General features: G+C 62.8%; 100 protein-coding genes and 2 pseudogenes. 63 read left to right on the top strand and 39 right to left on the bottom strand.

Going from position 1 to position 115343, the window contains the following annotated elements; translation table 11 throughout:
• Positions 1–193: 193 nt before the first annotated feature.
• The 27 genes from BFN10_RS26270 to BFN10_RS26140 all read left to right on the top strand — a co-directional run bounded on the left by BFN10_RS26270 (position 194) and on the right by BFN10_RS26140 (position 29293).
• The gene (locus tag BFN10_RS26270) at positions 194–865 is read left to right on the top strand and encodes a GntR family transcriptional regulator (protein WP_071492171.1); all 672 of its coding nucleotides are present in this window, start codon (positions 194–196) and stop codon (positions 863–865) included.
• A 65-nt stretch (positions 866–930) separates the two neighbouring features.
• The gene (locus tag BFN10_RS26265; protein WP_071492170.1) at positions 931–1737 is read left to right on the top strand and encodes an ABC transporter substrate-binding protein; all 807 of its coding nucleotides are present in this window, start codon (positions 931–933) and stop codon (positions 1735–1737) included.
• Between the two features lie 12 nt (positions 1738–1749).
• A complete protein-coding gene (locus BFN10_RS26260; RefSeq protein WP_071492169.1) occupies positions 1750–2526 on the top strand; it encodes an amino acid ABC transporter permease in 777 nt (258 codons plus the stop codon).
• Positions 2527–2528: 2 nt separating this feature from the next.
• Positions 2529–3308: an amino acid ABC transporter ATP-binding protein gene (locus BFN10_RS26255; protein ID WP_071492168.1), complete on the top strand. Its 780-nt coding sequence runs from the start codon at positions 2529–2531 to the stop codon at positions 3306–3308.
• A 35-nt stretch (positions 3309–3343) separates the two neighbouring features.
• On the top strand, positions 3344–4954 hold the full coding sequence (locus BFN10_RS26250; RefSeq protein WP_071492167.1) for a gamma-glutamyltransferase family protein: 1611 nt from the start codon (positions 3344–3346) through the stop codon (positions 4952–4954).
• An 85-nt stretch (positions 4955–5039) separates the two neighbouring features.
• Complete coding sequence (locus BFN10_RS26245) at positions 5040–7430, top strand: TonB-dependent receptor (protein ID WP_071492166.1); 2391 nt, start codon at positions 5040–5042, stop codon at positions 7428–7430.
• 127 nt (positions 7431–7557) lie between these two features.
• Positions 7558–8472 carry a Fe(3+) dicitrate ABC transporter substrate-binding protein FecB gene (locus tag BFN10_RS26240; RefSeq protein ID WP_371322062.1) on the top strand — a complete coding sequence of 305 codons (915 nt, stop codon included), beginning with the start codon at positions 7558–7560 and terminating at the stop codon, positions 8470–8472.
• Between the two features lie 2 nt (positions 8473–8474).
• The gene (gene fecC, locus BFN10_RS26235; RefSeq protein WP_071492164.1) at positions 8475–9464 is read left to right on the top strand and encodes an iron-dicitrate ABC transporter permease FecC; all 990 of its coding nucleotides are present in this window, start codon (positions 8475–8477) and stop codon (positions 9462–9464) included.
• Positions 9461–10429: an iron chelate uptake ABC transporter family permease subunit gene (locus BFN10_RS26230; protein ID WP_071492163.1), complete on the top strand. Its 969-nt coding sequence runs from the start codon at positions 9461–9463 to the stop codon at positions 10427–10429. The genes fecC and BFN10_RS26230 overlap by 4 nt, the downstream gene beginning before the upstream one ends.
• A 4-nt stretch (positions 10430–10433) precedes the next feature.
• Positions 10434–11225 carry a Fe(3+) dicitrate ABC transporter ATP-binding protein FecE gene (gene fecE / locus BFN10_RS26225; RefSeq protein ID WP_071492162.1) on the top strand — a complete coding sequence of 264 codons (792 nt, stop codon included), beginning with the start codon at positions 10434–10436 and terminating at the stop codon, positions 11223–11225.
• A 523-nt stretch (positions 11226–11748) separates the two neighbouring features.
• Positions 11749–13440: a GspE/PulE family protein gene (locus BFN10_RS26220; protein ID WP_071492161.1), complete on the top strand. Its 1692-nt coding sequence runs from the start codon at positions 11749–11751 to the stop codon at positions 13438–13440.
• A complete protein-coding gene (gspF, locus tag BFN10_RS26215) occupies positions 13437–14633 on the top strand; it encodes a type II secretion system inner membrane protein GspF (RefSeq protein WP_071492160.1) in 1197 nt (398 codons plus the stop codon). Before BFN10_RS26220 ends, gspF begins: the two co-directional genes overlap by 4 nt.
• A gap of 13 nt (positions 14634–14646) precedes the next feature.
• Positions 14647–15036: a type II secretion system protein GspG gene (locus BFN10_RS26210; RefSeq protein WP_010209194.1), complete on the top strand. Its 390-nt coding sequence runs from the start codon at positions 14647–14649 to the stop codon at positions 15034–15036.
• A gap of 7 nt (positions 15037–15043) precedes the next feature.
• On the top strand, positions 15044–15469 hold the full coding sequence (locus tag BFN10_RS26205; protein WP_071492159.1) for a GspH/FimT family pseudopilin: 426 nt from the start codon (positions 15044–15046) through the stop codon (positions 15467–15469).
• A complete protein-coding gene (locus BFN10_RS26200) occupies positions 15466–15798 on the top strand; it encodes a type II secretion system protein (protein ID WP_058427615.1) in 333 nt (110 codons plus the stop codon). The genes BFN10_RS26205 and BFN10_RS26200 overlap by 4 nt, the downstream gene beginning before the upstream one ends.
• Positions 15795–16364: a prepilin-type N-terminal cleavage/methylation domain-containing protein gene (locus BFN10_RS26195; RefSeq protein WP_071492158.1), complete on the top strand. Its 570-nt coding sequence runs from the start codon at positions 15795–15797 to the stop codon at positions 16362–16364. Before BFN10_RS26200 ends, BFN10_RS26195 begins: the two co-directional genes overlap by 4 nt.
• Positions 16361–17062, top strand: a complete 702-nt coding sequence (locus BFN10_RS26190; protein WP_071492157.1) for a general secretion pathway protein GspK — start codon at positions 16361–16363, stop codon at positions 17060–17062. The genes BFN10_RS26195 and BFN10_RS26190 overlap by 4 nt, the downstream gene beginning before the upstream one ends.
• Entirely contained in the window at positions 17059–18048 is a 990-nt protein-coding gene (locus tag BFN10_RS26185) for a type II secretion system protein GspL (RefSeq protein WP_071492156.1), read from the top strand. The genes BFN10_RS26190 and BFN10_RS26185 overlap by 4 nt, the downstream gene beginning before the upstream one ends.
• Entirely contained in the window at positions 18023–18625 is a 603-nt protein-coding gene (gspM, locus tag BFN10_RS26180) for a type II secretion system protein GspM (RefSeq protein WP_071492155.1), read from the top strand. Before BFN10_RS26185 ends, gspM begins: the two co-directional genes overlap by 26 nt.
• Positions 18622–19140, top strand: a complete 519-nt coding sequence (locus tag BFN10_RS26175; RefSeq protein WP_071492154.1) for a general secretion pathway protein GspN — start codon at positions 18622–18624, stop codon at positions 19138–19140. Before gspM ends, BFN10_RS26175 begins: the two co-directional genes overlap by 4 nt.
• Before the next feature lie 5 nt (positions 19141–19145).
• Positions 19146–21263, top strand: a complete 2118-nt coding sequence (gspD, locus tag BFN10_RS26170; RefSeq protein ID WP_071492153.1) for a type II secretion system secretin GspD — start codon at positions 19146–19148, stop codon at positions 21261–21263.
• A gap of 904 nt (positions 21264–22167) precedes the next feature.
• Positions 22168–24561: a TonB-dependent receptor plug domain-containing protein gene (locus BFN10_RS26165; protein WP_071492152.1), complete on the top strand. Its 2394-nt coding sequence runs from the start codon at positions 22168–22170 to the stop codon at positions 24559–24561.
• A 16-nt stretch (positions 24562–24577) separates the two neighbouring features.
• Positions 24578–25543, top strand: a complete 966-nt coding sequence (locus BFN10_RS26160; protein WP_071492151.1) for an amino acid ABC transporter permease — start codon at positions 24578–24580, stop codon at positions 25541–25543.
• A complete protein-coding gene (locus BFN10_RS26155; protein WP_071492150.1) occupies positions 25536–26309 on the top strand; it encodes an amino acid ABC transporter ATP-binding protein in 774 nt (257 codons plus the stop codon). The genes BFN10_RS26160 and BFN10_RS26155 overlap by 8 nt, the downstream gene beginning before the upstream one ends.
• 18 nt (positions 26310–26327) lie before the next feature.
• Positions 26328–27251, top strand: a complete 924-nt coding sequence (locus tag BFN10_RS26150) for an ABC transporter substrate-binding protein (protein ID WP_071492149.1) — start codon at positions 26328–26330, stop codon at positions 27249–27251.
• A gap of 12 nt (positions 27252–27263) precedes the next feature.
• The gene (locus BFN10_RS26145) at positions 27264–28847 is read left to right on the top strand and encodes a flavin monoamine oxidase family protein (RefSeq protein WP_071492148.1); all 1584 of its coding nucleotides are present in this window, start codon (positions 27264–27266) and stop codon (positions 28845–28847) included.
• An 11-nt stretch (positions 28848–28858) separates the two neighbouring features.
• On the top strand, positions 28859–29293 hold the full coding sequence (locus BFN10_RS26140) for a RidA family protein (RefSeq protein ID WP_071492147.1): 435 nt from the start codon (positions 28859–28861) through the stop codon (positions 29291–29293).
• Between the two features lie 3 nt (positions 29294–29296).
• On the opposite strand, the gene BFN10_RS26135 is transcribed toward BFN10_RS26140, so the two are convergent.
• The 5 genes from BFN10_RS26135 to BFN10_RS26115 all read right to left on the bottom strand — a co-directional run bounded on the left by BFN10_RS26135 (position 29297) and on the right by BFN10_RS26115 (position 33336).
• On the bottom strand, positions 29297–29674 hold the full coding sequence (locus BFN10_RS26135; RefSeq protein ID WP_414860444.1) for a cytochrome c: 378 nt from the start codon (positions 29672–29674) through the stop codon (positions 29297–29299).
• Between the two features lie 72 nt (positions 29675–29746).
• A complete protein-coding gene (locus BFN10_RS26130; protein WP_071492145.1) occupies positions 29747–30571 on the bottom strand; it encodes a 5'-nucleotidase, lipoprotein e(P4) family in 825 nt (274 codons plus the stop codon).
• Between the two features lie 46 nt (positions 30572–30617).
• The gene (locus BFN10_RS26125; protein WP_071492144.1) at positions 30618–31814 is read right to left on the bottom strand and encodes a DUF1835 domain-containing protein; all 1197 of its coding nucleotides are present in this window, start codon (positions 31812–31814) and stop codon (positions 30618–30620) included.
• 150 nt (positions 31815–31964) lie between these two features.
• The gene (locus BFN10_RS26120; protein WP_058426121.1) at positions 31965–32207 is read right to left on the bottom strand and encodes a hypothetical protein; all 243 of its coding nucleotides are present in this window, start codon (positions 32205–32207) and stop codon (positions 31965–31967) included.
• A 52-nt stretch (positions 32208–32259) separates the two neighbouring features.
• The gene (locus BFN10_RS26115) at positions 32260–33336 is read right to left on the bottom strand and encodes an aldo/keto reductase (RefSeq protein WP_071492143.1); all 1077 of its coding nucleotides are present in this window, start codon (positions 33334–33336) and stop codon (positions 32260–32262) included.
• Between the two features lie 131 nt (positions 33337–33467).
• On the opposite strand from BFN10_RS26115, the gene BFN10_RS26110 reads away from it, so the two are divergent.
• The 7 genes from BFN10_RS26110 (at position 33468) to BFN10_RS26080 (ending at position 39085) form a co-directional block, all read left to right on the top strand.
• Positions 33468–34145, top strand: a complete 678-nt coding sequence (locus BFN10_RS26110) for an ABC transporter ATP-binding protein (protein WP_071492142.1) — start codon at positions 33468–33470, stop codon at positions 34143–34145.
• Positions 34142–34933 carry an ABC transporter permease gene (locus tag BFN10_RS26105; RefSeq protein WP_071492141.1) on the top strand — a complete coding sequence of 264 codons (792 nt, stop codon included), beginning with the start codon at positions 34142–34144 and terminating at the stop codon, positions 34931–34933. The genes BFN10_RS26110 and BFN10_RS26105 overlap by 4 nt, the downstream gene beginning before the upstream one ends.
• Positions 34934–35046: 113 nt before the next feature.
• A complete protein-coding gene (locus tag BFN10_RS26100; protein ID WP_071492140.1) occupies positions 35047–35667 on the top strand; it encodes a glutathione S-transferase family protein in 621 nt (206 codons plus the stop codon).
• Between the two features lie 91 nt (positions 35668–35758).
• The gene (locus BFN10_RS26095) at positions 35759–36679 is read left to right on the top strand and encodes a LysR family transcriptional regulator (protein WP_071492139.1); all 921 of its coding nucleotides are present in this window, start codon (positions 35759–35761) and stop codon (positions 36677–36679) included.
• The gene (locus BFN10_RS26090; RefSeq protein ID WP_071492138.1) at positions 36679–37563 is read left to right on the top strand and encodes a LysR family transcriptional regulator; all 885 of its coding nucleotides are present in this window, start codon (positions 36679–36681) and stop codon (positions 37561–37563) included. The genes BFN10_RS26095 and BFN10_RS26090 overlap by 1 nt, the downstream gene beginning before the upstream one ends.
• 79 nt (positions 37564–37642) lie before the next feature.
• Positions 37643–38575, top strand: coding sequence for a pyridoxamine 5'-phosphate oxidase family protein (locus tag BFN10_RS26085; RefSeq protein WP_071492137.1), 933 nt, complete (start codon positions 37643–37645; stop codon positions 38573–38575).
• 105 nt (positions 38576–38680) lie between these two features.
• Positions 38681–39085 (top strand): RidA family protein, encoded by a 405-nt coding sequence (locus tag BFN10_RS26080; RefSeq protein WP_071492136.1) that lies wholly within the window; start codon positions 38681–38683, stop codon positions 39083–39085.
• Between the two features lie 28 nt (positions 39086–39113).
• On the opposite strand, the gene BFN10_RS26075 is transcribed toward BFN10_RS26080, so the two are convergent.
• Together BFN10_RS26075 and BFN10_RS26070 are read right to left on the bottom strand one after the other, a co-directional pair.
• Positions 39114–40553: an efflux transporter outer membrane subunit gene (locus BFN10_RS26075; RefSeq protein WP_071492135.1), complete on the bottom strand. Its 1440-nt coding sequence runs from the start codon at positions 40551–40553 to the stop codon at positions 39114–39116.
• Positions 40553–41344 (bottom strand): helix-turn-helix transcriptional regulator, encoded by a 792-nt coding sequence (locus tag BFN10_RS26070; protein ID WP_071492134.1) that lies wholly within the window; start codon positions 41342–41344, stop codon positions 40553–40555. The genes BFN10_RS26075 and BFN10_RS26070 overlap by 1 nt, the downstream gene beginning before the upstream one ends.
• 487 nt (positions 41345–41831) lie before the next feature.
• Between BFN10_RS26070 and BFN10_RS26065 the strand changes: the two genes are divergently transcribed.
• The 3 genes from BFN10_RS26065 (at position 41832) to BFN10_RS26055 (ending at position 50254) form a co-directional block, all read left to right on the top strand.
• Positions 41832–48041 carry a non-ribosomal peptide synthetase gene (locus BFN10_RS26065; RefSeq protein ID WP_071492133.1) on the top strand — a complete coding sequence of 2070 codons (6210 nt, stop codon included), beginning with the start codon at positions 41832–41834 and terminating at the stop codon, positions 48039–48041.
• A gap of 756 nt (positions 48042–48797) precedes the next feature.
• Positions 48798–49541 carry an ABC transporter permease gene (locus BFN10_RS26060; RefSeq protein WP_071492132.1) on the top strand — a complete coding sequence of 248 codons (744 nt, stop codon included), beginning with the start codon at positions 48798–48800 and terminating at the stop codon, positions 49539–49541.
• A complete protein-coding gene (locus BFN10_RS26055; RefSeq protein WP_071492131.1) occupies positions 49541–50254 on the top strand; it encodes an AAA family ATPase in 714 nt (237 codons plus the stop codon). The genes BFN10_RS26060 and BFN10_RS26055 overlap by 1 nt, the downstream gene beginning before the upstream one ends.
• 8 nt (positions 50255–50262) lie before the next feature.
• Here the strand turns inward: BFN10_RS26055 and BFN10_RS26050 are convergent, their stop codons facing one another.
• The 3 genes from BFN10_RS26050 to pmrG all read right to left on the bottom strand — a co-directional run bounded on the left by BFN10_RS26050 (position 50263) and on the right by pmrG (position 54290).
• Complete coding sequence (locus BFN10_RS26050) at positions 50263–51783, bottom strand: ArnT family glycosyltransferase (RefSeq protein ID WP_071492130.1); 1521 nt, start codon at positions 51781–51783, stop codon at positions 50263–50265.
• Complete coding sequence (gene arnT / locus BFN10_RS26045; RefSeq protein WP_071492129.1) at positions 51783–53438, bottom strand: lipid IV(A) 4-amino-4-deoxy-L-arabinosyltransferase; 1656 nt, start codon at positions 53436–53438, stop codon at positions 51783–51785. Before arnT ends, BFN10_RS26050 begins: the two co-directional genes overlap by 1 nt.
• A 174-nt stretch (positions 53439–53612) precedes the next feature.
• Positions 53613–54290, bottom strand: coding sequence for a lipopolysaccharide core heptose(II)-phosphate phosphatase PmrG (pmrG, locus tag BFN10_RS26040; protein ID WP_071492128.1), 678 nt, complete (start codon positions 54288–54290; stop codon positions 53613–53615).
• A 275-nt stretch (positions 54291–54565) separates the two neighbouring features.
• Between pmrG and BFN10_RS26035 the strand changes: the two genes are divergently transcribed.
• The 6 genes from BFN10_RS26035 to BFN10_RS26010 all read left to right on the top strand — a co-directional run bounded on the left by BFN10_RS26035 (position 54566) and on the right by BFN10_RS26010 (position 61891).
• Positions 54566–55234 carry an ABC transporter ATP-binding protein gene (locus BFN10_RS26035; RefSeq protein ID WP_071492127.1) on the top strand — a complete coding sequence of 223 codons (669 nt, stop codon included), beginning with the start codon at positions 54566–54568 and terminating at the stop codon, positions 55232–55234.
• 1 nt (position 55235) lies between these two features.
• Positions 55236–57698, top strand: coding sequence for an ABC transporter permease (locus BFN10_RS26030; RefSeq protein ID WP_071492126.1), 2463 nt, complete (start codon positions 55236–55238; stop codon positions 57696–57698).
• On the top strand, positions 57688–58749 hold the full coding sequence (locus BFN10_RS26025; protein ID WP_071492125.1) for a lipocalin-like domain-containing protein: 1062 nt from the start codon (positions 57688–57690) through the stop codon (positions 58747–58749). The genes BFN10_RS26030 and BFN10_RS26025 overlap by 11 nt, the downstream gene beginning before the upstream one ends.
• A 137-nt stretch (positions 58750–58886) precedes the next feature.
• Positions 58887–59882 (top strand): hypothetical protein, encoded by a 996-nt coding sequence (locus BFN10_RS26020; protein WP_071492124.1) that lies wholly within the window; start codon positions 58887–58889, stop codon positions 59880–59882.
• 2 nt (positions 59883–59884) lie between these two features.
• The gene (locus BFN10_RS26015) at positions 59885–60265 is read left to right on the top strand and encodes a hypothetical protein (RefSeq protein WP_071492123.1); all 381 of its coding nucleotides are present in this window, start codon (positions 59885–59887) and stop codon (positions 60263–60265) included.
• 114 nt (positions 60266–60379) lie between these two features.
• Positions 60380–61891 carry a hypothetical protein gene (locus BFN10_RS26010; RefSeq protein ID WP_071492122.1) on the top strand — a complete coding sequence of 504 codons (1512 nt, stop codon included), beginning with the start codon at positions 60380–60382 and terminating at the stop codon, positions 61889–61891.
• A 60-nt stretch (positions 61892–61951) separates the two neighbouring features.
• Here BFN10_RS26010 and BFN10_RS26005 read toward each other — a convergent pair whose 3' ends face one another.
• Positions 61952–63049, bottom strand: coding sequence for an SMP-30/gluconolactonase/LRE family protein (locus BFN10_RS26005; protein WP_071492121.1), 1098 nt, complete (start codon positions 63047–63049; stop codon positions 61952–61954).
• Positions 63046–63723: a sterol desaturase family protein gene (locus BFN10_RS26000; protein WP_071492120.1), complete on the bottom strand. Its 678-nt coding sequence runs from the start codon at positions 63721–63723 to the stop codon at positions 63046–63048. Before BFN10_RS26000 ends, BFN10_RS26005 begins: the two co-directional genes overlap by 4 nt.
• A gap of 294 nt (positions 63724–64017) precedes the next feature.
• Between BFN10_RS26000 and BFN10_RS25995 the strand changes: the two genes are divergently transcribed.
• The 6 genes from BFN10_RS25995 (at position 64018) to BFN10_RS25970 (ending at position 70840) form a co-directional block, all read left to right on the top strand.
• The gene (locus tag BFN10_RS25995; protein ID WP_071492119.1) at positions 64018–64941 is read left to right on the top strand and encodes a substrate-binding domain-containing protein; all 924 of its coding nucleotides are present in this window, start codon (positions 64018–64020) and stop codon (positions 64939–64941) included.
• A gap of 63 nt (positions 64942–65004) precedes the next feature.
• Positions 65005–66513 carry a sugar ABC transporter ATP-binding protein gene (locus BFN10_RS25990; RefSeq protein ID WP_071492118.1) on the top strand — a complete coding sequence of 503 codons (1509 nt, stop codon included), beginning with the start codon at positions 65005–65007 and terminating at the stop codon, positions 66511–66513.
• Positions 66479–67471: an ABC transporter permease gene (locus tag BFN10_RS25985; RefSeq protein WP_071492117.1), complete on the top strand. Its 993-nt coding sequence runs from the start codon at positions 66479–66481 to the stop codon at positions 67469–67471. Before BFN10_RS25990 ends, BFN10_RS25985 begins: the two co-directional genes overlap by 35 nt.
• Positions 67472–67499: 28 nt before the next feature.
• Positions 67500–68579 (top strand): alcohol dehydrogenase catalytic domain-containing protein, encoded by a 1080-nt coding sequence (locus BFN10_RS25980; RefSeq protein ID WP_071492116.1) that lies wholly within the window; start codon positions 67500–67502, stop codon positions 68577–68579.
• 2 nt (positions 68580–68581) lie between these two features.
• Positions 68582–70114 carry an FGGY-family carbohydrate kinase gene (locus tag BFN10_RS25975; protein WP_071492115.1) on the top strand — a complete coding sequence of 511 codons (1533 nt, stop codon included), beginning with the start codon at positions 68582–68584 and terminating at the stop codon, positions 70112–70114.
• Positions 70115–70840, top strand: coding sequence for an SDR family oxidoreductase (locus tag BFN10_RS25970; protein ID WP_071492114.1), 726 nt, complete (start codon positions 70115–70117; stop codon positions 70838–70840).
• Here the strand turns inward: BFN10_RS25970 and BFN10_RS25965 are convergent.
• From BFN10_RS25965 to BFN10_RS25900, 14 genes are all read right to left on the bottom strand, one after another.
• Entirely contained in the window at positions 70837–71841 is a 1005-nt protein-coding gene (locus BFN10_RS25965) for a LacI family DNA-binding transcriptional regulator (RefSeq protein WP_071492113.1), read from the bottom strand. The genes BFN10_RS25970 and BFN10_RS25965 overlap by 4 nt on opposite strands.
• A 58-nt stretch (positions 71842–71899) precedes the next feature.
• Positions 71900–72763 (bottom strand): LysR family transcriptional regulator, encoded by an 864-nt coding sequence (locus BFN10_RS25960; protein ID WP_071492112.1) that lies wholly within the window; start codon positions 72761–72763, stop codon positions 71900–71902.
• A 176-nt stretch (positions 72764–72939) separates the two neighbouring features.
• Positions 72940–74346, bottom strand: coding sequence for an amidase (locus BFN10_RS25955; protein ID WP_071492111.1), 1407 nt, complete (start codon positions 74344–74346; stop codon positions 72940–72942).
• Positions 74343–75611, bottom strand: a complete 1269-nt coding sequence (locus BFN10_RS25950) for a Zn-dependent hydrolase (protein WP_071492110.1) — start codon at positions 75609–75611, stop codon at positions 74343–74345. Before BFN10_RS25950 ends, BFN10_RS25955 begins: the two co-directional genes overlap by 4 nt.
• Positions 75612–75624: 13 nt before the next feature.
• Positions 75625–76320, bottom strand: a complete 696-nt coding sequence (locus BFN10_RS25945) for an ABC transporter ATP-binding protein (protein ID WP_071492109.1) — start codon at positions 76318–76320, stop codon at positions 75625–75627.
• On the bottom strand, positions 76320–77069 hold the full coding sequence (locus BFN10_RS25940; protein WP_071492108.1) for an ABC transporter ATP-binding protein: 750 nt from the start codon (positions 77067–77069) through the stop codon (positions 76320–76322). Before BFN10_RS25940 ends, BFN10_RS25945 begins: the two co-directional genes overlap by 1 nt.
• A complete protein-coding gene (locus BFN10_RS25935) occupies positions 77066–78076 on the bottom strand; it encodes a branched-chain amino acid ABC transporter permease (protein ID WP_071492107.1) in 1011 nt (336 codons plus the stop codon). The genes BFN10_RS25940 and BFN10_RS25935 overlap by 4 nt, the downstream gene beginning before the upstream one ends.
• Before the next feature lies 1 nt (position 78077).
• The gene (locus tag BFN10_RS25930) at positions 78078–78938 is read right to left on the bottom strand and encodes a branched-chain amino acid ABC transporter permease (RefSeq protein ID WP_071492106.1); all 861 of its coding nucleotides are present in this window, start codon (positions 78936–78938) and stop codon (positions 78078–78080) included.
• A gap of 57 nt (positions 78939–78995) precedes the next feature.
• Positions 78996–80198 carry an ABC transporter substrate-binding protein gene (locus BFN10_RS25925; protein ID WP_071492105.1) on the bottom strand — a complete coding sequence of 401 codons (1203 nt, stop codon included), beginning with the start codon at positions 80196–80198 and terminating at the stop codon, positions 78996–78998.
• A 135-nt stretch (positions 80199–80333) separates the two neighbouring features.
• The gene (locus BFN10_RS25920) at positions 80334–81101 is read right to left on the bottom strand and encodes a FadR/GntR family transcriptional regulator (RefSeq protein WP_015884774.1); all 768 of its coding nucleotides are present in this window, start codon (positions 81099–81101) and stop codon (positions 80334–80336) included.
• 106 nt (positions 81102–81207) lie between these two features.
• Positions 81208–81957, bottom strand: a complete 750-nt coding sequence (locus BFN10_RS25915) for an alpha/beta fold hydrolase (protein WP_071492104.1) — start codon at positions 81955–81957, stop codon at positions 81208–81210.
• Positions 81958–82061: 104 nt separating this feature from the next.
• Positions 82062–83465, bottom strand: a complete 1404-nt coding sequence (locus BFN10_RS25910) for an efflux transporter outer membrane subunit (RefSeq protein WP_071492103.1) — start codon at positions 83463–83465, stop codon at positions 82062–82064.
• The gene (locus tag BFN10_RS25905) at positions 83458–85428 is read right to left on the bottom strand and encodes a MacB family efflux pump subunit (protein ID WP_071492102.1); all 1971 of its coding nucleotides are present in this window, start codon (positions 85426–85428) and stop codon (positions 83458–83460) included. Before BFN10_RS25905 ends, BFN10_RS25910 begins: the two co-directional genes overlap by 8 nt.
• A 1-nt stretch (position 85429) precedes the next feature.
• The gene (locus BFN10_RS25900; protein WP_071492101.1) at positions 85430–86599 is read right to left on the bottom strand and encodes an efflux RND transporter periplasmic adaptor subunit; all 1170 of its coding nucleotides are present in this window, start codon (positions 86597–86599) and stop codon (positions 85430–85432) included.
• A 255-nt stretch (positions 86600–86854) separates the two neighbouring features.
• On the opposite strand from BFN10_RS25900, the gene BFN10_RS25895 reads away from it, so the two are divergent.
• The 4 genes from BFN10_RS25895 (at position 86855) to BFN10_RS25880 (ending at position 90912) form a co-directional block, all read left to right on the top strand.
• On the top strand, positions 86855–87337 hold the full coding sequence (locus BFN10_RS25895; RefSeq protein WP_071492100.1) for a sigma-70 family RNA polymerase sigma factor: 483 nt from the start codon (positions 86855–86857) through the stop codon (positions 87335–87337).
• Positions 87338–87457: 120 nt separating this feature from the next.
• On the top strand, positions 87458–88795 hold the full coding sequence (locus tag BFN10_RS25890; RefSeq protein WP_071492099.1) for a lysine N(6)-hydroxylase/L-ornithine N(5)-oxygenase family protein: 1338 nt from the start codon (positions 87458–87460) through the stop codon (positions 88793–88795).
• A 66-nt stretch (positions 88796–88861) separates the two neighbouring features.
• Positions 88862–90082 carry a putative DNA modification/repair radical SAM protein gene (locus BFN10_RS25885; protein WP_071492098.1) on the top strand — a complete coding sequence of 407 codons (1221 nt, stop codon included), beginning with the start codon at positions 88862–88864 and terminating at the stop codon, positions 90080–90082.
• Positions 90079–90912, top strand: coding sequence for a TIGR03915 family putative DNA repair protein (locus tag BFN10_RS25880; protein ID WP_071492211.1), 834 nt, complete (start codon positions 90079–90081; stop codon positions 90910–90912). Before BFN10_RS25885 ends, BFN10_RS25880 begins: the two co-directional genes overlap by 4 nt.
• Before the next feature lie 122 nt (positions 90913–91034).
• On the opposite strand, the gene BFN10_RS25875 is transcribed toward BFN10_RS25880, so the two are convergent.
• The 7 genes from BFN10_RS25875 to ctlX form a co-directional block, all read right to left on the bottom strand.
• Entirely contained in the window at positions 91035–91532 is a 498-nt protein-coding gene (locus tag BFN10_RS25875; RefSeq protein ID WP_016974875.1) for an Lrp/AsnC family transcriptional regulator, read from the bottom strand.
• 5 nt (positions 91533–91537) lie between these two features.
• Positions 91538–92368 (bottom strand): ABC transporter ATP-binding protein, encoded by an 831-nt coding sequence (locus BFN10_RS25870; RefSeq protein ID WP_231999512.1) that lies wholly within the window; start codon positions 92366–92368, stop codon positions 91538–91540.
• A 3-nt stretch (positions 92369–92371) separates the two neighbouring features.
• On the bottom strand, positions 92372–93085 hold the full coding sequence (locus tag BFN10_RS25865; RefSeq protein ID WP_065903984.1) for an ABC transporter permease: 714 nt from the start codon (positions 93083–93085) through the stop codon (positions 92372–92374).
• Positions 93082–93783 (bottom strand): ABC transporter permease, encoded by a 702-nt coding sequence (locus BFN10_RS25860; RefSeq protein ID WP_071492097.1) that lies wholly within the window; start codon positions 93781–93783, stop codon positions 93082–93084. The genes BFN10_RS25865 and BFN10_RS25860 overlap by 4 nt, the downstream gene beginning before the upstream one ends.
• 166 nt (positions 93784–93949) lie before the next feature.
• On the bottom strand, positions 93950–94729 hold the full coding sequence (locus BFN10_RS25855; RefSeq protein ID WP_071492096.1) for an ABC transporter substrate-binding protein: 780 nt from the start codon (positions 94727–94729) through the stop codon (positions 93950–93952).
• 226 nt (positions 94730–94955) lie between these two features.
• Positions 94956–96002 (bottom strand): ornithine cyclodeaminase, encoded by a 1047-nt coding sequence (locus tag BFN10_RS25850; RefSeq protein ID WP_071492095.1) that lies wholly within the window; start codon positions 96000–96002, stop codon positions 94956–94958.
• An 11-nt stretch (positions 96003–96013) separates the two neighbouring features.
• Entirely contained in the window at positions 96014–96940 is a 927-nt protein-coding gene (gene ctlX / locus BFN10_RS25845; RefSeq protein WP_071492094.1) for a citrulline utilization hydrolase CtlX, read from the bottom strand.
• Positions 96941–97225: 285 nt separating this feature from the next.
• Between ctlX and BFN10_RS29095 the strand changes: the two genes are divergently transcribed.
• Positions 97226–98116: a GNAT family acetyltransferase gene (locus BFN10_RS29095; RefSeq protein WP_083351484.1), complete on the top strand. Its 891-nt coding sequence runs from the start codon at positions 97226–97228 to the stop codon at positions 98114–98116.
• 35 nt (positions 98117–98151) lie between these two features.
• On the opposite strand, the gene BFN10_RS25835 is transcribed toward BFN10_RS29095, so the two are convergent.
• From BFN10_RS25835 to BFN10_RS25815, 5 genes are all read right to left on the bottom strand, one after another.
• Positions 98152–99171: a branched-chain amino acid aminotransferase gene (locus BFN10_RS25835; protein WP_071492093.1), complete on the bottom strand. Its 1020-nt coding sequence runs from the start codon at positions 99169–99171 to the stop codon at positions 98152–98154.
• Positions 99172–99374: 203 nt separating this feature from the next.
• A complete protein-coding gene (lpdA, locus tag BFN10_RS25830) occupies positions 99375–100754 on the bottom strand; it encodes a dihydrolipoyl dehydrogenase (protein ID WP_071492092.1) in 1380 nt (459 codons plus the stop codon).
• A 3-nt stretch (positions 100755–100757) separates the two neighbouring features.
• The gene (locus BFN10_RS25825; protein ID WP_071492091.1) at positions 100758–102017 is read right to left on the bottom strand and encodes a dihydrolipoamide acetyltransferase family protein; all 1260 of its coding nucleotides are present in this window, start codon (positions 102015–102017) and stop codon (positions 100758–100760) included.
• Positions 102018–103076, bottom strand: a complete 1059-nt coding sequence (locus BFN10_RS25820) for an alpha-ketoacid dehydrogenase subunit beta (protein WP_016978112.1) — start codon at positions 103074–103076, stop codon at positions 102018–102020.
• 1 nt (position 103077) lies between these two features.
• On the bottom strand, positions 103078–104313 hold the full coding sequence (locus BFN10_RS25815) for a 3-methyl-2-oxobutanoate dehydrogenase (2-methylpropanoyl-transferring) subunit alpha (protein ID WP_071492090.1): 1236 nt from the start codon (positions 104311–104313) through the stop codon (positions 103078–103080).
• 195 nt (positions 104314–104508) lie between these two features.
• Here BFN10_RS25815 and bkdR point away from each other — a divergent pair, with 195 nt between their 5' ends.
• The 3 genes from bkdR (at position 104509) to BFN10_RS25800 (ending at position 108051) form a co-directional block, all read left to right on the top strand.
• Positions 104509–104991 carry a Bkd operon transcriptional regulator BkdR gene (gene bkdR, locus BFN10_RS25810; RefSeq protein ID WP_058426744.1) on the top strand — a complete coding sequence of 161 codons (483 nt, stop codon included), beginning with the start codon at positions 104509–104511 and terminating at the stop codon, positions 104989–104991.
• Positions 104992–105172: 181 nt separating this feature from the next.
• On the top strand, positions 105173–106798 hold the full coding sequence (locus BFN10_RS25805; protein WP_071492089.1) for a methyl-accepting chemotaxis protein: 1626 nt from the start codon (positions 105173–105175) through the stop codon (positions 106796–106798).
• Positions 106799–106833: 35 nt separating this feature from the next.
• On the top strand, positions 106834–108051 hold the full coding sequence (locus BFN10_RS25800) for a cyclic di-GMP phosphodiesterase (RefSeq protein WP_071492088.1): 1218 nt from the start codon (positions 106834–106836) through the stop codon (positions 108049–108051).
• A 7-nt stretch (positions 108052–108058) separates the two neighbouring features.
• Here BFN10_RS25800 and BFN10_RS25795 read toward each other — a convergent pair whose 3' ends face one another.
• The gene (locus BFN10_RS25795; RefSeq protein WP_071492087.1) at positions 108059–108922 is read right to left on the bottom strand and encodes an MBL fold metallo-hydrolase; all 864 of its coding nucleotides are present in this window, start codon (positions 108920–108922) and stop codon (positions 108059–108061) included.
• A 94-nt stretch (positions 108923–109016) separates the two neighbouring features.
• Between BFN10_RS25795 and BFN10_RS25790 the strand changes: the two genes are divergently transcribed.
• The 6 genes and pseudogenes from BFN10_RS25790 to BFN10_RS25765 form a co-directional block, all read left to right on the top strand.
• The gene (locus BFN10_RS25790; RefSeq protein ID WP_005789341.1) at positions 109017–109352 is read left to right on the top strand and encodes an ArsR/SmtB family transcription factor; all 336 of its coding nucleotides are present in this window, start codon (positions 109017–109019) and stop codon (positions 109350–109352) included.
• A gap of 50 nt (positions 109353–109402) precedes the next feature.
• On the top strand, positions 109403–110647 hold the full coding sequence (locus BFN10_RS25785) for an NAD(P)/FAD-dependent oxidoreductase (protein WP_071492086.1): 1245 nt from the start codon (positions 109403–109405) through the stop codon (positions 110645–110647).
• Positions 110648–111460 carry a sulfite exporter TauE/SafE family protein gene (locus BFN10_RS25780; protein ID WP_071492085.1) on the top strand — a complete coding sequence of 271 codons (813 nt, stop codon included), beginning with the start codon at positions 110648–110650 and terminating at the stop codon, positions 111458–111460. It begins immediately after the preceding gene.
• Between the two features lie 145 nt (positions 111461–111605).
• A pseudogene (locus tag BFN10_RS25775) lies at positions 111606–111941 on the top strand (porin); the annotation flags it as partial.
• A gap of 299 nt (positions 111942–112240) precedes the next feature.
• Positions 112241–113386 (top strand): nitric oxide-sensing protein NosP, encoded by a 1146-nt coding sequence (gene nosP, locus BFN10_RS25770; RefSeq protein ID WP_071492083.1) that lies wholly within the window; start codon positions 112241–112243, stop codon positions 113384–113386.
• Between the two features lie 277 nt (positions 113387–113663).
• Positions 113664–115265, top strand: a pseudogene (locus BFN10_RS25765) (PAS domain-containing hybrid sensor histidine kinase/response regulator); the annotation flags it as partial.
• Positions 115266–115343: the final 78 nt, after the last annotated feature.

Here is a 115343-nt window from a genome sequence, read left to right as displayed (position 1 = left end):
TCTGCCCACTGAGGGGGCGTTTTCTGAGCGGTCAGGTAGCAAGCTTGTGCACGATCCCTTCACGGTTTCCGCTGATGCAATGGGCCTATTTCATTTGAATCAAGCGCTTGGGTCATAGCGCCGTGATTTGGCATGCTTCCTGCTTTTTCGTTTCCATGGATAATTGGATACAAAAATTCAAAAGGTGCTGCCGATGCAATTTGCCCCCGCTTATGTTGACCGCCAGCCCCTCACCGCCGAGGAGGAGGCCTACAACTTCCTGCTCGATGCCATTTGCGGCGGTCGCTACCGCAAAGGCGACCGTCTGATCGCCGAAGATATCGCCAGCGAAATCGGCATGAGCCGCATGCCGGTGCGCGAAGCCTTTCGCCGCCTGGACGCACAGGGCCTGGTGACCTTGCGGCCCAATCGCGGCGCCATCGTCAGCGGCCTGGATATCGATGAACTGCACGAAGTGTTCGAAATGCGCAGCGCCCTCGAAGGCCTGGCGGTGCGCGTCGCGGTGGGGCGTATCGGCGAGCGCCAGTTGGCCGCGCTGGAGCGCTTGCTCGACGCGATGGACGACTACCGCGACGACAGCGCCGCCTGGGTCAGCCGGCACCGCGCTTTCCACGAATACCTGTGCAGCCTCAGTGGCCGCCCACGCCTGATGAAGCAGATTTCGGCGCTGTACTCACTGGTCGAAGCGCCCATGCGCCTGTGGTTGCAGCACGGCGAAAAACCCCTCAGTGCCCGCCAGGAACACGCGGTGATCCTCGACGCGATCCGTGCCGGTGACGCCGCCCGCGCCGAGGCCGTGGTGCGCGAACACATCGAAGGCACCGTGCCTGCACTGATCCAGTTCCTGCAAACCGAACAACAATAAGAAACACCTGCTGTGTGTTGACGTTGAGTCCTGCCCCGTTAATCAACGAACTGGAGTGTCTGGTCATGCATAAACACCGCGCCTTGCTGGTGGCTGTCTCCCTCGGCCTCTGTACCCAATGGGCCGTCGCCGCGCCCCAGGTGCCGGAGCGCCTGAAGAACGTCGACAAACTCATCTACTGCTCGGGGATGGATTCACCGCCCCTGGTGTCCTTCGATGAAGCACAGAAACCCCGCGGGCTCACCATCGACCTGGGCCTGGAGATCGCCAGGCGCCTGGGCGACAAGCAGGTGCAGTGGCGAGTGATTCCGTTCTCTGGCCTGGTGCCGGCATTGCTCGCCCAGCAGTGCGACATGATCGTCGACCAACTGTTCGACAAGCCTGAGCGACGCCAGGTGATCGACATCGTCAACTACATGTATTCCAGCCAATCGGTGGTGGTGCCCAAGGGCAACCCCAAGGGCATCAAGACCCTGGATGACTTGTCCGGACACAAGGTCGCGGTGCTCAACGGCTCCACCATCAAGACCCTGCTGGACGCGCAGAACGACAGCCTGGCCAAGGCCGGCAAGCCGCCGATGAAACTGGTGGTGTACAACACCGACACCGACGCCTTCCAGGCGCTGCGCATCAGCCAGGTCGACGCCTACGGTACCACCGTGGAAACGGCCGGCTATTACGCCGCCATGGCCCCGGACCTGTTCCAGGAAGGCGTGCCAGCGTTCAGCCGCATCCTCACCGGTTTGGGCATGCGCAAGGACGACCCGCAACTCACCGCCGCCGTGCAGCAGGTGATCAGCGACATGCGCAGCGACGGCAGCTACGTCCAGTTGCTGAACAAATGGCATGTCAGCAGCGACACACTCGACTGAGGCACACCGGCGATGAATTTCAATTGGGATGTGTTCTGGCAGTACCTGTTTCAGCCGAGCGGGGTGTACCTCACCGGGCTGTGGCTGACCTGCCTGATCGCGGTGTCGGCGATGCTGCTGGGCTGCGTGCTGGGGCTGGCGGCGGCGCTGCTGCGCTTGTCGAAGAACCCGCTGTTGCACTTGCCGGTACGCTTTTATGTGTGGCTGATGCGTGGTACGCCGCTGCTGGTGCAGATCGTATTCCTGTACACCGCGCTGGCGGCGGGCGGGATTTTCCGTTTCGAGGACATCGCGCTGTTCGGCCTGGTCATCCCCGGCAATATTCAGGCGGCGATCATCGCGCTGGGCTTGAACGAAGGCGCATACATGGCCGAGATCATCCGCGCCGGCATCGGCGCGGTGGACAAGGGCCAATACGAAGCCGGGCGTTCCCTGGGCATGGGCTTTGCCAAGCTGATGCGGCGCATCGTGCTGCCCCAGGCGTTTCGCGTGATCGTGCCGCCGCTGGGCAATGAGTTCAACGTGATGCTCAAGAACACCACCCTGGTCAGCGTGATCGGCGTGCAGGAATTGCTGCTGAGCACGCAGATGGTCACCTCGGCGACGTTCCGCGTGTTCGAGTTGTACCTGGTCGTGGCGATTTACTTCTTGATGCTTACCACGCTGTGGGGCTTTTTCCAGCGCTGGCTGGAGGCGCGCTTCGGCCAGTCCGACCGGCCATCCGCGCCGCCACCGGCGTCCAGCCGCATGTTCGGGCGCAGCACCTTGAAACTGCTGAGGGGACGATAACCATGGCGCACCAGAGTGAAGAACTGATCATCGAGGCGCTGGACATCCACAAGTCGTTCGGCACCCTGCAGATCCTCAAGGGCATCTCCCTGCAAGTGCGGCGCGGCGAAGTGGTGGTGCTGATCGGCGCCTCCGGCTCGGGCAAGACCACCTTTATCCGCTGCATCAACCTGCTGGAAGACATCCAGAGTGGGCGCATCCGCGTCAACGGTCGTGCCATGGGCTATCGCGAGCGCAGCGATGGCAGCCTGGTACGCGATTCGGAGCGCAACATCGCGCGCCAACGCCGCGACATCGGCATGGTGTTCCAGCGTTTCAACCTGTTCCCCCACATGACCGCGCTGGAAAACATCATCGAAGCGCCGATCCAGGTGCTCGGCACATCTCGCGCCGAAGCCTTGGAGCAAGCCCGTGGATTGCTGGCGCGGGTCGGCCTGGCGGACAAGGCCAGCCATTACCCGTCGATGCTTTCCGGCGGCCAGCAGCAGCGGGTGGCGATTGCCCGCGCCCTGGCGATGAAACCCCAGGCCATGCTGTTCGACGAACCCACCAGCGCCCTCGACCCGGAAACCGTCGGCGAGGTGCTGCAGGTGATGAAGGAGCTGGCCGAGGAGGGCATGACCATGGTGGTGGTCACCCACGAAATGGGCTTTGCCCGTGAAGTGGCCGACCGCGTGGTGGTGCTCGACCAGGGCGAACTCATCGAACAAGGGCCGCCGGAACAGATTTTCAGCCGCCCCAGCCATCCCCGTACCCGGGCCTTTCTCAGTCGTGTGTTGTGAGTCTTTCCATCACCCTGTGTTGACGAGTCTTAGCCATGTTGAAATTTTCTGCTCACGAGTACCCCTATCCCTCGCAGCGCCAAAGCGTGTTTGCCCGTCGCGGCATGGTTGCGGCGTCCCAGCCCCTGGCGGCCCAGGCCGGTATCCAGATCATGCAACAGGGCGGTAACGCCATTGATGCGGCGATTGCCACGGCGGCCGCGCTCACGGTGGTGGAGCCCACCGGCTGTGGCCTGGGCGGCGACGCGTTCGCGCTGGTCTGGTGCAAGGGCCGGCTGCACGGCCTGAACGGCAATGGCCACGCGCCGGCGGCCTTGAGTATCGAGGCGGTCAAGGCGGCGGGGCACGACCGGATGCCGCTGTATGGCTGGACACCGGTCACCGTGCCCGGTTGCCCCTCGGCCTGGGCCGAGCTGTCCGAGCGCTTCGGCAAGTTGCCGTTTGCCGAGTTGCTGCAGCCCGCCATCAGCCTGGCGCGTGACGGCTTCCCGTTGTCGCCGGTGATCGCCCAGCTCTGGCAGGCCGCGCTGGATGAATTCGGCCCCCATCGTGACCCGGCCCTGGACGCCTGGTTCGACACGTTCCTGATCGACGGCCGTGCGCCCCGGGCGGGTGAGATATTCCGCAACCCGGCCCAGGCACGTACCTTGGAAGAACTCGCCGCTACCCGTTGCGAAAGCTTGTATCGCGGTGCCCTGGCCGAACGCCTGGATGTGCATTCCAGGGCTAGTGGCGGTTACCTGCGCGCCAGCGACCTCCAGGATTATCGCGCCCAATGGGTGGACCCTATCCACGTCAACTACCGAGGGGTGGACGTCTGGGAAATCCCGCCCAGCGGCCAGGGCCTGGTGGCGCTGATGGCGTTGAAAATCCTTGAAGGCTTCAGCTTCGATCACCGCGACAGCCAGCAGACCTGGCACCGCCAGTTGGAGGCGATGAAACTCGCCTACAGCGACGGCCTGCACCACATCACCGACCCGTTGCACATGCGCGTGGCCGTCGCCGACCTGCTCAGCGATGCCTACAGCACCCGCCGCCGTGGGCAGATCGGCGAACAGGCGCAGCCGCCCAAGCCCGGCGACCCCCATGCCAGCGGCACGGTGTACCTGGCCACGGCGGATGCCGAGGGCAATATGGTCTCGTTCATCCAGAGCAACTACCACGGCTTCGGCTCCGGCGTGGTGCTGCCCGACAGCGGCATCGCCCTGCAGAACCGTGGGCAGGAATTCAGCCTCGACCCAAGTCACGCCAACTGCCTGGCACCGGGCAAGAAAACCTTCCACACCATTATTCCCGGCTTCCTCACCAAGGACGGGCAGGCCCTCGGGCCATTCGGCGTGATGGGCGGCTACATGCAACCCCAGGGCCATGTGCAGATGGTGATGAACCTGGTGGACTTCGGCCTCAACCCGCAAGCGGCCCTGGACGCGCCGCGCTGGCAATGGCTGGGCGACATGAAGGTCGGCATCGAACACGGTGCCTCTAGTGACCTGGCCAATGCCCTGGCGCGACGCGGGCACCAGGTGCAGATCGCCAGCGACCTCACCGACTACGGGCGTGGCCAGATCATCCTGCGTGATCCGGTCAGTGGTGTATTGTGCGGTGGAACGGAGCCAAGGACGGATTCAACGATCGCAGTGTGGTAAGCGAAAAAAATTGGCTGAAGCCTGTCCCTTTTTTTCACCTCGCCTGTCATTCCAGGCAAGTGAACAATATCGAGAGCTTCCGCCAATGCCCGCAGTCCGCCCCTTGCTCAAACTGAGCCTGATGCTGAGCCTCAGCGCCAGCCCGTTTTTCGCCGCCGTCAGCTACGCCGAAGACACCGCCGCCCGGCGCAGCTACCAAGTGCCGGCGGGCAGCCTGAGTGCGGCGCTGACGCGTTTTGCCGGGCTGTCGGGGGTCAACCTGTCGGTGGACCCGGCGCTGGTCAGCGGACGCAGCAGCACTGGCTTGTCCGGCGAATACGGCGTGGAGGAGGGCTTTGCCCGCCTGCTGCAAGGTTCCGGCCTGCAACTGCAAGCCATGGGCGAGCAGGCCTACATGCTGGTGCCGGTGCCGGAGGGCAGCAGCCTGGAACTGGCGCCCACGTCGATCCTCGGCACCACCGGCCTGTACGACGGCGACACCTACGCCGGTGGCCAGGTGGCGCGCCGCACGGCGCAGGGCTTGCTGGGCACGCGGGATTTCATGGAGACTCCGTTCAGCATCACCACCTACACCCAGGAGGCGGTGAAAAACCAGCAGGCACGCACCCTCGGCGACCTGATCGCCGCCGACCCCTCGGTGCGCGCCACCAACCCGGCCGGTGGGCGCTACGAGCAATTCACCATTCGCGGGTTCAGCCTGTTCAACAGTGACGTGGCCTACAACGGCTTGTACGGCGTGCTGCCGACGTACACCATCGACATGGAAATGGCCGACCGCGTCGACATCCTCAAAGGCCCGAGCCAGTTGATCAACGGCATCTCGCCGCGTGGCAGCGTGGGCGGCGGGATCAACGTGGTGCCCAAGCGCGCCACCGACAAGGACATCAACTCGTTTACCGGCAACTGGGCGTCCGACAGCCAGGCCGGCGGTGCGGTCGACATTGGCCGACGCTTTGGCGAGGACAACCAGTACGGCATTCGCTTCAACGGCGTGAAGCAATCCGGCGACACCGCCTGGGACCACCAGAGCGTCGACCGCGAAATGGCCGTGCTGGGCCTGGATTTTCGCGGCGAGCGCCTGCGCCTTTCCACCGATATCGGCCACACCGAGCGCGACACCGATGCCCCCCAGGAGCGCGTGCAGGTGGCGGCCGCTGCGCCGGTGCCGAGTGCCAGCGATGTGCGCCGCAACTATGCGCAGTCGTGGAGCAAGGCTCGCACCAATGACACCTTTGGTACGGTCAACGCCGAGTACGACCTCAGTGACAACGTGATGCTCTACGGTGGCGTGGGCGCGCGCAAAAGCAACCACGACTTCCTGCGCCACGCGGTTTCGGTGACCAATGCGGCCGGCGATTTCAGCGTGCAGCCGCGGGATTTCACCCGCGATGAAAACGTGCGCACCTACACCGCTGGCGTGCGCAACTGGTTCCATACCGGGCCGGTGAGCCATGAGGTCAACCTGGCCGCCAGCTACTTCGACATGGACTTCACCAACGGCGGTGCGCGGTATACGGCGCCGTCGAGCAATCTCTACAACCCGGTGCAGTCGCCGACGCCGTCACGGCCGACGCGCTTCGATCCCAAGGTCTACACCGAAAACAAATTCAGCGGCGTGGCCTTGTCCGACACCCTGGGTTTTTTCGACGACCGCCTGTTGCTCACCCTCGGTGCGCGCTGGCAGCGGGTCAAGGTGACTGACTGGAGCGATGGGATCAAAGGCGACACCGCCTATGACGAAGAAAAGGTATCGCCGTCGGGCGGCCTCCTGTTCAAGGCCACCGACAAGTTGTCGCTGTACGCCAACTACATGGAAGGCCTGAGCCAGGGCAAGATCGCGCCGTCGACCTCGAGAAACGAAGACGAGATCTTCCCGCCGTTCATCAGCCGCCAGGTGGAAGTGGGCGCCAAGTACGATGCCGGTGCCTTCGCGGTGACCGCCGCCGTGTTCCGCATCAAGCAACCGGCCTATGAAACCAATGCGACCACGCGGCTGTTTGGCCCCAACGGCAAGCGCGAGAATGCCGGTGTGGAACTGAGCGTGTTCGGCGAACCGCTCAAGGGCTTCCGCCTACTGGGCGGGGTGATGTACATCGACAGCAAACTCAAAGACACCACCAATGGCACCTGGGACGGCAACCGTGCGCCGGCCACGCCCAAGTACAACGTCAACCTCGGCGCCGAATGGGACGTGCCGGGCCTGGAAGGCCTGACGTTGACCAGCCGTGGCATCTACTCCAGCTCGCAGTACCTGGACCAGTCCAATGTCAAGGAAATCGACGCCTGGAACCGCCTCGACGTCGGCGCACGCTATGGCTTCAAGGTGGATGACAAGCACATCACCCTGCGGGCGAATGTGGAGAACGTCGCCGATAAACGCTACTGGAGCTCGGCCGGTGCATCGGATGACAGCGAGCCGGGGCTGACCCTGTCGACGCCGCGCACCTACCTGCTGTCGGCCACCGTCGACTTCTGACACTGGGTTGTGCAGGTTATAAATGAGAATGTTTTTTGATCACGCCGCGCCGATATGGAATAGTACCCGCCGTTTTCCCCGGCCTGCCTAGCCGGGGTGTTTTAACGCCGAGGTCCTTGTCATGCGAATGCTGCGTTCCATCCCCACCCTGGCCGCCTGTGTCCTGGCGTTCTCGTCCAGCCTGCTGAGCGCCGCCCCCATCGACCTCAACGACGGCCAGCACGCCGTGCATCTGCCCGATGCCCCCAAGCGCGTGGTGGTGCTGGAGTTTTCCTTTCTCGACAGCCTGGCCGCCGTTGACGTCACCCCGGTCGGCGCCGCCGATGATGGCGATGCCAACCGCGTGTTGCCCCGCGTACGCCAGGCCATCGGCCAATGGCAGTCGGTGGGCCTGCGCTCGCAGCCGAGCATCGAGGAGATCGCCCGGCTCAAGCCCGATCTGATCGTGGCCGACCTCAATCGCCACCAGGCGCTGTACAGCGACCTGGCGAGCATCGCGCCGACCTTGCTGCTGCCGTCCCGTGGCGAGGATTACCAGGGCAGCCTCAAATCCGCCGAACTGATTGGCAAGGCCCTCGGCAAGAGCGCGCAGATGGAGGCGCGCATCCAGAAGAACCGTGAAAACCTCAAGGCCATTGCGCAACAGATCCCGGCCGGCGCCAGCGTGTTGTTCGGTGTGGCGCGTGAGGACAGCTTCTCCGTGCATGGCCCGGACTCCTACGCCGGCAGCGTGCTTGAGGCCATCGGCCTGAAAGTCCCATCGGTACGCGCCAACGCCGCGCCCACCGAGTTCGTCAGCCTGGAACAGTTGCTGGCCCTCGACCCGGGTTGGTTGCTGGTCGGTCATTACCGTCGCCCCAGCATCGTCGACAGCTGGAGCAAGCAGCCGTTGTGGCAAGTGCTCGGCGCCGTGCGCAATAAGCATGTGGCCGAAGTGGATGGCGACAGCTGGGCGCGCAACCGTGGCGTGCTGGCGTCGGAGCAGATCGCCGAGGATGCGCTGGCGATTCTCAAGGGCGGTAAAGCCGTATTGAGCCAATAACCGTGCAACGCAGTTTCGCCGCCGTTGGCATTCTGCTGTCGGGTGCCGGGTTGTTCTGGCTGTCGCTGTACAGCTGGTCGCCATTTACCCTGACAGCGACGGATGCCTGGAATGGCCTGGTTCACCAGGGCCGCGTCGGCGGCAACATGGCCTATATCGTCGCCCAGTTGCGTGTGCCACGGGCCGTGTGTGCCGCGTTGGTCGGTGCCTGCCTGGGCCTCGCGGGGGCGCTGATGCAGGGCATTACGCGCAACCGCCTGGCCTCGCCGTCGCTGTTTGGCGTGACGGCGGGCGCCGCGCTGGGACTGGCCCTGTTTTCCACCGGCCTGGTCGCGCCGCCCTTTGCTGGCGGTGCGCTGTTGATGACCTGCCTGGGCGGCGCGCTGGCCTGGTTCACCGTGTTCAGCCTGGGCGGTGCCTGGTCGCCGACCACGGCCCAGGGCCGTCTGGTTTTGGCTGGCGTGGCCGTGGCGGCGTTGTGCGCCGCGTTGACCCGGCTCACAGTGATCCTGGTCGAGGCCCAGGCGCAAAGCGTGCTCAACTGGCTGGCCGGTTCACTGGCCAATGTCGGCGCTGCGCAGGTGCAACTGCTCTGGCCATGCGCCTTGATCGGCGGCCTGTGGGCACTCTGGTGCGCGCCGCGCCTGAACCTGATCAACCTCGGCGAAGACGCCGCACGCTCACTGGGCGTCGGCATCGCCAGCCTGCGTCTGCAGGTGTTTGTCGCCAGTTTGCTGCTGGTGGGCGCCAGCGTGTGTGCGGTGGGACCGATCGGGTTTGTCGGGCTGATCGCGCCGAATATCCTGCGTCAGTTCCTGGGCAATGACTACCGCTGGCTGATCCCGCTGAGCGCCACATTGGGCGCGGTGATCGTGCTGGGGGCCGACCTGCTCAGCCGCGCCGTTGCCTTCCCGGTGGAAACGCCGGCGGGGGTGGTCACCGCGCTGATCGGCGCGCCGTTTTTCCTCTTTCTTGCCAGGCGCGCCCTATGATCCGCCCACGACTGCGCTTGTGGCTGCTGCTCGGCCTGTTGCTGCTGGCAACCGGGGTCAGCCTCAGCGCCGGCACCCTGTGGCTTACGCCGCACACCGTTTTCGAACGCCTGCTGGCCCACGACGCCCTCGACTTTGAAGTGTGGAACCACCGTCTGCCACGCAGCCTGATCGCGATTCTCGCCGGTGCGGCCTTCGGCCTGGCCGGGGCGATTGTGCAGGGCGTGATCCGTAATCCGCTGGCCTCGCCGGAGATCCTCGGCGTAACCCAAGGCGCCGGGCTCGCGCTGACCGTGGCGATCATCAGTTGGCCACACCTGCCGATTGCGTGGCTGCCGCTGGTGGCTTGCCTGGGCGGGGCGGGTGGTGCGCTGTTATTGGCGCTGTACAACACCGGCGTGAGTTTTTCCGGGGTGCGCTTTGCGTTGTCCGGGGTGGCGATTGCGGTGACCTTGTCCAGTGTCACCGAGTTTCTGATTCTCTCTCACCCCTTGGATATCAACACCGCGCTGCTCGCGCTGACCGGTAGCCTGTGGAGCCGCAACTGGCACCATGTGGCGCTGGTGTTGCCGTTCCTCGTATTGATCCCCGTGGGCCTGTGCCTGGCCAAGCCGCTCAACCTGATCGCCTTGGGCGATGAGGCGGCCCACAGCCTGGGCACCGCGCTGAGCCGTACGCGTTGGTCGGCGATGGCCTGCGCGGTGTTGCTCACCAGCCTGGGCGTGGGGGTGATCGGTCCGATTGGCTTTATCGGCCTGGTCGCGCCGCACATGGCGCGCCGGCTGGTGGGCGGGCATCACCAGTACCTGCTGCCGGCGGCGATGCTGATCGGTGCGTTGCTGCTGGTGCTCGCCGATACGCTGGGGCGCACGCTGATCGCGCCCAGCGAAATCCCCGCCGGGGTGCTTACGGCGGTGATCGGCGCGCCGTATTTTCTTTGGTTGCTGGCACGGTTCAAGGGTTGATGACATGAGTATTCTCCAGGCACGCGAGCTGGACATCGGCTACGGCGCCACCCGTATCGTGCAAGGTCTGTCCTTTGCACCGCCCGCCGGCAAGGTCACCGCGTTGATCGGCCCCAATGGCTGCGGCAAGTCCACCTTGCTCAAGGCCTTCGCGCGTATCCTCAAGCCGACTCAGGGCGAGCTGACCCTGGATGGCCAGGCCTATGCCAGCCTGTCTGCCCGCCAGTTGGCCCGGCACATCGCGTTCTTGCCGCAAGTGTTGCCGGTGCCGGAAGGCGTCAGCGTGCGCCAGTTGGTTGCCTATGGCCGCAGCCCGCATAACTCGCTGTGGGGACGCCTGAGCGGCAGTGATCAAGCTCACGTGAGTCAAGCCATGCAGCGCCTGGAACTGGACGTGCTGGCTGATCGCGCCCTGGCGGACCTGTCCGGCGGCCAGCGCCAGCGTGCCTGGCTGGCGATGGTGTTGGCGCAGAATGCGCCGGTGGTGCTGCTGGATGAACCCACCACTTACCTCGACATCAGCCATCAGGTCGAACTGCTCGACCTGATGGGCGAACTGGCTGCCGAGGGTAAAACCGTGATCACCGTGCTGCATGACATCAACCAGGCCTGCCGTTATGCCGATCACCTGGCGGTGATGCACGGCGGCAAACTGGTCGCTGATGGCACACCGGCGCAGGTGGTCAGTGCCGAGTTGATGCGGCGGGTATTTGAGGTGCAGGTACAGGTGATGCAAGAGCCGGTCGCCGGCACGCCGATGTGCCTGGTTGAAAAAAGCACTCGGGCCAAGGCCTGATCAAGATCAAGACCGACTCGCTTCGCATCGTGGATACGGTTTTTGTTCTGTGTAGCCGGCCTGCTGTGGTGGGCCGGCCTGCTGTGGCGAGCGGGCTTGCTGTGGCGAGCGGGCTTGCCCCGCGTTGGGCTGCGAAGCAGCCCCAAAACCAGACACCCAGACAAGCCCGCGCGCTCCCACATTTCAACGCTCGATAATCCTAGTGAACGGCCACTCGAAAGTGCGAGTGTGCTCCGCGTCGCAGGTGAAGTAAGTCCTGTGAATTTATTGGGCTGCCGTTTAATTGTGGCAAAGCGCACAAGTGGCTAATTGCAACTAGCGAAGTAGTGGCTATTAGCTGCTAAGGCTCTGTCACGGGGTTCTTGGTCATTGTGTTTATTTTATTCCCCTCTTTCAGGAACTAGCGCTATAACTTCCAGTCGATAACCCCGGCTTGCTCTCGCTTGGGTTATGGCTAACTAATGGCATGTTTAAGTAGTTCCAAATAGCCATACTTTCTCGTAATACTAGATACCTCAACCTTATGTCGTCAGCGCCTATCGATGCCTGCCAGATGCAGATCCCGCACACCGACCAGGTGTGTGCGTGGTTGATGCAGCATGCTGGGTTGAAAACGGTAGACCTGGAGCGCGCCCGGCGCTTGCCGTCGGATGACCTGCTAAGCCTGCTGACCCGCCTGGGCCTGGTTTCCGATATCGAACTGGCCCGCGCCTGGGCGGCGTTGCTCGGTGCGCCGCTGTTGCTGGCGGACGCCGCGCCGCCGTTGCTCGATCCCTTGCCTGCCCTGACTGAACGCTTCATGCGCCATTACCAGGTCGCGCCCATGGGCTGGACCCTGGGTGGCCTGCGCGTGCTGGCCGCCAACCCGGCGCTGCGTTTTCCGTTCCAGGCCCTGGCCTATGCATGCCAGGTGCCGGTGTGGCTGGCCATCGGTCCGCGCACTGAGGTCGATACACTGATCGAGCGTTACTACGGCCAGGGCCGTTCGGCCATGGGCACGCTGATCGAAAACCTCGATGAACAGGGCGGCGCCCAGGACGATATCGAACACCTCAAGGACCTGGCCTCCGAAGCGCCGGTGATCCGCCTGGTCAACCTGATCCTGCAACGCGCCGTGGAGCAACGTGCTTCGGACATCCACATCGAACCCTTCGAACACCAACTCAAGGTGCGCTACCGCATCGACGGTGTGCTGCATGACGCCGAAGCGCCGCCGGCCAGTTCCTCGGCGGCGGTGATTTCGCGGGTGAAGATCATGGCGCGGCTGGACATCGCCGAGCGCCGGTTGCCGCAGGATGGGCGCATCATGTTGCGTATCCAGGGCAAGGAGCTGGACCTGCGGGTGTCCACGGTGCCCACCAGTTTCGGCGAGTCGGTGGTGCTGCGCCTGCTGGACCGGCAAACCGTGCAGTTCGACTTTCCCAGCCTGGGCTTCGACGGCCAGCGCCTGGCCGCCTTCCTCGACCTGCTGGAACGGCCCCACGGCATCCTGCTGGTCACCGGGCCCACCGGCTCCGGCAAGACCACCACGCTCTACACCGCGCTGTCGCGGCTCAACACCGCCGAGCGCAAGATTATCACCGTGGAAGACCCGGTGGAGTACCAGCTCGAAGGCATCAACCAGATCCAGGTCAAGCCCGCCATCGGCCTGGACTTCGCCGGGGCGTTGCGCTCCATCGTGCGCCAGGACCCGGACGTGATCATGATCGGCGAGATCCGCGACCTGGAAACCTGCCGCATCGCCATCCAATCTTCCCTCACCGGGCACCTGGTGCTCTCCACCCTGCACACCAACAGCGCCGCCGCGAGCATCACGCGGCTGCTGGACATGGGCGTGGAAAGCTACCTGATCGCCTCGACCGTCAGCGGCATCCTCGCCCAGCGCCTGGTGCGGCGCCTGGACCCGGCCACGCGTGTCGCTTTCGAAGCGCCGCCCGAACTGATCGCCGAACACGGCCTGGATCGCCTCACCGAACAACGCCCGATCCTGCTCTATCGCGGCGCCTATCACGGCCGCAGCGCCCTCACCGAACTGCTGGTGATGAACGACGAACTGCGCAGCCTGCTGATGCGCCACGCCGATGCCTCGACCCTGGAGCAGGCCGCGCGCCGCGCCGGTTTGCGCACCTTGTATGAAGAAGGTTTGCGCCAGGCACTGGCGGGGATTACTTCGCTGGAAGAAGTGCTGCGCGTGACCCGTGGAGAGGACGCGTGAGCCTGTTCAGATACCGCGCCCTGGACAGCCAGGGCACGCCGCAGAACGGTACGTTGGAGGCCACCGATCAAACCGCTGCGGTGGCGGCGCTGCACAAGCGCGGGTGGCTGCTGTTGCACATCGAACCGGCCGGCAGCCTTGGCCTGCGCACGGCACACAGGCCGTTGAAGGGCCAGGCGTTGGTGAGTTTTACCCAGCAATTGGCAACGCTGCTGGGAGCGGGCCAGCCGCTTGAGCGCTCGTTGAGCCTGCTACTCAAGCAGCCCGGCCCTGCCCAGGTGCGCGCGTTGATCGAACGCCTGCGCGACCGCGTCAAGGCCGGCAAGCCATTGTCCGCCGCGCTGGAGGAAGAGGGTGCGGCGTTCTCGCCGTTGTACCTGAGCATGGTGCGCGCCGGTGAGGCCGGTGGCGCGCTGGAAGGAACCCTGCGCCAACTCAGTGATTACCTGGAACGCAGCCAATTGCTGCGTGGCGAAGTGATCAATGCGCTGATCTATCCGGCGTTCCTGGTGGTGGGCGTGCTGGGATCCCTGGCGTTGCTGCTGGCGTATGTGGTGCCGCAGTTCGTGCCGATCTTCCAGGACCTGGGCGTGCCGATTCCACTGATCACCGAGGTGATCCTGGCCCTTGGAACGTATCTCGGCGCCTATGGCCTGGCGCTGTTGGTCGGGTTGATCGTGATCGTCTGGTTGGGGGCCGCGCGCTTGCGCGATCCGCTGTTTCGCGAGCATTGCGACCGGCGGCTGCTCGGTATTCGCGTGGTCGGCCCGTTGCTGCAACGCGTCGAGGCGGCGCGTCTGGCACGCACCCTCGGCACGCTGCTGAGCAATGGCGTGGCGTTGCTGCAGGCCTTGGTGATTGCGCGGCAAGTCTGCACCAACCACGCTTTACAGGCGCAGGTCGGGCGTGCGGCGGAATCGGTAAAAGGCGGCGGCACCCTCGCCAGCGCGTTCGGCAGCCAGCCGCTGTTGCCCGAACTGGCCCTGCAAATGATTGAAGTCGGCGAACAGGCCGGCGAACTCGACGGCATGTTGCTCAAGGTGGCCGACATCTTCGACGTCGAAGCCAAGCGCGGCATCGACCGCCTGCTGGCCGCGCTGGTGCCGTCCCTGACAGTGGTCATGGCGGTGCTGGTGGCGGTGATCATGCTGGCGATCATGCTGCCGCTGATGAGCCTGACCAGCAATCTATAAAGGAGCTGACCCCATGAGAAAACCACGCCGCCAAGGCGGTTTCACCCTGTTGGAAATGCTCGCGGTGATCGTGCTGCTGGGCATCGTCGCCACCATCGTCGTGCGCCAGGTCGGCGGCAATGTGGACAAGGGCAAGTACGGTGCGGGCAAGGCCCAGTTGGCCAGCCTGAGCATGAAGATCGACAGCTACGCCCTCGACGTCGGGGCACCGCCCACCAGCCTGCAACAGTTGGTGGACAGGCCCGGTGGCTATGCCAAGCCGTCGGACCTCAAGGACCCGTTCGGACACGCCTTCGGTTATCGCTTTCCCGGCGAACACGGCGCGTTCGATCTGATCTTCTATGGCCAGGACGGCCAGCCGGGCGGCGAAGGCTACAGCGCCGACCTGGGCAATTGGGAGTAGGGCCGCCATGTTGCAGCGCGGCTTCACTCTGCTGGAAATGCTGGTGGTGATCCTGCTGATCGGCCTGGCTGCCAGCGTGCTGGGGCTGGGCGTGCGCCAGGGCTTGCAGGTGGCGCAGGAACGCCGTGCGGTGGGGCAGATGGTGGAGGCGCTGCGTACCACGCGGGCGGGGGCGATTGTCAGCGGGCAGCCTGCGCGTACCGTATTCGATCTGAGCGACCGTACGTTCCAGGCGCCGGGGCGTGCGTTGCAACGGTGGCCGTCGCGGTTGCATGTCACGCTGCACACTGCCGAACAGGTCGGCCCTGGCGTCGAGTTCTACCCCGACGGCAGCTCCACCGGCGGCAATCTTCTGGTGGCCAGCGGCGCCCGGCGTTGGCGTATCGATATCGGCTGGCTCACCGGCAGCGTGCAATCCAAGGCGCTGCCATGAAGCGCCAGGCCGGTTTCACCCTGCTGGAAATGCTCGCCGCCCTCACGCTGATGGCGGTGTGCAGCACGGTGCTGCTGGTTGCGTTTGGCCAGAGTGCGCGCTCGTTGTCCCAAGTGGCCCACAGCGACCGGTTGACCCACGCGGCGCTGACGATTTTCGACCAGGAAGCGGCGGGGCGCTTGAGCAACGGTGTCAGTCAGGGCGAACTCGACGGCATCCACTGGCAGTTGACCAGCACCCGGCAGCAGGCACGGATTGTGCGCCTCGACCTGGTCCTCAGCGAAGGCTCGCACCAGGCCCGCTTCAGCACCTTGAAGGCGCGCCTGTGAAGCGCCGTGAACAGGGCTTCACCTTGCTGGAAATCCTTGTGGTGCTCAGCTTGCTCGGCGTGTTGCTGGTGCTGGTCGGCGGTGCATTGCTGGGGGCCAATCGTGCCGTGTCCAAGGCCCAGGCATACACAGTGAACCTTGATGAAGTGCGTGCCGCCCAACAGTTCTTGCGCACGGCGATCAGCGAAGCGTTGCCGCTGGCGGTGGGCGAGGGCGATGGTTTCTTTGTCGGCACGGCGCAGCGCCTGGAGTTCGTCTCGACCTTGCCCGGCGTGCTCGGTGGCGGGATCCATCGGTTCAGCCTGCAACGGGTCGAACAGGCGTTGCAGGTGCGGTTTTCTCAACGTGAACCCCAGGTGCTGCTGAACAACATCGAGGCGTTGCAGTTCAGCTATCGCGGTGAGTCGCCGCTGGGCCAACCCACCGGCTGGGTGAGTGAATGGCCCTGGCCCAGGCGCTTGCCTTCGGCCGTGCGTATCGCTGCCAGCGTGGAGGGGCCGGTGCCCTGGGTCACCCAGGTGATTGCCCTGCGCCTGAACCTGTCCAGCGGAAGCGTTGAAGAATGAGGCGCCAACGCGGTGCAGCGTTGCTGCTGGTGCTGTGGGTACTGGCGCTGCTCAGCGTGTTGCTCGGCGGCCTGGCTGGCTGGGTACAGCTGGAAAGCCGCCAGGCCCTGTGGCTGCGCCAGCACACCCAGACCGTATTGGCCGCCGAAGCCGGCATCGCGCTGGTCATGGCCGAGCGGCACTGGGTTGCCGATGGCCGCGATATCCCCCTGAGCTTTGACGACGCCATCTTGCACGTGAGCCTGCGCAGCGAGCGCGGCAAGCTCTACCTGATCAACGCTGATGCCCAGGACTTCACGCGCCTGGCCCTGGCCTGTGGCGCTACGCCGGCCCAGGCCAGGCAACTGGCCACGGCCCTCGAAGCACGACGCAACCAGGGCCTGGCGCCGTTGCGGGTGCTGGAAGAAGTACGCCAGTTGCCCGGCATGACGCAAACCCTCTACAGCCGCTTGCTGCCCGAAATCACCTTGTGGAGCGACCTGGACCGCCCCGATCCCGCCTTCGCCAGCCCGCTGATGCGCAAGGCGCTGAACCTGCCGCGCCAGGACGCCGAAGGCGTGGACCCCGGCGAAGTGCTGGTGGTGGACAGCCGCGCCGAGCGGCCCGGCGGTTATCAGGCGCGGCTTCAAGTCACCGTTTTATTGAGCCCATCGGAGGACAGCGCACAACCCTACCGGGTGTTGCGTTGGCAAGAATGAATCGACTGGAACCCATCGCCCGGCACTGGCGCGGCAGCCTGCTGCAACAGGGTTGGCAGGCATGGATCGCGGAGTTGCGCGCCTGTGTACCTGCGTGGCTGGCGTGGCAAGAGCCGCCCGAGCAGATCCATCACTGGCCATTGAGCGCGCCGGTCGCAGCAGCCAGCACGCGCCAGGTGCTGATGCTCGGCGCCGACGCTGTGCTGGTGCAAACCGTACAACTGCCCCTGGCGGCCGCGCGCAACCTCAGCGCCGTGGTCGGTTATGAGCTGGACCGCTACACGCCATTCGAGGCGGACCAGCTCTACTTTGTGGCGCGTCAGGAGCGGCGCACGCCCACCCACCTTGAGGTGACAGTGGTGGCGATCCTGCGCGAGCGCCTGGACCGGATCCTTGCCGACTGTGCCACCCTCGGCCTGCATCCCCACCGCGTGGATGCGGCCGACCTCGGCGTTGATCTGCTGCCCGCGCCACTGCGCCCGCAGCGGCCCACCGGCATGGGCCTGCAACGCAGCCTGCCGTGGCTGTGCGGGGCGTTGCTGATCGCGGCGATGCTGCTCTGGCTCAACGACCGCCAGCGCGTTATCGACGTGATGCACGCCAGCGTCCAACGGCAAAAAGCCGAGGTCGCCGAGGTGCACGCGCTGCGCCAGCAACTGCTCAATACCCGCGGCGCCGCGCAGTACCTCACCCGGCGCAAACTGGCGCAACCGCCACTGGCGGCGCTGCTCAACGACCTGACCACTTGCCTGCCCGCCGACACCTGGCTGGATCAACTGGACGTGAAGGATGGTGAAATTTCCATCTCCGGCCAGAGTGCCAAAGCCAGTGCGCTGATCACCCGCATCAAGGGCTGCCGCAGCCTGGAAAACGCCCAGTTCGAAGGGGTGATCCAGCCCGATGCGCGCACCGGCAAGGACCAGTTTGCCTTGCGCGCCCACCTACGCCAGGAGACCGCCGATGCGCCGACCCCTCACACCCCGTGAACATCGCGGCGCGGCCTTGCTGCTACTGGCCGTGGTGGTCGGCGCGGCCTACTGGCTGTTGGTCGACAGCTGGTTTGCCGGCCCCTTGCGTGACATGGGCGAACAGGCCGAACAACTGCGCGAGCAACAGCAACGTTATGCCGGTGTGTTGCGCCAACGCGATGCGTTACGCCAACAGCTTGAGCAAGCCCGCCAGGACCCCGCCAGCAGCACCAGCCTGCTGCCGGGGGACGACCCGGACGTGGTCGCCGCCGATCTGATGCAGCGCCTCGCTGACCTGATCAATAGCCACGCCAACCTCGGCGGCGGGTGCAGCCTGACCCAGCGCAAGCCCATCACCGCGGAGCAGGACGATGGCGAGCCTTATCGCCAGGTCAAGGTCAGCCTGACACTCGATTGCGCCATCGAACCCCTGGAAGCGCTGCTGCATGAGCTGGAGTACCAGCCGCCGTTCCTGTTTGTGGATGAGCTGCGCATCCGCCGCAGTCAGCAGGCGCCGGCCAGTGGTGGTGCGGGCAAGCTGGTGGTGCACTTGCTGGTGCGCGGCTACCTGCAACCGTCGCGGGTGACGCCATGATGAGCCGGTTGCGCCCCGTGGAGTGGGGCTTGCTCGGCCTGTCGGGGTTGCTGGGCGTGTTGATGGCGGTGATCCTCAGCAGCCTCGGTGATGAACCGCAATGGCTGCCCGAAGCGCCTGTGCGCGCCCATCCCACTCCTCGAGTACAAGGGCTGCCCAGTGTGCCGTTGGACAACCTGGCCGCGACGTGGCAAGCGCCGCTGTTCAGCCCGGATCGCAGCCCGGATCGTGTGGTGGGCAAGGCACAGGTCAGCAGCCTGGCCCATCTCACCCTCAGCGGCATCATGATCACCGGCAACCTGCAGATGGCCATGCTCAAGCAGGTCGACGGCCCGCTGCTGACCGTGCGCCTGGGCCAGACCCTGCCCAACGGCTGGCGCCTGGAACACCTCACTCCGCAATCCGCCCGTTTCAGCCTGGACGGCCGCACCCAGACCTTGAGCTTCTACGCCAAGCGCTTGCCGCCACCGTCCAAGCGCCCCCCCCTTACTTTGCCCCGCGAGCCCCTCCCTTGATCGACATGCGCACCTCCACGTTATGCCTGGCCACCGCCCTTGCCCTGGGCGGCTGTGGCAGCTTCCCCGACCGTCTCGAACCGGATGATGAGCTTCTGCATGAGGCCATGCAGGGCACTGGCTCGCAACGCCCGCCCGGCGAGGCGCCCCCAGTGGAAGTTGCCCAGCCCTTGGTCAAGCCCCCCGCGCAGCGCCAGTTGATTCGGGGCAACCAGCAGTTCGTGCGTCCGCCGGCGACCGCGCCGGGTGTGAAGGCAGAAGGCGGCGACATCGTGTTCAACTTCGCCGACCAACCCATCGAAGCGGTGATCAACAGCGTGATGGGCGACCTGCTGCACGAAAACTACAGCATCGCCCAGGGCGTGAAGGGCAACGTCAGCTTTTCCACCTCCAGGCCGGTGGACAAGCAGCAGGCCTTGTCGATTCTCGAAACCCTGCTGTCCTGGACCGACAACGCGATGATCAAGCAGGGTGACCGCTACGTGATCCTGCCGGCCAGCCAGGCGGTGGCGGGCAAGCTGGTGCCGCAGATGAGCGTGGCGCAACCTTCCAGCGGCTTGTCGGCGCGGCTGTTTCCGCTGCGCTACATCTCCGCCACCGAGATGCAGAAACTGCTCAAGCCCTTCGCCCGCGAGAATGCGTTTCTGCTGGTCGACCCGGCGCGCAATGTGCTGAGCCTGGCCGGTACGCCGGATGAACTGGCCAACTACCAGGACACCATCGACACCTTCGACGTGGACTGGCTCAAGGGCATGTCGGTGGGCGTGTTCGGCCTGCAACGCGCGTCGGTGGCCGAGCTGATGCCTCAGCTGCAAAGCCTGTTCGGCCCGGACAGCGGCATGCCCCTGGCGGGCATGCTGCGCTTTCTGCCGATTGAACGGACCAACTCGGTGGTAGCGATTTCTTCCCAGCCCCAGTACCTCAGCGAAGTCGGCGACTGGATCCGCACCATCGACGAAGGCGGCGGCAACGAGCCACAGATGTACGTCTACGACGTGCGCAACATGAAGGCCGCCGACCTGGCCAAGTACCTGCGGCAGATCTACGGCACCGGCGCGATCAAGGACGACACGCCGGCCAAGGTTGCGCCTGGCCTGCGCACGACGACCCTGTCGTCACTCAATACAGGTGGCTTGCAGAACAACCCGCCCGCTGCCGAAGAACCGGAGCCGGAGGAAAAGGTGATCGCGCCCACCAACGCGCTGGAGGCGGGTACCCGTATCACCGCACAAAAGAGCAGCAACCAACTGTTGGTGCGCACCCGTCCCGCGCAGTGGAAAGAGATCGAAGCGGCGATCAAGCGTCTCGACAATCCGCCCCTGCAAGTGCAGATCGAGACACGGATTCTTGAGGTCAAGCTCACCGGTGAACTGGACCTGGGTGTGCAGTGGTATCTAGGGCGGCTGGCGGGCAATTCCGGCAGCACCACGGTGGCCAATGCCTCCGGCAGCCAGGGTGCGCTGGGCGGTGGCGGGGCAGGGCTGGGGGCGACGGACTCGTTGTTCTACTCATTTGTCAGTTCGAATCTGCAGGTGGCGTTGCATGCGCTGGAAACCAATGGACGCACCCAGGTGCTCTCGGCGCCGTCGCTGGTGGTGATGAACAACCAGCCGGCGCAGATTCAGGTGGGGGACAACATTCCCATCAGCCAGACCACCGTCAACACCGGGGATGCCGATACCACGTTGAGCAGTGTCGAGTATGTGCAGACCGGGGTGATCCTGGATGTGGTGCCGCGGATCAATCCGGGGGGGTTGGTATACATGGATATCCAGCAGCAGGTCAGTGATGCCGAGAGTCAGAGTGGTACTAGCGATACGCCGGTGAATCCGCGTATCTCGACGCGTTCGGTGTCGACGCAGGTGGCGGTGCAGAGTGGGCAGACGGTGTTGCTGGGAGGGTTGATCAAGCAGGACAACGGGGAGAGTGTCAGTGCCGTACCGTATCTGGGAAAGATCCCGGGGTTGCGCTGGTTGTTTGGGAGTACCAGTAAGTCGAAAGATCGGACGGAGTTGATTGTGTTGATTACGCCCAGGGTGATTACCAGTAGTGGGCAGGCGCGGCAGGTGACGGATGATTATCGGCAGCAGATGCAGTTGTTGCGGCCTGGGGGAGGTAGGTAGTGTGTACATATCCGTTATTTAGGTAACGGCGGCTTATGGTTCCGCTCTTACAGCGGCTCACTTTGGAAAGGCCCAAAAGTAAGCAAAAGACCTTCGCCCCAGAGCAAGAGCAAGAGCAAGAGCAAGGGCACGGCGGCCTGGTAGCCGACCTGAGTGGTGTAGATCAAAAGCAGAGCTGGTTGATTCCTCAGCCCAGAGTGGCCGGTATTTTACTGTCGATCTCGGTTAAATGTGGGAGGGAGCTTGCTCCCGATAGCGGTCTGTCAGTTGATGCATCTGTGCCTGCTTCACTGCTATCGGGAGCAAGCTCCCTCCCACAGTTTGATCTCCATACAGCAGTCAGATATCCGCCTGCTTTTGATCTGCTTTTGATCTGGCTTTTGATTTTGATCTTAGGCGGCCCCCCAAATCACTGTCGGATTACGGGCACACCGAGCCTAGGCGAGGTGCCGAGTGTTGGGGCAAGAGCCTTTTGGTTACTTTTGGGCTCTTTTCAAAAGTGACCCGCCGTAAGGGCGGAACCATAAGCCGCCGTGACTCAAGTAACGGATATGCCCCAATCCCCAAATCGCAAAAAAACATTACTTATATGAATAAAAAAATTCATAAATAATGAAATACAAGAATATTAGCTTATGCCCAAATAGCATTATATTTTCAAAACCCATTCCGTTATGTTTGAACTCAACAGCCTACCCCTGACCTCGGATGGTACCAATCTAGACTCGGATTCTGCGCTGCCACCCCGCAGCAGAACCGTTGGAAGGGAGTTCAACGTATGTTGCCAATTCAAACCTCGCCCCACACCTAGCCCCAAATCGCCCTGACACCCCAGAAAAAAACCGAGCACCGCGCCCACCCGCGTGACGGCCCGACTTCGCGATTTGGAAACGCAGGAACCCCTATGAAGCGAGTGCTACAACCCACCGCCGCATTCACCCTGGCCATCCTGGCCAACACCGCACACGCCCAGGACGACAGCACCCTGTCCACCGTGGTCGTCACCGGCAACCGCGGCGCCGAGCAGCGTACCGTCACCAGCAGCCCGGTGCCGATCGATGTGGTCAGCGCCAAGCAATTGCAGAACACCGGCAAGCCCGGCCTCATGGAGGCCCTGAGCGCAGTGATCCCCTCGCTGACCCTGCCGGAAAAAACCGGTTGGGACGCCAGCGGTATTGCCCGAGCCCCCAACCTGCGTGGCCTGAGTGCCGCCGAGGTGCTGGTACTGGTCAACGGCAAGCGCCGTCACACCGCCGCCACCTTGAACATCAACGGGATCAATATCGGTGCGGCCCCGGCCGACCTCGACCTGATCCCCATCAGCGCCATCGACCATGTGGAAGTCCTGCGCGACGGCGCCGCCGCCCAGTACGGTTCCGATGCCATCGCCGGGGTGATCAACGTGATCCTCAAGGCCGACACCAGCGGCACCGCGGTGACCAATATCGGCCAGGGCTATGACGGCAAGAAACAGACGGTGCAGCAAAGCCTCAACAAGGGTTTCGAGATCGGCGACGGCGGCATCGTGCAGCTCGCCCTCGACGCGCGCAGCCAGAACGATGACAACAAGGCCAGCGCGAACGGCTACACCTATGCCCAGGCCTACGAGCAGGCCGGGCGGTCGACCTACGGCGGTTATGGCACGCCCAAGACCAACCTGCTGACCCTGGGCTACAACGCCGAGTTGCCGCTCGACGACAGCCTCAGCCTGTATTCCTTCACCACCTATTCACGGCGCAAGGCCGAGCAGGGGCAGAACTTCCGCCTGCCGACCATCACCAACACCATCACCACCGGGCCCAACGGTTATCCCGGCGGCTACACGCCGACGTGGTTTATCGACGAGGATGATTTCCAGGCGGCATTCGGCGGCAAAGGCACGGTGGGCGAGTGGGACTGGGACCTGTCCACCACCTACGGGCGCAACGAGGCGGAGCAGGGCACCACCCATAATCAGAACCCGTCCCTGGGCGAGGCCACGCCGAATCACTTTACCTCCGGTACCTGGATCGCCACCGAGCTGACCACCAACCTCGACTTCAAGCGCGGCTTCGACATCGGCCTGCAAAAGCCTCTGGACCTGAGCGTCGGCTTCGAGCATCGGCGCGACACTTATGAGGTGCAGGCCGGTGACTATGAATCCTATGCCAACGGCGGCTACTGCGTGGCGCCGGGCAATTGCGCGTCGTCGGGCGCGCAGGTCACCAACGGCATTTCGCCTGACGAAGAAAGCAGCGCCTCGCGCAACAGCCTGGCCAGTTACGTCGACGTGGGCTTCAACCCGGTGCCGGACTGGTACGTCGGCACGGCGTTTCGTTACGAGCACTACAACCAGGGCGTCGGCGCCACGCGCAGCGGCAAGCTGACCACCCGCTATGACTTCACCCCGCAGTTCGCCGTGCGCGCCACTGTCAGCAACGGTTTCCGAGCGCCTTCCCTGGCCAACAGCCTGTTCAGCGCACGCTCCACCACCTATGGCGTGGTGGACGGCGTGTACCAGTCGATCAACTACGGCGTGTTGCCCGTGGGTTCCGCCGCGGCCCAAGCCCTGGGTGCCCAGGAGTTGAAACCCGAGCGTTCGACCAACTTCAGCCTGGGTTTCACCCTCACACCCACCGACCGCCTGAGCTTCACCGCCGACGCCTACGTGATCAACCTGCGCGACCGCATCACCCTCACGGGCACCTTGCTCGGCCCCGAGATCACCCAGGTATTGCAGAACAATGGCATCCACTCCACCTCCGGCGGGCAGTACTTCATCAATGGCGCCGACACCCGTACCAAAGGCCTGGACCTGGTCAGCAACTACAGCCAGGACCTCGGCCGGTACGGTTCGGTGAAATGGACCGCAGCATTCAACTGGAACCAGACCAGAATCCTCAACTACAAGGAATCCACGGACATCCTCGGCACCTCCTACGAGCTGATGAACCGCGAGGCGCGCAACCTGATCACCGGCGTGCAGCCCAACACCAAGTTGATCCTGGGCGGCGACTGGAGCATCGATCGCTTCAACCTCAACCTGGCCCTGACGCGCTACGGCTCCTACAAGGAAGTGAACTCATCGGCCAATCGCGACCTGGACCGCATCTACAGCGCCAAGTGGATCACCGATCTCGACCTTGGCTACAACCTCACCAAAGACCTGAACATCGCCGTCGGCGCCAAGAACCTGTTCGACATCTACCCCAAGAAACAAGGGGTGCCGAGCAGCACCATGGTCAGCAGCTATGGCGTCTATTCGCCCTACGGTTTTACCGGCGGGTACTACTACACCCGCTTGACCTATGCCTTCTGAGGCCGAGGAATACACCATGCCTATCGTCGCCAAACCCTATGACCTGATCGACGCGCCCAGTCCGGTGCGCCAGGCCCGTGTCTCCACGCCGATCAAGGCCTTGCAGGTGGTGCCCGCCCGGCATCCCTGGCGCTGGGCCGGGTCGATCTTTGCGGCGCTGGTGCTGCTGGCCATCGTGCACTCGCTCGCCACCAACCCGCGCTGGGAGTGGGGCGTATTCGGCCAGTGGTTTTTTTCGCCGTCGGTGCTGCGTGGTCTGGGGCAGACGCTATTGCTGACCCTGCTGAGCACGCTGTTCAGCATTATCCTTGGTACCGCGCTGGCGTTGGCGCGGCTGTCGGGCTCGCCGCTGCTGGCGGCGTTGGCCTGGGGCTATATCTGGTTTTTCCGCTCGATGCCGGCGTTGCTGGTGCTGATCATCCTCTACAACTTTGCCTACCTGTATGACCACATCGTGCTCGGTGTGCCGTTCACCGGCCTGGTGTTCGCCGAGTGGTCGACGGTGGATGTGCTCAGCCAGTTCACCGTGGCCGTGCTGGGCTTGAGCCTGATGCAGGCAGCGTATGCGGCGGAGATCATCCGTGGCGGCCTGATCGGCGTCGACGCCGGCCAGCATGAAGCCGCTGCGGCCCTGGGGTTGCCGGCCTCGCGGCGCATCTTCCGGATCATCCTGCCTCAGGCGCTGCGCTCGATCCTGCCGTCGGGTTTCAACGAGATCATCGGTCTGGTCAAGGGCACGTCCATCGTCTATGTGCTGGCCCTGCCGGAGCTGTTCTACACCGTGCAGGTCATCTACAACCGCACCCAGGCGGTGATCCCGCTGCTGATCGTAGCGACGGTCTGGTACCTGATCATCACCACCGTGCTGACCAGCGCGCAGTACTACGTCGAACGCCACTTTGCGCGGGGCACCGCACGGGTGCTGCCACCCACGCCGCTGCAACGCATTCGCGGCTGGATCAAGGAGAAGACCCATGGCTGAAGCACGCGCCGGGCGCATCCAGATCCAGGGCGTGGGCAAGCGCTTTGGCAACCAGCAGGTGTTGAAAGACATCGACCTGACCATCGACCCGGGCAAGGTCACGGTGATCCTCGGGCCGTCCGGCTCGGGCAAGTCGACCTTGCTGCGCACCATCAACCACCTGGAAAAGATCGACAGCGGGCATATCACCATTGACGGTGAATACGTCGGTTACCGTCGCAGGGGTGATCTGCTCTACGAACTCAAAGAACGGGAGATTCTCAAGCGCCGTATCGACGTCGGTTTCGTGTTCCAGAACTTCAACCTGTTCCCCCACCTCACCGCCTGGGAAAACGTCGCCGAAGCGCCCCTGGCCCACAAGCGCTGGAGCAAGGCCGAGGCCCAGGCCAAGGCGGCCGGGTTGCTGGCCAAGGTCGGCCTGGCGGACAAGGTCGATGCCTATCCACGCCAGCTCTCTGGCGGCCAGCAACAGCGCGTGGCCATCGCCCGTGCCCTGGCGCTGGACCCCAAAGTGCTGCTGTTTGATGAACCCACCTCGGCCCTCGACCCGGAACTGGTGGGCGAAGTGCTCGACGTGATCAAGGGCCTGACCCAACTGGGCGTGACCCTGGTGATCGTCACCCACGAGATCGGCTTTGCCCGCGAGGTGGCCGACCACGTGGTGTTCCTCTGCGACGGCCAGTTGATTGAAGAAGGCCCGCCCGAACAGATTTTCCGCCAACCGCGACATCCCCGCACTGTGGCCTTTCTCGGCAAGGTGCTGTAGTTCAAGGAGTGACTGCCCATGTTTATCTCTACTGCCCGCGTGGCCCTGCTGGCGCTTGCCGTCAGCACCGCGCAACACGCATTCGCCGTGCAACAGGTCGACCTCAGCCCCGACCGCCCGCGCATCCATGTGCCGCGTAACGAGGCGGCCATCGCACAGATCCCGCCGGGCTTCAAGTTCGCCCAGCCGGGCAAGTTCACCGTGGCCGTCTCCGGCGTGGCCGGGCCGCCCCTGGCGCTGTTGGCCAGCGACGACAAGACCACCATCGGCAGCGAGGCTGACACCGCGCAGCTTGTTGCCGATAGCTTGGGCCTGCAACTCAATGTGGTGCAGACCAGTTGGGAGGACTGGCCCCTGGGTGTCAGTTCGGGCAAGTACGACGCGGTGATCAGCAACGTCACCGTGACCGAGGCGCGCAAGAAGCGCTTTGACTTCGCCACCTACCGCCAGGATGTGCTCGGCTTCTACGTGAAGAGCACCAGCAAGATCAGCGAGATCAAGCAGGCGGCGGACATCGCCGGGTTGAAGATCATCGTCGGTTCCGGCACCAACCAGGAAAAAGTCCTGCTGGCCTGGAACGAGGCCAACGAGAAGGAGGGGCGCAAGCCGGCGCTGTTGCAATACTTCGACGACCAGGCTGCCGCCCAGTTGGCCGTGCAGTCCGGGCGCAGCGATGCGCTGTTCGGGCCTAACTCGGTGTATGCCTATTCGGCGGCAATCACTGGCGGTATCAAGCTCGTCGGCACGGTGAATGGTGGCTGGCCGTTGAAGGCCGATATCGCGGTGACCACGCGCAAGGACAACGGCCTGGTCAAGCCGATCCACACCGCCCTGGAAGGCGCGATTGCCGGCGGCCAATACGAGCAGGTGCTGCAACGCTGGGGCCTGGACATCGAGCGGGTCGACACGTCGCTGATCAACCCACCGGGCCTGCCGGATTAAGGAGCATCGAGCATGGGACTGACACGACGTGAAGCGCTGTCGAGCATCGCTGCGGTAGGGGGCGAGCTGGCGGTCAAGGACGCGCTGGCGGCATTGGGCCTGGGGCCGTCGTCACACCGCCGTCCGCAACCGTTGAAACTCAAGGAAGGCCTGGGGCAGGGCACGCGTGTGCTGGTGCTGGGCGCGGGGATTGCGGGGCTTGTCACAGCCCTGGAACTGACCCGCGCCGGCTTCGAGGTGCAAGTGCTGGAGGCCCGTGAGCGGGTGGGCGGCCGCACCTGGACGATCCGCAACGGTGACCGCGTGGACTACAAGGACGGCCGCACGCAAACCGCCGCGTTCGACCCGGGGCATTACTTCAACGCCGGGCCGGCACGGATTCCCAGCCAGCACCGCACGATTCTCGACTATTGCAATGAGCTGGGCGTGCCGCTGGAAGTGCTGGTCAACAGCAGTCATGGCGCCCAGGTACGGCCTGATGTGGGCAAGCCTGCATTCACGGTCGGCCAGGCCATCAACGATGCGCGCGGGCACCTGTCCGGCTTGCTCGCCAAAGCTGTGCAGCGCGATGCCCTCGATGATCTGTTGAGCGGTGAAGAGCGTACGCGCTTGCTGGCGTTCCTGCGGGTGTATGGCGACCTGTCCCAGGAGCTGGCTTTCGAGGGCACGATCCGTTCGGGGCATCTGGAATCGCCAGCGCACCCCGGCGCCTTGCCCGCCAGCCGCCGCCCGTTGGCGCTGGACCAACTGCTGCATCCAGAATTGTGGGGCGCGTTGCTGCACACCGAATTCCCGGAGTTCTCTGCCACCATGTTCCAACCGGTGGGCGGCATGGACCGCATCACCGACGCCTTCTACCAGCGCGTCAGCGGTCATGTACAACTGGGCGCCCAGGTGCGCCGTATCCGCCAGTTGGAAGACGGCGTGGCGGTGACCTATCACGACCAGCGCAGCGGCCGCGAGCAGGTCGTGCGCGCCGACTACCTGATCTCGACGTTGCCGCTGCCGTTGCTGGCCAGGCTCGACACCGACTTCAGCGACCCGATCAAGGCCGCCCTGCTCAGCACCCGCAGCGACCAGGCGACCAAAGTGGCGTGGCAGTCGCCGCGCTTCTGGGAAACCGACTACCGCACCTACGGCGGCCTGTCGTGGATCGAACACCCGGCGCGCCTGCTGTGGTACCCGAGCAATGACCTCAACACTCGCGAAGGCCTGCTGGTGGCGGGCTATGTGACCGGGGAGGGCGCCGATGTGTTTGGCGCGCAACCGTTCGACAAACAGTACGCCACCTCCAGGGAGGCCGTGGAACTGCTGCATCCCGGGTATTCCAAGCACCTGCGCAATCCGCTGGCGGTGTCCTGGGAGCAGATTCCCTACAGCGAAGGCCCGTGGCTGCAGCGCGAGCATTTCCCGGCCGACGCCAGCGCCTTGCTCGAAGCCGGGCATGGTCGGGTCTATTTCGCCGGCGACGGGCTGGTGCAAAGCGGCGTGGGTATCTGGCAGGAATCGGCGGCCAACTCGGCGCGCCATGTGGTGGGGCAACTGGCTGAACGGGTGACTCAACACCGTCATAGCGCGGCATTGGCCGCTTCATAAGGAGATTCATCATGAGCGACAGCATTCAACGTACCAGCGTCGGCGACTTCCCGATTTCCCAGACCGTCACGGTGCCGGCATCCGCCAGCCTGATCTTCATCAGCGGCACCTTGCCCGACCTGCACGATGCCAGCGCCCCGGCGGGCACACCGGCGGCCTATGGCAATACCGAAGTGCAGACGGTGTCGGTGTTCAACAAACTGCGCACGATCCTGCGCCGGCAGGACCTTGACCTGGGCGATATCGTGCAGTTGCGGGTGTTCCTGGTGGGAGCCGATGAGACGGGTGGCAAGCTGGACTTCGCTGGCTTGCAGGCGGGGTACACGCAGTTCTTCGGTACACCTGAGCAACCGAACAAGCCGGCACGTACGGCGCTGCAAGTGGTGGCGTTGCCATTGCCCGGTGCGTTGATTGAGGTCGAGGCGGTTGCTGCAAGAGCGGTGTGAGGCTCAACGAGTCCTGGCAATCACACCGCTCATGTATTGATTCAAATCGCGGAAGTCGCTAACCCTCCATGCGAACTGCGCTAGCTTCACGCCGTTTTCTCGCAACGTCCTTGGGATCAGGTCGCCATTGGGGCGAAGTATGATTGAAGAGACGATAACGCCTGGGTAGTCATTCAGGCGTTTTTTGAACGCGGCGGTGGTCAGGTCAGGGGTGGGGGGATTGCTCTTGTTGGCCAGGGGGCCTGTGCCTTTGATATCGGCGCCGTGACACATCGCACACCGCTGGGTGAAGAGGGTTTTCCCGTTGGTGTTATCCGCTGCAGAGAATGACGGTTGGAGGAGCGATAAAGCGCCGAGCGATGCGATAAGTACTCGTTTCATTTCCATATGGCCTTAGTGTGTCAATCAGATGTGAGCCGATGGCGTCAAGGACGGTGGGCCAGCCAAGGCTGATTACTCCTGCAGCTGCAAAGCCCGCTGCTTGAGCTTGCGCTTTTGCTCGAACGGCAGCTTCTCATCATCCCCATACGGCGCGCTGTACCAGTTGCCATAGGTCGGGTTGGGCAACAAGAACCAGCGTTGCCCCAACCAGTTCACATAGGGCTCCACCGCCTTGCGCTGATCCGCGAGGGTGTTGTGGTCGGCCTGCACGAAATCCCCCAGGGAATCCCCGGCCATCAATAACACGCGGGCATGGGCCGCGACCCATTGGCGGCGGCAGTTCTTGCCGTAGCCGGCGCTTTCGCAGTGGCCGGTGGGGGTGCTGGCGGCCAGGACCTGTTGGTCGCTTTCAACCGGGAAACCGCGCAGGCGCAGGTTCTTCACCGTGGCGGCGACCTGGCTGTGTTCGCGGTTGGTCAGGTAATACACCTTGATGCCTTTTTGCCGGGCTGCCTGCAGGAACGCCACGGCACCGGGCAAGGCCTGGGCCCTGGCCTGGTCGACCCAGGTGTTCCAACGGTCGTAGGAATAGACCTGGTTGTTGACCACATCGCGGGCGTTGAGCGGTACGTTGTCCAGCAGGGTTTCGTCGATATCGACCACCACCGCCGGCGGTAACCCGTTCAGGTTGCGTGGGGGAAAGGGCAGGGCATCCCAGGTGGGATCGGCCAACGCCACGTCAAGTTGACGGGTGGCATTGGCGAAGAGCTGGCGGTAAATCAACTCATGCTCGATGGAGGTCTGGGACCAGAGCACGGCATCGAGTTGGTCATTGGCCGGCGGCGTTTGTTGGCAGCCCGCCAGCAGAAGCAGGCTGGCGAAGATCAGGTTGCGCATGGGCAGTCTCGCAAGTGAGGAGTGAATGGGCAGCACGTTAGCGTAATCACGGGCGCCATACAGGCATGATGTGTTCATCAATCGCCCAGTGGGGTTGGCGAGGTCGCAAGCATATGCCACCCACCCATCGCACATGGCTGGCGTGATCCAGCCAGTTGGCGTCACCGTTCAACACGGTCTGCCCCAGCGCAGTCAACGCCAGCACCTGGCGTGGCCAGTCCAGGTGCGTCTCGGTGGCGGTCAGTAAAGGGTTGTCGCCATCGATCAGCGGTCGCAACAGCGCATGAAACATCATGTCCCCCAGGAACGGCAGCGGTTCACGCTTGGCCATCAGTTCGGCGAACACTCGACCGAATGGCGTTGGCCCGTTCTCGGCGAGGTACGTCAGGGCCAGGCGCTCGGTCAGCGACAGGCCGTCGTGCAGGCCGGGCAATTCCTGTAATTGACGCAACAACGCCGGGGCAAGCAACGGCAAGGCGGTGTGGCTGTCGTGGGCTATTTGCGCCCATCTGACTGGCGAGCTGTCGCAGTACGCCGACCAGGCCTGTTTGGCCAGTTGCACGGCGTCCTCCTCGAGCAAGCGCCGTTGCGGCCATAGCCACGCCAATACATCCGGCGCCAGTTGGCCGATGCCGATAAAACGCTGCACGCCGGGAATGCGGTCCACCTCGATGAGCTCCAGTTTGTGCGGCACCTGTTCAAGACCGGCGAGTGCGCGGATCAGGAACAGCTGGTCATAGGCATCCGCTTCGCACCACAGCACACTGTGGTCGGCGCTGGCCAATGCGTCGAGGTGGTCATATTCAACGTCGACGCGACGAGCTGCATCGGCTTCATCGATGGCGAAGGCCTGGCTGATAAAGGCACTGCGCAGGGCGCGGAACGCCTGGCGGGGCAAATCGCGGACCGGGCCCATGCACAGCGGGTCGGCGAGCATCCGGAACTGCCCTTTGAACCCCGCCAGTTGCAGGCTGTGGGCAATGTCATTGCCGCAGCGCCAATGGGTGGTACGGGCTTCATCGCTGGCGGTGAAGTCGGGGTGGCGGGCGGCGAAGTCGATGGCATCGATATGGGCCTTGAGCTTTGGCCAACTGCTGAAACCCAGCTGCCTGGCGATTGCCCATTGGGCCAGGGACAGGGTAGCGTTCGGGTTTTCGGCTTTCAGGCGTGGCAGCAGTTCCTTGGCACGCTTGCGCTGTTGCTCAAGGTTGAGGCGGCCATCGGTGTTGAGTGGTTGGGACATACGATCTCCTTGCACAAACCTTTTCCGCTTCAAGGTGGGGAGTCGTAGAAAAAGAGGGTGTTGCAGTGTCCTGGGCGCAGCCCTTTCCGCGGAAGGTGGCGTAGAGAGCGCCAGGCGGGAAATATAGGCAGTGCCGCGCTCGTTTGCAAATCAGTGTTGCGCGTCTGGCGTGTGATCAACCCAATGGGTCTTGATCCCCTTCGCCCACGCCACCGTGTAGAAACAGCTCAGCAATACAATCCCCCACTGTTCGGCATTGATGGATGACCAGAACCAGAACGGCTGGCCCGCCATGCCGAACAGGCAGGCGTAGCGGCGCACTTTCAAGCGTTTGCTTTGGCTGAACCAGATGGCAACGACGCCGAGGGCGGCGATCATGATTTGGGCAATCACGGGGGGCTCCTTGAATGGGAAAAGGCAGCCTTGGCGCAAGGCTGCCAAGGCATTACTTGTCCTTGCGCGCATCCATGGTCTTCTGATGCTCAGCCAAAAACGGCTGCTCTGCCGGATCAAAGCGGTCGATCCCGGCGGTAAAGCGATGCCAGTAGGGGTACAACGGCTGGCGACGCGTCACGGCTTCGATGCGTGAAGATTGTTCCTGGGTCAGCTTCAACTCAGTCGCAGCGAGGTTGTCGCGCAAGTGTTCTTCAGTGCGAGCGCCGACGATCAGCGAAGTGATCCCCGGTCGATCCTTGAGCCATGCCAGGCACGTGCGGGCTACCGAGACACCGTGTTCATCGCCGACCGCCGCAAGGGTTTCGATGATATCGAGCGCCCGCTCCTGATCATGCACATAGGGTTCCGGCCAACCGCTGCCCTGGCGGGTGTTGGCGGGCGGCTTGTGACCCCGACGGGTAGACCCGGTCAACAGGCCTTCGCCCATCGGGCCCCACACCAGTGTGCCCACCGACTGGTCCAGCGCCAGTGGCAGCAGTTCGTACTCGGCCTCGCGGGATTCCGGGGTGTAGTAGATCTGCTGGGTGACAGGTTTGAGCATGCCGTGCAGTTCGGCCTTGCCCAGGGTTTTCATCATCTGCCAGGCGGTGAAATTGCTGGTGCCGAAGTAGCGTATTTTCCCCGAACCTACCAACAGCCGCAGCGCTTCGAGGGTTTCCTCGATGGGGGTCATACCGTCCCAGTTGTGCAGTTGATAGAGGTCGATATGGTCGGTGCCCAAGCGTTTCAGGCTGGCTTCGCACGCGCGAATCAGATGGTAGCGCGAAGAACCGGAGTTGTTGGGGTTGTTGTCCACCGGGCTGCGGCCCTTGGTGGCCAGCAGGATATCGTTGCGTTTGGCGCCCAAGGCTTTGCCGACGACTTCCTCGGCCAGGCCGTGGGAATAGAGGTCGGCGGTGTCGACCATGTTCACACCCGCGTCGAACGCGATATCGAACATGCGTTTGGCCTGGGGGACATCCACCGATCCGCATTGCTCAAACTCGGCGCGACCGCCGAAGGGCACGGTGCCCAGGATGATTTCGGATACCAGCAGGCCGGAATGGCCCAGTTGTCGGTATTGCATGTCGCCTCCTCGGTAACGTTGAATCTAAAGCTCTGAGCCACACCGGATGCGATAGTTTGAATTTTTTGCATGAAATCCTGGCGAGTGTGCCTCACCATTGCATCATCCGGATTGAGAGGAACACCGCGTCCATGAGCGCACTGATTGAAACCCGCGCCCTCACGCGCCTGGACGAGCGTCGCCAGGTGCCGTTGCTCCAGCCCACCGATTTCAGCCTGCAGGCCGGCGACCGGGTGTCGATCACTGGCTCATCCGGCTCCGGCAAAAGCGTATTCCTGCGCGCACTGGCGCTGCTGGATGCGCCCACGTCCGGGCAGATCCTGTGGAACGGCGAGCCGATCGGCAACGCGCAGATTCCTCACTACCGCTGCCATATCAGCTACCTCTCCCAACGTCCGGCGCTGCTCGACGGTACGGTGGAAGACAACCTGCGTTTTCCCTACAGCCTCAAGACCTCGCGCAAGCGCAGCTTCGACCTGGCGACGGTGACCGCACTGCTGGGCCACGCCGGCAAGACGCCGGACTTTCTGGCCAAACACGCCGCCGACCTCTCAGGCGGTGAGTCCCAGGTGGTCTCGCTGATCCGCACCCTGCAACTCAACCCCGAAGTGCTGCTGCTGGACGAGCCCACCGCCGCCCTCGATCCCACCTCGTCCCGCGAAGTGGAAGCGCTGATCGACGCCTGGTTTGCCGAGGACAGTTCCCGTGCCTGCATCTGGGTCTCCCACGACCTGGACCAGGCCCGGCGCATGAGTGACATCCACTTGCAGATGAGCGCCGGTGTACTGAGCGGAGTGGCCCAGCCATGAATTACCAGAACCTCACCGCGCTGGACATGGGCATTGCCGCCTCGCTGATCCTGATCAATGGCGCGCTGTCGCTGCTGTTGCGCCTGGGCCTGGGCCGCCAATTGCTGTGGGCGGCGGTGCGCACGGTGGTGCAACTGCTGGCCATCGGTTACCTGTTGGGCTGGGTCTTCGAGTTCGCTTATTGGTACGTGGTGCTGCCGCTGATGTGCGCCATGACCCTGATCGCCGGTCTCTCCGCCGCCGGGCGAGGACGGCGGACTTACCGGGGCCAGCGGGTCGACAGCATCCTGTCGGTGTGGGGCAGCTCATGGCTGGTCACCGCCGTGGGGCTGTTTGCGGTGATCCGCATCCACCCCTGGTACGAGCCGCAGTACGCGATCCCGATCCTTGGCATGATCCTCGGCAACACCCTGACTGGGGTCTCCCTGGGTATCGAACGCATGACCCAGGAACTGACCTCGGGGCGCAACACCATCGAAATGATCCTGGCCCTCGGCGGCTCACGCTGGGAGGCCGCGCAGGACGCCATCCGCCAGGCGGTGCGCGCCGGCATGATCCCGACGCTGAACCAGATGACGGTGGTCGGCATCGTCAGCCTGCCCGGCATGATGACCGGGCAAGTGCTGGCGGGAGAAAGCCCGGTGGATGCGGTGCGCTATCAGATCGTGATCATGTTCCTGATTGCCGCGTCGTCGGCGTTGGGTACGGTGGGGGCGGTGTTGCTCACTTACCAGCGGTTGTTTTCTGCGAGCCATCGGTTTTTGCGCGACAGACTCGAGGAACGCTGAGCGGTATTGTTTCACTGGGTGAAATGCTCGATTGTAGAGCGTGGTGATTCCAACGTCAGGGGCCGGCGGTAGAGCATGTGCGGCGTTGCCATCCCATTCTCTTGGAGCCTTTCATGATCAAACTCTATGGTTTCCCGTTGTCCGGCCACTCTCATCGGGTCGAGCTGATGTTGTCCCTGCTGGGCTTGCCCACGGAATTTATTCTGGTGGACCTCAAGCAAGGCGCCCATAAGTCCTCGGACTATCTGGCCACGATCAACAGCTTCGGCCAGGTGCCGGCGATTGATGACAACGGCGTGGTGTTGGCCGACTCCAATGCGATTCTGGTTTACCTGGCCAACACCTACGGCAAAGGCCAGTGGCTGCCAAGCGATCCGGCAGGGCAGGCTCGCGTGCAGCGCTGGCTCTCGGCCGCCGCCGGTCAACTGCACGTCGGGCCCGCGTCGGCGCGGTTGGCCACGGTGTTTGGCGCGGACATCGATACCTGCGTCGCCATTGCCCGTTCCCACGCCTTGCTGAAACTGATGGAGACGCAACTGAGCCAAAACCGCTTCCTGGCCGGCGAGCAACCGACCATCGCCGATGTCGCTTTCTACACCTACACCGCCCATGCGCCGGAAGGCAATGTGTCCCTGGCCGACTACCCTCAGGTGCGTGCCTGGCTCGCCAGCATCGAAGCGCTGCCGGGATTTGTCGGCATGCCTCGCACAGCCGTGGGCTTGCAATCCCACTAACGCGAACCCTGGTTGTGGTCAGTGAGCCTGTTGTGGCGAGCGAGCTTGCCACAGGGGAATAGCGATATGCAGTTGCTTGAGAGGAGTGCCGATGGACCGATTTCATGAAATGCAGGTGTTCCTGGCGGTGGCCGAGGAGGAGGGTTTTGCCGCCGCCGCACGCCGCCTGAACACCTCGCCACCCAGCGTCACCCGGGCCATCGCCGCCATGGAGGAACGTATCGGCACCCAACTGCTGGCGCGCACCACCCGCAGCGTGCACCTGACCGAAGCCGGCCAGCGTTACCTGGAGGATTGCCGGCGTATCCTGGCAGACCTCGATGAAGCCGAAGAAGCGGCGGCCGGCAGTTACTCCATCCCCTGCGGCCACCTGACGGTCACGGCGCCAGTGCTGTTTGGCGAGCTGTATGTGGCGCCGGTGTTGGGGGAGTACCTGGACCGCTTTCCGTTGGTGAACATCAATGCCTTGCTGGTCGACCGCGTGGTCAACCTGGTCGACGAAGGCGTCGATGTCGCAGTGCGTATCGGTCATCTGCACGAGCCGGGCCAGCAGGCGATCAAGGTCGGCGAAGTGCGCCGGGTCGTCTGTGCAGCGCCAGCCTATCTCGACCAGCACGGGCGACCCGAGCACCCGTCGCAGTTGCGTGAGGCCAAGATCGTCACGTCATCGTCGAGCCAGCTGGTGAGTGGCTGGGAGTTTGTCGACGCCGGCCAACCCTTGACCGTGCCCATCGAACCGCGCCTGGTCGTTACGGCAAACAATGCCGCGATCAACCTGGCGCGCCTGGGCTGGGGCATGACGCGGGTGCTGTCCTACCAGGTCGCAACGGCGGTGGCAGCGGGCGAGTTGGAGATCGTCCTTCAAGCGTATGAGGCCGAGCCGTTGCCGATCCAGGTGGTGTTCCAGAAAAGCGGCCGCGTGCCGGCCAAGGTCAACACCTTTGTCGACTTTCTCAGCCATCGCCTGGGCCAGGACGCCGCCCTGAACCCTGCGATGAAACGGCGCGGTTGATGGAGCGCTATCGCGATATGCAGTTGTTCGCCGCACTGGCCGGACACTCGAGCCTGGCCGGCGCAGCGCGCAGTGCGCAGGTGTCCGGGCCGACTCTGGTCCGTGCGGTGGCCCGCCTGGAAGCGCGCCTGCGCGTGCCATTGCTTGAACGCAGCACGCAGGGCGTGAGCCTGACCGACGCCGGCAACGCGTACCTGGCCGATTGCGTGCGCCTGCTCGCCGCCGTGGACGCCGCCGAAGCCTCGGCCAAAGGCTTGCATGTGCAGGCCCAGGGCAACCTACGGGTGTTTTTGCCCTTTCTGTTCAGCGCTCATGTGATGGCGCCGGTCTTGGCCGACTACCTGGACCGTTATCCCGAGGTGAGCCTCGCGGCGCACTACCACGACTATTATCCCAACCTGCACGAAGAAGGGCTGGACGTGGCGATCCTCGTCGGTGAGTTGCCCGACTCGTCGTTGATCGCGCGGCCGGTGGGGCAGGTGCGGCATATCCTTTGCGCCAGCCCCGGTTATCTGGCGATTCACGGTGAGCCTCAACGCCCGGACGACCTCCAGCACCATCGGCTGATCGCCACTGCCGGCCAGGTGCATTGGGATTTCCAGGGCTACCCACTCAAGGCCCGTGCGCGCCTGGGCTGCGCCACGGTGCAGGGCGCGATCAATGCAGCGGTGCATGGGGCGGGGGTGATTCGCTGCCTGAGTTACCCGGTTCACGAGCATTTGCAGAGCGGGCAATTGCGTCGCCTGTTGCCGGGTTTTGAACAGCCACCATTGCCCGTGCACGTGGTGTACCGCGAAGGCCGCAACGCACCGATACGCGTGCGCAGCTTTGTCGACCACTGCGTGGCGGCGCTGCGTGAACATCCGGCATTTCAACTGGCGTAACAGTGGATTGCCTGGCGTGGTGATTCCCTGGGTGGCGAGCAGGGCGCAGCATCGGGCTATCCAACATGAGGTGCTTGCCATGAACCTGATCGAACCATCGCCCTGGCATGCCGGTGAACGGCACATGCAACAAGCAGTGGGTGTCGCCGAGCGCATGGCCGTGGTCGGGCCCAAGGTGATCCGTGATCATTTGCCCGAACAGCATCGGGATTTCTACCCTTTGTTGCCGTACCTGATGCTGGGTGTGGTGGACGAGCAAGGCATTCCCTGGGCGACGCTGCTTGAAGGCGCCCCGGGCTTTGCCCACTCGCCGGACCCGCAGACCTTGCAGGTCGACAGTCTGCCGTCGGCCAACGACCCGGCCCGCAACGCCTTGCGTGAAGGTGCATCCATCGGCCTGCTGGGCATCGACCTCAACACCCGCCGCCGCAACCGCATGAACGGGCATATCGGTGCGCTCGATCACGAAGGCTTTTCGGTCGACGTGGTGCACACGTTCGGCAACTGCCCCAAGTACATCCAATTGCGGCCGGTGGATGCCATCGCACGCAAACCCGGCAGCGTGGCCGAACGTTCCAGCAGCCTGGATGACGCGGCCCTAGCGCTGATCCGCAATGCCGACACCTTCTTCGTCGCCAGCTACGTCGAGGTGGACGGCCAGCGCTCGGTCGACGTTTCCCACCGCGGCGGCAATACGGGTTTTGTGCGGGTCGAAGGCAACGTGCTGACCATCCCCGACTTTGCCGGCAACCTGTTCTTCAACACCCTGGGCAATCTGCAGGTGAACCCGGTGGCGGGGTTGTTATTCATCGATTTTGAATCGGGGGATGTGCTGCAGGTGGCCGGGCGCACTTCACTGATCCTCGACGGCCCGCAAGTGGCGCTGTTCGAGGGCGCCCAGCGCTTGTGGACCGTCACCGTGGAACATGTGGTGCGGCGCCCGGCGGCGTTGGCGTTGCGGTGGCAGTTCGCGGAGTTTTCGCCGTTCAGTCTGGCGATGGGAAGTTGGTAGCCAGCACCCCTCGATGATCCCCGATATGTTGCGGGATGTTGAACCGCCGGATTGAACGATTGCTTTGGGTTAGCCTTGTTTTCCTACCGACAACAAGGAAATGTCATGCAGAGAACGGTCATTAATCCCACAACGGTATTCAACGCCCTGCAATACGGCTTCAGCCAGGCCATGGAAGTGCCGGAGGGTCGGCGCATCATGCTGTCCGGCCAGGTGGGTGTCGATGCCGACGAGCGCACCGTCGGCCCGGGTATTGCGGAACAGACCGCCGCCGCTTTGGACAACATCGAAAAGGTGTTGGCCGAGGCAGGCGGTGATTTGTCCCATGTGATCATGTTGCGGCTGTACATCACCGAGTCCGCCCGTGACCAGCAGGAGCCGATCGCGCAAGCGCTGCGCGAACGCTTCCCGCACAACCCGCCGCCGTCTTCGTGGATTATCGTCAGCGGGTTGTCGTTGCCGGATTGGTTGATCGAAATCGAGGCGGAGGCGGTGATTGCGCAGGCGTAGATACAGTGAGGGCTAGGGGCACGTGAGCTTACTGTGGTGAGCTGATTTGTTGGGTGAGCAGGCCTACTGCGGCAGTCGGGCTTGCGCTGACGTCCCACGCGCCGCCCAGCGCTGTATACAACTTCACTTCCGCCACCAGTTGCGCCAGGCGATCGACGATCAACGCCTGTTGCGAGCTGAACAACGTACGTTGCGCATCCAGGAAGGTGAGGTTGCTGTCGACGCCACTGCGGTAGCGATGCTCGGCCAGGTTGTAATACTGCTGGTTGGCCGCGACGAAATCCCGTTGCGCCTCCAACTGGTCGGTATAGGTCTGCCGCGCCGCCAGGCCATCGGCGACTTCCTGGAAGGCGGTCTGGATCGATTTTTCGTACTGCGCCACGCTGATGTCTTTTTGCAGTTTGGCGTAGTCGAGGCTGGCGCGCAGGCTGCCGGCGTTGAAGATCGGCAGGTTGATCTGCGGCTGGAACGTCCAGCTGCCCGAGCCGCCCTTGAACAGCCCCGACAGTTCGGTGCTGGCGCTGCCGGCGTTGGCGGTCAGGCTCACCGACGGGAAAAACGCTGCACGTGCCGCGCCGATATTGGCGTTGGCGGCGCGCAACTGGTACTCGGCCTGGAGGATATCCGGGCGGCGCTGCAGCAAGTCCGAGGGCAGGCCGGCCGGCACGCGGGCCACCAGGTCGGTGGCGAGTGGACGCGACGGCAATTGTTCGTCCACCGGGCCGCCCACCAGCAGGGCGAGGTTGTTGAGGTCCTGGGCGACCTGGCGCTCATAACGGGCCACGCTGGCGCGGGTGCTTTCGACGCTGGTGGTGGCTTGCACCACGTCCAGCGCCGAGGCTTTGCCGGCGGTTTTGCTGCGGCTGGTGAGGCGCAGGCTATGCTCGTTGGCCACCAGGGTTTGCCGGGCCAGGGCCAGCAATTCCTGGTCGGCACGCCAGGTCAGGTAGGCATTGGCGACGTTGGCGACCAGGCTCAATTGCGCACTGCGCCGCGCCTCTTCGGTGCCCAGGTAGGAGAGCATGGCCTGTTCGCTGAGGCTGCGGATGCGGCCGAACAGGTCCAGCTCATAGGCGCTGATGCCCAGGGTCGCGGAATAGCTGGAGGTGATGGCGGCCTTGCCGGTGCCGGTCACGTCCCCGGGCACACGCCGACGCTGGCCGGCGCCGGTAGCGGACACCGCCGGGAACAGGTCGGCACGCTGGATACGGTACTGCGCCTGGAACGCCTCGACGTTCAACGCAGCCACGCGCAAGTCGCGGTTATTGACCAGCGCATCGCCAATCAACCCTTGCAGCGCCGGGTCGTGGAACAGCTGCTGCCAGTCCGATGTGCCGGACTGCGCCAGCGCATACACGCCCGCCTGGGGATACTGCGCAGGCACGGGCGCCGCAGGCCGTTGGTAGTCCGGGATCAGCGAACAGCCGCCAAGCATCCAGGCCATCGCAAAGGTACTCAATTTATGCATCAGGCGCCCACCATCCACTTGGCCAGACCGTGCCTTCCACTCACGCCCAACTTGGCGGCGGCGCGCTTGAGGTAGGTTTCGATGGAGCTGTTCTTCACGCTGAGTTTCTCCGCGATCTGCGGCACGGTGCCGCCGGTCAGCAAGCCGAGGCACACCTCTTGCTCGCGCGCCGACAAGGTGATGTCGCCCAGGGACAGGCGCTTGTAGAACTCACGTTGCAATTGCGATTGCTCCAGCATCGTGTGGGCCGGTTCGACCTCGGTGTGCGGTGCCTGGCGCAGGCTCTGGGCGTGGCACTCGATCAGCGGCAGCAGGGTGTCCGACAGGCACTTGAGAAACGACAACTCGGCCAGGGAAAACCCGCGCTGGGTCGGCGGGCGATAAAACGAAATCACACAGCGCCGGTTGCCCTGGCGCGACACCAGGTTGCACTGGTGCGAGGTGCCACGCGGGTCTGCGCTGTTGGCCTTGGCCTTCAACTGGATCAGCAGCGGGTCCTGCATGCCGAGCATTTCGCGCAACAGCGGGTGGTCGTCCATGGAATTCAGGGCCAGGGGCGGCAGGTCCTGCGTCTGGCCGGCGCTGCCCAGCAGCGTGATATCGAGCATACGGTCGCGTAGCTCGTCGAGGGTCCATTCGCTCAGATCCACCAGGTGGATCGGCACCCACTTGTCCACCAGGTGCAGCATGTGGGCGGCAAAGCCCGGGTGGCCACTGCTGGCAATCAACTCGCCCATTTCGGCGTAGAAATGGGGGCTTTGGGTGTTGGCAATACTGCTGGTCAAACTCATAGCCTTCTCATCCTTGATATCGAAAACCGTGTACAGACCCTCTGGGCCTCTGCGGGGCGATCCGTTGCTCACACACCAGAGTCGGTATTCGAAAGTGTATTTAGCCAGTGGATTTGTCCTACGTATGTAGCGGAAACGTGGGACATAACCTGCCATAAAAACCGCGTCATTAATTCGACGTTTCTGACAGGTAATTCCCACTACGAATAGCCAATGGAGATTTTTATGTTTAAGTAACTATTTGATATATAAGTAAAATATTGTTTTTAGAAAGCATTCGCATAAAAAAGCATCGGCCAGATATAGCCAATGTCCTACAACTCTTTAATCGTTTCAGCAATGAACCATCAGCCACGCCCAGTCTATCCATTCGGATGTCCGGGTTTAGGGTGACAGACAGCCCCTGGCCCCCATGCTCCAATCCGGCCCATTCGTCGTAATGGGCACCCCTGCGCGGCCAGTGCCTGACCTCCATGAGAAGGATCTTATGAAGCATTCACCCAGCTTCCCCCTCACCGCCGCCCAGCAGGACATCTGGCTCGACCAACTGCGCGCAGGCGACTCGCCGCTGTACAACATCGGTGGTTATGTGGATTTTGCCGGCGCCATTGACCCCGGCCTGATGCAGCGCGCCGTTGAATGCCTGGTGGCCAGGCACGATGCGTTGCGCACGCAACTGCACAGCGACGCCGACGGCCTGCCTCGCCAGACCTTCGCTGCCACGTTGGCTGCGGACCTGGCGCTGCATGACGTTTCCAAGGCTTGCGATCCGCAGGCCGCGAGCCACGCCCTGATGCAGGCGCAAATGGCCCTGCCTTATGCGATGCAGGGTGCGCCGTTGTTCCGCTTTTTCCTGGTCAAGCTCGACGACGATCATTACCGCCTCGGCACCCAGGCGCATCACCTGATCCTCGATGGCTGGGGCTTCGGCCAGATGCTGCAATCCCTCGCGCAGCTGTACACGGCCCTGGCGCAAGACCGGCAACCGGACTTGCCGGCGCCGTCCTACATCGATTTTATCGACGCAGACCAGCACTACCACGCGTCAGCCCGTTATGCCCGCGACCGCGCCTATTGGCTGGACAAATACCGCTTGATTCCGGAGCCGCTGCTGACCCCACGGCACACGGCCAAGGCCGCGAGCAATACCTTGGTGCAGGCGTTTCCGGTGGCACTGCTCAACCGAATGGAACAGGTGGCCAACCGTTACCAGGCGTCGGCGTTTCATGTACTGCTGGCGGCGCTGTATGTGTATTTCACCCGCACCGCCCAACGCGAAGAATGGGTGGTGGGGGTGCCGATTCTCAACCGTTCCAATGCACGGTTCCGCTCCACCGTCGGGTTGTTCACCCAGGTCAGCGCCGTGCGCTTGCAGTTTGATGAGCAGTCGCCGTTCAGCGCGGTGGTGCGTGGGGTGCGCGACCAGCTCAAGCAGGACTTCCGCCACCAGCGTTTCCCCCTCAGCGAGATGAACCGTGAGTTGGGCCTGCGTCGCAGCGACCGCGGCCAGCTGTTCGACCTGTCGGTGTCCTTCGAGCAGGACGACCATGAACTGCGCTACGGCACGACAGTGGCCCGTGCGGTCAAGGTGTCCAATCATCACGAGCCGCTGCCCCTGGCCCTCCACCTGCGCAGCAACCGTTACCAGGACACCGCTTGCCTGCATTGCGTCTACAACGAGGCGTACTTCCAGCACGATGAAGTGGCGGCCCTGGCGCAGCGCTTGACCTGGCTGCTGGAACAGGGGCTGGAAGACACCGCGCTGACGATCAGCGATTTTTCCCTGGTGACACCCGCCGAGCAGGCGCGGTTGCAGCAATGGAACGCCACCGACCAGCCTGTCACCCAGCCACACACTCTGCACGCGCGCATCGAAGCCCAGGCCGCGCGCGCACCGGACGCCGTGGCGGCGGTGTACCAGGGGCGGCACCTGAGCTATGCCCAACTCAACCAGCAGGCCAACGCGCTGGCCCATCAACTGCTGGAGCGCGGCGTGCAGCCTGACGACCGGGTGGTGATCCTGGCACGGCGTGGTCTGGATACGCTGGTGGGCTTGCTGGCGATCCTCAAGTCCGGCGCCTGCTACGTGCCAGTGGACCCGGCCCATCCCGCCGAGCGCCTGAATTACCTGCTGCAAGACAGCGACCCGGTGGTGGTGCTGACCCAGCACGATTTGCTGCATCGTTTGCCTCAGTTGACGGTGCCGGTGATCCAGCTCGACCGCCCGACCTTCCACCTGGGCACCAACCCCCGCGTCGCGGTCAGCCCCTCTCACCTGGCCTACGTGATCTACACCTCCGGCTCCACCGGTTTGCCCAAGGGCGTGATGGTCGAGCACCACAGCGTCTCGAACCTGGTGGACTGGCACTGCCGGGCCTTCGACCTGCATGCCGGCAGCCACACCGCCAGCGTCGCCGGTTTCGGTTTTGATGCGATGGCCTGGGAGGTCTGGCCGGCGTTGTGCGTGGGCGCCACGCTGCACCTGCCGCCGGCCCATGATGGCGCCGAAGACATCGACGCGCTGCTCGGTTGGTGGCGGGCACAGCCGCTGGACGTCTGCTTCCTGCCGACGCCCGTGGCCGAATACGCCTTCAGCCAGGGCCTGCACCACCCGACCCTGCGCACCCTGCTGATCGGCGGCGACCGCCTGCGTTCTTTCACCCAGGCGCAGTCCTTCGCCGTGATCAACAACTACGGCCCTACCGAAGCCACGGTGGTCGCCACCTCCGGCCCCATGGCCGTCGGCCGGCCATTGCATATCGGCGCGCCTGTCGCTAATGCCAGGGTGTATGTGCTGGACGCGCAGCAACGGCCGCTGCCCATCGGGGTGGCAGGGGAACTGTACGTGGGCGGCAAGGGCATCGCGCGGGGTTACCTCAAGCGTCCCGAGCTCAGTGCCGAGCGATTCCTCGACGACCCCTTTACCCAGGGGCGCATGTACCGCACCGGCGACCTGGTGCGCTGGCTGCCGGACGGCAACCTTGAGTACCTGGGGCGCAATGACGACCAGGTGAAAATCCGTGGCGTGCGCATTGAGTTGGGCGAAATCGAAACGGCCCTGGCCACGCATCCGCATATTCAGGACGCCGTGGTGCAAGCCCGCGAAGGGCAGTTGCTGGCCTGGTTCGTGCCCCGTGAAGTCGTGTCGATAGAAGCCTTGCGCGCCCACCTGCAAGCATCGCTGCCCGACTACATGCTGCCGGCTGCCTACGTGCAGTTGGACGCGTTGCCCCTGACCGCCAACGGCAAGCTTGATCGCAAGGCGTTGCCCGCACCGACCCAAGAGGCGTTCGTCACCCGTTTGTATGAGGCGCCGCACCTCGGTGTGGAAAGCGTACTGGCGCAGATCTGGGCCGAGCTGTTGCAGGTGCAGCAGGTTGGGCGCCACGACCACTTCTTCGAACTGGGCGGGCATTCGTTGCTGGCCGTGCAATTGGTGCAACGCATGCGCCAGGTCGGGTTGCATGCCGATGTGCAGGTGCTGTTCGGCCAGCCGACCCTGGCGGCCCTGGCGGCGGCAAGTGAGCTCAGCGACGTGGACGCCCCCGACCTGGCCGAACTCGACCCTGCCAGCTTTGATCTGATCGTCGCGAGCATTCCCGGCGGCGTGGCCAATGTGCAGGACATCTACCCGCTGGCGCCGTTGCAGGAAGGTTTGCTCTACCACCACATCACCGATGAGCGCGATCCGTATCAGCAGCAGGCGCTGTTCAGCTTTGCGCAGCGCGAGCAGTTGGACGCGTTTGCCCAGGCCCTGCAACAAGTGATCAACCGCCACGATATCCTGCGCACCAGCCTGGTATGGGAGGCCCTGGAGCAACCGATGCAAGTGGTGTGGTGCCAGGCGCGATTGCGTGTTGAACCGTTGCGCGAGGACCCTGCGCCGCTGGATTTGCGCCAGGCGCCGCTGATGGCCCTGGACTATGCCGAAGAGCCGCAGCACTCGCGTTGGGTTGCGCGGCTGCGTTTCCATCACCTGGTCAATGACGCCACCTCGACCACCATCCTGATGCAGGAAATCCGCGCTCACTTGCTCGGCCAACAGGCGCAACTACCGGCGTCGGTGCCGTATCGCAATGTGGTGGTGCAAGCCCGTTCGCCGGCACGTCAAGCGGCGCACGAGGCGTTCTTTCGCGAGCAGTTGGGCGATGTCGACGAGCCGACCCTGGCCTTCGGTCTCCAGGAGCGCCAGGCGGATCGGGCGCACACCGAAGAAGCCGAACGTGGCTTGAGTGACAGCCTCAATCAACGTTTGCGTGCCCAGGCGCGTGGTATGGGAGTGAGCACCGCCAGTCTGTTCCACCTGGCCTGGGCCCAGGTGCTCAGCCGTATCGCCGGCCGCGATGACGTGGTCTTCGGCACCGTGCTGCTCGGCCGTTTGCAGGCGGGCGAGGGTGCCGATCGCGCCCTGGGCATGTTCATCAACACCCTGCCGCTGCGGGTGCGCCTGGCCGGGCGCACGGTGACCGAAGCTCTCACGCATACCCACGCACGCCTCAGTGCCTTGCTTGCCCATGAACAAGCCTCCCTGGCGCTGGCCCAGCGTTGCAGCGGTGCGTCGCCATTGTTCAACAGCCTGCTCAACTACCGCCACACCGACGCCGAGCGTGACCTGACCCTGGTGCCGGGCATTGCCTTGCTCAGCAGTGAGGACATCCTCAGCTACCCGCTGATGCTGACCGTGGACGACACGGCCAACGGTTTCCGGATCAAGGCCAAGGCGCCGCAGCAAATTGGCGCCTGTCGGCTGCTCGACTACCTCGAAACCACACTGATCAACTTGGCGGACACGCTGGACCAGGTGCCACAGACACCTTTGCGCGACGTTCAGGTACTGCCCGCCGGCGAGTTGAAAACCCTGCTGGTGGACTTCAACGCGACCGACACCGACTACCCCGACACCTTCACGGTGCAGGCGCTGTTCGAAGCCCACGCACGGCATATCCCCCATGCCATCGCCGTGCAGGCCGGCGAGTTGCAACTGACCTACCGCGAACTCAACGAACGCGCCAACCAACTGGCCTTCCACCTGCGTGAGCGCGGTGTGCAGCCGGACGCCCGCGTGGCGCTGTGCGTCGAGCGTGGATTGGAGCTGGTGGTGGGCCTGTTGGCCATCCTCAAGGCCGGTGGCGCCTATGTGCCGCTGGACCCGGGTTATCCGCGCGAGCGCCTGGCCTACATGCTCCACGACAGCCAACCTGTGGCGCTGCTGGTACACGCCGCCACCCGTGACGTGCCGGGTGACGTGTCTATCCCGGTGATCGACTTCGACCACTGCGCCTGGAGCCAGGCACCTGTCGGCAACCCGCTGGTGCCAGGGCTGAGCGTGGCCAACCTGGCCTACGTGATGTACACCTCGGGCTCCACCGGCACGCCCAAGGGCGTGATGATCGAACACCGTGGCCTCGGCAACCTGATGCACTGGGGCTCGCAGCTGTGCCCCAATGCCGAGGGCGGCGCGCTGTTGCAGCGGGCGCCGTTCAGCTTCGACGGTTCGGTGTGGGAGCTGTTCTGGCCGCTCTCCAACGGCATGCGCCTGGTGTTGGCACGGCCCGATGGTCATCGCGAACCGGCCTATCTGGCGCAGGTGATTCGCGAGCAGAAGATCACGGTGATCAAGTTCGTGCCGGCGATGTTGCAGCAGTTCCTTGAGCTGGAAGAGTCCGCGCTGTGTACCAGCCTCACTGATGTGCTGTGCGGCGGTGGCGAACTCACCGAAGCCCTGGCTCGTGGCGTGCAGGCGCGCTTGCCCAAGGTGCGCCTGCATAACGTCTACGGCCCCACCGAAGCCACGGTGGACAGCAGCGCCTGGACCCTGGAACCCGGCGCGCCGGTGCCGGCATTGCAGTTGCCGATCGGGCGGGCGATCAACAACACACGCCTGTATGTTCTGGATGAGCACGATGCGCCGGCGCCCATGGGCGTGAGCGGTCAGTTGCACATCGGTGGGGTCGGCGTGGCGCGGGGTTACCTGGGGCTGCAGCAGATGACCGCCGAGCGTTTTATCGACAGCCCGTTCGTGGCCGGAGATCGCCTGTATCGCACTGGCGACCTGGTGCGTTACCTGCCTGACGGCAATCTGGAGTTCCTCGGGCGTAACGACTTCCAGGTCAAACTGCGCGGTGTGCGCCTGGAACTGGGGGAGATCGAGTCACGGCTGCTGGTGCATCCGGCGTTGCGTGAAGTGGCGGTGTTGATTCGCGATGAACGCCTGGTGGCGTACTTCACCGTGCGTGCCGAGGCGCCGAGCCCGGATGCGTTGCGCGCCCATGTGCTAGAGCAATTGCCGGAATACATGGTGCCGGCGGCGTTTGTGCAGCTCGACGAATTACCGCTCAACCCAGCGGGCAAACTCGACCGCAAGGCCTTGCCGGAGCCGGGGTTGGGGGCGGTGGTGAGCCGAGCCTATGCCGCGCCGGTCGGAGCCGTGGAGAGCTTGATGGCCGGGATCTGGGCTGAGGTGCTGAAGTTGGAGCGGGTGGGGCGACACGATCATTTCTTTGAGCTGGGCGGGCATTCGTTGTTGGCGGTGAACCTGGTGGCGCGGATGCGCAAGGCGGGGGTGGAGGTGGATGCGCGGGCGTTGTTCAGTCATCCGACGGTGGCGCAACTGGCTGGGTGTGTGTTGACGCAGGTGCAGCGGGTGGAGGTGCCTCAGGCGGCTATTCCGCAGTTGGGGCGGCGGCGGCGGATTTGACGGGGCGCCTCAGATCAAAAGCAAGATCAAGAGCGACTCGCTTCGCATCGTAAATACGCTGCTTTTGTAGTCATTACATGAATGAGCGAAGCCGGCGTTAGCGTCGCGCAGAGAGCAGGTCTTTAGCATTATGCAGTGCCGTTTGTCGGGTTCTTTTTTTCACGTCTGTAGGAATAAGTTCCGTTTTGCAAGATATACCTGCGGTGGTGTTGGATTTTTCGATTATTTGGATAGTTTCTAAGGTGTTAAATTTACATGGATTGATTTTTTGAAGCACGGTTGGTGAGGGGCCTGATATTTTTGGCAATGGTTGATCTTCCGAAGTTCGTGAGTGAAATTTCCTAAATCTAGTAGTTATATTTCCCGCATAAGATTTTTATTGTTGTTGCGATATTCTCACGCTGGGCTAGATTTGGTTTTATTGCTTGATGAAGGGCAGCTCAAAGTCAATGTATGCACAAAGCTGGAGATTTGAGATGAACAGTGAAGTGTTCGGAGCGCTTGTTTATAGTTTCGAAAGTGAAGAAAGTTTCAACCCGTACGCCGGTAATGCAGGTGCGTCAGGCATTCAAGGCGGGTGCGGTGGTAATGGAGGATGTGGTGGGGCGGCAGGTATAATGGGGTAGGTGGGGCCTGCCATAACTCCATAATAGAGCCTTCATCGACAGAAAAGTAAATTCAGTATTCACAGAAGCTTGAGTCGTCGATGCTCAGCTCTAGACTAGGCATGATGGTCCCGTTTTCGTGAGGTCAATCATGGACTTTTATTTCGTATCGAGGCCGGCTTTGCTAGCGGCGTTATTCATAAAAGAACAACTCAGAGAACCTGTTGCATTGTTTTGGACAGTGGTATCTCCAGTGGTTACGTATTATTTGCTTACCTACGCGCGTGCGCCACTGAGTGGTGAGGCCGTGGATTACCTGTCGAAGACTTCATGGTTTTACGCCTTTGTTTCCTCAAATGTTGCACTGTTCGGGCTTGCCTTTTACATAGTTGGTCGAAGGGAAAGTGGTTTTCTTCGGTCTTTTGTTTATACGGATCGTACGAAGGTTGTTTTTTTGATTGGGCAGTTTTCTGCATATTCAGTTGTTTCAATATTGTATTGCTCCGTATTTTATATACTCACCCGAATTTTTTCAGGGGAGTTTGATGTCGCGGAGTATCTTGTGATCGTAGGGCGATTTTATGTTTGCTTTCTTCTTTTTTCTATACCCGCGCTGTTGCTGACGCTTGTCCCATTAGGCTTTCAAAATGCGAGTACCCTCTTTTCAATTTTGTCCCTTACGATGTTGGCTCTCGGGATCATCAGTATGGGTCCAGTCAGTCCCGCATTAGCTATTGTCGGTTTTTTTAACCCGATGTGGTGGGCGAATAAGATTATGTTGGACGGCGTGGTTGAATGCGGTTTGGTTTTCTGGGTCGTTGCCATTTCACTTGTGTTTTTGTTTTTAGTGATGTGTCGTTATTTATTAATTGATCCTGTTTGGAGTCGTTATTGATGGCAAGGCTTCTCGTAGACTCTCTTGACGTCAGGTATGGAACTCATATCGTGTTTCATAAGGCTTCTCTGACAGTCACCGCCGGCTCCATATCAGGTCTTCTTGGCCCAAACGGCTCCGGCAAAACCACCTTTTTTGATGTGCTGTGCGGCCTGAAGAAAAGAGAGGGTGGTGAAATAAGCAGCGCCTTTTCCAAGCTGCTGTACCTGTCACAGATCATCAGCACACCCCCTGTATTTCGCATGTTCGACATCTTCAAAATGACCATGCTGTTTTGCTCCGACACCAGGGTCACCCAACAACATGCACTCGACAAAATCGAAAAATGGAGCCCCGGCATCGCAGAGCGTTACTGCGAGATCTGGAACAAAAAATCCGCACTCTGCAGCTATGGGGAAAAGCGTTGGTTTTTTACGTTGTCCCTGCTCTGCGCCAACGCGGACCTGGTGATACTGGATGAACCCACGGCGGGTGTGGATCCAGAGTTTCGTTATCACATCTGGCGTTGTCTGGAGGGGGCGGCGGCAGAGGGTGTCGCGGTGTTGGTTTCATCACACAACGTCGATGAAATCGTCGCGCATTGCGATGACTTTTACATGCTGAGCCAAAGGCGATTCAACCGTTTCACTGATGCGCAAGGCTTCATGGGCGCCTACGACGCCCAAAGCCTGGATGAGGCATTTATCCATGCCGCCAGCCTGCCAAAAGGATAAGACCGCTTCTATTCAGGCAAGGGAACGAACGCCACGTTGCCGTCCTGCCGTTTTTGAAACAAACGCTCGCCATTGTCCGGCTGGGTGGTGATGACCTGGTGATCCGCGCCCAAGTACGGCAACGGCGTCGGATCATCCTTGGAATACTGCGTGACGATGATCGTGCGCTGCGGGTCGAAGGCCTTGCCGCTGGTTTTCTGCAACCAGGCCATGAACGCCGCGCTGTCGCCCTGGCGCGGGAAGTCCTGGGACTCGGCCACGTAGTAGAACGGCTTGCCACCGTTTTGCAGGTACATCGGCACCTTGTTGTCCACTTCCACCAGCACCAGTTGCCACTCCTCCCACGGCGCGCTTTTGACGGCTTCAGTGCGCACGTCCTCGGCCAAGCGGGTGACGCCGCCATTGCCGTTGCTCCATGGATAGGCCACGCCAATGGTCAGCAGCATCAACAGGGCAGCGATGGCGAACCCTTTGCTCCAGCGCGGCCGGCTGGCGGGCCTGGCTTGCAGGCGTTCGCTGAGCCACCAGGCGCCGAGCAACTGGGCGAAGGGCACCAGTGGCAACACGTAGTAGCTGCGCCGGCTGCCACTGGCGGTGAAGAACACAAACAACAGGCCCAGGCCCCACACCAGCCATCGCACGTTGGGCGGGGTCTGGCGCCAGTGCCGCAGCGCCAGCCGCAGGCCGAGCAGCCAGCACGGCAGCCACGGCAGGGTGTAGGCGGGCAGGTAGATCAGGTAGGTGTAGATCGGCCCCATGTGGTCGAAGGGGTCGAAGAATCGCACCACGTTTTCGCGGAATACCAGGGCCAGGCCGCTTTGCCCATAGGTCGGCGCACCGTAGACATGCGACAGCACGAACGGCACGGCATACACCGCGGCGGCGATCAGCAGGGCGAGCACCAGGCGCAGGTTGAGATGCTGCTTGTAGCGCTGCTCGCCGAGCAGGTGCGGCAGCAGGACCAGGCCTGGCAGCACAAAGCCGATCAAGCCCTTGAACAGCGAGGTCACGGCGAGCAGCAGGAAAAACACGGTATAGCGACCCAGCCGGGTGTCCTCTGGTCCACGCCAGTACCACCAGACCGCTGCCAGCACGCCACACACCGTCAGCACATCCGCCGTGGCCACTCGCGCCCAGAACAGAAAGTAGAAGGTGGTGGCGAGCATCCAGCCGGCGATCAGCCCGGTGCCTTTGCGCATCAGTTGCTCACCGAGCAGGTAGACCAGCCACACGCTCAGCCAGGCGCCGATCACCGAGGGCAAGCGCAGTGACCACGGCCCGAGGCCACCCATCAGGTGGGCCGTGGCGGTGATCAGCCAATAGGAAGGCAGGGGCTTGTCGTAATAGGGCGCGCCCTTGAGGTAGGGGTCGAAGTAATTTCCGCTCTGCAGCATCTGCAAGGCGATGTTCGCCCAGCGAGTCTCCGGGCCCCACAGGTCGCGTGCGCCGAGGCCGGTGAGCAGCAGCAGCGCGGTAACGCCCAGCAATAGCAGCAGGGCGCCGCGCTCGGTCTTGCAGAATGTCGTCATCAGGGCAGGCTCGGGTAGATGATCAGCTCGAGATAACCCTTGTAGTAACGTTTTCCGCCGGGCGGCAGTTGCCCGGCTTCGCGCATTTCACTGGTGCTGTTGACCCGCAGCAGCACGCCCACCGAGCCGTGCTGGCGCGCATCCTTGAGCCAGGCCTGGACTTCCTCCAATTCCACCTTGCGGTGCACCGAGCCTGCATACTGCAAGCCGTAGCGCAGCTCGCCCTCGGTGTCGTACAGCGACACTTGCGGGCGTTTCAGGCGCCAGGCCAGGGCGCTGGCACTGCCCAGGTCGTTGCTGAGCAGGGCTTGGGTCTGTTGCAATTCGTCCAGGTGTTCGAGCACAAATTGGTCGGGCATTTCGTTGTCCGCGATCCACGACGGCATGCTTGCCGGCAGCAGGATCACCAGAACGCCGATACCCATTGCAGGCATTGCCCACAGCGTCAGCGGGCGAATCACTTGCAGCAGGTTGGCCAGAATCCACACCAGCAACACGATGAACGCCAGGGACAGGCTGAACATCTCGGCGTGGCTGTTGCTGTACAGCGGCCGGGCGATTTGCAGGTAGATCAGGCCGATCATGGCCGCCATGCCGATCACGAAGTTGAACAGGCCATTGAGGCAGATGGTGCGGGCTTTGCCCTGCTTCACCAGGTCGGTCAGCGTATGACCCATCAGCAAAGCCAAGGGCAGCAGGCACGGCATGATGTAGGTCGGCAGCTTGCCTTTGCTCAAACTGAACAGGCCCAGGGGCAGCAGTAGCCATAACGCCAGGAAGGTAATCGCCGGCTGGCGTTTTTCCTGCCAGGTCTTGTGCAGGGCGGACGGCAGCAGCCCGGCCCACGGCAGGCTGGAAACGGCGATGATCGGCAGGAAGAACCACCATGGCCGCACATGCTGGGCGTTGTCGGCGCTGAAACGGCGAATGTGTTCATTCCAGAAAAAGAAGCGCCAGAAGTCGGGTTCCTGAAGATGGATGGCCAGCACCCACGGCAGGCCCACCAATACCGCGACCGCCATCGCCAGCGGGCCATAACGCAGCAGCTCTCCCAGGCGGCGTTGCCAGAGCATGTATGGCACGGCAATCAGCACCGGCAACACCAGGGCCAGGAAACCCTTGGTCATGAAACCCATGGCGCAGGCGAGGCCCACGATGACCCAGGCCCCGAGGCGGCCGCGCAGTGTGGTGCTGTCGAGCGCAAACCACAGGGCTACCAGACTCAGGTTGACCCAAAGCGTGAATTGCGGATCGAGGTTGGAGTACCCCGCCTGCCCGGCGACCAGGCCGAAGCTCAGGTAGAGCAGGGCACAGGCGAAGCTCTTGCGCGGGTCATTCCACAGTCGACGGGCGATCAGGTAGGCCAGCAGCACGCTCAAGCCCGTGGTCAGCGCCGAAGCGATGCGCACGCCGAACAGGTTCTGGCCGAAGACCGCCTGGCCCAGGGCAATCAACCAGTAGCCGCCTGCGGGTTTTTCGAAGTAGCGGATGCCCATGAAGTGCGGCGCCACCCAGTTACCGCTCTGGAGCATTTCCTGGCTGATCTGGGCGTAGCGGGTTTCGTCCGGGATCCACAAGCCATGCAGGCCCAGGGGCAGCAGGTAAAACGCAACGAAGGCCAGCAATAACACCGGCAGGGGTTTTAATCGGGTCATGCAAACGTCGCTCCCTGACGCTCAGTGATGTAGGTTTCAAGTTGTGAATTAATAGTTGGAAAAGTCACAGCGTTCACGCAATTGCAGAAAATATTCATGATGTCCTTATTTAAAAGGCGCAACTAAACATGCCAGAACAGGGCTGTCTTTTTGCTGAACAGGGCGAGGGGTAAGTTAGTGAGTCTGTTTTAGCGCGGCGGGCCAATCCGGGTTGTTGACGATGCCCAGGATCTTCAATTTGCCGTTGGGCAACGCCTGCACGAACAACGCGCTGCCATATTCGGGGAACGCGGCATGGGGGAAGCCCTGGGTTTTTTCGAAGTCGGCGATGCAACCACTGTGGGTGACGAACACCAGGTTGCGTCCGGGGGTCTTTTGACTGAGCAATTCCTCGCCCATGGCCGTGCCGCAGATGGCCTGTTGGCCCGAGGTCAGCTCGTTTTTATCGAACATGAAACGCAGGGTCTGCGCCGTGCGGATAGCCGGGCTGGCAAGCACATCGCTGGTGTCCATCCCCATGGATTTAAAGGCATTGCCGAGTTTTTCGGCCTGTTGGCTGCCGTGCACTGTGAGGCCTTCCACCGGGCCCAGGCATGGGTTGGTGGAGCGGTCGCAGCGCTCTTCATGGCGCACCAGTACGATCAGGTCGCCGTCGCGCCACAGCGGCATCACTTGCGAGGTCAGCAGGCGGTCGCCGATGCCCAGGTCCCGTGGCGACGCCGGCCAGAACAGGCTGCAAACCAGCAACAGGCCAACCACCGCAAGTCCCAGCCAGAGTCGTTGCAAACGCTTGAAAAAGTCCCGGGGCGAGCGCGGTTTGGTCAGGGTAAGGTCAACCACTTCATTCACCATGGGCATTGTTGGCAGTGTTGTATTAGTTAGGCGCAACGTTTTAGCGAATGTCCTTAGTGGGACCAGAGGCTGTCACACGACGGCTGTCTTTTCGCTGAACACCTTGCATGTAAAAAGTTGTGAAAAAGGGCAACTAACAAGTTGCCGACAAGTGATGCTTGGTGGGTAATTTAAAGAGGCGCGGGTGGGCAGCCGGTGAAATCCATGTGAAAAATTTGCGTGGCCTTGGGCGGTAGCCGTTATTCTCGATGGCCGCCCATCAAACGAGTGTTGTCATGTTGCAGGTGCAAGGTGTGACCAAAAGCTATGCCACCCCCCAGGGGCCTTTGGCAGTGTTGGCCGGTGTCGATCTGCACCTGGGCCGGCGCAGCAGCCTGGCGCTGATGGGCGAGTCGGGCAGCGGCAAGAGCACCTTGCTGCACCTGGTGGCCGGGCTCGACCGTGTGGATGGCGGCAGCATCCGGGTGGGCGAGCAGCGCCTTGACCAACTGAGCGAAGCGCAGCTGGCCCATTGGCGACGTACCGAAATCGGTCTGGTGTTCCAGCAGTTCAACCTGATCGGCAGCTTGCCGGTCGAGGATAACCTGGCGTTCCAGGCGCGGCTGGCGGGGCGCTTTGACCCGCAGTGGCAGGCGCAATTGGTCGAGCGCCTGGGCCTGGGGGATTTGCTCAAGCGCTACCCGGAACAACTCTCCGGCGGCCAGCAGCAACGGGTGGCGGTGGGGCGCGCATTGGCGTCACGCCCGGGCCTGTTGTTGGCCGACGAGCCCACCGGCAACCTGGACGAGGCGACCAGCGACGAAGTGCTGCAACTGTTGCTGGACCTCTTGCGCGACAGCCCCACCAGCCTGTTGATGGTCACCCACAGCCCGCGCATCGCTGCACGACTGGACCGGCAGGTGGTGTTGCAGCGTGGGCGCGTCCTAGCCGCAGGCGCCGCCTGAGATGGCGGTATTTCAGTGGACCTTGCGCGCATTGCTCAGCCACTGGCGACGGCATCCCGTGCAGTTTTTCAGCGTGCTCACCGGCCTCTGGCTGGCCACCGCGCTGTTGATTGGCGTGCAAGCCCTCAACAGCCAGGCGCGAGACAGCTATGCCCGCGCCAGCCAATTGATCGGCGGCGAACCCCAGGCCAGCCTCGGTGCGCCGGACGGGGCGAGTTTCCCCCAGGCGGTCTTCGCTCAATTGCGCCGCGCTGGCTGGCCGGTGTCTCCGGTGGTCCAGGGGCGGGTGCAGCTCAAGGGGCAGGAGGATGTACGCCTGCAGTTGATGGGCATCGATCCGTTGTCGTTGCCCGGCAGCGGCGCCGTGGCGGGGCAGCGCTTGAGCCAGGCGCAGATGCTCGCGTTTTTTGATCCGCCGGGGCGTACCTGGATCGCGCCGCAGACCTTGCAGGTCTTGGGGCTGCGCGAAGGCCAGCAACCGACCACTGTGGGCGGCCGCACACTGCCGCCATTGCAAGCCCAACCAGACATGGCGCCCGGCCTGTTGCTCACCGACATCGGTTTTGCCCAGCCTGTGCTGGATATGTCTGAGCGCCTGTCGCGGCTGCTGGTGGACAAGCCATTCGCCGCCAGCCAACCCACGCCGCCCGCCGGGTTGCAACTCAAGCAAGGCGAGGACAATAACCTCGCTCGCCTCACCGAGAGCTTTCACCTGAACCTCGACGCGCTGGGCTTCCTGTCCTTCGTGGTGGGGCTGTTCATCGTGCATGCCGCCATCGGCCTGGCCCTGGAGCAACGGCGCGGGCTGCTGCGCACGTTGCGCGCTTGTGGGGTCAGCGTGCGCCTGCTGATTGTGAGCTTGAGCGTGGAATTGGGCGTGCTCTCGCTGCTCGGTGGTGTGCTGGGCGTCGCCAGCGGCTACCTGTTGGCCAGTCTGCTATTGCCCGATGTGGCCGCCAGCCTGCGTGGCTTGTATGGCGCTGAAGTACCGGGACAGTTGAGCCTCAGCCCGTGGTGGTGGGGCGCGGGGCTGGGCTTGAGCCTGCTCGGTGCGGTGCTCGCCGGTGCCGGCAGCCTGTGGCGGGCGGCGCGCCTGCCCTTGCTGGCGCTGGCCAACGCCCAGGCCTGGCATGAAGCTCACGGGCGCTGGTTGCGTCGTCAAGCGTGGGTGGCCGCGGCTGCGTTGCTGATCGCCGTGCTGGCGCTGTGGCTGGGTAACAGCCTGGCTGCCGGCTTTGTACTGATGGCGGCATTGCTGCTTGGCGCCGCCCTGGGGTTGCCGGTGCTGCTCAACGGCCTGCTCAAGGCCGTGTTGGGGCGTAGCCGTTCGGTGCTCGGCCAGTGGTTTCTCGCCGACTGCCGCCAGCAGTTGCCGGCCTTGAGCCTGGCCCTGATGGCGCTGCTCTTGGCCCTGGCTGCGAACATCGGCGCGGGCTCCATGACCTCGGGTTTTCGTCATACCTTCAACAACTGGCTGGAGCAGCGCCTGACTGCCGAGTTGTATCTCAACCCACAAAGCCCTGCCCAGGCCGAACAACTCGGCACCTGGCTGGCGCAACAGCCGTTAGTGCAGGCCGTGCTGCCCACCTGGCAGGTCGCCGTGCAAGTGCAGGGCTGGCCGGCGGACCTGTTTGGCGTGGTCGACGATCCCACCTACCGTCAGCATTGGCCGCTGCTGGAGGCCACGAGCGAACCCTGGGACCAGTTGCAGAAGGGCAACACCTTGATGCTCAGCGAGCAACTGGCGCGCCGGCTCGGGGTGAAACTGGGCAATGCCGTGAACATCCCCACGCCCCAGGGTGTGTGGTCGCCGAAGGTGGTGGGGATTTACGCCGATTACGGCAATCCCAAGGGGCATGTGCTGGTCAACTCACAACATCTGCTGGCGCACTGGCCGACGCTGTCACCGGCGCGTTTCAACCTGCGGGTGTCACCGTCGGACGTGGCGCCGCTGGTACGTGAGGTGCAGCGCGCCTTTGTCCTGGACGACAGCCGTATTGTCGATCAAGAACAACTCAAGGGCTGGTCGAGCCAGGTGTTCGAGCGCACCTTCGCCGCCACCGCTGCCCTGAACAGCCTGACCTTGGGCGTGGCCGGCGTGGCGTTGTTCATCAGCCTGTTGACCCAGAGCCAGAGCCGCCTGGGCCAGCTCGCACCGCTGTGGGCATTGGGCGTCACGCGTCGGCAATTGATGCTGCTCAACCTCGGCCAGACCTGGCTGCTGGCGGTGCTCACATTGGTGCTGGCCGTACCGCTCGGCCTGCTGTTGGCGTGGTGCCTGGATGCGGTGATCAACGTGCAGGCGTTTGGTTGGCGCCTGCCATTGCAGGTGTTCCCGTGGCAGCTGGCGCAATTGCTCGGGCTGGCGATGCTGGCGACCCTTCTGGCGTCGGCCTGGCCGTTGTGGCAGTTGTACCGCAGCCGTCCTGCGGATTTGTTGAGGACGTTTGCCCATGAAGATTAAGCCCCTGTTGGTGGCGTGCCTGTTACTGGCTGCTTGCGACAAAGTGCCTGCGCCACAGGAAAGCTTTGCCGGCCTGGGCAGCGACGCGGCGGACTTTGCCCAGGTGGTACCGGGCAAGGTGTTCAGCTTCCCCGAGGATCATGGCCCCCATGCGGACTTCCGTATCGAATGGTGGTACGTCACGGCCAATCTCAAGGACGCGCAGGGTAATGTATTTGGCGTGCAATGGACGTTGTTTCGCAATGCACTCAAGGCCGGTCCGGTGCAAGCAGGCTGGCATGACGCCACCGTGTGGCTCGGCCACGCGGCCGTCACGTCCGCCACCCACCATTACGCCGCCGAGCGTTACGCACGCGGTGGCGTCGGCCAGGCCGGGGCCCAGGCAGTGCCGTTCAACGCCTGGATCGATGATTGGAATTTCGCCACCCGCCCGGGTGCACTGGGCGCCTTGTCGGACATGCAACTCAAGGCCAGCGGTGCGCAATTCGCCTACGACCTGCACCTGACATCCAGCCGTCCATTGGTGCTGCAGGGCGACAGCGGTTACAGCCGCAAATCCGACCAGGGCCAGGCCTCGTACTACTACAGCCAACCGTTTTTCAACGCCAGCGGCAGCGTCAGCCTTGATGGCCGGGTGTATCAAGTCAGCGGCCCGGCCTGGCTCGACCGCGAATGGAGCAGCCAACCGCTGACCGCCAGCCAGACCGGCTGGGACTGGTTTTCCCTGCACCTGGACCGGGGCGAGCAATTGATGTTGTTCCGAGTACGGCAAACCGATGGCGCGTCCTACCTGACCGGCACCTGGATTGATCGCGAGGGCCATACACAAACCCTGCACAACGCGGATATCCAACTGACGCCGCTGGAAACGACGGCCATAGAAGGGCGCAAGATCCCCACCCGCTGGTCGCTGAAAATCCCCGGCAAGCAGCTGGATATCACTACGCAAGCAGTCAACCCGAATGCCTGGATGAACCTGAGTATTCCGTACTGGGAAGGCCCGGTGCAGTTCGAGGGTGGGGTGGGTTACCTGGAAATGACCGGGTATTAGGGTTGTTTCCGTAGGCTGTATTTCTTTGCTGCGTAGGCAGCTTCCCAAATGTAAATCGCCCCCCCTGGACGTGTGTCCGGGGCCTAGGCGCTTGCTTATATTTCGACGCCATCTTCATTGCTCACCGGATGTGAGGCATGGCGCAAAGCTTTATCAACGACCGCGCGACAGACTATCAGAGCTTGAAAAACCGACTGATGGGCGGCGCCCCGGGCCGCCAGCGTTCCGCTCATTTTGACGTGCTGAATAGGCACCTGCGCCCCGGTTTGGTGGCGCCGGGACAACTGGTGATTATTCCCGACAGCCACAGCGTGAATTGCTCGGTCGAGGAGGCCTGGTTGATGCGGCATGCCGAGGAGGTAAGTCGTCACTTGCAGAGGCGTGCAGCGGTCGGTACGGAGGTGATCGACAACTATGACTTGCTGCAGAGTTTCATGGCGAAGGGCTCGGTAGGCATCGGCAGTGCGACGTCGGCCTGGGCGCGACATCTGGATGACGTGGCGCAGACGCTGGAGGAGATCGAGCGGTTGCATCAGCGCTTGAAGGACGGTGCGTTGGACAGGACGGCGTTTATCCAGCGGCGCCAGGCGTTGTTCCGGCGGTTGGAGGTGCAACTGCAAGGCGCGGCGCGGTTGGGGACGGGGTTGCAGGGTAATGAGTCGTTGAAAAAGGTGTTGGGCCTGTCGACCAAGAGCTATCTGCATAAAGGTGAGATTGCGGGGTATGCGAAGCGGATGCGGGAGATTGCGCAGATGTCGAAGTGGTTGGGTAAAGGGACTTATGTGGGGCTGGCGCTGGACGTGGGGGTGGCGGGGTTGGAGATCAGGGAGGCATGTGTGGCGGGGCGGGAGGCGCAGTGTAGAAGGGCGAAGTATGTGGAGGCGGGGAGGTTGGCAGGTGGAGTCTCAGGAGCTGCCTTTTTCGGAAGAATCGGTGCAGGAGCCGCTCGTAGGGCATGCACAATGTTCCTAGGCATTCGCATGAAGGGAACAGGTGAACTCGCCTGCGGAATTATCGGAGGCTCAGCGGGAGGGTATGTGGCAGGTGATAGGGTCGGTAGTGCTGGGGCGCTTTTGGGAGGAAAGATCATGGACGCCGATGGGGATTTGATATTCCTACCTGAGGGAACCTAACCATGGATTTTTTTCTCATCTACTCCATCGTGTTGTTTGTCGGGACGTTTGTTGTCTTGGGACTGATGATTTTTGCGGAATATGCAAAGCTCGATGAGGTGGAAAGTTATTTCCGTCAGAACGAAAGGGTCCTAGACAATAAGCGATTTTGGAAGCGAAACCAGTGGATCGACAGGCAATATCGCATGTTGCTTATTTCCGAGTTCTTCTCAGACTCAAAGCGCCATGTGGAGGCCGGTATTGTGACGGAGGCTGAATTAGCGTCAGTTCCTTTGGCGCTCAGGCGTTGGATGGTGTGGCCTTATAAAGTTGGCTATATCTGGGCCTTCGGTACAGCTATCTGGAGCTTCTGGCGCTGGTGGTGCGACATCCCCACTCCATAGAAATTGAAATTTCTTCAAAAAAATACTGTACATCCATCCAGTCATATCCTACATTCCATCCCAGGTGACCGGACGTCACCTGAGCTTCACTTTTTAACTATGGATGGATAAAAAATGAAATCGAAAAAAGCCTTTATGCTGGGCGCGGCCATGGCGGCCTCCTGCTTCGTTTCGGCCTTCGCCCTGGCCGAGCAATACCCTCACCTGGCTGCACAAGCCGTTCAAACTGACATCAAGCAAAGCCTCAAAGCCGCCGGTATAGTGCCGGCCACCAAGGCCCCAGCGACGCTCAAGCAGCAACTCAAAGCGGGTGCTCAACTGAAAAAACCGGCGTTCGCCGCCAAGGCCCAGGCCGATTCGGTGGTGGAAGATCATGCCGCTCCGGCGCCGGTAACCCAGGTCAAGAAAGCCGATGCCCAGGCAGCGGCCGCCGTGCAGGCGGCACTGGTCCAGGGCTGTGAAACCACGCTGGATGTGAACCAGTTGTACACCATCAATGGCGTACAGACCGGTGACCTGCTGTGCTACCACTTCAACCTGCCACAGAAGGCGCGCATCAACGCGTTGCTGGTGGGTCAGACCGCAGGCACCGACATGTCGTTGACCCTGTTCCAGGACGATGGTCAAGGCAATCCGCTCCCGCTGGGCACCTCCAATAATCCAGGCACGGGCGATGAAAGCCTGAGCGGGGTGGTGCCTGCCGGTGACTACTACTGGTTCATGGAAGCCAACGCAGCGGTGCAGGGCTCCAGCTTCCAGTTCGGTGTGGCGGTGGATGCCAACATCGATGCCTATGAACCTAATGACACGCCCGACACGGCGTTTCAACTGCCGGATACCCTGAACTACATCAAAGGCAACGCTGACAGCCTAGACGATGTCGACTACTTTGATTTCACGGCGGTCCGTGGCCAGAGCGTAGGCATAGCCCTGACGGCCGACGCGGCCAGTGGCAGCACCCGTAACAAGTGGATCCTTGAGCGTTTCGATGGCAGCCAGTGGGTCACCGTGGGTGCGAATGTCGTGTCGACGTCGATCCCGAACCCGGGTGTCGGTGGGGTAGTCAAGGTGCGTGTTCGTCCGAACCAACACCCGAATGAGCCTTGGAGCGCAACGGGCAAATACAACCTGTCCTTCGGTTCCAACCCTCGGGTCAACAGCCCTGATGTAAAAGGCGAAGGCAACGTGTTGCGCATCCCTTACTCCGCGTCCGACGTGGGGTATGGCTACATGACCACCCAGGCCTATCGCGACCTGACCTGGACCATGGGGCTGTCGGACAGCACCGGCGCACCGCTGGTGGGGCTGCACCCGATCGTCTACCTCGACCAGCACATCAACCCCGACACCGGTGCTATCGTCTACAAAGGGTATTCGGCGGCTACCAACAGTGCCGGTCAGGCGAGTGGCACGATCAACGTGGGCACCTGCTTCGGTGACTTCCAGACCACCTTTGTCGACTACGCCCAGGGCTACAAAAACACTTGGCGTACCGACTTCAACTACGGGGTATGGCGCATGGAAGTGCTGGAATACCCAGGTATCGGCGTCGGTGGTGATAACACTGAGTTCGTCAGCTTTGGCCATCTGTGCAAGCAGACCCTGCTCAGCAGCACCAAGAGCTAAGCGTGTTTAACCAGTAACCACCAGGGCATACAGGCCGCGCGCCTGTATGCCCTTTTTGCGTCAGGGCGCCAACGCCTGTGCCAACGGCAACCGCGCCATGCTCGTGCCCTTCAACGAGCCCAGGTACAACCACTCGCCATATTCCCGAGCGGTAGTAATGGGCGAGTAATTCCCCGCGCTGCCATCCTGCAAATTGGCAATCACCTTGCCTTGCGTATCCAACCCCAGCACAAAGGCTTTGCGCTCGATCGGCTTGGGCACCACCATCAACGCCCGCACCATCACTTTGCGCAGCAAGGGGTAGCCGGCGAAGCTGTCCAGCAACGGGTTACGCGGTGAATACAGTGCTACCCAGAAACGGTCCTGGCCGTTGAAACTGAGGTTGTCCGGCAGGCCGGGCAGGTTGTCGATAAACAGGTCATGGCTGCCGGCACGTTCGCCCTTGAGCCAATACCGGCTGATGCGATAGGCGCCGGTCTCATTGACCAGTACGTAATGTTCATCCGGGCCCAGGGCCACGCCATTGGCGAATTGCAGCTGGTCGAGCAGCACCTCGGTGGTGCCGTTGCTGAAGTCATAGCGCAGCAACCGGCCATCGCCACCATGCTCGATCACCGCTTCGCCGTCCTGGCCGTAACCCCAGCGGCTCGATGCATCACTGAAGTAGGCATAACGCCCGCTGGCGTCCACGGTGACGTCATTGGTGAAACCGAAGGGGACGTTATTGGCACCCGTGCTCAAGGTAGTGAGTTGGCGGTTTGCATCCAGGGCGAGCAGGCCCTTGATGCCATCGGCAATGATCAAGCGCCCATCCGGGTGCAGCGCCAGACCCAGGGGCCGCCCGCCGGTGTCGGCCAGCACCTCCAGGCTGCGGCTGTCGGGCGCGGTGCGGATGACGCGCCCGTCATGCAGGCCGCTGATCAGATAACCCTGTGCATCCAGCAGCAACGCCTCTGGCCCGGCGATGTCCTGGGCGCCGATCTTCTGCACGCCCTTGAGGCGCTGGTTTTCGGCGTAGGGGCCGTCCTTCATCGACGGTGGCTTGGGCGGTGTCCAGTTCACCGGTTGCACTTTGGTGGGCATCAGCAGCAAGAAGACGATCACCAGCAGAAACAGTACAAACAACAGATGACGCAGTTTTTTGGGACGGGTACTCATGACGATTCCTGGTTGTCGTGGGGGCCCGGCTCCCAGTACAGGGTGCCGAACAGGTAATCCATCAGCGGGAGGACGATATTGAAATTGCGCCCCTGCATCAGCTCACGGCGGTGATGCAGGGCGTGCAACTGGTGCATCTGGCGGATCCACGGCATGCGTGCCACCGGGTGGTCGGCGGGCAGGTGCTCACAGGCGTGAAACAATTCGTAAAGCAAATACCCGAGGATCATGCACCCGGCGAACAGGCCGGCGACGTTGGGGCTCAGTTGCTTGATCAACCACCACGCGGGCAGTGTGATCGCCAGGCTGTGCAACACGATCAGCCAGGCCGGGAACAGGATGACGCGCCAGTCCCGGGGGCTGTCGTAGGTCATGTGGCCGGGGGTGAAAAAGCTGTGGTGATCGCCAGTATGGCGCGCATAAAACAGACGGGCCAAGGCGTGTTTGTGGTGGCCAAGGTGGCGGTGCACCAGGTAGATACACAGGTTGAAGAACACCAGCGTCGCCGGCACGGTCAGCCATTGCAGAGCAGTAATGTGATGTGTCGATGACCAGGCCAGGCTGATGCACACAATGCCGTAGCCGAACACGAAACCGGCGTGAAGCCAGGGGTTGTAGTGGGGCGCGACGTGGGCGCGGTAACGGGCGCGAAAGGTCTCGGTGGGATGGGCCATGGCGGGCAGCTCGGTATTTTTTATTGGAGGCTGAGCTTAGTTGGTACTCAAGATTGTGCGAGGTTTTGTGGTGCACACATGAACACGTGTGGGAGGGGGCTTGCCCCCGATGGTGGCGGGTCAGTCACTTACATCGCCAACTGACACTCCGCCATCGGGGGCAAGCCCCCTCCCACATTCCGACCGAAGCCGACCAGTGGCCCCTTGCGTCACGCGAATTTCCTTGTTAGCTTCTCGCAAAATGTTAACGATAACATTTGCTCTAACAATAAAAACAAAACAGAGAACCACGCCATGAAAATGCTCCCGAAAACCCTGTGTTTATTGGCTGTAAGCATCACCCTCGGCACCGCTGCCCCTGCTTTTGCCGACGCCGCCAAGCCGATCCGCATCGGCGCGTCCTTCCAGGAAATCAACAACCCCTATTTCGTCACCATGAAAAACGCCCTGGAAGAAGCCGGGGCGAGCATCGGTGCGAAACTGATCATCACCGACGCCCGCCACGACGTGTCCAAGCAGGTCAGCGACGTCGAAGACATGCTGCAAAAAGGCATCGATATCCTGCTGATCAACCCCACCGATTCGGTCGGCGTGCAATCGGCCGTCAAATCCGCCCATGCCGCCGGTGTGGTGGTTGTCGCGGTCGATGCCCAGGCGGATGGCCCGCTGGATTCCTTTGTCGGTTCGAAAAACTTCGACGCCGGCTTCCAGGCCTGTGAATACCTGGCCAAGAGCATCGGCGACAAAGGCAACATCGCCATCCTCGACGGCATCGCCGTGGTGCCGATCCTGGAGCGTGTGCGCGGTTGCAAGGAAGCCGTGGCCAAGCACCCGGCCATCAAGATTGTCAGCATCCAGAACGGCAAGCAGGAGCGCGACCAGGCGCTGACCGTCACCGAAAACATGCTGCAGGCGCAACCGACGCTCAACGGTATTTTCAGCGTGAATGATAACGGCTCCCTCGGCGCACTCTCGGCCATCGAAGCCAGCGGCCTGGACGTGAAACTGGTCAGCGTCGACGGCGCGCCGGAAGCGATCAAGGCGATCCAGAAGCCGGGCAGCAAGTTCATCGCCACCTCGGCGCAATACCCCCGCGACCAGATCCGCCTCGCCCTGGGCATTGCCCTGGCCAAGAAGTGGGGCTCGCAAGTGCCGGCCACCATCCCGGTGGACATCACCTTGATCGACCGGGACAAGGCCAAGGATTTCAGCTGGTAAATCACCCAGGCCCCACGCCGTCCGTGGGGCTTGCGGTCTCCTTCTGAATACGAGGTCGGCGGTATGAGCAGTCTTCTGAAGCTTGAAAATATCTGCAAGCGTTACCCGGGCGTACAGGCCCTAAAGTCCATCAACCTGCAGGTCGAGCGCGGCGAGATCCATGCCTTGCTCGGCGAAAATGGCGCGGGCAAATCGACCCTGATGAAGATCCTCGGCGGCGTCGAGCATCAGGACGAAGGCCAGATCCTGATCGATGGCCAGGCCCGGCAGTTCGCCACCTACCGCGATGCAATCGCCGCTGGCATCGGCATCGTGTTCCAGGAATTCAGCCTGATTCCCTACCTCACGGCAGTGGAAAACATCTTCCTCGGCCATGAGCTCAGCAACCGTTTCGGCCTGCTGCGCAAGCGCGAAATGGTCGAGGCCAGCGAGGCCTTGTTTAAGCGCCTGGGCGTGGCCATTGACCTGCAATGCGCAGTCAAGCACCTGAGCGTGGCCGAGCAGCAGTTTGTCGAAATCGCCAAGGCCCTGGCCCTGGATGCGCGCCTGCTGGTGCTCGACGAACCCACCGCCACCCTCACGCCCAGCGAAGCCGAGCTGCTGTTCGAGATCATGCGCGAGCTCAAGCGCCAGGACGTGGCAGTGATATTCATCTCCCATCACCTGGAGGAGATTTTCCAGGTGTGCGACCGCATCAGCGTGTTGCGCGACGGCGGCAATGTCGGCGTCACCGAGGTGGCCGACAGTGACATCGACCGCCTGGTCGAGATGATGGTCGGGCGGCGCCTGGAATGCAGTTTTCCGCCCAAACCGAGCGGCGCACGCGGCCCGCTGTTGCTGGAGGTCAGGGACATCCAGCTGGTGCGCAACGGGCCCCGCAACAGCTTCCAACTGCACAAGGGCGAGATCCTCGGTTTTGCCGGTCTGGTCGGCTCCGGTCGCACCGAACTGGCGCTGGGCATGATGGGTGCGCTGCCGTCGGTGAGCAAAGACGTGTGGCTGCGCGGTGAGAAAATCACCCTCGATGACCCGGCGCAAGCGCTCGCCCACGGCATCGGCCTGCTGCCGGAAAGCCGCAAGAGCGAAGGGCTGATCACCGATTTCAGCATTCGTGAAAACATCTCGCTGAACAACCTGCCCAAATACCAGAACGCTTCGGGCCTGATCGACAAGGCCAGGGAAAGCGCCAGCGTCGAAGACCTGATGCGTCAGCTGTCGATCAAGGCCCCCAGCGGCGAAAGCCGGGTGTTCAACCTCAGTGGCGGTAACCAGCAGAAGGTGGTGATCGCCCGCTGGATCAACCACCACTGCGACGTGCTGGTGTTCGACGAACCCACCCGTGGCATCGACGTGGGGGCCAAGGCGCAGATCTACGCGCTGATGCGCAGCCTCACCGAACAGGGCTACGCAATCATCATGATTTCCTCCGAGTTGCCGGAAGTCATCGGCCTGTGCGACCGCGTCGCCGTGTTTCACAAGGGCGCCATCGTCAAGGTACTCGAAGCGTCCGCCGTCAATCCTCAAGAGGTCATGCGCCATGCAACAGGGGGCTCAAGTGAATACGTCCATTAACACCGTCGACAGCAGTCGGCTGCGCCTGAACCTGGCGCGGCTGGTGCGCTCGCCGGCGTTCTACCCGTTCGTGGGGCTGGTGGTGGTGACCCTGGTGATGATCCTGGCCAGCGACACCTTCCTCACCGCCAGCAACCTGTCGAACATCGCCCGCCAGGTGTCGATCAACGCGATCATCGCGGTGGGCATGACCTGCGTGATCCTCACCGGCGGCATCGATCTGTCGGTGGGGCCGGTGATGGCGTTGTCCGGTACGCTCACCGCCGGGTTGATGGTCGCGGGCCTGCCGCCGGGCCTGGCGATTGGCGCGGGGATGTTGATCGGCGTGGCCTTCGGCGTCGGCAACGGCCTGTTCGTCGCCTACCTGCACATGCCGCCGATCATCGTGACCCTGGCGACCATGGGCATCGCCCGGGGCCTGGGCCTGATGTACACCGACGGCTACCCGATTTCCGGGCTGCCGGAGTGGTTCGGCTTCTTTGGTCGCCAGAGCCTGTTTGGCATCGAAGTGCCGATCCTGATCATGCTGGTCACCTACGCCGCCGCCTATGTGCTGCTGCAACACACGCGCATCGGCCGCTACATCTACGCCATCGGCGGCAATGAAGAAGCGGTGCGCTTGTCCGGCGTGCGCGCCGCGCGCTTCAAGTTGCTGGTGTATGGCATCAGCGGCCTGACGGCGGCGATTGCCGGGCTGGTACTCACCTCACGCCTGATGAGCGGCCAGCCGAATGCCGGCGTGTCGTTCGAGCTGGATGCGATTGCCGCCGTGGTACTCGGCGGCGCGTCGATTGCCGGCGGGCGCGGGGTGATCGTTGGCACTTTGCTCGGCGCCATGCTGCTCGGCGTGCTGAACAACGGCCTGAACATGCTTGGCGTTTCACCCTACGTCCAGAGCGTGATCAAGGGCGGGATCATTTTGCTGGCGATTTTCATCAGCCGTCAGCGCCACAAATAAACTCCTAACAAGCACAGGACTCCACACCATGGACAAGCACACCGACATGCAAGCCGTCGTCTGCCACGGCCCCAAGGACTATCGCCTGGAACGCATCGGCAAACCCCAGGCCCGCGTCAACGAACTGGTGATCCGCATCGCCGCCTGTGGCATCTGCGCCAGTGACTGCAAGTGCCACTCGGGCGCCGCGATGTTCTGGGGCGGCGACAACCCCTGGGTCAAGGCGCCGGTGGTACCGGGGCACGAATTTTTTGGTTATGTGGTGGAAGTGGGCGAGGGCGCCGCCGAGCACTTTGAGGTCGCGGTCGGCGACAAAGTGATCGCCGAGCAGATCGTGCCCTGTGGCAAGTGCCGCTTCTGCAAATCCGGCAAGTACTGGATGTGCGAAGTGCACAACATCTTCGGCTTCCAGCGTGAAGTGGCCGAAGGTGGCATGGCCCAGTACATGCGCATTCCCAAGACCGCCATCGTGCACAAGATTCCCGAGTCGGTGTCGCTGGAAGACTCGGCGCTGGTGGAGCCGATGGCCTGCTCGATCCACACCGTCAACCGTGGCGATATCCAGCTCGATGATGTGGTGGTGATCGCCGGTGCCGGCACCCTCGGCCTGTGCATGGTCCAGGTCGCCGCGTTGAAGACCCCGAAGAAACTGGTGGTGATCGACATGGTCGACGAGCGCCTGGAACTGGCGAAGCAATTTGGCGCCGACGTGGTGATCAACCCGGCCCGCGACAACGCCCGCGAGATCATCAATGGCCTCACCGACAACTACGGTTGCGACGTCTACATCGAAACCACCGGCGTACCGGCCGGTGTCACCCAGGGCCTGGACCTGATCCGCAAGCTCGGGCGTTTTGTCGAGTTCAGCGTGTTCGGCGCCGAGACCAGCGTCGACTGGTCGATCATCGGCGACCGCAAGGAACTGGACGTCCGCGGCGCGCACCTCGGCCCCTATTGCTACCCGATCGCCATCGACCTGTTCGAGCGCGGCCTGGTCACCTCCAAAGGCATCGTCACCCATGACTTCCCGCTGGACGACTGGGCCGAAGCCTTCGAGCTGGCCAACTCGACCAAGTCGATCAAGGTGCTGTTGAAGCCGGTGGTTTGAGGATGAATTACGTGATGGGGGTCGACATCGGAACCCAGAGCACCAAGGCGCTGCTGGTGGATGGTCACGGCACGATCATCGCCCAGCACAGCCAGGGGTATCGCGTGGATACCCCGAAAGTGCGCTGGGCCGAACAATGGCCGCAGGTCTGGCTGGACGCGGTCGAGATCTGTGTGGCGCAGTGCATGGCCAAGGCCGGCGTGGCGAAAGACCAGGTCAAGGCGTTGTGCATCAGCAGCCTGTACGGCGGCTCGGGGATTGCGGTGGATGCGCAGCTCACACCGGTGCACCCGTGCCTGATCTGGATGGACCGCCGCGCCGGCGAGCAGGTGGCCTGGGTGCGTGAGCATGTGGACCTGGAGCGCCTGTACGAGGTGACCGGCAACGCGGTGGACAGCTACTACGGTTTCACCAAGATGCTCTGGCTCAAGCAGCACCAGCCCGAGGTGTGGGCGAAAACCCGCTACCTGCTGCCACCGAACAGCTACCTCAACTGGTGCTTCACCGGTGAGTTGGCGGTGGACCACAGCAGTGCCGGCAACATCGGTGGCGTCTACGACGTGAAGACGCGTGGCTGGTCTGGCGAAATGCTCGATGCATTGGGCATACCGCCGGCGATGATGCCGGAGCGCCTGGTGTATTCCGGGGAGGTCGTCGGTGGGTTGCTGGAGGGGTGGGCTGCGCGTCTGGGCCTGCAGGCGGGGACACCGATCCTGGCCGGTGGCGTCGATGCGGCCATGGCAACCTTGGCGGCGGGAGTGACTCAACCAGGCAATCATGTGGCAATGATCGGCACCAGCATGTGCTGGGGGTACCTCAACCAGCAGGTGGATGCACACCATGGCCTGGTGAGCATGCCCCACGTCTACAACGGCCACCGCGACCTGTATATCTTTGGCGGTGCGATCACCGCCGGGGCTTCGGTGAGCTGGTTTCGCGAGCAGTTCTGCCAGGCCGAAGAGCAGCAGGCCAAGGCCAGCGGCCAGGACAGCCTGGCGTTGCTGGAACAGCGTGCGACGCATATCCCGGCGGGCAGCGAAGGGTTGTTGTTCCTGCCCTACCTGATGGGTGAGCGCAGCCCGGTGTGGGACGACCGCGCCAGTGGCAGTTTTGTCGGCTTGAACCTGTATCACAGCAGAATCCACCTGTACCGCGCAGTGCTGGAAGGGGTGAGTCTTGCCCTGCGGCACAACATCGAAGCGGGCACGCGCGGCGCGCATTCCCTGGACCCGCGCTTGATCGTGGTGGGCGGGGCGAGCCATTCGGACCTGTGGATGCAGATCATCGCGGACGTTACGCGGTATCCGGTGTACACCATCGTGCAGGAGGTTGAGGCGGCGTTGGGCGCGGCGTTGCTGGCGGCACATACGGTGGGGTTGGTGAGCGATGGGGAGATGGACAAGGGCTGGGTACAGCTGGAGTTGCGAGCCGAGCCCAAGGCGGAAAATGTCGAGGCGTACGACCGTGCGTTCGGCGAATACCTGGAGCTGTATCCGGCCCTGAAACCGATCATGCACAGCCTGCAGGATAACTGAATGAACGCAGCCTTCGACTTCACCCATCACCGCATCCTCGTCACCGGCGCCAGCAGTGGCATCGGCCGTGAAATCGCCTTGCAACTGATTGCCAGCGGCGCCGATGTGTTTGCCCTCGGCCGCGACGCCCAAGCCTTGGCCGAACTCGGCTGCCATAGCCTCTGCCTGGACATCGCCGACAGCGCCGCCCTCGACAATGCCCTGCAAGACCTGCCGCCGCTGCACGGCCTGGTCAACTGCGCGGGTATCTCGCGCCTGGAGCCCGCCGCTGCCATCAGCGCCGAGGCGTTCGACCAGGTGATGCAGGTCAACGCCCGCGCCGCCGCGCAGGTCGCCAGCCGCGTGGCGGCAAAAATGATCGAAGCGCAGATCGCCGGCAGCATCGTCAACGTCTCCAGCCAGGCGTCATTGGTGGCGCTGGACGATCACCTTGGCTACTGCGCCTCCAAGGCGGCGCTGGATGCGATCACCCGTGTGCAATGCGCCGAGTGGGGCCGCTTCGGCATTCGCGTCAACAGCGTCAACCCCACGGTCACACTCACGCCGATGGCAGCCATGGCGTGGTCCGCGCCGGCCAAGCGCGACCCGGCGCTGGCGGCAATTCCCTTGGGGCGGTTTGCTGAAACTGCGGAAGTGGCCCTGCCGGTGCTGTTCCTGCTGAGCCGCGCGGCCAGCATGATCAGCGGCGTCAGCCTGCCCATCGACGGCGGCTATACCAGCCGCTAGCCGTTTTCCAACTGGCCGGCGATGACCACCTTATCCCGGAGCTTGCCCGGGTCTTCGAGACGGTCAAGCAGCAGGCGTACCGCGCTGCTGCCGGCCAGGGACGCGTCGTGGGCCACGCAGGCGATGGGTACGCCGAAAATATCGGCGAAGGGCAGGCGGTCGATGCCGCAGATGGTCAGGCTGTCGTGGGGGATATTGTGCATGCGCAGCGCACGCAGGGCGCCGAGGGTGATCAACTGGTTGAACCCCATGATCGCGTCCGGCGCCGAGTGTTCGGCCAGGTAGTCGAGGGTGTGCAGGTAGGACGGCATCAGCGTGTAGTCGCCGGCCTGCACTTCGACCTGCACCTGCGGGTGTTCGGCCAGCACTTCACGCAGGCCTTTGAGGCGCTCCACAGTGATGCGTGAATGTTCGGGGCCGGTCAGCACCAGCAGGCGCCTGAGGTCGGGCGTCTGGCGCAGCAGGTAGTGCGCGGCCTGGATGCCGCTGTGGTAGTTGTCGAGCACCACGCGGCTGAACGGACTGTCGTGGATCGTGCGGTCGAGCAGCACCACCGGGGTCTTGCCGTTGGCCAGGCGTTCCAGGTAGTCGGGCTGGTAGCCCGGCTCATCCGAGACCGGCGACAGGATGATCCCCGCCACGCGGTAGCCCAACAGGGTGTCCACGGCCTTGCTTTCCAGTTCTTCCAGCTCATCGGTGTCCACCAGCATGATGGTGTAGCCGTGCTGCTTGGCCTCGCGGGAAATTGCCTTGATCATTTCGCTGTAGAACGGGTTGTCTACCGAGGCGGTGATCACGCCGATGATCAGGCTTTCGCTGCGCTTGAGGCCGCGGGCGAATGCGTTGGGCACATAGTCCAGCTCCCGCGCCACTTCGAGGATGCGCGCCAGGGTGGCCGGCTTGACCAGGTCAGGTTTGCTCAGCGCCCGGGACACCGTGATGGTGGTCATGCCGACCTGTTTGGCGATGTCGCTGATGGTGACGGACTTTTTCTTGTTCATCGGTAAGGCTGCAAAAGGAAACACCCGCAGGCTAGCATGCGCGGCGGATATTGTTGCTTCAAATCAGCGGGTCCCAGCGCTGCGACCAGTCGCTTTCGGCCTTGACCACCTCGCGCAGCAACGCCAGTGCCTGTTGCAACACCGCCGAATCCCGCGCCCGTGAATACACCAGGTACGTGGGGAAGCTGAACTCCGGCGCCTTGGGCACGCGTTGCATCACGCCGCTGTCCAGGTAGCTCTGCACCACGCGGGTGCGAAAATAACCGGCGCCGCCATTTTCCAGGATGTACTGCAACGCCAGCGGCCCCAGGTTGAAACTCAGTGCGGCGCGGGCCTTGTCGGGCAGGGCGGCGTCGTGTTGTTGACGAAAGCCGGGTCCCCAATCGATGTACACATAGGGCGCCGGGTTGCTCACCAGCTGCACCAGGATCAGTTTTTCCTCCAGCACCTGCTCCACCTGCAAGCCCGGCCAGTATTGCGGCTGGAACACCAGCGCGGCGTCCAGCACACCCAGCTCCAGTTGGCGCAGCAGGTATTCGCCTTCGCGGATTTCGGTGCGCAGGGCATGGCCGGGGATGTTCTGGCGCAGGGCCTGGGCCCAGCCGAGCATCAACGGGTTGCACAGGCTGACCTCGCCGCCGATGTGCAGCACGTTGCGATAGCCATCGGGCAACGGCAGGTCGCGTTTGGCCGCTTCCCAGGTTTGCAGCAACTGGTTGGCGTACACCACGAAGGCCTCGCCGTCGGCGGTCAGCCTGGCGCCGGCGCGGTTGCGGATGAACAGCGTGCTGCCCAATTGGCTTTCCAGGCTCTTGACCCGTGCGGTGATGGCGGTCTGGGTGACGTGCAGTTTCTCGGCCGCTGCGGCGAGGCTGCCGCAGCGGGTGATTTCGAGGAAGGTGCGTGCCAGTTCGATGTCCATGAAGCCCCCGGGGATGAATGGGGGGACAGTGTAATGGAATGGGGTTGAAACTGTGGGAGGGGGCTTGCTCCCAAGGTCTTCAGGTAGAACTGGCGAAAAGTACCCACAGTTGCAGTGTTCGTCCTCAGCCAGATAGGTCCAGGACCATCGGCGTGTACCCCGTCCCACATGGTGTCCTACGGTGTTCTGATGATTGGCGCTTGCAGGTGCTTGGTCGGGAATGCCTTTGCATACGCCTGGCACACCCGCAACACCTGCTCATCGGCAAACCGCGCCCCCACCACATGCAAGCCCACCGGCAAGCCATTCGCCGCCAGCCCGCACGGCACCGATGCCGCCGGTTGCTGGGTCAGGTTGAAAGGGTAGGTGAAGGGCGTCCACTGCGTCCATGCCTGCAAGCCGGAGCCGGGCGGTACGTCGTGCCCGGCTTCGAATGCGGTGATCGGCATCATCGGCGACACCAGCACATCGTAATGCTCATGGAACGCGGCCATGCGCGCCACCAATGCGGCGCGGGCTTCAAGGGCGGCGCTGAAGTCGTCCAGGCTCAACTGTTCGCCGCGTTGTGCAATCCTTGACAGTCCGGGGTCCAGCAGTTGTTTTTGTGTCTCGCTCATGGCGCCGGTCAGGCGTGCCGCGCCGGCTGCCCACAAGGTGCTGAAGACGTCCAGCGGGTCGCTGAAACCGGGGTCGATCTGCTCGACATGGGCGCCCAGTTGTTCCAGGCCTCGCACCGCCTCCGCGACCACCTTGGCCACTTGTGGGTCGACCTTCACGTAACCGAAGTTCGGACTGTAGGCCACACGCAACCCTTTCAAATCCGTACCCGGCGTCAGCCATGGTGTGGTGCGTGGAGCACCGATCAACCCATCCCGTGGGTCTGGCTGGGCGATGGTTTGCAGCATCAGCACACTGTCTTCCACCGTGCGGGTCATCGGCCCCAGGTGCGACAGAATGGTCATGGAGCTGGCCGGCCACTGCGGCACATAACCGAAGGTCGGCTTGATCCCGAAGGTGCCGGTAAAGGCGCAGGGAATGCGGATCGAGCCGCCGGCGTCGCTGCCCTGGTGCAACACGCCCAGGTTCAACGCCGCCGCTGCGCCCGCGCCGCCGGACGAGCCGCCCGCCGTGGTGCGGGTGTCCCACGGGTTGCGGGTGATGCCGTACAGTGGGTTGTCGGTGACGCCTTTCCAGCCGAATTCCGGGGTGGTGGTCTTGCCCAGCAGCACCGCGCCGGCCTTGCGCATAAAGGCTGTGAAGGGCGCGTCGACGTCCCACGGCCCTTCGGCGGATGAGGTGCGCGAGCCCTTGCGGGTCGGCATGCCGATGGTCAGCGTCAGGTCTTTGATCGACGCCGGCACACCGTCCAACGGCCCGCAGGGTTGGCCCTTGAGCCAGCGTTGTTCCGAGGCGCGTGCGGCGTTCAGCGCACCTTCCGGGTCGACGTGGCAATAGGCGTTCACCACCGGGTTGTAGCGCTCGATGCGCAACAAAGCGTCCTCGGTGACTTCCACCGGCGACAAGGTCTGGTCGCGAAAATGCTGCAGCAGTTGCACCGCTGTCAGTTGGCCGATGTCGCTCATGCCACGTCCCCCTGTGCCGCATTGACCATGGCGCGCAGCAATACCGCGCAGCCAGCTGCCAGGTCGTCCGGCGCGGCGTTTTCGATTTCGTTATGGCTGATGCCGCCTTCGCACGGCACAAAGATCATGCCGGCCGGGCCGAGTTCGGCGACAAAAATCGCGTCGTGCCCGGCCCCGCTGACGATGTCCATATGGCTCAGGCCCAAGGCTTCGGCGCCGTCACGCACCGCATTGACGCAGGCCGGGGCGAAGTCCAGCGGTGGAAAGTCGGCGGTAGGCGTCAGCTCAAAGGTCAGGCCGTGTCGCTGGGCAGTGGCTTCTATCACGCCGCGCACTTCATCGACCATGGCTTGCAGCTTGTCCGCGTGCAGGTGGCGCAGGTCGATGGTCATGTGCACCTGGCCGGGAATCACGTTGCGCGAGCCGGGGTGCAGGCTCAGGCAACCCACCGTGCCGCAGGCGTGGGGCTGCTGTTGATGGGCGATGCGGTTGACCGCGCTGACCACCTCGGCGGCGCCGACCAGGGCGTCCTTGCGCAGGTGCATCGGCGTCGGGCCGGCGTGGGCTTCGACGCCGGTCAAGGTCAGGTCGAACCATTTCTGCCCCAGGCACCCCATGACCACGCCAATGGTGGTGGTCTGGTCTTCCAGCACCGGGCCCTGTTCGATATGCGCCTCGAAATACGCGCCCACCGGGTGGCCGAGTACGGTGCGCGAGCCGGCATAGCCGATACGCTGCAATTCGGCGCCCACCGACAGGCCCTGGTCGTCGACTTTGTCGAGGGTGTCCTGCAAGTCGAACTTCCCGGCAAACACCCCGGAGCCCATCATGCACGGCGGAAAACGCGAGCCTTCTTCGTTGGTCCACACCACCACTTCAATCGGCGCTTGGGTTTCGATGTCCAGGTCATTGAGGGTGCGGATCACTTCCAGCCCGGCCATCACCCCGTAGCAGCCGTCGAACTTGCCGCCAGTGGGTTGGGTGTCGATATGGCTACCGGTCATCACCGGGGGCAGGGCGGGGTTGCGCCCGGCGCGGCGGGCAAAGATATTGCCGATGGCGTCGACACTGACGCTGCACCCGGCATCCTCGCACCATTGCACAAACAGGTCACGGGCCTGGCGGTCGAGGTCGGTGAGGGCGAGGCGGCACACGCCGCCCTTGGCGGTGGCGCCGAGTCGGGCCAGGTCCATCAGCGATTGCCACAGGCGGTCGCGGTTGATCAGAGGGGCGTTGCTCTGGAGCGGTTGCGTAAAACTGTTCATGTGCAATCTCCGGTCAGGCACTCAGGGCCAAATAACGGTTTTTGATCGTCGGGTCGGCGCGGAAGGCTTCGGCGCTGCCTGCGTATACGACGCGGCCCTGTTCAAGCACGTAATGGCGGTCGGCGAGCTTGTCGCAGACCATCAGGTTTTGTTCCACCAGCAGCACCGGCAGGCCGTCGTCCTTGACCTTGCGCAGGATTTTCACCAGTTCGTCGACGATCACCGGGGCCAGGCCTTCGGTGGGTTCATCGAGGATCAGCAGCTTGGGGTCGTTGAGCAGGGCGCGGGCGATGGCGAGCATCTGCTGCTCGCCGCCGGACAGCGCGTGGCCGGCGTTTTTGCGGCGCTCCTTGAGGCGCGGGAACATGGCGTACACGTCTTCGAGCTGCCAGCGACTGGTCTTGCGTGCGGCGATGCGCAGGTTTTCCTCAACGGTGAGCAAGCGGAAAATCCCACGGTTCTCCGGGACCAATGCCAAACCCTGACGGGCGATTTCGAAGATCTTCTGCCCGACCAGCGCCTGGCCGTTGAAGTGGATCTGGCCCTGGCGCGGGCAGATGATGCCGAGGATGCTGCGCAGGGTGGTGGTCTTGCCGGCGCCATTGCGCCCCAGCAGCGTTACCAGTTCGCCGGGGTTGACGGTCAGCGACACGCCTTCCAGCACGTGGCTCTTGTCGTAGTAGGAATGGATATTCTCGACGATCAGCATCAGGCAGCCTCCCCAAGGTATGCGGTGCGCACACGTTCATCGGCGCGCACGAATTCCGGCGTGCCTTCCACCAGGATCTGGCCGTGGCTCATCACCGTGATGCGTTGGCTGATGGACATGACAATGCTCATGTTGTGTTCGATCAGCAGTACTGTGTGATCGCGGCCAAGGTCGCTGATCAACTGAGTCATGATCGGGATATCGTCGATGCCCATGCCCGAGGTGGGCTCATCCAGCATCAACAGTTTCGGCTTGGAGCAGATCGACATGCCCACCTCCAGTACCCGTTGCTGGCCGTGGGACAACTCGCCGGCCAGGGTGTCGGCGCGGGCAGTGAGTTGCAGGCGTTCGAGCACCTGGTCGGCCATCTCCAGGTGTTCGCGCTGGCTGTCCACGCGACGCCAGAAGTTGAGGGCACGTGCGCCGTCACGGCCCTGAGCGGCCAGGCGCAGGTTCTCGCGCACGCTGAGGTTCTGGAACAGGCTGGTCAGCTGGAACGAGCGCGCCATGCCCAGGCCCACACGGCCGTGGGCGGGCTTGCGCATCAGGTTTTTACCGTCGAAATGAATTGCTCCAGCGGTGGCCTGGCGCTCGCCGGTGAGGCAGTGGAACAGGCTGGTCTTGCCGGCACCGTTGGGGCCGATGATGGTGTGGATGGTGCCGGCCTCGACCTTGAGGTTGACGCCATTCACTGCGTGGAACGCGCCGTAGGCCAGTTCCAGGTCCTGGGTTTCCAGCAGGATGCTCATAGCCCTTCCTCCTTGGCGATAACCACGTTCTTGCGGCTGCCGCGTACCTTCTCGAACAGCGACGCCAGGCCGCCCCACAAACCACCGCGCATGAAGATCACCACCAGGATCAGGATCACCCCCAGCAGCATCAGCCAGCGCGGCCACAGGTCGGAGAGGAAATCCCCGAGCAGCACGATGGAACCGGCGCCCAGCAACGAGCCAAACAGCGAGCCGGTGCCGCCGACGATGGTCATGATCAGGATGTTCTCGGACATCGCCAGGTCGATGTTCGACAGCGGCACAAAGTGCAGCAGCATGGCGTACAGCGCCCCGGCAATCCCGGTGACGGCGCCGGACAGCACGAACACCAGGATCTTGAAGTGCCGCGTGTCGTAGCCGATGGCCGAGGCGCGGGTTTCGTTTTCGCGGATAGCCATCAGCGTGCTGCCGAACGGCGAAGCGATGACCCGGCGCGCACCGATGAAGATCAGCAGGAACAGCACCGCGACAAAACCGTAGAACGCGCGGGCATCGGCCAGGGACAGCAGCACGGTGTCGCGGAGGCGGATTTCCGGGCGCGGCACGCTGAGCAGGCCGTTGTCGCCGCCGGTCCAGTCGCTGAGGGTGTAGGCGACAAAATACGCCATCTGGCTGAACGCCAGGGTCAGCATCACGAAATAGATACCGGTACGCCGGATCGCCAGGGCACCCACCAGCAAGGCCAGGAACCCACCCGCAATGGCGGCGCCGAGCAACGCGGTGAACAGGCCCAGTTGCAGGTGGATCATCAGTAGCGCCGCACAGTACGCGCCGGCCCCGAAGAAGATGCCTTGGCCGAACGACAGCAGCCCGGTGTAGCCCAGCAACAGGTTGCAGGCCAGGGCGGCCATGGCAAAGATCAGGATCTCGGTGGCCAGGGTCGCCGATGGCAAGATCAGCGGCAGGCCGATCAAGACTGCCAACACCCACAGCAGCATTGCGCGCGATTGCGTCTTGGCAAACGGCAGGGGATTTTTCTCGCTCATGTCAGGCTCTCCCGAACAGGCCGTAGGGACGGATCAGAATCACCACGGCCATCGCGCCGTAGATCATCAGGCTCGCACCCTGGGGCCAGAGTGTGGTCATCAGGCTTTGCACCACGCCCACCAGCAAACCGCCGACCAGCGCACCGCTGAAAGAGCCCATGCCGCCGATCACCACTACCACGAAGGCCACGCCGAGGATCTCCGGGCCGACAAAGGGCTGCGCGCCGCGCAACGGTGCGAACAGCACACCGGCGACGCCGGCCAGGGCCACGCCGAGGGCGAAGGTCATGGAGAACAGGCGGAAAATATTGGTGCCCAGCAGCGACACGGTTTCGGTGCTTTCACTGCCGGCGCGCACCAGGGCACCGAAGCGCGTGCGTTCCAGCAGCAACCACAGGCCCAGGCCGACCAGCCCGGAAAACACAATGAGGAACAGGCGGTAGTAGGGGTACACGAAGTCACCCACCACCAGCACGCCGCGCAGCAGTTCCGGTACCGCGACGCTCTTGCCCACCGGACCCCAGATCATCACGCTGGCCTCCTGGATGATCAGTGCAATCCCCAGGGTCACCAGGATCTGGAACATGTGCGGCAAGTGGTAGATCCGCTGAATCAACAGGCGCTCGATCACCCAGGCCAGTGCAGCCACCACCAGTGGCGCGATCAGCAACGCCAGCCAGAAGTTGCCGGTGAGGCTCACGGCGGTGTAGCAGATGTAGGCACCCAGCAGAAAGAACGCGCCGTGGGCGAAGTTGACGAAGTTGAGCAGGCCGAAAATGATCGTCAGCCCGACCGCAATGAGGAAGTAGATCATCCCCAGCCCAAGGCCGTTGAGGATCTGGAACAGGTAAAGATTAAGCATGCAGGAACCCTCGGCAGGACGCCGCTTGCGCGGCCCTGCGCTACAAAATTCAGGGGATCAGCCGAGCGTGCAGCCCGTGGCGTCCACCGGCGGGAACGATTGGCCGGCGCTGAGCACCTTGGCCAGGTCGTCCTTGTCGGCCATCTCGCTGCTGGCCTTGCCGATCAGCAGGTAGTAGTCCTTGATCACCTGGTGGTCGCCGGCGCGGATCGATTCCTTGCCGGTGGGCCCTTCGAAACTCAGGCCCTGCATGGCCTTGGCCACGGTCGGCCCGTCGAAGCTGCCGGTGGCGATGATGGTTTCGAGCATGACCCTGGTGCTGATGTAGTCGGCGGCCAGCGGGTAGGTGGGGTTGATGCCGTACTTGGCCTGGGTCAGCTTGACCAGTTCACGGTTGAGCGGGGTGTCGACCTGGTGCCAGTACTGTGCGCCAAGGTACACGCCCTCGAGTACATCGCTGCCCAGTTCCTGGAATTGGTCGAGTCCGGCGGACCACACCAGCAGCACTTTCATGCGCTCCTTGATGCCGAAGTTGACCGCCTGGCGCAGGGTGTTGGACGACTGGCTGCCGAAGTTGAGCAGCACCAGCACGTCGGGTCTGGTCGAGATGGCGTTGGTCAGGTAGCCGGAAAATTCCTGTTCCTGCAGCGAGTGGTAGCTGTTGCCGACGTGTTCCAGGCCGTGTTCCTTGAGCACGTTTTTGGCGCCTTCGAGCAGGGCTTCGCCGAACACGTATTGCGGGGTGATGGTGTACCAGCGCTTGGCGTCGGGCAGCAGTTTGATCAGCGGCACCATGGTTTCGCGGATTGCGCCGTAGGTCGGCACGGACCAGCGGAACGTCGCCTTGTTGCAGTCCTTGCCGGTGACTTCATCGGCGCCCACCGGGGTCATGAACACGCCGCCGACCTTGTCGACTTCCTTGGCCACCGCCAGCGCCGACGAGGACAAGGTGCACCCCTGGAAGAACCGCGCGCCGTCCTGCTGGATGGCTTCCTGGACCTTGCGCACCGCCTTGCCGGCGTTGCCTTCGGTGTCGATAACCTTGTAGTTCAACGGGCGACCCAGCACCTCCGGGTGCTGCTCCACCGCCAGGCGCGAACCCATGTCGGCAAACTTGCCATAGCTGGCAAACGCGCCAGACATGGACTTGAGGCCGTAAAAGGTAAAGGGCTCGGCGGCGAATGCCGAGCGCACGCTCAGCGGGAGGCTGAGGGCGGCTGCGGCGGTGAGACTGGCTTTCAACAACGTACGACGCTGCATGGGGTGACTCCCTGGTTTAGTTATTGGCAGGAGTGGCAATGGCGATACGGTGGAGCAAGGGCCTGTGGGCAGGCCTGTTATTGGATGAAACGATGTGTGGTTGAAATGCTGCCCACATGGGGTCTGTGGTGTTCTTTAAGAGTGATCGAACTCCAGTAGAAAATGCGGGCTGACTTGGCCTTCAAGGGCGGTCATGTGGTGTTCGGCATCGCACATGTGTTCATGCATCAAGCTGCGTACCGCGCTTTCATCCCCGGCACGAAAGGCGATCAGCAACTGCTTGTGATAATCCAGGTTGGCCGCGTCGAACTGCTTGCGCTTGGGCTTGTAGGCTTTTTTCAGCACCACCAGGTCGCGCAGCAGGTCGTTGAGAAACTGCGCCATGAAACTCAGCAGCGGGTTGGGGCAGGCCTTGGCCAGCAGGTTGTGGAACTCCAGCTCCGCCAGGCGTTGTTCGCGCTGGCCGGCCTCGCTGTCTTCCGGGGCGCTGCAGAAATCCACGTTGTCTTGCAGGGCCTGGTAGTCGTCTTCGCTGAGGCGCCCGAGCACCGACACCGCCAGTTCCACTTCGATGACTTTGCGCAGTTGGTACACCTGTTCGCCATCCAGGTGCTGGAAGTGCAGGTAGTTGCGCAATGCGCGGCTGGCCGGTTCGGTGCCGGCCTGGTTCAGGTAGGCGCCACCGCTGGGGCCGGTGCGGGTGCTCACCAGGCCTTCCACTTCCAGGGCCTTGAGTGCTTCGCGGGCAGAGCCCTTGGAGCACTGGAAGCTTTCCATCAGCTCACGCTCGGTGGGCAGGCGGTCGCCGGGCTTCAAGGCGTCGGTGACGATTGAGCGCTTGACCGACTCGACAATCACATCGGACAGCTTCTGGCGTTTGCGTCGTAGCGGGCGGCTTAGCATGGGTTCGATTTATCGTATTAATGCGGATAAATAGCACTTAATAACGATCGACCCCCAACGTCAACGCCAGGTGTCGTTTTTGAGGACAACAGGTCGCAAACGAGGGTTACTGTCCTTCGGCGGAATCCAGGCAGCGGGTGGCCCGGGGTGGTTGCTTGCCGTAGATCAGGAAGTCGCCCACCCAGCGGTTGATGCAACGGCTGGCGTCCTGTGTGGACGAGTCTTTCAGGCGCAGTTGTTCAACGAAGGGTGCCGCCATTTCGCTCGCGTGCGCGTTGACCAGTACCATGCGCGTGACCCGTTCGGGAAACAGCGTGGCGTAGCGGTTGCCCAGGCGTGCGCTGTCGGCATTGCCCAGGTAGCGCAATTGAGCTTCACCGAGTTGGGTACGTACGAACTCCAGGTCCTGGGCCGCCTGCTCGATGCCATTGTCGGTACTGAGGTCGCGGGTGCTGAGCTCGATGACGTCATAACGGTCGACCAGCCGGCGATAGGCCGGGTGGGAGTGGGAGCCCCACAGGCTGGCCAGGTGGATGACGAAGGTGCCGACCTGAGTCTTCTTGGCCGCGTCGCCGGCCTGGGCAATGATCACGCCTTCACGGTTCAACGGGTCGCGGGCACCGACGCGGGTTACGTACAAGCGCAACCTGCCCTGGCGGGGTGCGGCATGATTGCGCGGTACGCTCACGGTGCCGCATTGGGTCCGTTCCAGTACCGCAGGGTCCAGGCGTTCAACGGAGGGCAGGGGACAGTCCAGCAACCAGTCGATGGCAGTGGGGGGGATCAACGGCTGGGCTGTCGCAAGGTTTGCCATCAGCCAGAGGCAGGCGCCCGTCAGGTGTTTTGCAGCAGTCATCGAGAGGTCCCGGGCAACCGTGTGATAGCGGCTTTTTTACCAAGGACCTTGGGTCGAAGAATGTAGGCTGAAAGAACGTCTGTTGTATGAAATTGGAGTTTTGTTTATCGGATCTCTGTCTGCCAGCCACCACCCAGTGCTTTGTACAGGGCGATACTGGCCTGTAGGCGTGACAAGCGCAGTTGCACGTTCTGGTCCTGGGCTGCGTACAGGGTGCGCTGGGTTTCCAGCACGGTGAGCAGGTCTTCGGCGCCGGCCTGGTAGCGGCTTTCGGCAATCTGGAACGCCGTCTGCGCCTGTTGCAGTTCTTCACGCTGCCATTCGCGTTGCTGGTCGAGGCGGGTGATGCTGCTGAGGGCTTTTTCCACATCGGCAAAACCGTTGATGATTGCGCCGCGATAGGTTTGCAGCAGTTCATCCTGGCGGGCGCGGGCCTTGTCGCGTTCAGCGCTTAAACGGCCGTTGTTGAAGATCGGGCCGACCAGGCCGGCGGTCAGCGTGTAGTAGGGGCTGCGCAGGATATCCAGGGCCTTGTAGGCATCCGAGCCCAGGGTTGCGCCCAGGGTGATGGCAGGCAGCATGGCGGCGCGGGCCACGGTGACGTCGGCCTGTGCCGCCGCCAGTTGTGCTTCGGCCTTGGCGAGGTCGGGGCGGCGGCTGAGCAGTTGGCTGGGCATGCCCGCGCCGATGGTTGGCCAGGTCAGCGCCTGGAAGCTCTCGGAGCCCAGGTCCAGGCCTTGTACCGGCTGGCCGAGCAGGGCGGCCAGGGTGATCCGCGACTCTTCGCTCAGTTGCTGGATCAGCGGCAATTGGCGTTGCTGGCTGGCCACCAGGCTTTTTTGCTGGGCCAGTTCCAGCGCGGTGGCGGAGCCGGCGTCATAGCGGGTCTGCACCAGCGCGAGCACGTTGCGCGCATTGGCCAGGTTCAGCTCGGCAATCTGCTCGCGCTGCCGGGCGGCCAGGGTTTGCGCGTAGCGGTCGGCGACGCTGCTGAGCAGGGTCAGTTCCACCGTGGCCTGGTCGAACGCGCTGGCGCGCAGACTCTGTAAGGCGCTGTCGCGGGCGGCGGCGCGGCCACCCCAGAAGTCCACTTCGTAACTGGTGGTGAGGTTGGCGCTGTAGTTATCGACGGTATCATCGCTGCGTGTTGCGTCCAGGTCCGGGCCACCAGGGCCGCGCAGCAATTTCTGGCGGCTCGTGCCGAGGTTGAATTTCACCTCCGGCAGCAGCGGCGCGCCGGCGATCACTGCGCTGGCCTGGGCCTGGCGCACGCGGGCCGTGGCGGCGGCCACGTCGAAGCTGTCCCGGCGGGCCTGGTCGACCAGGCGATTGAGCTGCGGGCTGCCGAACTGGGTCCACCATTGCTGCTGGGTGGCCTGGGCGGCGCTGCGCTCGGTATATTGCCAGGCAGCCGGCGGTGCAATGCCGCTGTCGATGGCAGGCGGGTTGCCGGTGCAGGCGCTGAGCAATACGCAGAGGCCGGGCAGGTAAAGGGATCGTTTATTCACTGGTCAACGCCTTAACCGGATCGAGCCGGGCAGCTTTACGGGCCGGCATAAAGCCGAATACGACGCCGGTGACAAGGGCGCAACCGAATGCACCGAACACCGCCACCAGGGAAAACTGCACCGCCACCTTGGCCAGCACCAGCACCCCGCCCACCAACAGCGCGAGGGCGATGCCGCACAGGCCGCCGACCACCGAAAGCATCACCGCTTCGGTGAGGAACTGACGCAGGATGTCGCGCTGGCGTGCGCCGGTGGCCATGCGGATACCGATTTCACGGGTACGCTCGCGTACAGTCATCAACATGATGTTCATCACGCCGATGCCGCCCACCAACAGGGAAATCGCGGCAATCGAACCGAGCATCAGCGACAGTGTGTTCTGCGTGCGCGCCTCGGCCTGGATCATCGCGGCGTTGTTGGTCAGCTCATAGTCGCGCTTGCCGTTGTGCAGTTTTTGCATCAACTGGTCGATGGCCACCTCGGCCTCGCGGACCTTGCGCGCGTCCGCCGCGGCGATCACCACATACTCGGGGTTGTAGCTGCCGAACAGGCGCACGCTGGCGGCGGTGTAAGGGATGGCAACGCGATCGTCGCTGTCCTTGTTGCCGGAGCTGGCGCCTTTTTCCGCCAGCACGCCGATCACCTGGAATGGCACGTTTTCAATCAGGATGTACTGGCCGATGGGGTCGACCTCGCCCTTGAACAGCTTCTCACGCACACGATGACCAATCACCGCCACGGTGGCAGCGGCACGCTCGTCGGCGGCAGTGAAATAATTGCCCTCGACCACCGGCCAATTGAAAATCTCCGGGAAGTTGGTGTCGTTGCCGCCCACGTAAGCCATGTAGTCGACATTGCCGAAACGCACCCCGGCTTCGTTGCCGTTGACCGGCATGATGCGCTGCACCTGCGGCAGGGCCGCCAGCGCATGCACGTCATCGAGCGTCACGATCCCCAGCGGCGTGCGCGGATTCGGCGATGAACCGCTGAGGTAGATGATGTTGGAGCCGAACGCGCCCATCTGCGCCATGACCTGGCGCTTGCTGCCTTCGCCCACTGCCAGCATCACCACCACCGACGCCACGCCGATGATGATGCCCAGCAGGGTCAGCGCGGTACGGAAGCGGTTGATCCACATCACACGCCAGGCAGCTTGCACCGCGTCCACCAGTTCGGCTTTCCAGGCGCCGTTGTGCTCGGCGCCGTCGGCCAGGCGCTGGCGCAGGTCCACGGCTTGCAGGGCGCCGGTGGTGGCTACGGGCCTGGTGTCGCTGTCATTGGCCGAGTCACTGATGATCAAGCCATCGCGAATTTCGATGATGCGGTTGGCCCGCGCAGCCACTTCGCGGTCGTGGGTGATCAGGATCACTACGTGGCCCTGGCTGGCCAGTTCGTCCAGCAGGGTCATGACCTCGGCGCCGCTGTGGCTGTCGAGGGCGCCGGTGGGTTCGTCGGCGAGGATGATATGGCCGCCGTTCATCAACGCACGGGCGATGGACACTCGCTGCTGCTGACCGCCGGACAGCTGGTGCGGACGGTTGCCGGTGCGCTCGGCCAGGCCCAGGCGGGTGAGCAGGGCGTTGGCGCGGGCATGGCGTTCGGCGGCGCTGATACCGGCGTAGATGGCCGGCATCTCGACGTTTTCCTGGGCCGTGCCCGAGGGGATCAGGTGGTAGCCCTGGAACACAAAACCAAAGGCTTCGCGGCGCAGCCAGGCCAGTTCGTCGCTGTCCAGGTGCGCGACGTTTTCCCCGGCGAACAGGTAGTCGCCGGTGCTGGGGCGGTCAAGGCAACCGAGGATGTTCATCAACGTGGACTTGCCGGAGCCGGAGGCACCGACGATGGCGACGAATTCCCCGGCATGGATCGCCAGGTCGATGCCGCGCAACACGTCGACCAGCGGGCTGTCGCCGCCGCCGTAGGACTTGCGGATGTCCTTGAGTTCGATCAGGGGCGTGTTCACCTCAACCCCCGTTGCCGTCGGCCGGGCCGACCAGCAGTTGATCACCTTCGTTCAGGCCGTCGAGTACCTGCACGCGCAGGCGGTCGCTGATGCCGACCTGCACCTGGCGCTGCTCGATACGGCCGTTCTTGCCCACCACCCGGGCGATCTGCTGGTTGGCGTTGGCCGTGCCCTGTAGCGCAGCGATCGGCGCCGTCAGCGTATCCTGGGCCTGGCTGGCGACGAAAAATACCTGGGCGGTCATTTCCGCCATCAACGTGTTGTCGCTGTTGTCCACATCCAGCAACACGGTGTACAGCACCACGCGGCCGCTGCCGCTTTTATTCGAACTGTTGGGGCTGCCGCTGCCCTGGGTTTCGTTCAACGGCTTGGGCGGGATCGGCAGGATCTGCCGCACGGTGCTGGTCCAGCGCCGGTTGCCGCCGCTCAGGGTGGTGAAATAGGCGGTCATGCCCGGTTTGACGTGGCCGATATCCGCTTCCGAGACTTCCGCCCAGACGGTCATCGGCGACAGCTTGGCGATCCGCAGGATCAACGGTGTCTGCTGCTGTGCGTTGAGGGTCTGGCCGACCCGCGCGTCCACCGCGACCACGGTGCCGGTCATCGGCGCATAAATCCGCGTGTAGCCCAACTCGGCTTCATCACTGCGCAGGCTGGCCTGGGCTTGCAGGATCTGCGCCTGGAACATATCGACCCGGGCCTGGGTGGCGCTCAGTTCCGCCTTGGCGGTTTGTACGTCTTCCTCGCGGGTGGCGTTGCCGGCGACCAGGCGCTGCTGGCGCTGGTATTTCTGGCGCGCCAGTTCGTGCTGGGCCTTTTGCTCCTGCAACTGGGCCTTGAGGTTTTCGATGGCGTAGCGGCTGGCGTCGAGCTTGGCCTTCTGCGTGGACGGGTCGATCTCCACCAGCAGTTGGCCTTCCTGCACCTGGTCGCCGGCCTCGACGTGGATCTTGCGGATCTGCCCCGATGCCTGGGCGCCCACGTCCACATAACGACGCGGTTGCAGGGTGCCCAGGGCGGTCACGCTGTTTTCGATATTGCCGCGGGTGACGGTGACGGTGGTGAGGGTGTCACGCCCCGGCGGCAGCACCTGCCAGGCCGCGACGGCGATAATGGGGATCAGGCACGCGATAACGAGCAAGGCGCGTCGGGCAGGTCGAGGGCGTTTCATGCGTGGGTTTCCAGCCAGGAAAGTTCGGACCGCAGTTGCGGGGAGCTGACAAGTAAACGAGAGAATTGCGCGGGGATTTAGGCGGTTACATAAGCAGTTACAGCTCCCTTGAAGAAAAAAATCGTCCGTTGATGCGAGTCTGCTTTAAAAGTAGATGAGAATTACTATAAATTGCACACACTCAAACTGCCATCACCTGAACGCTGTCTTTTTTGCACCCGGGGACCTAATGCCGCCACCCCGCGGCCGGGAGTCATGTTGGAAAACTACTATCGCGAGCTGGTGTGTTTCCTCAACGCCAAGCTGGGCAACCGTCAGGTGGCCGAGGATGTGGTGCATGACGCGTATGTCCGGGTGCTGGAACGTTCCAGCGACACCCCCATCGAACAACCCCGTGCCTTTTTGTACCGCACCGCGCTTAACCTGGTGATTGACGGCCACCGGCGCAATGCCTTGCGCCAGGTCGAACCGCTGGACGTACTCGATGCCGAAGAACGCTTTGCCAGCAGTTCGCCGCACACCACCCACGACCACGGCCAGCGCCTGGAACTGCTCGAACGCGCCCTGGCCGAGCTGCCGCCGGCCTGTCGCGACAGCTTCCTGCTGCGCAAGCTCGACGGCCTGACCCACCTGCAGATTGCCGAACGCCTGTGCATTTCCCGCGCGTTGGTGGAAAAACACATCGTCAACGCCATGAAGCACTGCCGGGTGCGCATGCGCGAGTGGGAAGCGCACTGATCACTGATCAGTTAAATTTTATTTCACTGTCCTCGTTTCCTATCAACACACGGCCTGATGTGCAGGCCTTGAAAGGTATTCCCGCCCCACCGCCAAGGGGCTTATCCAGAGGACACTGGAATGACACAGGCAATTGCTTCGCCCGCGGTTCACGACCTGATCGGTATCGGTTTCGGCCCTTCGAACCTGGCGCTGGCCATCGCCCTGCAGGAGCGCGAAAAGGCCCAGGGCAAACTGGACGTACTGTTCCTGGACAAACAGGCCGACTACCGCTGGCACGGCAATACCCTGGTCACCCAGAGCGAGCTGCAGATCTCGTTCCTCAAGGATCTAGTGACCCTGCGCAACCCCACCAGTCCGTACTCCTTCGTCAATTACCTGAAAGCCCACGACCGCCTGGTGGAGTTCATCAACCTGGGCACCTTCTACCCGTGCCGCATGGAGTACAACGATTACCTGCGCTGGGTCGCCGGCCAGTTCCAGGCCCAGGCGCGCTACGGCGAGGAGGTGCTGGCCATCGAGCCGATCCTGCACCAGCAGCAGGTCGAAGCCCTGCGCGTGATCTCCCGCGATGCACTGGGCGAGCAGCATGTGCGCACCACTCGTTCGGTGGTGGTCAGCGCCGGTGGCACGCCACGTATTCCTGAGGCGTTCAACGCGCTCAAAGGCGACAGCCGGGTGTTCCACCATTCCCAATACCTGGAGCGCATGGCCAGCCAGCCGTGTGTCGACGGCAAGGCCATGCGCATCGCCATCATCGGCGGCGGCCAGAGTGCGGCCGAAGCCTTTATCGACCTGAACGACAGCTTCCCGTCGGTGCAGGTCGACATGATCCTGCGCGGCTCGGCGCTCAAGCCGGCCGATGACAGCCCGTTCGTCAACGAAGTGTTCTCGCCGGCCTTTACCGACCTGGTGTTCCAGCAGGAGGGCGCCGAGCGCGAGCGCCTGGTGGCCGAGTACCAGAACACCAACTATTCGGTGGTGGATCTGGACCTGATCGAGCGCATCTACGGCATTTTCTACCGCCAGAAAGTTTCCGGCATCGCCCGCCAGGCGTTCCGCACCATGACCGTGGTCGAGAAGGCCACGCCGGGCCCGCTGGGCATCGAGTTGGCGCTGCGCAACAACGCCAACGGCGAAACCAGCCTCAACCATTACGACGCGGTGATCCTGGCCACCGGCTACGAGCGCCAGACGCACCGCGCCTTGCTCGCGCCGCTGGAAGACTACCTGGGCGACTTCGACGTGGCGCGCGACTACCGCATCGTCACCGACGAGCGTTGCAACGCCGGCATCTACATCCAGGGGTTCAGCCAGGCCAGCCACGGTTTGAGCGACACCTTGCTGTCGGTGCTGCCGATCCGCGCCGATGAAATTGCGGCGTCGTTGTATGCCCTGGACCGTGGGCGCGGCAAGGGGCGCTCGGTGCAGGACCGGTTGCTTGCCACTGCCAGCTGACCAACTGCGCTTGTGACCGGGAGGGCTGCCTGATACTGTACAAAAAACCAGTATCGGTAGCCCTCCATGCAGTTGATCGAAAAACTCAGCATTCTCGCCGACGCCGCCAAGTACGACGCGTCCTGCGCCAGCAGTGGCGCGCCCAAGCGCAGTTCCGAGGGCAAAACGGGGCTGGGTTCCACCGATGGCATGGGCATCTGCCACAGCTATACGCCGGACGGGCGTTGCGTGTCGTTGCTCAAGGTGCTGCTCACCAACTTCTGTCTCTACGACTGCCAGTACTGCGTCAACCGCCGCTCCAGCGACGTGCCCCGCGCACGGTTCAGCCCGGAGGAGGTGGTGACCCTGACCCTGGATTTCTATCGGCGCAATTGCGTCAGCGGGCTGTTTCTCAGCTCCGGCATCATCCGTTCGTCCGACTACACCATGGAGCAGTTGGTGCGCGTGGCCAAGCTGCTGCGCGAAGAGCACGACTTTCGCGGCTATATCCACCTCAAGACCATTCCCGACGCGGACCCGGCGCTGATCGCCGAGGCCGGGCGCTATGCCGACCGGCTGAGCGTGAACATCGAACTGCCCACCGAGGCCAGCCTGCAGACCCTGGCGCCGGAAAAAAAGATCGGCTCGATCAAGCAGGCCATGCAGACCATCTACACTGGCGAGCAGACGGTCCGTAACGAACCGCGTGCACCGCGTTTTGCCCCGGCCGGGCAGAGCACGCAACTGATCGTCGGCGCCGACGACACCGATGACAGCACCATCCTCCACGGTGCCGAGGCGTTGTACGGCAACTTCAAGCTGCGTCGCGTGTATTACTCGGCGTTCAGCCCCATCCCCAACAGCCCGAAAAGCGTGCCCCTGGCCGCGCCGCCGCTGATGCGCGAGCACCGCTTGTACCAGGCCGATTTCCTGTTGCGCAGCTATGGGTTCAACGCCAATGAGCTGTTCAAAGGCCCCGGCCACCTGGCCCTGGACATCGACCCCAAGCTGGCCTGGGCCCTGGACAACCGCGATGTGTTCCCTCTGGACCTGAATCGCGCCGAACCGACCTTGATCGCACGCATTCCAGGCATTGGCCTGCGCACCACCCAGCGCCTGGTGGACCTGCGTCGCGAACGCAAGATCCGCTTCGAAGACCTGGCGCGCATGCGCTGCGTGCTGGCCAAGGCCAAGCCGTTTTTCATCACCAGCGACTACCATCCGCAACAGGCCGACAGCACCAGCGTGCTGCTGCGCGAGCAACTGCGCGACCGCCCGCAACCTGAGCAGATGGGGTTGTGGGGGTGATCAGCCTGGAATGCGACAACCTGTTCGCCACCTGGCGCGACCAGGCACGCTGGCTGCTCAGCCATCAGGTCGATCCCAGTCAGGTGAGCTGGGGCGAGGCGGAGGTGGCGGACCTGTTTGCCACTGACCAGTCGATTCCCGAGGCGCCCGGGCCTTTCCAGACGCGAGTGCCCAAGGCCCTGCTGGAACTGCTGGAATCGGCTGCCTGCTACCACGGCGACCAACGCTGGAGCCTGCTGTATGAGGTGCTGTGGCGCGTCAGCCATGGCGACCGCACCGCGATGCTGGCCGGGGACAAGCTGGGCAGCGAGTTGCAGCGGCGGATCAAGCAGGTCAGCCGCGAGGCGCATCACCTGCATGCATTTGTGCGGTTTATCGCGCTGCCGGCGGGAGCGGGGCCGGAACTGCCGGAATACGTGGCCTGGCATGAACCGGCCCATGACATCCTGAAATCCGCCAGCCAACATTTTATCGGGCGCATGGGCCGTCATCGCTGGATGATCGCCACACCGTTGGATGGGGTTTACTACGATGGCGAGCAGTTGATCCACCAGCGTGAGTGCCCCGAGGCGTGGCGGCAGTTGGCGCAGAATCTCGAGGACCCCCATAGCGCGATGTGGCTGACCTATTACAGCCACATCTTCAACCCGGCACGGTTGAACCCCAAGGTGATGGAAGGGCATTTGCCCAGCCGGTTCTGGAAGAACCTGCCGGAGGGCAAGTTGATACCTGGGTTGATCAGCGAGGCAAGGACGGGGAAGCAGAAGGATGGGCAGGCCAGGCTGATTGGCACCAAGCCTGGCAAGAGAATCTTAAGCGGGCAGGGTTGAATATGTGGGAGGGGGCTTGCCCCCGATGAGGGAGTGTCAGTCACAGATGCATAGACTGACACACTGCTATCGGGGGCAAGCCCCCTCCCACATTCGATCGGCAGTGTTTTGGAGAGATAAGTTCAGGCCAACTCGGTGGCGGTGTTCTTGACCACTGCCAATTCCGGATGCGCCACCAACTTATCGATGTGCAACTCATCATTGTTCAGCCAGGTCTCTGTCAACACCCGGTAATGCTCCATGTCCCGGCAACGCATGCGCAGGCTGTAGTCGAACGGCCCGCTGATCAGCTGGCATTCGAACACCTGCGGGCAGGCCTTCACACAGGCTTCGAAGGCCTTTTGCGCCGAGCGCCCGCTTTGGTTGGACAAGGCCACCAGCACCAGCAATGACAAGCCTGGCGAGACCATCTGCACATCGATGATCGCCCCATACCCACGGATCACCCCGCGCCGCTCCAGCTTGCGCACCCGTTCCAGGCAGGGCCGGGGCGTGAGGTGTACCAGCGACGAGAGCTTTTCGTAGGTGATGCGCCCCTGATGGCGCAGCACTTCGATAATGGCTTCATCGATGCGGTCCAGCGCAGGGGAGGAATGGGGTCCGTTGGCCTTGGTATCCATGGGTTTCACTTCAAACGGTTGGAAAGAAATTGCTGCAGGCGCTCACTGCGGGGGTGGTCGAGGATCCTGGCGTCGCCTTGTTCCTCAACCTTGCCCTGGTGCAAGAACAGCACTTGGCTGGACACCTGGCGGGCAAAGCCCATTTCGTGGGTGACCATCAGCATGGTACGACCTTCCTCGGCCAACGTCTGTATGACTTTGAGGACTTCTCCTACAAGTTCTGGGTCGAGCGCGGAAGTCGGCTCATCGAACAGGATGATCTCCGGTTCCATCGCCAAGGCCCGGGCAATCGCCACGCGCTGCTGCTGGCCGCCGGACAGGAACGCCGGGTACTGATCCGCCACGCGGCCCGGCAGGCCGACCTTGTTCAGGTACAGGCGTGCGCGTTTTTCCGCCTCGGCGGCGCTCACGCCCAGCACCCGGCGCGGGGCCATGGTGATATTTTCCAGCACGGTCATGTGGCTCCACAGGTTGAAGTGCTGGAACACCATGGCCAGGCGTGTACGAAGGTTCTGCAGTTGGGCCTGGTGCGGCGCGCGGGTGCCGGCGCGGCCTTGCTGCATTTCGATGCTGATGCCGTCCAGAGTGATCACCCCGGCGTCCGGCTGTTCGAGGAAGTTGATGCAGCGCAGCATCGTGCTTTTGCCGGAGCCGCTGGCGCCGATCAGGCTGATCACATCGCCATTGCGCGCATTCAGCGATACGCCCTTGAGCACTTCGTGTTCGCCGTAGCGTTTGTGGATGCCTTCGACTTGCAGCTTGATAGCGGCGGTGGCGGGTGTGGCAACGGGTTCGTCAACGGGATAAGTGGCCAGGGCCTGCGCGGACTGATTCATGGGTTAGCCTCGGGTAGGAACAAGAAAACGCATCCAGCGACGTTCGGCCAGTCGGAACAGGCCCACCAGTGCAAAGGACAGCAGCATGTAGAGCAGGGCGGCGATGCCGAAGGCCTGGAACGTCAGGAACGTCTCTGCATTGGCGTCGCGGGCCACCTTGAGGATGTCAGCGACGGTGGCGGTAAACGCCAGGGAGGTTGCGTGCAGCATCAGGATCATTTCATTGCTGTAGGCCGGCAATGCACGGCGCAGAGCCGCCGGCACCACCACAAACAGGTTCAGCCGCCAGCCATGCAAGCCATAGGCGCGGGCCGCTTCGATTTCGCCATGGGGAATATTGCGGATCGCCCCGGCGAAGATTTCCACGGTGTAGGCGCAGGTGTTGAGCACGAAGGCGAGCAGGGTGCAGTTCAGCGCGTTGCGGAAAAACTGGTTGAGCAGGGCGTTGTCCTGCACCACTTCCAGGCTGTACAGCCCGGTGTAGCAAATCAGCAGTTGGATATACAGCGGCGTCCCGCGGAACAGGTAGGTGTAGACCTCTACCGGCCAGCGCAGCCAGAAGTGCTCGGAAACCCTTGCCAGTGCCAGTGGAATCGACAGCACGAAGCCGAACACCACCGAGATGATGAATAGCCACAGGGTCATGGCCACGCCAGACAGCCCCGCGCCATCGCTGAACAGGTAGGCCAGGCCGTATTGCTGGAACAGTTCGATCATCGCGCCATCCCCTTGATGCCGAGGTTGTAGCGCCGTTCGAGGCGCTTGAAGATGCGGTTGGATAGGGTAGTGATCACCAGGTACACCAGGCCGGCGAGGATCAGGAAGTACAGCGGCTCGTTGGTGGTCTTGCCGGCGTTCTGCGCGGCCTTGACCAGGTCCGACAGGCCGATGATCGACACCAGCGCCGTGGACTTGAGCAGCACCAGCCAGTTATTGCCCAGGCCCGGCAGGGCAAAACGCATCAACTGCGGGAACAGCACCAGGTGAAAACGCTGCCAGCGGCTCAGCCCATAGGCGGTCGCCGCTTCCAGTTGGCCGACCGGCACGCTGAGGATCGCGCCCCGGAAGTTCTCGGTGAAATACGCGCCGTAGATGAAGCCCAGGGTGACGACGCCTGCGGTAAACGGGTCGATTTCAAAGTAGCCCCAGCCGAACATTTCGCTCAGGTCGTTTAGCCACAGTTGCAGGCTGTAGAAAATCAGCAGGATCAGCACCAGGTCCGGCACGCTGCGGATCAGCGTGGTGTAGAGCGTGGCCGGTACCCGCAGCCATTTGGCGCTGGAGAGCTTGGCGCCGGCGGCGATCAGACCAAGGGCGAGGCTCAGGGCCAGGGCGAGGAAGGACAGCTTGAGCGTCATCCACGCACCCTGGGCGAGCATCGGGCCGTAGCCCTGCAAGTTGAGGAATTCATTCATGGGAAGAATCTCGTTGGCGCGCACAGATTTACTGTGGGAGAGGCTTTTTGTGGGAGGGGGCTTGCCCCCGATGAGGGTGTGTCAGTGACACCTGTATCAGCTGACCCACTGCTATCGGGGGCAAGCACCCTCCCACACAAGCCAGAGCCCACAGAGGGCAAGGGGGTTACTCGTGGTAGATGTCCTGATCGCCGAAGTACTTCTTCTGGATCTGCGCGTAAGTGCCATCCGCCTGCATGGCAGCGATACCCTTGTTGATCAGCGTGCGCAGTTCCTGGTCGTTCTTGCGCAGGCCCATGGCGATGTCCAGGGGCAGGGTCGGGTCCTTGAAGGCTGGGCCGGTCTTGAAGTCGGCACCTTCGGGCTTGGACAGGAAGTTGAGCTGGGCTTCGAGCTTGTCGGTCAGGGTCGCGTCGAGGCGGCCGTTCTGCAGGTCGGCGTAGTTCTGGTCCTGGGACTGGTACGCCTTGATCTGCGCGCCAAGCCTGGCCAGGTGCGCACGGGCATAGGCCTCCTGCAACGAACCTTGCAGTACGCCGACCTGCTTGCCCTTGAGGGATTGCGGGGTGTCGCCGAAGTTGGCGCTCTTGCGGGTGATCACCGAGGTCGGGCTGAGGAACAGCCGGTCGCTGAAGTCGATGATTTTTTCACGGGCGGGGGTGACGGCCATGGACGACATGATCGCGTCGAACTTGCGCGCACGCAGGGCCGGGATCATGCCGTCGAATTCGTTGTGGACCCAGGTGCATTTCACTTCGAGCTTGGCGCAGATCGCGTTGCCCAACTCGATATCGAAGCCTTGCAGGCTGCCGTCGGCGGCCACGGATTCGAAGGGTGGGTATTCGGGGAATACGCCGAAGCGGATTTCTTTCCAGTCCTGGGCGTGGGCGGCGCTTGCGCAGAGTGGCAACAGCAGCGCGGCGAAGAGTGATCGCAATGGAGTCATGTGCAGGTCCCTATATTTTGTAATTGATGTCAGGGCAGTGAATAACTGGGAGCAGAGAATGCTTCATGATGGTGCGTTTTTTGTGTCGTTTACCCCGTGCATAAAGCGCGAATTGCGCTGTTAAAACCGGCAATGCAGCGGAATCGGCTGTGACACCCGCTGAATCGGCTTTTCATCCCTGAAAAACCGGCCTGCCATCGACGCAAAGCAGCAGGCCAGAGCGGTCTCAGGCGCGCTTTTTCTGCTGTACGCGTGGCTGTTGGGCCAGGCGTGCGAACAGGTCTTTCGGGTCGGCCAGGTCCGGCACCAGCTCCAATTCGCTGCCCACCTCCAGCGCCTTGGCTACGTCGAGTACGTAGCGCAGGGCCGAGTAGTCTTCGATGGCGAAACCCACCGAGTCGAACAGCGTGACCTGGCGCGCATTCTCGCGGCCTGGCTGCTGGCCGTTGATCACTTGCCACAGCTCGGTCACCGGCGAGTCTTCCGGCATGTGCTGGATTTCACCTTCGATACGGCTTTGTGGTTCGTACTCGACGATCACACGGGCGCGCTCGACGATACGTCGGTCCAGTTCGGTCTTGCCTGGGCAGTCACCGCCGACGGCATTGAGGTGCATGCCCGGCTCGATCATGTCGTCGGTGAGGATGGTGGCGTAGGCTTTGTCGGCAGTGACGGTGGTGACGATGTCAGCGCCTTTGACCGCTTCAGCCACGCTGCCGGCCGGGATCACCTTGATCGCCGGGAAGGCCTTGAGGTTGGCCGCCAGCTTGGCGGTGGCCTTGGCGTCGATATCGAACAGGCGGATTTCATTGATGCCGAGCATGGCGTGGAAGGCCAGGGCCTGGAACTCGCTCTGCGAGCCGTTGCCGATCAGCGCCATGCTGCGGCTGTTCTCGCGGGCCAGGTAGCGGGCGACCAGCGCCGAGGTGGCGGCGGTGCGGATCGCGGTGGTCAGGGTCATTTCCGCCAGCAGCACCGGCAGGCCGGTATCGACATCGCCCAGCGCACCGAAGGCCATCACGGTGAGCATGCCGGCCAGGGTGTTTTTCGGGTGGCCGTTGACGTACTTGAACGCATACAGCGACGCGTCGGACACCGGCATCAGCTCGATCACGCCGTCCGGCGAGTGGTTGGCCAGGCGCGCGCATTTCTCGAAATCCTGCCAGCGCAGGTAGTCGGCGCGAATGTACTCGGCCATCTCGGTGATGCAGGTGGGCAGGCCTTTTTGCGAGACCAGGTAGCAGAGATCGTTGACGTCGATATAGCGGGTCATGGCAAGACTCCTTATTGAAATGAGGGACGGGCAGGCAGGTGCACTTCCGCCAGCATGCAGCGGGCACTGCCGCCGCCGATGCGTTCGATGTTATCGATGTTCACCACCACCGGCCGGGTGTGGCGTTCTATGTGTTGGCGCTGGGTCGGTTGCAGGGCGCCCCAGGCGCTGGCCGACATCACCAGCAGCGGCTGGCCGTCGCGGTCGTGGACTTCGAGCATGTTGCCGGCGAAGGCTTCCAACTGGTCGAAGTCGAGGGCGACGATGTCCTTGCCAGTGTCGCGCAGGGAGCGCTCCAGGGCCTGGCGCTCATCGGCAATCGGCAGGGCTTGCAGGCACACCACCGAGAGGTCGCGGCCGACGCTCATCATCACGTTGCTGTGGTAGATCGGCGCGTGGTGGCGGTCGACCGCATGGAACACGCAGAGCTGGTAGTCGAGGCGTTCGGCGAACTGGCGCAGGGCGTCGTGGTGAGTGCGCCCGGAGTGGCAGGCGTAGCTGATGCGGTGCTGGCGGTCGAGCACCATGCTGCCGGTGCCTTCGAGGAAGATGTTCTGTTGTTCGAGGTGGCTGAGGTCGATGGTGCTGTTGATCGCAAAACGTTGCTCCAGCACTTTCAGCACGCCTTTGTCGCGTTCCAGTCGTCGGTTCTGACCTTCCATCGGGTACAGCACCAGGCTGCCGTCGGCGTGGCTGCTCCACCAGTTGTTGGGGAAGATCGAGTCGGGGGTGTGCGGCGCCGGGGTGTCCTGCACCACCAGAACCTCCACGCCGTGATTGCGCAAGGTGGTGACATAGCCGTCGAACTCCTCCAGCGCTTTCTGCTGTGCGTGGAGCGGGTCGAGGGGCGGGCGTTGGAAACGGTTGTTGATCGCGGTGTCCGGGTTGAAGGCAAAGCGCGCCGGGCGAATCATCAAGACGGTGTTGGTGGTTTGCATGGGGGCACGAATTCCATGAGGTGAGCAGTGCGGCTATTTTGTGGGTTGTGCGGGATGAATCCCGGCTGAAACCGAGGGGTGGTTCAGCCGGGAAAGCTGAAAAGTGGGGTAGGGCAGCAGAATCGGCTGCCGGAGTGAAATGCACGCAACCTGTGGGAGGGGGCTTACCCGCGACAGCGGTGGGTCAGCCAGAAAATCTATATCTGAAAGCATGCTATCGGGGGCAAGCCCCCTCCCACATGGGTAGAGTGGTGTTTGTTGCAGCTGTGTCAGCCAGGAGGAATTATGTCTACCGTCGTTCGTTTAGCCCAAGCCACCGATGCCGAGGGCATCAGCCAGGTCATCCTGGCCGCCCTGCACAGCAGCAATGCGCGGGACTATCCGGCGCATGTGATTGCGCGGGTTGCCGCTAACTTCACGCCGGAGGCGGTGCTGGAACTGCTCAAGCGACGCGTGGTGCTGGTAGCGATTCAGGATCAGGTGATCGTCGCCACCGCAGCGCTGGATGCGAATGTGGTGCGCTCGGTATTCGTCAACCCGCCGCTGCAAGGGCAGGGCATTGGGCGATTGTTGATGATCGAGATTGAGCTACGCGCCCGCGAAGCCGGGGTGACGGTGCTGAGCGTGCCGTCATCACTGACCGCCGAGCCGTTCTACACCAAATTGGGGTTTCACACCGTGCGCGACGTTTATCACGGCAGCGAACGTACGTTGGTGATGGAAAAGGCCCTGCTGTCCCGGCATCCCATCGGGCCGTATCGCGACCGTCAGCACCGGGCGCAGGTGGTGGCGTTGTGGCAAGAGGCGTTTGGCTACGAAACGGCGCACAACCTGCCCGCCCTGGCGATTGATAAGAAGCTGGCGGTCGACGATGGGCTGTTCTTTGTCGCGACGGACAAAAAAACCGTGATCGGGACCATTCTGGCCGGGTACGACGGGCACCGTGGCTGGCTGTATTCAGTGGCGGTGCATGGGGACTATCGGCGGCAGGGTTTGGGATCGTCGCTGGTGCGGCATGCGGAACAGGTATTGACGGCGCTGGGCTGCATGAAGATCAACCTGCAGATCACCAGTGGTAATGAGGGGGTCGTCGGGTTCTACGAGGCATTGGGGTATGGGGTGGAACCCAGGATCAGCATGGGCAAGAAGCTAGTGGTGAATATCCCCGAACAATGAAAAAACCCGCCAGATGGCGGGTTTTTCCAGGTGGCTCAGACCTTGACGATCCAGCCTTGCGGCGCTTCGACGTCACCGGTCTGCACACCGGTCAGCTCTTTGTAGAGCTTCTGGGTGATCGGGCCGACTTCGGTCTCGCTGTGGAACACGTGCAGCTTGCCGTTGTACTGGATGCCGCCGATCGGCGAGATCACCGCCGCCGTACCGCAGGCGCCGGCTTCCTTGAACTGGTCCAGTTTGTCGATGAACACTTCGCCCTCGATCACGTCCAGGCCCAGGCGGGTCTTGGCCAGTTCGATCAGCGACAGGCGGGTGATGCCTGGCAGTACCGAAGGCGACTTCGGCGTGATGAACTTATTGTCGTGGGTGATCCCGAAGAAGTTGGCCGAGCCGACTTCTTCGATTTTCGAATGGGTCATCGGGTCCAGGTAGATCGCGTCGGCAAAACCGGCTTTCTTCGCTTCGGAACCCGGCATCAGGCTGGCGGCGTAGTTGCCACCGACCTTGGCGGCACCGGTGCCTTGTGGCGCGGCGCGGTCGAAGGTGGAAATCTGGAAGTTGTGCGGCACCAGGCCGCCCTTGAAGTAGGCGCCGACCGGGATGCAGAACACCGAGAAGATGAACTCCGGCGCAGTGCGCACGCCGATGTTGTCACCGGTGCCGATCACGAACGGGCGCAGGTACAGCGCGCCACCACTGCCGTACGGCGGGATGAAGCGCTCGTTGGCCGCGACCACTTGCTTGCAGGCGTCGATGAAGTCTTCGGTCGAGACGTGCGGCATCAGCAGGCGGGCGCAGCTGCGCTGCATGCGGGCGGCGTTCTGGTCCGGGCGGAACAGGTTGATCGAACCGTCCTTGCAACGATAGGCCTTGAGGCCTTCGAAGCATTGCTGGCCGTAGTGCAGGGCGGTCGAGCCCTCGCTGATGTGCAGCACGTTGTCGTCGGTCAGGGTGCCTTCTTGCCATTCGCCGTTTTTCCAGACCTGGAGAAACCGCTTGTCGGTCTTGATGTAGTCAAAACCCAGCTTGTCCCAATTGATGCTTTCGTTACCCATGACACCCTCTATCGTTGGTCAAGTCGGTTTTTTTCTGGATGGGCGCAACAATACTGCATTCTTGGCTTGTGTGGGAGCCACTGGGTGGACGCCTTCAGCCCCTGTATTGACCGATCCACCACTATCGGGGGCAAGCCCCCTCCCACATTTGGAATGCATTCCCCTGTGGGAGGGGGCTTGCCCCCGATGGCCTCACCGCGTTTTTACAGATGCAGCGCGTGCCCCAAAGCCCGCAGCGCGGCTTCCTGTACGGCTTCGCCGAGGGTCGGATGCGCATGGATGGTGCCCGCCACGTCTTCCAGGCGCGACCCCATTTCCAGGCTCAGGCCAAAGGCGGTGGACAGTTCCGAGACGCCCACCCCCACGGCTTGCCAGCCGACGATCAGGTGGTTGTCACGGCGTGCCACCACCCGCACGAAGCCGGTCTTGGACTCCAGGGTCATGGCCCGGCCATTGGCTGCGAACGGGAAGCTCGACACGATGCAGTCAAGGCCAGCGGCCTTGGCTTCGTCGGGCGTCTTGCCGACCACCACCAGTTCCGGGTCGGTAAAGCACACCGCCGGAATGGCCGCCGGGTTGAATTCACGATGCTTACCGCTGATCAGTTCGGCGACCATCTCGCCCTGGGCCATGGCCCGGTGCGCCAGCATCGGCTCGCCGCTCAGGTCGCCAATGGCATACACGTTGCGCATGCTGGTCTGGCAGCGATTGTCGATCTTGATCGCCGCGCCGTTCATGTCCAGGTTCAGCGCTTCGAGGTTCCAGCCCTGGGTGTTGGGTTTGCGACCGACGGCAACCAGCACCTGATCAGTGGCCAACGACAAGGTGTCGCCGTTCGGGTCGCGCACTTGCAGGCTGCCATCGGCAAAACCGGTAACACTGTGCTTGAGGTAAAGCTTCACGCCCAGTTGCCTGAGGGATTCGTTCACCGGCTGCGTCAGCTCGGCATCATAGGCCGGCAGGATGCGATCCTGTGCTTCGACCACACTCACGTCGGCGCCGAGCTTGCGGTAAGCGATGCCCAGTTCCAAACCGATGTAACCGCCGCCCACCACGATCAGGCGCTTGGGCACGCTTTTCGGTGCAAGGGCTTCGGTCGAGGAGATGATCGGCCCGCCAATCGGCAGCATCGGCAGGTTGACGCTTTTCGAGCCGGTGGCCAGCAGCAAGTGTTCGCACTGGATGCGCTGGCCGACGACGTCGACGGTCTTGCCGTCCACCACCTTGGCCCAGCCGTGGATCACTTGCACCTTGTGCTTTTTCAGCAGCGCCGCGACGCCAGTGGTCAGGCGATCGACAATGCCATCTTTCCATTCCACGCTCTTGCGGATGTCCAGGGTCGGCACATCCACTTCGATGCCCAGTTGTGAACCCTGGCTGTGGTGCACGGTTTGCTGGAATTGCTCGGCCACATGGATAAGGGCCTTGGATGGGATGCAGCCGATATTCAGGCACGTGCCGCCCAGCGCCTGGCCCTCCACCAGGATGGTCGGGATACCCAGTTGGCCGGCACGGATCGCCGCCACATAACCGCCAGGGCCGCCACCGATAATCAGCAGGGTGGTATTCAATGTCTGCGTCATGCCTTACTCCAGGAACAGGCTGGCGGGTTGTTCGAGCAGGCCGCGAATGGCCTGGATGAATTGCGCCGCGTCCATGCCATCGACCACGCGGTGATCGAAGGAGCTGGAGAGGTTCATCATCTTGCGCACCACGATCTGGCCCTTGATCACCATCGGCCGCTCGACAATGCGATTGACGCCGACGATGGCCACTTCCGGCAGGTTCAGCACCGGCGTGCTGACAATGCCGCCCAGCGCGCCCAGGCTGGTCAGGGTAATCGTCGAACCCGATAGCTCATCGCGGCTGGCCTTGCCGTTGCGCGCCGCCGTGGCCAAGCGTGCGATTTCCTCGGCATTGCCCCACAGGCTGCGGGCTTCTGCGTGGCGCACCACCGGCACCATCAGGCCGACATCGCTCTGGGTGGCGACGCCCACATGCACCGCGCCGAGGCGGGTGATGACCTGGGCTTCGTCGTCGTAACGCGCATTGATCTGCGGGAAGTCGCGCAACGCCACGACCATGGCGCGCACGATGAACGGCAGCAGGGTGAGCTTGCCGCGTGTGGCGCCGTGTTTCTCATTGAGGTGCACGCGCAACTCGTCGAGGGCGGTAACATCGATTTCTTCAACATAGCTGAAATGCGCGGCGCGCCGGGTGGCGTCCTGCATGCGCTGGGCGATCTTGCGGCGCATGCCGATCACTGGGATCTGTTCCTCGGTGTTGCGTTCGGCATAAGGGTTGGCCGTTGCCGAAGACTTTGCCGCGCCTTGTTGCAGGTAGGCGTCGAGATCTTCGTGCAGAATCCGCCCGGCGGGGCCCGTGCCCTGCACCAGGCGCAGTTGAATCCCGGCGTCCAGGGCGTGTTTGCGCACGGCGGGGGAGGCCAATGGGCGCTCGTCGGCGGCACGTGCCACGGGGGCCTGGGCCGCGACAACCGGTGCTGGCTTGCTTTCAACCACGACCGGTGCAGGCTTGGCTTCCATCACCGGTACGGCCTTCGGCGCCTCTTTGACGACCGGCGCATCCTTGGCGTTGCCCGCGCCTTCCACTTCAATGCTGATCAGAATACTGCCCACCGCCATGACCTCACCCGGCTCGCCGCCGAGGGAGATCACCTTGCCGTGCACCGGCGAGGGAATGTCCACCATCGCCTTGTCGGTCATTACGTCCGCCAGCACCTGGTCTTCGACCACCATGTCGCCGACCTTCACATGCCACACCGACAGTTCAACTTCTGCGATGCCTTCGCCAATGTCCGGCATCTTGATAACGTGCGTGCCCATTCAGACCTCCATGACCCGTTTCAACGCCGCACCCACGCGGGACGGCCCTGGGAAATACGCCCACTCCTGCGCGTGCGGGTAGGGGGTGTCCCAACCGGTAACGCGTTCGATCGGCGCTTCCAGGTGGTGGAAGCAATGCTCTTGCACCAGAGACACCAGCTCGGCACCAAAGCCGCAGGTGCGGGTGGCTTCGTGTACCACCACGCAACGGCCGGTCTTCTTCACCGATTTGACGATGGTTTCCAGGTCCAGCGGCCACAGGCTGCGCAGGTCGATGACTTCGGCGTCGATGCCGGTTTCTTCGGCGGCGACTTGCGACACATACACCGTGGTGCCGTAGGTCAGCACGGTGACGGCCGAACCCGGACGCACGATGGCGGCCACGTCCAGCGGCACGGTGTAGTAACCGTCCGGCACCTGGGCTTGCGGGTGTTTCGACCACGGCGTTACCGGGCGGTCGTGGTGGCCGTCGAACGGGCCGTTGTACAGGCGCTTGGGCTCGAGGAAGATCACCGGGTCATCGTTTTCGATGGAGGCGATCAGCAGGCCCTTGGCGTCATAGGGGTTGGACGGCATCACCGTGCGCAGGCCGCAGACCTGGGTGAACACCGCTTCGATACTCTGGCTGTGGGTCTGGCCGCCGTAGATACCGCCGCCGCAGGGCATGCGCATGGTCAGCGGCGCGGTGAACTGGCCGGCCGAGCGATAACGCAGGCGCGCCGCTTCCGAGATGATCTGGTCGGTGGCGGGGTAGACGTAGTCGGCGAACTGGATTTCGGCAACCGGGCGCAGGCCATAGGCGCCCATGCCTACGGCCACGCCGATAATGCCGCTTTCCGAGATCGGCGCGTCAAACACCCGCGAGCTGCCGTACTTGGTCTGCAAGCCTTCGGTGCAACGGAACACGCCGCCGAAATAGCCCACGTCCTGGCCAAACACCACCACGTTATCGTCTCGTTCGAGCATCACATCCATGGCCGAGCGCAAGGCCTGGATCATGGTCATGGTGGTGGTGGTCATGGCGGTTTCCACTTCAATGCTGTTGTTGTGATCGTTCATGTCAGACCCCCAACTCTTGACGCTGGCGCTTCAAGTGCTCCGGCATCTCTTTATAGACGTCTTCGAACATGGTCGCGGCGCTTGGAATCTGGCCACCGGCCAGGGTGCCGTACTGTTCGGCCTGCTTTTGCGCGGCAATCACTTCGGCTTCAAGTTCGGCACTGACCGCCGCGTGTTCCTCTTCGGACCACTGGCCAATCCTGATCAGGTGCTGCTTGAGGCGGGCAATCGGGTCGCCCAGGGGGAAGTGGCTCCAGTCGTCGGCGGGGCGGTATTTGGAAGGATCATCCGAGGTGGAGTGCGGACCGGCGCGGTAGGTCACCCACTCGATCAGCGTGGGCCCCAGGTTGCGGCGCGCGCGCTCGGCAGCCCAGGCCGAAGCGGCGTACACCGCGATGAAGTCGTTGCCGTCCACCCGCAGGGAGGCGATGCCGCAACCGACGCCGCGTCCGGCGAAGGTCGTTGCTTCACCACCGGCAATCGCCTGGAAGGTGGAGATGGCCCACTGGTTGTTGACTACATTGAGGATCACCGGCGCACGGTACACGTGGGCGAAGGTGAGGGCGGTGTGGAAGTCGGATTCGGCGGTGGCGCCGTCGCCGATCCAGGCGGAGGCGATCTTGGTATCGCCCTTGATCGCCGAGGCCATGCCCCAGCCCACGCCCTGGACGAATTGGGTGGCGAGGTTGCCGGAAATGGTGAAGAAGCCGGCGTCTTTCACCGAGTACATGATCGGCAACTGGCGGCCCTTGAGCGGGTCGCGTTCGTTGGACAGCAACTGGCAGATCAGGTCCACCAGTGGCACTTCACGGGCCATCAGGATGCTTTGCTGGCGGTAGGTGGGGAAGCACATGTCGTCGATGTTCAAGGCCAGGGCCTGGGCGCTGCCGATGGCTTCTTCGCCAAGGCTCTGCATGTAGAACGACATTTTTTTCTGACGCTGGGCGACCACCATGCGGTTGTCGAAGATCCGCGTCTTGAGCATGGCGCGCATGCCTTTGCGCAGGATCTGCACCGGGACGCCGTCGGCCCACGGACCGAGGGCCTGGCCCTGGTCGTCGAGCACGCGGATCAGGCCCTTGGCCAGGTCGGCGGTGTCGGCGGGTTCTACGTCGATGGCGGGTTTGCGCACGGTGCCTGCGTCGGTCAGGCGCAGGTACGTGAAGTCGGTCTTGCAGCCTGGACGGCCCGAGGGTTCAGGGACGTGCAGACGCAGTGGTTCATACTGCTGGGTCATGGCTTTCTACGCTCTATCTTGTGAATTTCTTGTAGTGGGCGCGCTAGCTGACAGTCAGTCCCCGGGTAGGGGAAATCTTGTCCTACAACAATCATAGGCGTGGCGTAGAAGAATATTTATCTCTGTTTCGTTGCGCCCGCGGTCATTTGCGGATAAAAAACCTGCATAAACATAATAAACAGGTGAATTTGTCTCATGCGCAAACTGGACCGTACCGATATCGGCATTCTCAACGCTCTGCAGGAGAATGCACGGATCACCAACGCCGACCTGGCCCGCTCGGTCAACCTGTCGCCCACGCCGTGTTTCAACCGGGTGAAGGCGATGGAAGAACTGGGCCTGATTCGCGACCAGGTCACGCTGCTGGACGCCGACCTGCTGGGGCTGCACGTCAATGTGTTCATTCACGTGAGCCTGGAAAAGCAGAATGAGTTGGCGTTGCAGCAGTTCGAAGGGGCGATTGCGGACCGTCCGGAAGTGATGGAGTGCTACCTGATGGCCGGCGACCCGGACTACCTCATCCGCGTGCTGGTACCGACGATCCAGTCGCTGGAGCGTTTCATGATGGATTTTTTGACCAAGGTGCCAGGCGTCGCCAACATCCGGTCCAGTTTTGCACTTAAACAAGTGCGATATAAAACAGCGCTGCCGTTGCCACGGGATGGACTAATGGTATGAAGATCGGAGAGTCGCAACAGCCGTTAATTATAATGGTTAGCTAAGCAATGATCTGCGTCATGTTTATTTGCCACTATTCATAAAAAAATACGTAAGTAGTCACGTTTTTTTCACACTCGGTTAAACAAAGTTGTACCCGTAAGGCCGTGTACAGCACGGCCAAGGGGAAGGGTGAGCCGAGATGTCCATGAGAGCCTTGAAGTTGAACTTTCGTACCACATTGTGCTTCGGTGTGGTGTGTTTCCTGCTGTTAATACAAGGCGCAATGACGCTGATAAAAGTCGATAAGGTGTATTCATCGACGGTCGAAATACAAAACAACTGGCTGCCCAGTATTCGCCTGGCGGGCCAGATCGATTCCACGTTTTACAAACTTCGTCTGGACCTGCGGCGTTACGCCATGGAATACGCGGACAAGGACCCCGCCTCCCTGGAAAAACTCAAGGCGGTTCGCGCCGAAGTGCTGCAAGTTGCCGAGCATTATGGAACGCTGGTATCGAGCCCCGAGGAGCGTACCAAGTACGACCAGGCACTGAGCGAGATAAAAAACTACAGCCAGAAGATGGATGAATTCCTCGCGCAAGCCTCCAGCTTTTCCGAGGAACAAATGGCGGTGTATTTGCGCGACGTCAACGGCCCCATTGCACGCCAAGTGCAGGCCTCCATCAGCGATTTGATTGCGATCAATGAACAGGGCTCGAAGACCGCGGTGCAAGCCGCCGCCAGTGAGCATGATGCGGCACGTTTGTTCACGTGGGTGTTGATGGTCAGTTCGGTGCTGATCGCCGTGGTGGTGGCTCGCTTGCTGACCCGCAGCATTATCAATCCGGTGCGGGAGTTGCTGGTGTCGACCGGCAAGATCGCCGACGGCGATTTGCGTGTGGCAATTGCCATCAGCGGCAATGACGAACTGACTGAGCTGCAACGGTCGACCGCCACCATGCAAATGAACCTGAAAAGCACGTTGCAGCACATCTCGGAGGCGTCCGGGCAGTTGGCATCGGCAGCCGAGGAGATGAGTGCGATTACCCGTGAATCCACTGCCGGTATTGAACGCCAAAGCCAGGAAACGGATCAGGCTGCCACGGCGGTCAACCAAATGACGGCGGCGGTCGAGGAAGTGGCCAGGAATGCAGTGTCTGCTTCCCAATCGACGCAGGACTCGCAGCGTTCGGCAAACGTGGGGATGGAGCGTGTGACGCAAACCATTGCTTCGATCGAAAAGTTGAGCACTACGGTGCAGCAGACCGGGGTGGAAGTTGAAGGGCTGGCTAAACAGGCCCAGGACATCGCCCGGGTCGTCGAGGTGATCCGTTCCATCGCCGAGCAGACCAACCTGCTTGCCTTGAACGCAGCGATTGAAGCAGCGAGGGCGGGAGAGCAAGGCCGGGGCTTTGCGGTGGTGGCCGATGAAGTGCGGGCGCTGGCCCATAGAACGCAAACATCGACCCAGGAAATCGAACAGATGATTGCGAAAATCCAGAGCTGTTCGAGCGAAGCAGTGGCTTCCATGGCCCTCAATCGCAATGAAGCGGTAGACTCGCTGAAAGTTGCCCACGAAGCCGGCGTGGCAATCACCCAGATCACCCAAGCCATTACCGACATCAATGAGCGTAACCTGATGATTGCAACCGCGTCGGAAGAGCAGGCGCAAGTGGCGCGTTCCGTTGACCAGAACCTGATCAGCATCCGCGATCTGTCCATCCAGAGCTCCTCGGCCGCCGGTCAGACGTCGGTGGCCAGCCAGGAACTGTCCAGGCTCGCCGTTGACTTGAAGCAGATCGTGGCGAAGTTTGCGGTGAGTTGATCGCCAGGCAGGTCATGCCTTTGGGGGGATGATAAATGCTCAAGTGTATTGCGTGTTCCCAAGTGATGCTGGGAATGTATCTACACAAACTGGACGGCCCGTGGATCGGCCATGGGTTCTGGAAGAGCAGCTTTTTACTGGACCGTGAAGAGGACCGGCAGCGTTTGCTGACGTCGCAGGTCCAGCGGGTCTGGATCGATACCGCAAAAGGCTGCGACGAACCCCAACCGGCCCCACCGGCGCCGGTCACGGTCAAACAACCTGCCACACCCCGCGCTCGGGTGCCTGCCCCGGTGGAGATGAAAGCGGAGGTGGCGCGCGCAGTGAAGGTGTGCGCGGTCGCCAAGCGTGCCGTGGTCAGTATGTTCAGTGACCTGCGCATGGGGCGGGCGGTGGAGGTTCGTCAAGTGGCCAGCCTGGTGGAGGACATCTCCCGCTCCATGCTGCGTCATCCCCATGCCTTGCTTAGCCTGGTGCGCCTGAAAAAGGCCAATGAATACACCTATATGCATTCCGTCGCGGTCAGTGGCTTGATGATCGCGCTGGCGCGGCAATTGAACCTGTCGCCGGAACTGGTCCAGGAAGCCGGGTTGGCGGGGCTGTTTCATGATGTTGGGAAAATGGCCATTCCCGAGCAGATCTTGAGCAAGCCGGCCGGGCTGACCGAGGCGGAGTTCTGTACCGTACGCCAGCACCCGGTGGAAGGCGCGCAGATGTTGCGGCTATGCCCGCAGATCAGCGCCCTGGTGCTGGATGTATGCTTGCATCACCACGAGAAATCCGACGGCAGCGGCTATCCCCTTGGCCTGGCGCAGGACCAGATCAGCCTGTTCGCGCAAATGGGCGCGGTGTGCGATGTCTATGATGCGATCACCTCGGAGCGCCCCTACAAACAAGGGTGGGGGCCCGCGGAGGCGATCCAGAAAATGGCCGAATGGAAGGGACACTTCGATGCCCGGGTGTTCCAGGCGTTTGTCCGTTGCGTAGGTATTTACCCCATCGGCGCCTTGGTGCGCCTGGAAAGCGGGCGCATTGGCGTGGTCGTCGAACAAAGCCCCGCGTCGCTGCTGACCCCCAAGGTCAAGGTGTTCTTTTCGGCGCATTCAGGCATACCGATTCCCCAGTCGGTGCTGAACCTGGCTGAGCAACCGGACAAGATCATCGGCCGTGAAAGCGCCGAGGAGTGGGGCTTCAAGCATGTCGACGAATTGTGGTCGGGGCTTGCGCCCTCCAAGTCGTCGTACTTTGAGTAAGCGCGATTCAGAGCTGGTTGAGCGGAATCTTCAGGTACACCACCCCGTTATCTTCCGCCGGCGGCATATTCCCCGCCCGCACATTCACCTGGATCGCCGGCAGCAGCAGCGTCGGCATCCCCAGCCCGGCGTCGCGTCGGGTGCGCATTTCTACAAACGCCGCTTCATCCACGCCGTCATGCACATGGATATTCCCTGCGCGTTGCTCGGCCACTGTGGTCCGGCACTTCGCCTCGCGGCTTTCGGGCGGGTAGTCATGGCACACGTACAGTTCGGTTTCCAACGGAAAGGCCAGCAACTTGCGCATCGATGCATACAACTGCCGCGCATCCCCGCCGGGGAAATCACAGCGGGCGGTACCGACATCCGGCATGAACAGCGTGTCACCCACCAGGATCAATCGGCCGTCGATCAGGTAGGCCATGTCCGCCGGTGTATGCCCTGGCACATGCAGCGCCTGGGCCTTGATATTGCCGATATGAAACACCTCATCCGGCGCAAACAGATGATCGAACTGCGAGCCATCCACACGGAATTCCGGCTCCAGGTTGAACAGGTGCTTGAACACACCCTGGACTTTGCTGATGGCCTGGCCAATCGCGATCTTGCCGCCCAAGGTGCGGCGCAGGTAGGGCGCCGCCGACAGGTGGTCGGCGTGGGCGTGGGTTTCCAGCAGCCACTGCACCTGCAAGCCGTGCTCGCGCACGAACGCGATGACGTTATCGGCCTGGGCGGTGTCGGTGCGCCCCGAGGCCGGATCGTAGTTGAGCACTGAGTCGACAATGGCGCACGGGCCGCCGTCGGTTTCATAGACGACGTAGGTGTAGGTCGACGATGCCTCGTCCAGAAAGGCTTGAATCAACGCTGGCATGGCGAACGTCCCCGATGGAGAAAAAAGTAGTTACAATCAGTTTACGTTTTCACATAATGTTTCGAGCTTAAGTGACACAAAGGACCCGAGGCAAATGGAATCTACTCTGAGTGAAGGCGAAGTTGCCCAGTTGCGCGCATCGGCGTCCAAGGCCTGCTCCTTGCTCAAGGCCCTGGCCAATGAGGATCGCTTGCTCATCCTGTGCCAGCTGACCCAGGGCGAGCGCAATGTCGGCGAGCTGGAAGCCCTGACCGGCGTGCGCCAGCCCACGCTGTCACAACAGTTGGGCATCCTGCGTGACGAAGGGTTGGTGGCCACCCGTCGGGAAGGCAAATACATTTTCTACGGGCTGGCCAGCCATGAAGTGATTCAAGTGATGAAAACCCTGTCCGGGCTGTACTGCGGCGCGGTCATAAAAAGCTGGGCGTGACGCCATCCGGCAGCGACCCTTGTGTGCATGTATTACAAAGGCGATAGACCATGACCGACCAACACTGGGGCCCTACCATCAGTGGCGATATCGTAGTCATCGGCGGCGGCTCGGCGGGCATCGGCCTGCTGGCCAGCCTGCTCAAGCGCGATCCCCACCTGCATATCACCCTGATCGAACCGAGCGACCACCACTGCTACCAGCCCGCCTGGACCCTGGTCGGCGGCGGTGCCTACGACGTGAAGAAAACCCGCCGCCCACTGGCCGACGTCCTGCCCAATGGCGTCACCTGGGTACAGGCCGCCGTCACCGAACTGCTGCCCGATGCGCAGACCCTGGTGCTCGACAGCGGTCAGCGCGTCACCTGGAACAACCTGATCGTCTGCCCCGGCCTGCGCCTGGCCTGGGAAAAGGTCGAGGGGCTGCAAGACTCCCTGGGCAAACATGGCGTCACATCCAACTACAGTTACCAGCACGCTGCTTACACCTGGCAGTTGGTGCAGCAACTCAAGGGCGGCAAGGCGATCTTCACCCAGCCGGCCATGCCGATCAAATGCGCGGGTGCGCCGCAGAAAGCCATGTACCTGTCCTGCGATCACTGGCTCAAACAGGGCACGCTGAACAATATCGACGTCGAATTCAACCTGGCCGGCGCCGCACTGTTCGGGGTGGCGACCTTTGTGCCGCCGCTGATGAAATACGTGGAAAAATACAACGCCCGCCTGGCGTTCAATGCCAACCTGGTGAAAGTCGATGGCCCTGCGCGCAAGGCCTGGTTCGAGGTGAAGGACCCCGAGGGTAACGTCCGCGTCGAGGAGAAAACCTTCGACCTGCTGCACGTGGTGCCACCGCAAGTGTCCCCGGATTTTATCCGCCAAAGCCCACTCGCCGACGCCGCCGGTTGGTGTGAGGTGAACCCCCATAGCCTGCAGCACCTGCGGTATCCGCATATCTTCGGCCTGGGCGACGTGTGCGGCACCACCAACGCCAAGACCGCCGCAGCGGTGCGCAAGCAAATCGTGGTGGTTGCCGAAAACCTGCTGGCCCTGCGCAAACAGGCGCCGTTGCCGCTCAAATATGACGGCTACGGTTCCTGCCCCTTGACGGTGGAGAAGGGCAAGGTGGTGCTCGCCGAGTTTGGCTATGGCGGCAAGCTGCTGCCGACCTTTCCCCTGGACCCGACCCGGGCGCGTCGTTCGATGTGGTTCCTCAAGGCGACCTTGCTGCCGTGGTTCTACTGGAACGGCATGCTCAAGGGCCGCGAATGGCTGACCCGCCTGAGCAAGGTGGACTGAATGCTGCTCGCCAGTGTGTTGGGATTGTTGATGGGCCTGGTCATGGGCCTGACCGGCGCCGGTGGCGGCATCCTCGGGGTGCCGGCGCTGGTGCTGGGCCTGGGTTTGAGCATGACCCAGGCGGCGCCGGTGTCACTGCTCGCCGTGGGCGCGGCGGCTGCGGTGGGGGCGGTCGATGGTTTGCGCCATGGCCTGGTGCGCTACCGCGCGGCGTTGCTGATCGCCTTGCTTGGCGCGCTGTTTTCGCCGGTGGGGGTGTATCTCGCCCACCAATTGCCGGAAGCCCTGTTGATGGGGCTGTTCAGCGCATTGATGGTGCTGGTGGCCTGGCGCATGTTGCAGCGGGAAAAACCCGAGGCAGGGCCGAGTGACCACGGCACCGCCTCCTGGGGCCAGAAGAACTGCATGCTCGACCAGCACACCGGGCGCCTGGCCTGGACTGCCAAATGCAGCGCGACCCTGGCCGCTCTCGGCGCAGTGACCGGTGCGGTGTCCGGCCTGCTTGGTGTCGGCGGTGGCTTCCTGATCGTGCCGGCATTCAAGCAACTCACCGACGTGCAGATGCGCGGCATCGTCGCCACCTCCCTGATGGTGATCAGCCTGCTGTCGTTGATCGGCGTGGCCGGCGCGTTGCATGCCGGTGTGCGCATCGAGCCGGTGGGTTGGGTGTTTATCGCCGCGAGTATCGGCGGCATGCTCGCCGGTCGGCGCCTGTGTTCGGTGATTCCTGCGCGTACCTTGCAAGTGGGGTTTGCCAGCCTGTGTGTCGTGGTGGCCGTGGGCATGTTGGTCAAGGCCGGTCTTACATCCTAAGTGCCGGGCCTGGACTAAACCGAACTTGCCGGGCACCCGCTGCCTTTCCAAAGCATCCGCAAATCAGGGCCAAGGCAGCGTATGCCATGGCCCACCTCCTTTTGATAATCGCCTCCGACATCAAGTCCCCGTTGCGGAGCGCACCATGCATAATAATAAGAACGTCCCCCTGCGTCTGTTACCTGCCTTTATCCTCGGCCTGGGCCTGGGCCTCAGCCCATTCGCCGACGCCGAAATCATGCTGTACGACAAGGACGAAACCACCTTCTCCACCGATGGCTACATCAACGCCTTCTACGTCAATAGTGACGTCGACCGTGCCGGTGACCAATACGACCGCCGCCAGTCGCGTGTGAAGATGGGCTTCTTGCCCAACTACCTGGGCTTCAACATGACCAAGCAGGTGGACGACCTCAAGCTCGGCGACAACCTGAAGCTGGTGGCGGAGTACAACCAGTTCCAGATCGAGGCGCATGACACCCATGCCCAAAATGAAGACACCGATACCTTTGCCGTAGGTGCTGTCCTCACGTGGTAGTCATCTGAAATGCAATCAAAATGTGGGAGGGGGCTTGCCCCCGATAGCGGTGGATCAATCACTCATGCATCGACTGATACACTGCAATCGGGGGCAAGCCCCCTCCCACATTGGATCTCCATTGGCTTTTGAGAGAGTGGTCTTGAAAGCCTCATCCCATCGCATCCCCCACCCAGTACCCAAGTAGCATAGGCCCATGCCCAGGCCCTTCGTACACTGATGCTTCAGAGGGGGAGGCAACGATGCACAACAGTGAAGGCGTAGTCAGCGCCATGTCCCAGGCCACCGATGCCGGGCAGGCCGCCGAGGAATTGGCCCAGCAACTGCTGCACCCGTACCTGGGTTTTGTGCTGTTTTTCTGTTCCGCGTCCTACGACCTCCAGGCCCTTGGCCAGGCCCTGCAACAGTGCTTCGGCAAGGTGCGTGTGGTCGGCTGCACCAGCGCCGGCGAAATCACGCCCCAAGGCTACGGCCGTAATTGCATCACCGCGATGGGCTTTAACCACGCGCACTTTTCCATCGCCACCGAGCTGATCGATCAGGTCGAGCACTTCAGCCTGATCGGTGCCCAGGACATGGTCGAACGTCTGGTCGGCGGCTGTCGCAGCAACACCCTGGCGCCGATCAAGGGCAACACGTTTGCGCTGACCCTGCTTGACGGCCTGTCCAGCCGCGAAGAAATGGTCCTCGCCGCCCTTAGCGCGGCTCTTGGGGATATCCCGCATTTCGGCGGTTCGGCCGGTGACGACAACTTCCTCACCCACACCCACGTGTACTTCAACGGCGTGTTCCACAGCGGCGCGGCGGTGGTGATGCTGGTCAACACCTGGCTGGATTTCGAGGTGTTCACCACCCACCATATCCTGCCGCGCACGGAAAAACTGGTGGTGACCGGCGCCGACAGCGCGTCACGCCGCGTGTTCGAGCTCAACGCCGAGCCCGCCGCCGAAGAGTACGCGCGGCATATCGGCGTGGCGGTGGCCGACCTCGACCACCGCACGTTCGCCGCCCACCCGTTGGCGGTGCGTATCCACGACCAATACTACGTGCGCGCTATCCAGCAGGTGCATGAAGACCTCAGCCTGAGTTTCTACTGCGCGGTGGAAAACGGCATCGTGCTGACGGTGATGACGCCCGGCCCGCTGCTGCCGAACCTGCAGGCTCTGTTCGACGGCCTGCAAGCGCGCCTCGGCGACATGTTGCTGACCATCGGCTGCGATTGCTTTTTGCGCCGCCTGGAGCTGGAGGACAACGGCACCCTCGAACAGCTCGGCGGTTACTTGCGGGACCAGCGGGTGATGGGTTTCAACACCTACGGAGAACAGTTCAATGGCATGCACATCAACCAGACCTTCACCGGGGTCGCCATTGCCCGAGGCCGGCGCTGATCTGCCCGCTCAACTGGCCCGGCTGCAACAGGACAACCTCAAGCTGGCGCGGATCAATGTGGCGCTGATCGAGCGCATCGAGTCCGGCATGCCCCAGGGCAACAACCCCTACACCACCTTCCAGCATTCGGTGGTGCTGGCCGAGCAAGTGCGCGAGCGCACCGACGCGTTGAACCAGGCGATGGCCGAACTCAAGGCCAGCAACCACCTGCTGATCAACGCCCGCCTGCGCGCCGAAACGCTGCGTGGCGAACAGGCGGCGGCGCAGAAAGCCCAGGAGAGCGAGCGCTGGATCCGCCTGATCACCGACAACGTGCCGGCGCTGATCGGCTACCTGAATGCCGACCTGGTTTATGAGTTCACCAACAAGGTTTATGAAGAATGGTACTGCTGGCCGCGCGGCATGATGCTCGGCCAGAGCCTGCGCGAAGTGCACAGCGAGCAGCATTGCCAGCGCCTGGACGCCTACGTCGCCCGTGCCTTGGCGGGGGAGAGCGTGACCTTCGAGTTCGCCGAAACCAACATCAACCACCAGGAACGCTACATGCTGCGTTCCTATGTCCCGAATATGCTGGCCAGTGGCGAGGTGGTGGGGATCTTCGTGTTGATCCGCGATATCACCGAACGCCGCCGCACGGCCGAAGCCTTGCACCAGGCCTACCAGCATCTGGAACAGCGCGTGGCCCAGCGCACCTCGGAGCTTACGTCGCTCAATGACCAGTTGCTCAAGGAAATTGACGAGCGCCGTCGCATGGAAACCCGCCTGCGCGAAGCCAAGCTCGAGGCCGAGCAGGCCAACCTGTCTAAAACCAAGTTTCTCGCCGCCGTCAGCCATGACCTGTTGCAACCGTTGAATGCGGCGCGGCTGTTCACCAGTGCCTTGCTGGAGCGTCCCAGCGAAGCCCTGGTGCGCAATGTGAGCAACTCCCTGGAAGACGTGGAAAACCTGCTGGGGACCCTGGTGGATATTTCCAAGCTGGATGCTGGCGTGATCAAGGCCGATATCGCGCCGTTCGCCTTGAGTGAGTTGCTCGACAACCTCGCCGCCGAGTACACCCAGCTCGCCCGCGCCGAAGGCCTGGCGCTGCACTTTGTCGGCTGCTCTGCGTTGGTGCGCAGCGACATCCAGTTGCTGGCGCGGATCCTGCGCAACCTGCTCAGCAATGCCATTCGCTACACCTACCAGGGGCGGGTGGTGCTGGGTTGCCGGCGTCAGCAGCAGCGCCTGTTGATCCAGGTGTGGGACAGCGGCATGGGGATTGCCCAAGAGCGCTTGGAGGAGATTTTCCAGGAGTTCAAACGCGGCGACGTGCAGCGACCGGACCAGGACCGCGGCCTGGGCCTGGGCCTGGCCATCGTGGAAAAGATCGCCGGGATACTCGGCCATCGTATCAGCGTCAGATCCTGGCCGGGCAAAGGCTCGATGTTCTCGGTGGAGGTACCGTTGAGCGCCACGGCCCCCAAGTCGCTGCCTGCGCCTTCCATGAGCGAGCCGTTGCTCGAGCGCCTGCAAGGTGCCCGGGTGCTGGATAACGACGCGGCGATCTGCGCGGGTATGCGTACCTTGCTCGAAGGCTGGGGCTGCCGGGTGATCACGGCGCTGTCGGAACAGGACCTGGCGCGGCAGGTGGACAACTACCATGCCGAGGCGGACCTGTTGATTGCCGATTACCATCTGGACGACGACCAGAACGGCGTGGACGCCGTGGCCCGCATCAACGCCCGGCGCGGGAGCGCGGTGCCGGCGTTGATGATCACCGCCAACTACAGCAATGAATTGAAGCAGCAGATACGTGAGTTGGGGCATACCTTGATGCACAAGCCCGTCAGGCCCATGAAGCTGAAAACCGCCATGAGCCACCTGCTCAGCCGGCCCTGACGAAATGCATATCAAATGTGGGAGGGGGCTTGCCCCCGATAGCGGTGCGTCAATCAATGGATGTGCTGACTGACACTC

The organism is Pseudomonas extremorientalis, assembly GCF_001870465.1.
GTDB lineage: Bacteria > Pseudomonadota > Gammaproteobacteria > Pseudomonadales > Pseudomonadaceae > Aquipseudomonas > Aquipseudomonas extremorientalis.
The sequence above is the reverse complement of the archived record's forward strand: the minus strand, read 5'-3'. Positions and strand labels throughout refer to the sequence as shown.

Excerpts from the sequence above, each read along its gene's own strand:
- BFN10_RS25960 (WP_071492112.1), bottom strand. The coding sequence starts at position 72,763 with ATGGACATCGAACTGGCACGCACCTTCCTCGAAATCACCCGCTGCGGC.
- BFN10_RS26155 (WP_071492150.1), top strand. The coding sequence starts at position 25,536 with ATGGCTGAAGCACGCGCCGGGCGCATCCAGATCCAGGGCGTGGGCAAG.
- BFN10_RS26220 (WP_071492161.1), top strand. The coding sequence starts at position 11,749 with ATGTCGTCAGCGCCTATCGATGCCTGCCAGATGCAGATCCCGCACACC.
- BFN10_RS25825 (WP_071492091.1), bottom strand. The coding sequence starts at position 102,017 with ATGGGCACGCACGTTATCAAGATGCCGGACATTGGCGAAGGCATCGCA.
- BFN10_RS26110 (WP_071492142.1), top strand. The coding sequence starts at position 33,468 with ATGAGCGCACTGATTGAAACCCGCGCCCTCACGCGCCTGGACGAGCGT.
- ctlX (WP_071492094.1), bottom strand. The coding sequence starts at position 96,940 with ATGCAAACCACCAACACCGTCTTGATGATTCGCCCGGCGCGCTTTGCC.
- BFN10_RS25950 (WP_071492110.1), bottom strand. The coding sequence starts at position 75,611 with ATGAACAGTTTTACGCAACCGCTCCAGAGCAACGCCCCTCTGATCAAC.
- BFN10_RS25935 (WP_071492107.1), bottom strand. The coding sequence starts at position 78,076 with ATGAGCGAGAAAAATCCCCTGCCGTTTGCCAAGACGCAATCGCGCGCA.
- BFN10_RS26165 (WP_071492152.1), top strand. The coding sequence starts at position 22,168 with ATGAAGCGAGTGCTACAACCCACCGCCGCATTCACCCTGGCCATCCTG.
- BFN10_RS26090 (WP_071492138.1), top strand. The coding sequence starts at position 36,679 with ATGGAGCGCTATCGCGATATGCAGTTGTTCGCCGCACTGGCCGGACAC.
- BFN10_RS25780 (WP_071492085.1), top strand. The coding sequence starts at position 110,648 with ATGCTGCTCGCCAGTGTGTTGGGATTGTTGATGGGCCTGGTCATGGGC.
- pmrG (WP_071492128.1), bottom strand. The coding sequence starts at position 54,290 with ATGGTGAATGAAGTGGTTGACCTTACCCTGACCAAACCGCGCTCGCCC.
- BFN10_RS26020 (WP_071492124.1), top strand. The coding sequence starts at position 58,887 with ATGGCGCAAAGCTTTATCAACGACCGCGCGACAGACTATCAGAGCTTG.
- BFN10_RS26255 (WP_071492168.1), top strand. The coding sequence starts at position 2,529 with ATGGCGCACCAGAGTGAAGAACTGATCATCGAGGCGCTGGACATCCAC.
- BFN10_RS26205 (WP_071492159.1), top strand. The coding sequence starts at position 15,044 with ATGTTGCAGCGCGGCTTCACTCTGCTGGAAATGCTGGTGGTGATCCTG.
- BFN10_RS25970 (WP_071492114.1), top strand. The coding sequence starts at position 70,115 with ATGAACGCAGCCTTCGACTTCACCCATCACCGCATCCTCGTCACCGGC.
- BFN10_RS26035 (WP_071492127.1), top strand. The coding sequence starts at position 54,566 with ATGTTGCAGGTGCAAGGTGTGACCAAAAGCTATGCCACCCCCCAGGGG.
- BFN10_RS26005 (WP_071492121.1), bottom strand. The coding sequence starts at position 63,049 with ATGAGTACCCGTCCCAAAAAACTGCGTCATCTGTTGTTTGTACTGTTT.
- BFN10_RS25965 (WP_071492113.1), bottom strand. The coding sequence starts at position 71,841 with ATGAACAAGAAAAAGTCCGTCACCATCAGCGACATCGCCAAACAGGTC.
- BFN10_RS26100 (WP_071492140.1), top strand. The coding sequence starts at position 35,047 with ATGATCAAACTCTATGGTTTCCCGTTGTCCGGCCACTCTCATCGGGTC.
- BFN10_RS25875 (WP_016974875.1), bottom strand. The coding sequence starts at position 91,532 with ATGGATACCAAGGCCAACGGACCCCATTCCTCCCCTGCGCTGGACCGC.
- BFN10_RS25920 (WP_015884774.1), bottom strand. The coding sequence starts at position 81,101 with ATGCTAAGCCGCCCGCTACGACGCAAACGCCAGAAGCTGTCCGATGTG.
- BFN10_RS25990 (WP_071492118.1), top strand. The coding sequence starts at position 65,005 with ATGAGCAGTCTTCTGAAGCTTGAAAATATCTGCAAGCGTTACCCGGGC.
- BFN10_RS25945 (WP_071492109.1), bottom strand. The coding sequence starts at position 76,320 with ATGCTGATCGTCGAGAATATCCATTCCTACTACGACAAGAGCCACGTG.
- BFN10_RS25915 (WP_071492104.1), bottom strand. The coding sequence starts at position 81,957 with ATGACTGCTGCAAAACACCTGACGGGCGCCTGCCTCTGGCTGATGGCA.
- BFN10_RS25855 (WP_071492096.1), bottom strand. The coding sequence starts at position 94,729 with ATGACTCCATTGCGATCACTCTTCGCCGCGCTGCTGTTGCCACTCTGC.
- gspM (WP_071492155.1), top strand. The coding sequence starts at position 18,023 with ATGCGCCGACCCCTCACACCCCGTGAACATCGCGGCGCGGCCTTGCTG.
- BFN10_RS26265 (WP_071492170.1), top strand. The coding sequence starts at position 931 with ATGCATAAACACCGCGCCTTGCTGGTGGCTGTCTCCCTCGGCCTCTGT.
- BFN10_RS26060 (WP_071492132.1), top strand. The coding sequence starts at position 48,798 with ATGGACTTTTATTTCGTATCGAGGCCGGCTTTGCTAGCGGCGTTATTC.
- BFN10_RS26025 (WP_071492125.1), top strand. The coding sequence starts at position 57,688 with ATGAAGATTAAGCCCCTGTTGGTGGCGTGCCTGTTACTGGCTGCTTGC.
- BFN10_RS25785 (WP_071492086.1), top strand. The coding sequence starts at position 109,403 with ATGACCGACCAACACTGGGGCCCTACCATCAGTGGCGATATCGTAGTC.
- BFN10_RS25975 (WP_071492115.1), top strand. The coding sequence starts at position 68,582 with ATGAATTACGTGATGGGGGTCGACATCGGAACCCAGAGCACCAAGGCG.
- BFN10_RS25805 (WP_071492089.1), top strand. The coding sequence starts at position 105,173 with ATGTCCATGAGAGCCTTGAAGTTGAACTTTCGTACCACATTGTGCTTC.
- arnT (WP_071492129.1), bottom strand. The coding sequence starts at position 53,438 with ATGACCCGATTAAAACCCCTGCCGGTGTTATTGCTGGCCTTCGTTGCG.
- BFN10_RS26050 (WP_071492130.1), bottom strand. The coding sequence starts at position 51,783 with ATGACGACATTCTGCAAGACCGAGCGCGGCGCCCTGCTGCTATTGCTG.
- BFN10_RS25800 (WP_071492088.1), top strand. The coding sequence starts at position 106,834 with ATGCTCAAGTGTATTGCGTGTTCCCAAGTGATGCTGGGAATGTATCTA.
- BFN10_RS25885 (WP_071492098.1), top strand. The coding sequence starts at position 88,862 with ATGCAGTTGATCGAAAAACTCAGCATTCTCGCCGACGCCGCCAAGTAC.
- BFN10_RS25835 (WP_071492093.1), bottom strand. The coding sequence starts at position 99,171 with ATGGGTAACGAAAGCATCAATTGGGACAAGCTGGGTTTTGACTACATC.
- lpdA (WP_071492092.1), bottom strand. The coding sequence starts at position 100,754 with ATGACGCAGACATTGAATACCACCCTGCTGATTATCGGTGGCGGCCCT.
- BFN10_RS25900 (WP_071492101.1), bottom strand. The coding sequence starts at position 86,599 with ATGAAACGCCCTCGACCTGCCCGACGCGCCTTGCTCGTTATCGCGTGC.
- nosP (WP_071492083.1), top strand. The coding sequence starts at position 112,241 with ATGCACAACAGTGAAGGCGTAGTCAGCGCCATGTCCCAGGCCACCGAT.
- BFN10_RS25820 (WP_016978112.1), bottom strand. The coding sequence starts at position 103,076 with ATGAACGATCACAACAACAGCATTGAAGTGGAAACCGCCATGACCACC.
- BFN10_RS26065 (WP_071492133.1), top strand. The coding sequence starts at position 41,832 with ATGAAGCATTCACCCAGCTTCCCCCTCACCGCCGCCCAGCAGGACATC.
- BFN10_RS26210 (WP_010209194.1), top strand. The coding sequence starts at position 14,647 with ATGAGAAAACCACGCCGCCAAGGCGGTTTCACCCTGTTGGAAATGCTC.
- BFN10_RS25850 (WP_071492095.1), bottom strand. The coding sequence starts at position 96,002 with ATGACCCGCTATATCGACGTCAACGATCTCTGCTACCTGGTCTCGCAA.
- BFN10_RS26200 (WP_058427615.1), top strand. The coding sequence starts at position 15,466 with ATGAAGCGCCAGGCCGGTTTCACCCTGCTGGAAATGCTCGCCGCCCTC.
- BFN10_RS26055 (WP_071492131.1), top strand. The coding sequence starts at position 49,541 with ATGGCAAGGCTTCTCGTAGACTCTCTTGACGTCAGGTATGGAACTCAT.
- BFN10_RS26175 (WP_071492154.1), top strand. The coding sequence starts at position 18,622 with ATGATGAGCCGGTTGCGCCCCGTGGAGTGGGGCTTGCTCGGCCTGTCG.
- BFN10_RS26085 (WP_071492137.1), top strand. The coding sequence starts at position 37,643 with ATGAACCTGATCGAACCATCGCCCTGGCATGCCGGTGAACGGCACATG.
- BFN10_RS26075 (WP_071492135.1), bottom strand. The coding sequence starts at position 40,553 with ATGCATAAATTGAGTACCTTTGCGATGGCCTGGATGCTTGGCGGCTGT.
- BFN10_RS25925 (WP_071492105.1), bottom strand. The coding sequence starts at position 80,198 with ATGCAGCGTCGTACGTTGTTGAAAGCCAGTCTCACCGCCGCAGCCGCC.
- BFN10_RS26140 (WP_071492147.1), top strand. The coding sequence starts at position 28,859 with ATGAGCGACAGCATTCAACGTACCAGCGTCGGCGACTTCCCGATTTCC.
- BFN10_RS26160 (WP_071492151.1), top strand. The coding sequence starts at position 24,578 with ATGCCTATCGTCGCCAAACCCTATGACCTGATCGACGCGCCCAGTCCG.
- fecE (WP_071492162.1), top strand. The coding sequence starts at position 10,434 with ATGAGTATTCTCCAGGCACGCGAGCTGGACATCGGCTACGGCGCCACC.
- BFN10_RS25865 (WP_065903984.1), bottom strand. The coding sequence starts at position 93,085 with ATGATCGAACTGTTCCAGCAATACGGCCTGGCCTACCTGTTCAGCGAT.
- BFN10_RS26115 (WP_071492143.1), bottom strand. The coding sequence starts at position 33,336 with ATGCAATACCGACAACTGGGCCATTCCGGCCTGCTGGTATCCGAAATC.
- BFN10_RS26245 (WP_071492166.1), top strand. The coding sequence starts at position 5,040 with ATGCCCGCAGTCCGCCCCTTGCTCAAACTGAGCCTGATGCTGAGCCTC.
- BFN10_RS26095 (WP_071492139.1), top strand. The coding sequence starts at position 35,759 with ATGGACCGATTTCATGAAATGCAGGTGTTCCTGGCGGTGGCCGAGGAG.
- BFN10_RS25980 (WP_071492116.1), top strand. The coding sequence starts at position 67,500 with ATGGACAAGCACACCGACATGCAAGCCGTCGTCTGCCACGGCCCCAAG.
- BFN10_RS25890 (WP_071492099.1), top strand. The coding sequence starts at position 87,458 with ATGACACAGGCAATTGCTTCGCCCGCGGTTCACGACCTGATCGGTATC.
- BFN10_RS26030 (WP_071492126.1), top strand. The coding sequence starts at position 55,236 with ATGGCGGTATTTCAGTGGACCTTGCGCGCATTGCTCAGCCACTGGCGA.
- BFN10_RS26130 (WP_071492145.1), bottom strand. The coding sequence starts at position 30,571 with ATGCGCAACCTGATCTTCGCCAGCCTGCTTCTGCTGGCGGGCTGCCAA.
- BFN10_RS25955 (WP_071492111.1), bottom strand. The coding sequence starts at position 74,346 with ATGAGCGACATCGGCCAACTGACAGCGGTGCAACTGCTGCAGCATTTT.
- BFN10_RS26270 (WP_071492171.1), top strand. The coding sequence starts at position 194 with ATGCAATTTGCCCCCGCTTATGTTGACCGCCAGCCCCTCACCGCCGAG.
- BFN10_RS26250 (WP_071492167.1), top strand. The coding sequence starts at position 3,344 with ATGTTGAAATTTTCTGCTCACGAGTACCCCTATCCCTCGCAGCGCCAA.
- BFN10_RS26190 (WP_071492157.1), top strand. The coding sequence starts at position 16,361 with ATGAGGCGCCAACGCGGTGCAGCGTTGCTGCTGGTGCTGTGGGTACTG.
- BFN10_RS26240 (WP_371322062.1), top strand. The coding sequence starts at position 7,558 with ATGCTGCGTTCCATCCCCACCCTGGCCGCCTGTGTCCTGGCGTTCTCG.
- BFN10_RS25795 (WP_071492087.1), bottom strand. The coding sequence starts at position 108,922 with ATGCCAGCGTTGATTCAAGCCTTTCTGGACGAGGCATCGTCGACCTAC.
- BFN10_RS29095 (WP_083351484.1), top strand. The coding sequence starts at position 97,226 with ATGTCTACCGTCGTTCGTTTAGCCCAAGCCACCGATGCCGAGGGCATC.
- BFN10_RS26150 (WP_071492149.1), top strand. The coding sequence starts at position 26,328 with ATGTTTATCTCTACTGCCCGCGTGGCCCTGCTGGCGCTTGCCGTCAGC.
- BFN10_RS26145 (WP_071492148.1), top strand. The coding sequence starts at position 27,264 with ATGGGACTGACACGACGTGAAGCGCTGTCGAGCATCGCTGCGGTAGGG.
- BFN10_RS25815 (WP_071492090.1), bottom strand. The coding sequence starts at position 104,313 with ATGACCCAGCAGTATGAACCACTGCGTCTGCACGTCCCTGAACCCTCG.
- BFN10_RS26105 (WP_071492141.1), top strand. The coding sequence starts at position 34,142 with ATGAATTACCAGAACCTCACCGCGCTGGACATGGGCATTGCCGCCTCG.
- BFN10_RS26125 (WP_071492144.1), bottom strand. The coding sequence starts at position 31,814 with ATGTCCCAACCACTCAACACCGATGGCCGCCTCAACCTTGAGCAACAG.
- BFN10_RS25895 (WP_071492100.1), top strand. The coding sequence starts at position 86,855 with ATGTTGGAAAACTACTATCGCGAGCTGGTGTGTTTCCTCAACGCCAAG.
- gspD (WP_071492153.1), top strand. The coding sequence starts at position 19,146 with ATGCGCACCTCCACGTTATGCCTGGCCACCGCCCTTGCCCTGGGCGGC.
- BFN10_RS26070 (WP_071492134.1), bottom strand. The coding sequence starts at position 41,344 with ATGAGTTTGACCAGCAGTATTGCCAACACCCAAAGCCCCCATTTCTAC.
- BFN10_RS25860 (WP_071492097.1), bottom strand. The coding sequence starts at position 93,783 with ATGAATGAATTCCTCAACTTGCAGGGCTACGGCCCGATGCTCGCCCAG.
- BFN10_RS26260 (WP_071492169.1), top strand. The coding sequence starts at position 1,750 with ATGAATTTCAATTGGGATGTGTTCTGGCAGTACCTGTTTCAGCCGAGC.
- BFN10_RS25995 (WP_071492119.1), top strand. The coding sequence starts at position 64,018 with ATGAAAATGCTCCCGAAAACCCTGTGTTTATTGGCTGTAAGCATCACC.
- BFN10_RS26230 (WP_071492163.1), top strand. The coding sequence starts at position 9,461 with ATGATCCGCCCACGACTGCGCTTGTGGCTGCTGCTCGGCCTGTTGCTG.
- BFN10_RS25940 (WP_071492108.1), bottom strand. The coding sequence starts at position 77,069 with ATGAGCATCCTGCTGGAAACCCAGGACCTGGAACTGGCCTACGGCGCG.
- BFN10_RS25985 (WP_071492117.1), top strand. The coding sequence starts at position 66,479 with ATGCAACAGGGGGCTCAAGTGAATACGTCCATTAACACCGTCGACAGC.
- BFN10_RS26015 (WP_071492123.1), top strand. The coding sequence starts at position 59,885 with ATGGATTTTTTTCTCATCTACTCCATCGTGTTGTTTGTCGGGACGTTT.
- bkdR (WP_058426744.1), top strand. The coding sequence starts at position 104,509 with ATGCGCAAACTGGACCGTACCGATATCGGCATTCTCAACGCTCTGCAG.
- BFN10_RS26135 (WP_414860444.1), bottom strand. The coding sequence starts at position 29,674 with ATGAAACGAGTACTTATCGCATCGCTCGGCGCTTTATCGCTCCTCCAA.
- BFN10_RS25870 (WP_231999512.1), bottom strand. The coding sequence starts at position 92,368 with ATGAATCAGTCCGCGCAGGCCCTGGCCACTTATCCCGTTGACGAACCC.
- BFN10_RS26000 (WP_071492120.1), bottom strand. The coding sequence starts at position 63,723 with ATGGCCCATCCCACCGAGACCTTTCGCGCCCGTTACCGCGCCCACGTC.
- BFN10_RS25930 (WP_071492106.1), bottom strand. The coding sequence starts at position 78,938 with ATGCTTAATCTTTACCTGTTCCAGATCCTCAACGGCCTTGGGCTGGGG.
- BFN10_RS25790 (WP_005789341.1), top strand. The coding sequence starts at position 109,017 with ATGGAATCTACTCTGAGTGAAGGCGAAGTTGCCCAGTTGCGCGCATCG.
- BFN10_RS26080 (WP_071492136.1), top strand. The coding sequence starts at position 38,681 with ATGCAGAGAACGGTCATTAATCCCACAACGGTATTCAACGCCCTGCAA.
- BFN10_RS26010 (WP_071492122.1), top strand. The coding sequence starts at position 60,380 with ATGAAATCGAAAAAAGCCTTTATGCTGGGCGCGGCCATGGCGGCCTCC.
- BFN10_RS26185 (WP_071492156.1), top strand. The coding sequence starts at position 17,059 with ATGAATCGACTGGAACCCATCGCCCGGCACTGGCGCGGCAGCCTGCTG.